The organism is Streptomyces sp. NPDC012474, from assembly GCF_042955185.1.
Classification (GTDB): Bacteria; Actinomycetota; Actinomycetes; order Streptomycetales; family Streptomycetaceae; genus Streptomyces; species Streptomyces cahuitamycinicus.
The window spans coordinates 477,125-592,467 of record NZ_JBIBEP010000001.1 but is presented as its reverse complement, the minus strand read 5'-3'; the positions used below and the strand labels follow the sequence as shown (position 1 = coordinate 592,467).

Annotated in this window: 95 protein-coding genes, 2 tRNA genes and 3 pseudogenes (2 of these 100 running past the window's edge); 17 read left to right on the top strand and 83 right to left on the bottom strand. The window is 71.5% G+C overall.

Annotated features, from left to right (window positions below; all coding sequences use genetic code 11):
- The 4 genes from ACFY9S_RS02600 to leuA all read right to left on the bottom strand — a co-directional run.
- Positions 1 to 920, bottom strand: the 5' portion of a protein-coding gene (locus ACFY9S_RS02600) for a histidine kinase (RefSeq protein ID WP_391121801.1). 322 nt of this gene lie to the left of the window's left edge; 920 of the gene's 1,242 nt are visible here — the first part of the coding sequence; its start codon is at positions 918 to 920; its stop codon lies beyond the left edge, outside the window.
- Positions 921 to 970: 50 nt separating this feature from the next.
- On the bottom strand, positions 971 to 3,064 hold the full coding sequence (locus ACFY9S_RS02595; protein WP_391121798.1) for an MMPL family transporter: 2,094 nt from the start codon (positions 3,062 to 3,064) through the stop codon (positions 971 to 973).
- A 148-nt stretch (positions 3,065 to 3,212) separates the two neighbouring features.
- Complete coding sequence (locus ACFY9S_RS02590) at positions 3,213 to 3,911, bottom strand: TerB family tellurite resistance protein (protein ID WP_391121795.1); 699 nt, start codon at positions 3,909 to 3,911, stop codon at positions 3,213 to 3,215.
- Positions 3,912 to 4,121: 210 nt separating this feature from the next.
- Positions 4,122 to 5,843: a 2-isopropylmalate synthase gene (leuA, locus tag ACFY9S_RS02585; protein ID WP_102907396.1), complete on the bottom strand. Its 1,722-nt coding sequence runs from the start codon at positions 5,841 to 5,843 to the stop codon at positions 4,122 to 4,124.
- Between the two features lie 331 nt (positions 5,844 to 6,174).
- Here leuA and ACFY9S_RS02580 point away from each other — a divergent pair, with 331 nt between their 5' ends.
- The 3 genes from ACFY9S_RS02580 to ACFY9S_RS02570 are packed head-to-tail and all read left to right on the top strand — an operon-like array spanning position 6,175 to position 8,904.
- The gene (locus ACFY9S_RS02580; protein ID WP_391121791.1) at positions 6,175 to 7,236 is read left to right on the top strand and encodes a M4 family metallopeptidase; all 1,062 of its coding nucleotides are present in this window, start codon (positions 6,175 to 6,177) and stop codon (positions 7,234 to 7,236) included.
- Between the two features lie 20 nt (positions 7,237 to 7,256).
- Positions 7,257 to 7,523 carry a protealysin inhibitor emfourin gene (locus tag ACFY9S_RS02575; RefSeq protein WP_391121788.1) on the top strand — a complete coding sequence of 89 codons (267 nt, stop codon included), beginning with the start codon at positions 7,257 to 7,259 and terminating at the stop codon, positions 7,521 to 7,523.
- A gap of 58 nt (positions 7,524 to 7,581) precedes the next feature.
- Positions 7,582 to 8,904, top strand: a complete 1,323-nt coding sequence (locus tag ACFY9S_RS02570) for a GH1 family beta-glucosidase (protein ID WP_391121785.1) — start codon at positions 7,582 to 7,584, stop codon at positions 8,902 to 8,904.
- On the opposite strand, the gene ACFY9S_RS02565 is transcribed toward ACFY9S_RS02570, so the two are convergent.
- Genes ACFY9S_RS02565 through ACFY9S_RS02555 form a run of 3 tightly spaced genes read right to left on the bottom strand, consistent with a single transcriptional unit; the run spans position 8,894 to position 10,878 of the window.
- Entirely contained in the window at positions 8,894 to 9,706 is an 813-nt protein-coding gene (locus ACFY9S_RS02565) for an SAM-dependent methyltransferase (RefSeq protein ID WP_391121782.1), read from the bottom strand. The genes ACFY9S_RS02570 and ACFY9S_RS02565 overlap by 11 nt on opposite strands.
- A 51-nt stretch (positions 9,707 to 9,757) precedes the next feature.
- Positions 9,758 to 10,009, bottom strand: coding sequence for a DUF397 domain-containing protein (locus ACFY9S_RS02560; protein ID WP_102907400.1), 252 nt, complete (start codon positions 10,007 to 10,009; stop codon positions 9,758 to 9,760).
- The gene (locus tag ACFY9S_RS02555; RefSeq protein ID WP_391121779.1) at positions 10,006 to 10,878 is read right to left on the bottom strand and encodes a Scr1 family TA system antitoxin-like transcriptional regulator; all 873 of its coding nucleotides are present in this window, start codon (positions 10,876 to 10,878) and stop codon (positions 10,006 to 10,008) included. Before ACFY9S_RS02555 ends, ACFY9S_RS02560 begins: the two co-directional genes overlap by 4 nt.
- A 248-nt stretch (positions 10,879 to 11,126) precedes the next feature.
- Between ACFY9S_RS02555 and ACFY9S_RS02550 the strand changes: the two genes are divergently transcribed.
- Positions 11,127 to 11,573 carry an ATP-binding protein gene (locus ACFY9S_RS02550; protein ID WP_102907402.1) on the top strand — a complete coding sequence of 149 codons (447 nt, stop codon included), beginning with the start codon at positions 11,127 to 11,129 and terminating at the stop codon, positions 11,571 to 11,573.
- A 175-nt stretch (positions 11,574 to 11,748) separates the two neighbouring features.
- Here the strand turns inward: ACFY9S_RS02550 and era are convergent, their stop codons facing one another.
- Entirely contained in the window at positions 11,749 to 12,702 is a 954-nt protein-coding gene (era, locus tag ACFY9S_RS02545; protein WP_102907414.1) for a GTPase Era, read from the bottom strand.
- Positions 12,703 to 12,867: 165 nt separating this feature from the next.
- Between era and ACFY9S_RS02540 the strand changes: the two are divergent.
- Together ACFY9S_RS02540 and ACFY9S_RS02535 are read left to right on the top strand one after the other, a co-directional pair.
- A pseudogene (locus tag ACFY9S_RS02540) lies at positions 12,868 to 13,011 on the top strand (ammonia channel protein); the annotation flags it as partial.
- Positions 13,008 to 13,346, top strand: a complete 339-nt coding sequence (locus ACFY9S_RS02535) for a P-II family nitrogen regulator (protein WP_391121776.1) — start codon at positions 13,008 to 13,010, stop codon at positions 13,344 to 13,346. The pseudogene ACFY9S_RS02540 and the gene ACFY9S_RS02535, both read left to right, overlap by 4 nt.
- A 27-nt stretch (positions 13,347 to 13,373) precedes the next feature.
- Here the strand turns inward: ACFY9S_RS02535 and ACFY9S_RS02530 are convergent, their stop codons facing one another.
- From ACFY9S_RS02530 to ACFY9S_RS02490, 9 genes are all read right to left on the bottom strand, one after another.
- A complete protein-coding gene (locus ACFY9S_RS02530; protein WP_391121773.1) occupies positions 13,374 to 13,850 on the bottom strand; it encodes a hypothetical protein in 477 nt (158 codons plus the stop codon).
- Positions 13,851 to 14,182: 332 nt separating this feature from the next.
- On the bottom strand, positions 14,183 to 14,536 hold the full coding sequence (locus ACFY9S_RS02525) for a cytidine deaminase (protein WP_391121770.1): 354 nt from the start codon (positions 14,534 to 14,536) through the stop codon (positions 14,183 to 14,185).
- A 20-nt stretch (positions 14,537 to 14,556) separates the two neighbouring features.
- Positions 14,557 to 14,916 carry an MmcQ/YjbR family DNA-binding protein gene (locus ACFY9S_RS02520; RefSeq protein WP_391121767.1) on the bottom strand — a complete coding sequence of 120 codons (360 nt, stop codon included), beginning with the start codon at positions 14,914 to 14,916 and terminating at the stop codon, positions 14,557 to 14,559.
- The gene (locus ACFY9S_RS02515; protein ID WP_391121764.1) at positions 14,913 to 16,220 is read right to left on the bottom strand and encodes a CNNM domain-containing protein; all 1,308 of its coding nucleotides are present in this window, start codon (positions 16,218 to 16,220) and stop codon (positions 14,913 to 14,915) included. Before ACFY9S_RS02515 ends, ACFY9S_RS02520 begins: the two co-directional genes overlap by 4 nt.
- A 7-nt stretch (positions 16,221 to 16,227) precedes the next feature.
- Complete coding sequence (gene ybeY, locus ACFY9S_RS02510; protein WP_102907408.1) at positions 16,228 to 16,725, bottom strand: rRNA maturation RNase YbeY; 498 nt, start codon at positions 16,723 to 16,725, stop codon at positions 16,228 to 16,230.
- Positions 16,726 to 16,739: 14 nt separating this feature from the next.
- Positions 16,740 to 17,807, bottom strand: coding sequence for a PhoH family protein (locus tag ACFY9S_RS02505; RefSeq protein ID WP_079128954.1), 1,068 nt, complete (start codon positions 17,805 to 17,807; stop codon positions 16,740 to 16,742).
- 262 nt (positions 17,808 to 18,069) lie between these two features.
- Positions 18,070 to 19,206 carry a PfkB family carbohydrate kinase gene (locus ACFY9S_RS02500; RefSeq protein WP_391121760.1) on the bottom strand — a complete coding sequence of 379 codons (1,137 nt, stop codon included), beginning with the start codon at positions 19,204 to 19,206 and terminating at the stop codon, positions 18,070 to 18,072.
- A 142-nt stretch (positions 19,207 to 19,348) separates the two neighbouring features.
- Positions 19,349 to 20,638 (bottom strand): enolase C-terminal domain-like protein, encoded by a 1,290-nt coding sequence (locus ACFY9S_RS02495; protein ID WP_391121757.1) that lies wholly within the window; start codon positions 20,636 to 20,638, stop codon positions 19,349 to 19,351.
- Positions 20,635 to 21,585, bottom strand: a complete 951-nt coding sequence (locus ACFY9S_RS02490; RefSeq protein ID WP_391121754.1) for a 5-dehydro-4-deoxyglucarate dehydratase — start codon at positions 21,583 to 21,585, stop codon at positions 20,635 to 20,637. Before ACFY9S_RS02490 ends, ACFY9S_RS02495 begins: the two co-directional genes overlap by 4 nt.
- Before the next feature lie 99 nt (positions 21,586 to 21,684).
- On the opposite strand from ACFY9S_RS02490, the gene ACFY9S_RS02485 reads away from it, so the two are divergent.
- The gene (locus tag ACFY9S_RS02485) at positions 21,685 to 22,467 is read left to right on the top strand and encodes an IclR family transcriptional regulator C-terminal domain-containing protein (RefSeq protein WP_391121751.1); all 783 of its coding nucleotides are present in this window, start codon (positions 21,685 to 21,687) and stop codon (positions 22,465 to 22,467) included.
- A 333-nt stretch (positions 22,468 to 22,800) separates the two neighbouring features.
- Here ACFY9S_RS02485 and ACFY9S_RS02480 read toward each other — a convergent pair whose 3' ends face one another.
- From ACFY9S_RS02480 to hrcA, 13 genes and pseudogenes are all read right to left on the bottom strand, one after another.
- Positions 22,801 to 23,802: an adenosine deaminase gene (locus tag ACFY9S_RS02480; protein WP_391121748.1), complete on the bottom strand. Its 1,002-nt coding sequence runs from the start codon at positions 23,800 to 23,802 to the stop codon at positions 22,801 to 22,803.
- A 20-nt stretch (positions 23,803 to 23,822) separates the two neighbouring features.
- A complete protein-coding gene (locus tag ACFY9S_RS02475; protein WP_391121745.1) occupies positions 23,823 to 24,728 on the bottom strand; it encodes a ribonuclease Z in 906 nt (301 codons plus the stop codon).
- Positions 24,729 to 24,734: 6 nt separating this feature from the next.
- A complete protein-coding gene (locus tag ACFY9S_RS02470) occupies positions 24,735 to 25,088 on the bottom strand; it encodes an HIT domain-containing protein (protein WP_391121742.1) in 354 nt (117 codons plus the stop codon).
- A 143-nt stretch (positions 25,089 to 25,231) separates the two neighbouring features.
- Positions 25,232 to 26,662 carry a polysaccharide deacetylase family protein gene (locus ACFY9S_RS02465; protein ID WP_391121739.1) on the bottom strand — a complete coding sequence of 477 codons (1,431 nt, stop codon included), beginning with the start codon at positions 26,660 to 26,662 and terminating at the stop codon, positions 25,232 to 25,234.
- Between the two features lie 195 nt (positions 26,663 to 26,857).
- Positions 26,858 to 30,589, bottom strand: a complete 3,732-nt coding sequence (locus ACFY9S_RS02460; RefSeq protein WP_391121736.1) for a hypothetical protein — start codon at positions 30,587 to 30,589, stop codon at positions 26,858 to 26,860.
- A 170-nt stretch (positions 30,590 to 30,759) separates the two neighbouring features.
- Positions 30,760 to 30,963 carry a hypothetical protein gene (locus ACFY9S_RS02455; protein WP_391121733.1) on the bottom strand — a complete coding sequence of 68 codons (204 nt, stop codon included), beginning with the start codon at positions 30,961 to 30,963 and terminating at the stop codon, positions 30,760 to 30,762.
- Between the two features lie 2 nt (positions 30,964 to 30,965).
- Positions 30,966 to 34,112, bottom strand: coding sequence for a S41 family peptidase (locus ACFY9S_RS02450; protein WP_391122929.1), 3,147 nt, complete (start codon positions 34,110 to 34,112; stop codon positions 30,966 to 30,968).
- A gap of 90 nt (positions 34,113 to 34,202) precedes the next feature.
- Positions 34,203 to 34,748 (bottom strand): hypothetical protein, encoded by a 546-nt coding sequence (locus tag ACFY9S_RS02445; RefSeq protein ID WP_391121730.1) that lies wholly within the window; start codon positions 34,746 to 34,748, stop codon positions 34,203 to 34,205.
- A 49-nt stretch (positions 34,749 to 34,797) separates the two neighbouring features.
- A pseudogene (locus tag ACFY9S_RS02440) lies at positions 34,798 to 35,015 on the bottom strand (VOC family protein); the annotation flags it as partial.
- Between the two features lie 2 nt (positions 35,016 to 35,017).
- The gene (locus ACFY9S_RS02435; protein WP_391121727.1) at positions 35,018 to 35,755 is read right to left on the bottom strand and encodes a 16S rRNA (uracil(1498)-N(3))-methyltransferase; all 738 of its coding nucleotides are present in this window, start codon (positions 35,753 to 35,755) and stop codon (positions 35,018 to 35,020) included.
- Positions 35,752 to 36,825: a nitronate monooxygenase gene (locus ACFY9S_RS02430; protein ID WP_391121724.1), complete on the bottom strand. Its 1,074-nt coding sequence runs from the start codon at positions 36,823 to 36,825 to the stop codon at positions 35,752 to 35,754. The genes ACFY9S_RS02435 and ACFY9S_RS02430 overlap by 4 nt, the downstream gene beginning before the upstream one ends.
- 260 nt (positions 36,826 to 37,085) lie before the next feature.
- Complete coding sequence (gene dnaJ / locus ACFY9S_RS02425; protein WP_102912712.1) at positions 37,086 to 38,219, bottom strand: molecular chaperone DnaJ; 1,134 nt, start codon at positions 38,217 to 38,219, stop codon at positions 37,086 to 37,088.
- The gene (gene hrcA, locus ACFY9S_RS02420; RefSeq protein WP_031103805.1) at positions 38,219 to 39,235 is read right to left on the bottom strand and encodes a heat-inducible transcriptional repressor HrcA; all 1,017 of its coding nucleotides are present in this window, start codon (positions 39,233 to 39,235) and stop codon (positions 38,219 to 38,221) included. Before hrcA ends, dnaJ begins: the two co-directional genes overlap by 1 nt.
- 170 nt (positions 39,236 to 39,405) lie before the next feature.
- Here hrcA and ACFY9S_RS02415 point away from each other — a divergent pair, with 170 nt between their 5' ends.
- Together ACFY9S_RS02415 and ACFY9S_RS02410 are read left to right on the top strand one after the other, a co-directional pair.
- Positions 39,406 to 40,137, top strand: a complete 732-nt coding sequence (locus ACFY9S_RS02415; RefSeq protein ID WP_391121720.1) for an MBL fold metallo-hydrolase — start codon at positions 39,406 to 39,408, stop codon at positions 40,135 to 40,137.
- A 31-nt stretch (positions 40,138 to 40,168) separates the two neighbouring features.
- A complete protein-coding gene (locus tag ACFY9S_RS02410) occupies positions 40,169 to 40,969 on the top strand; it encodes a DUF3097 family protein (protein ID WP_391121717.1) in 801 nt (266 codons plus the stop codon).
- A gap of 213 nt (positions 40,970 to 41,182) precedes the next feature.
- Here ACFY9S_RS02410 and hemW read toward each other — a convergent pair whose 3' ends face one another.
- Together hemW and ACFY9S_RS02400 are read right to left on the bottom strand one after the other, a co-directional pair.
- A complete protein-coding gene (gene hemW / locus ACFY9S_RS02405) occupies positions 41,183 to 42,415 on the bottom strand; it encodes a radical SAM family heme chaperone HemW (protein WP_391121714.1) in 1,233 nt (410 codons plus the stop codon).
- A gap of 27 nt (positions 42,416 to 42,442) precedes the next feature.
- Complete coding sequence (locus ACFY9S_RS02400) at positions 42,443 to 44,662, bottom strand: SpoIIE family protein phosphatase (RefSeq protein WP_391121711.1); 2,220 nt, start codon at positions 44,660 to 44,662, stop codon at positions 42,443 to 42,445.
- A 102-nt stretch (positions 44,663 to 44,764) separates the two neighbouring features.
- Between ACFY9S_RS02400 and ACFY9S_RS02395 the strand changes: the two genes are divergently transcribed.
- Together ACFY9S_RS02395 and ACFY9S_RS02390 are read left to right on the top strand one after the other, a co-directional pair.
- Complete coding sequence (locus ACFY9S_RS02395; RefSeq protein ID WP_391121708.1) at positions 44,765 to 48,850, top strand: HAMP domain-containing protein; 4,086 nt, start codon at positions 44,765 to 44,767, stop codon at positions 48,848 to 48,850.
- Positions 48,847 to 49,317 (top strand): response regulator, encoded by a 471-nt coding sequence (locus ACFY9S_RS02390; protein ID WP_391121705.1) that lies wholly within the window; start codon positions 48,847 to 48,849, stop codon positions 49,315 to 49,317. The genes ACFY9S_RS02395 and ACFY9S_RS02390 overlap by 4 nt, the downstream gene beginning before the upstream one ends.
- Positions 49,318 to 49,382: 65 nt before the next feature.
- Here ACFY9S_RS02390 and ACFY9S_RS02385 read toward each other — a convergent pair whose 3' ends face one another.
- Together ACFY9S_RS02385 and lepA are read right to left on the bottom strand one after the other, a co-directional pair.
- Positions 49,383 to 51,254: an AMP-binding protein gene (locus tag ACFY9S_RS02385; protein WP_391121702.1), complete on the bottom strand. Its 1,872-nt coding sequence runs from the start codon at positions 51,252 to 51,254 to the stop codon at positions 49,383 to 49,385.
- Between the two features lie 249 nt (positions 51,255 to 51,503).
- On the bottom strand, positions 51,504 to 53,372 hold the full coding sequence (gene lepA / locus ACFY9S_RS02380) for a translation elongation factor 4 (protein ID WP_102911557.1): 1,869 nt from the start codon (positions 53,370 to 53,372) through the stop codon (positions 51,504 to 51,506).
- A gap of 241 nt (positions 53,373 to 53,613) precedes the next feature.
- On the opposite strand from lepA, the gene rpsT reads away from it, so the two are divergent.
- Positions 53,614 to 53,880: a 30S ribosomal protein S20 gene (rpsT, locus tag ACFY9S_RS02375; RefSeq protein WP_033306356.1), complete on the top strand. Its 267-nt coding sequence runs from the start codon at positions 53,614 to 53,616 to the stop codon at positions 53,878 to 53,880.
- A gap of 175 nt (positions 53,881 to 54,055) precedes the next feature.
- Here rpsT and ACFY9S_RS02370 read toward each other — a convergent pair whose 3' ends face one another.
- On the bottom strand, positions 54,056 to 54,451 hold the full coding sequence (locus ACFY9S_RS02370; protein WP_391121698.1) for a nuclear transport factor 2 family protein: 396 nt from the start codon (positions 54,449 to 54,451) through the stop codon (positions 54,056 to 54,058).
- 85 nt (positions 54,452 to 54,536) lie between these two features.
- On the opposite strand from ACFY9S_RS02370, the gene ACFY9S_RS02365 reads away from it, so the two are divergent.
- Positions 54,537 to 54,974, top strand: coding sequence for a VOC family protein (locus tag ACFY9S_RS02365; protein ID WP_391121695.1), 438 nt, complete (start codon positions 54,537 to 54,539; stop codon positions 54,972 to 54,974).
- Positions 54,975 to 54,985: 11 nt separating this feature from the next.
- Here ACFY9S_RS02365 and holA read toward each other — a convergent pair whose 3' ends face one another.
- From holA to leuS, 9 genes are all read right to left on the bottom strand, one after another.
- The gene (gene holA, locus ACFY9S_RS02360) at positions 54,986 to 55,975 is read right to left on the bottom strand and encodes a DNA polymerase III subunit delta (RefSeq protein ID WP_391121692.1); all 990 of its coding nucleotides are present in this window, start codon (positions 55,973 to 55,975) and stop codon (positions 54,986 to 54,988) included.
- Positions 55,976 to 56,113: 138 nt separating this feature from the next.
- Positions 56,114 to 56,359, bottom strand: coding sequence for a hypothetical protein (locus ACFY9S_RS02355; protein ID WP_391121689.1), 246 nt, complete (start codon positions 56,357 to 56,359; stop codon positions 56,114 to 56,116).
- A gap of 38 nt (positions 56,360 to 56,397) precedes the next feature.
- Positions 56,398 to 57,279: a YceI family protein gene (locus ACFY9S_RS02350; RefSeq protein WP_391121686.1), complete on the bottom strand. Its 882-nt coding sequence runs from the start codon at positions 57,277 to 57,279 to the stop codon at positions 56,398 to 56,400.
- A gap of 222 nt (positions 57,280 to 57,501) precedes the next feature.
- On the bottom strand, positions 57,502 to 58,332 hold the full coding sequence (locus ACFY9S_RS02345; protein WP_391121683.1) for an arylamine N-acetyltransferase: 831 nt from the start codon (positions 58,330 to 58,332) through the stop codon (positions 57,502 to 57,504).
- Positions 58,333 to 58,336: 4 nt separating this feature from the next.
- Positions 58,337 to 60,940 carry a ComEC/Rec2 family competence protein gene (locus tag ACFY9S_RS02340; RefSeq protein WP_391121680.1) on the bottom strand — a complete coding sequence of 868 codons (2,604 nt, stop codon included), beginning with the start codon at positions 60,938 to 60,940 and terminating at the stop codon, positions 58,337 to 58,339.
- A complete protein-coding gene (locus tag ACFY9S_RS02335) occupies positions 60,937 to 62,136 on the bottom strand; it encodes a helix-hairpin-helix domain-containing protein (RefSeq protein ID WP_391121678.1) in 1,200 nt (399 codons plus the stop codon). The genes ACFY9S_RS02340 and ACFY9S_RS02335 overlap by 4 nt, the downstream gene beginning before the upstream one ends.
- Before the next feature lie 119 nt (positions 62,137 to 62,255).
- Positions 62,256 to 63,101, bottom strand: coding sequence for a DegV family protein (locus ACFY9S_RS02330; RefSeq protein ID WP_391121675.1), 846 nt, complete (start codon positions 63,099 to 63,101; stop codon positions 62,256 to 62,258).
- Positions 63,102 to 63,173: 72 nt separating this feature from the next.
- Entirely contained in the window at positions 63,174 to 63,947 is a 774-nt protein-coding gene (locus ACFY9S_RS02325; RefSeq protein ID WP_391121672.1) for a hypothetical protein, read from the bottom strand.
- A gap of 215 nt (positions 63,948 to 64,162) precedes the next feature.
- Positions 64,163 to 67,042, bottom strand: coding sequence for a leucine--tRNA ligase (gene leuS / locus ACFY9S_RS02320; protein WP_391121669.1), 2,880 nt, complete (start codon positions 67,040 to 67,042; stop codon positions 64,163 to 64,165).
- 470 nt (positions 67,043 to 67,512) lie between these two features.
- Here leuS and ACFY9S_RS02315 point away from each other — a divergent pair, with 470 nt between their 5' ends.
- Together ACFY9S_RS02315 and ACFY9S_RS02310 are read left to right on the top strand one after the other, a co-directional pair.
- On the top strand, positions 67,513 to 68,778 hold the full coding sequence (locus ACFY9S_RS02315; RefSeq protein WP_391121666.1) for a cytochrome b/b6 domain-containing protein: 1,266 nt from the start codon (positions 67,513 to 67,515) through the stop codon (positions 68,776 to 68,778).
- Positions 68,775 to 70,385, top strand: coding sequence for an NADH-ubiquinone oxidoreductase-F iron-sulfur binding region domain-containing protein (locus ACFY9S_RS02310; protein ID WP_391121663.1), 1,611 nt, complete (start codon positions 68,775 to 68,777; stop codon positions 70,383 to 70,385). Before ACFY9S_RS02315 ends, ACFY9S_RS02310 begins: the two co-directional genes overlap by 4 nt.
- Before the next feature lie 111 nt (positions 70,386 to 70,496).
- On the opposite strand, the gene ACFY9S_RS02305 is transcribed toward ACFY9S_RS02310, so the two are convergent.
- The 10 genes from ACFY9S_RS02305 to ACFY9S_RS02260 all read right to left on the bottom strand — a co-directional run bounded on the left by ACFY9S_RS02305 (position 70,497) and on the right by ACFY9S_RS02260 (position 75,733).
- Positions 70,497 to 70,569, bottom strand: a tRNA-Ala gene (locus tag ACFY9S_RS02305).
- Between the two features lie 97 nt (positions 70,570 to 70,666).
- Positions 70,667 to 70,900, bottom strand: coding sequence for a hypothetical protein (locus tag ACFY9S_RS02300; RefSeq protein ID WP_006136074.1), 234 nt, complete (start codon positions 70,898 to 70,900; stop codon positions 70,667 to 70,669).
- A 3-nt stretch (positions 70,901 to 70,903) separates the two neighbouring features.
- Positions 70,904 to 71,077: a hypothetical protein gene (locus ACFY9S_RS02295; RefSeq protein WP_391121660.1), complete on the bottom strand. Its 174-nt coding sequence runs from the start codon at positions 71,075 to 71,077 to the stop codon at positions 70,904 to 70,906.
- Positions 71,078 to 71,278: 201 nt separating this feature from the next.
- A tRNA-Ala gene (locus ACFY9S_RS02290) sits at positions 71,279 to 71,351 on the bottom strand.
- A 74-nt stretch (positions 71,352 to 71,425) separates the two neighbouring features.
- Entirely contained in the window at positions 71,426 to 72,100 is a 675-nt protein-coding gene (locus ACFY9S_RS02285; protein ID WP_391122926.1) for a histidine phosphatase family protein, read from the bottom strand.
- On the bottom strand, positions 72,091 to 72,537 hold the full coding sequence (gene rsfS / locus ACFY9S_RS02280) for a ribosome silencing factor (RefSeq protein WP_102911540.1): 447 nt from the start codon (positions 72,535 to 72,537) through the stop codon (positions 72,091 to 72,093). Before rsfS ends, ACFY9S_RS02285 begins: the two co-directional genes overlap by 10 nt.
- Positions 72,538 to 72,641: 104 nt before the next feature.
- Positions 72,642 to 74,399 carry a LytR C-terminal domain-containing protein gene (locus ACFY9S_RS02275; RefSeq protein WP_391121657.1) on the bottom strand — a complete coding sequence of 586 codons (1,758 nt, stop codon included), beginning with the start codon at positions 74,397 to 74,399 and terminating at the stop codon, positions 72,642 to 72,644.
- A gap of 16 nt (positions 74,400 to 74,415) precedes the next feature.
- Positions 74,416 to 75,159: a nicotinate-nucleotide adenylyltransferase gene (gene nadD, locus ACFY9S_RS02270; RefSeq protein WP_391121654.1), complete on the bottom strand. Its 744-nt coding sequence runs from the start codon at positions 75,157 to 75,159 to the stop codon at positions 74,416 to 74,418.
- Positions 75,160 to 75,244: 85 nt separating this feature from the next.
- Positions 75,245 to 75,409: a hypothetical protein gene (locus ACFY9S_RS02265; RefSeq protein ID WP_180989484.1), complete on the bottom strand. Its 165-nt coding sequence runs from the start codon at positions 75,407 to 75,409 to the stop codon at positions 75,245 to 75,247.
- 162 nt (positions 75,410 to 75,571) lie between these two features.
- Entirely contained in the window at positions 75,572 to 75,733 is a 162-nt protein-coding gene (locus ACFY9S_RS02260) for a hypothetical protein (RefSeq protein WP_180989485.1), read from the bottom strand.
- 124 nt (positions 75,734 to 75,857) lie between these two features.
- Here ACFY9S_RS02260 and ACFY9S_RS02255 point away from each other — a divergent pair, with 124 nt between their 5' ends.
- The gene (locus ACFY9S_RS02255; RefSeq protein WP_391122923.1) at positions 75,858 to 76,979 is read left to right on the top strand and encodes a M48 family metalloprotease; all 1,122 of its coding nucleotides are present in this window, start codon (positions 75,858 to 75,860) and stop codon (positions 76,977 to 76,979) included.
- Positions 76,980 to 77,028: 49 nt separating this feature from the next.
- On the opposite strand, the gene ACFY9S_RS02250 is transcribed toward ACFY9S_RS02255, so the two are convergent.
- The 5 genes from ACFY9S_RS02250 to proB all read right to left on the bottom strand — a co-directional run bounded on the left by ACFY9S_RS02250 (position 77,029) and on the right by proB (position 82,089).
- Entirely contained in the window at positions 77,029 to 78,099 is a 1,071-nt protein-coding gene (locus ACFY9S_RS02250) for a hypothetical protein (RefSeq protein ID WP_391121650.1), read from the bottom strand.
- An 89-nt stretch (positions 78,100 to 78,188) separates the two neighbouring features.
- Entirely contained in the window at positions 78,189 to 78,791 is a 603-nt protein-coding gene (locus ACFY9S_RS02245; RefSeq protein WP_391121647.1) for a hypothetical protein, read from the bottom strand.
- A 163-nt stretch (positions 78,792 to 78,954) separates the two neighbouring features.
- Entirely contained in the window at positions 78,955 to 80,241 is a 1,287-nt protein-coding gene (locus tag ACFY9S_RS02240) for a glutamate-5-semialdehyde dehydrogenase (RefSeq protein WP_391121644.1), read from the bottom strand.
- A 72-nt stretch (positions 80,242 to 80,313) separates the two neighbouring features.
- A complete protein-coding gene (locus ACFY9S_RS02235; RefSeq protein WP_391122920.1) occupies positions 80,314 to 80,772 on the bottom strand; it encodes a hypothetical protein in 459 nt (152 codons plus the stop codon).
- Positions 80,773 to 80,907: 135 nt separating this feature from the next.
- Positions 80,908 to 82,089 (bottom strand): glutamate 5-kinase, encoded by a 1,182-nt coding sequence (gene proB / locus ACFY9S_RS02230; protein ID WP_391121641.1) that lies wholly within the window; start codon positions 82,087 to 82,089, stop codon positions 80,908 to 80,910.
- 331 nt (positions 82,090 to 82,420) lie between these two features.
- Here proB and ACFY9S_RS02225 point away from each other — a divergent pair, with 331 nt between their 5' ends.
- On the top strand, positions 82,421 to 84,472 hold the full coding sequence (locus ACFY9S_RS02225) for a hypothetical protein (RefSeq protein WP_391122917.1): 2,052 nt from the start codon (positions 82,421 to 82,423) through the stop codon (positions 84,470 to 84,472).
- A 96-nt stretch (positions 84,473 to 84,568) separates the two neighbouring features.
- On the opposite strand, the gene ACFY9S_RS02220 is transcribed toward ACFY9S_RS02225, so the two are convergent.
- From ACFY9S_RS02220 to ACFY9S_RS02105, 24 genes and pseudogenes are all read right to left on the bottom strand, one after another.
- Positions 84,569 to 85,777: a glycosyltransferase gene (locus ACFY9S_RS02220; RefSeq protein ID WP_391121638.1), complete on the bottom strand. Its 1,209-nt coding sequence runs from the start codon at positions 85,775 to 85,777 to the stop codon at positions 84,569 to 84,571.
- Positions 85,778 to 85,979: 202 nt separating this feature from the next.
- Positions 85,980 to 88,118 (bottom strand): hypothetical protein, encoded by a 2,139-nt coding sequence (locus ACFY9S_RS02215; RefSeq protein WP_391121635.1) that lies wholly within the window; start codon positions 88,116 to 88,118, stop codon positions 85,980 to 85,982.
- A 174-nt stretch (positions 88,119 to 88,292) separates the two neighbouring features.
- A complete protein-coding gene (locus ACFY9S_RS02210; protein WP_102908710.1) occupies positions 88,293 to 89,789 on the bottom strand; it encodes a bifunctional cytidylyltransferase/SDR family oxidoreductase in 1,497 nt (498 codons plus the stop codon).
- 423 nt (positions 89,790 to 90,212) lie between these two features.
- Entirely contained in the window at positions 90,213 to 91,763 is a 1,551-nt protein-coding gene (locus ACFY9S_RS02205; RefSeq protein WP_391121632.1) for an alkaline phosphatase D family protein, read from the bottom strand.
- Between the two features lie 266 nt (positions 91,764 to 92,029).
- Positions 92,030 to 93,538, bottom strand: a complete 1,509-nt coding sequence (locus tag ACFY9S_RS02200; RefSeq protein ID WP_391121629.1) for an FG-GAP-like repeat-containing protein — start codon at positions 93,536 to 93,538, stop codon at positions 92,030 to 92,032.
- 176 nt (positions 93,539 to 93,714) lie between these two features.
- Entirely contained in the window at positions 93,715 to 95,151 is a 1,437-nt protein-coding gene (gene obgE, locus ACFY9S_RS02195) for a GTPase ObgE (protein WP_391121626.1), read from the bottom strand.
- A gap of 102 nt (positions 95,152 to 95,253) precedes the next feature.
- Positions 95,254 to 95,508 (bottom strand): 50S ribosomal protein L27, encoded by a 255-nt coding sequence (gene rpmA / locus ACFY9S_RS02190; RefSeq protein ID WP_031130899.1) that lies wholly within the window; start codon positions 95,506 to 95,508, stop codon positions 95,254 to 95,256.
- A 14-nt stretch (positions 95,509 to 95,522) separates the two neighbouring features.
- Complete coding sequence (gene rplU / locus ACFY9S_RS02185) at positions 95,523 to 95,843, bottom strand: 50S ribosomal protein L21 (RefSeq protein WP_031130898.1); 321 nt, start codon at positions 95,841 to 95,843, stop codon at positions 95,523 to 95,525.
- 266 nt (positions 95,844 to 96,109) lie between these two features.
- Positions 96,110 to 100,312: an Rne/Rng family ribonuclease gene (locus tag ACFY9S_RS02180; RefSeq protein WP_391121623.1), complete on the bottom strand. Its 4,203-nt coding sequence runs from the start codon at positions 100,310 to 100,312 to the stop codon at positions 96,110 to 96,112.
- A gap of 260 nt (positions 100,313 to 100,572) precedes the next feature.
- Positions 100,573 to 101,355, bottom strand: coding sequence for a TIGR03936 family radical SAM-associated protein (locus ACFY9S_RS02175; RefSeq protein WP_391121620.1), 783 nt, complete (start codon positions 101,353 to 101,355; stop codon positions 100,573 to 100,575).
- A 48-nt stretch (positions 101,356 to 101,403) separates the two neighbouring features.
- Positions 101,404 to 102,609, bottom strand: coding sequence for a hypothetical protein (locus ACFY9S_RS02170; protein ID WP_391121617.1), 1,206 nt, complete (start codon positions 102,607 to 102,609; stop codon positions 101,404 to 101,406).
- Positions 102,610 to 102,708: 99 nt separating this feature from the next.
- Positions 102,709 to 102,876, bottom strand: a pseudogene (locus tag ACFY9S_RS02165) (GNAT family N-acetyltransferase); the annotation flags it as partial.
- Between the two features lie 24 nt (positions 102,877 to 102,900).
- Positions 102,901 to 103,155 carry a helix-turn-helix domain-containing protein gene (locus ACFY9S_RS02160; RefSeq protein ID WP_391121614.1) on the bottom strand — a complete coding sequence of 85 codons (255 nt, stop codon included), beginning with the start codon at positions 103,153 to 103,155 and terminating at the stop codon, positions 102,901 to 102,903.
- Positions 103,155 to 103,652, bottom strand: coding sequence for a DUF2975 domain-containing protein (locus tag ACFY9S_RS02155; protein ID WP_391121611.1), 498 nt, complete (start codon positions 103,650 to 103,652; stop codon positions 103,155 to 103,157). The genes ACFY9S_RS02160 and ACFY9S_RS02155 overlap by 1 nt, the downstream gene beginning before the upstream one ends.
- 470 nt (positions 103,653 to 104,122) lie before the next feature.
- Positions 104,123 to 106,087, bottom strand: coding sequence for a TIGR03960 family B12-binding radical SAM protein (locus ACFY9S_RS02150; protein ID WP_391121608.1), 1,965 nt, complete (start codon positions 106,085 to 106,087; stop codon positions 104,123 to 104,125).
- A gap of 87 nt (positions 106,088 to 106,174) precedes the next feature.
- A complete protein-coding gene (locus tag ACFY9S_RS02145) occupies positions 106,175 to 107,680 on the bottom strand; it encodes a CHAD domain-containing protein (protein WP_391121605.1) in 1,506 nt (501 codons plus the stop codon).
- A gap of 55 nt (positions 107,681 to 107,735) precedes the next feature.
- A complete protein-coding gene (rodA, locus tag ACFY9S_RS02140; protein WP_391121602.1) occupies positions 107,736 to 108,938 on the bottom strand; it encodes a rod shape-determining protein RodA in 1,203 nt (400 codons plus the stop codon).
- Entirely contained in the window at positions 108,935 to 111,175 is a 2,241-nt protein-coding gene (gene mrdA, locus ACFY9S_RS02135) for a penicillin-binding protein 2 (protein WP_391121599.1), read from the bottom strand. Before mrdA ends, rodA begins: the two co-directional genes overlap by 4 nt.
- Positions 111,176 to 111,323: 148 nt before the next feature.
- Positions 111,324 to 111,998 (bottom strand): rod shape-determining protein MreD, encoded by a 675-nt coding sequence (gene mreD / locus ACFY9S_RS02130; RefSeq protein WP_391121596.1) that lies wholly within the window; start codon positions 111,996 to 111,998, stop codon positions 111,324 to 111,326.
- A gap of 13 nt (positions 111,999 to 112,011) precedes the next feature.
- Entirely contained in the window at positions 112,012 to 112,959 is a 948-nt protein-coding gene (gene mreC / locus ACFY9S_RS02125) for a rod shape-determining protein MreC (protein ID WP_391121593.1), read from the bottom strand.
- A gap of 144 nt (positions 112,960 to 113,103) precedes the next feature.
- Entirely contained in the window at positions 113,104 to 114,123 is a 1,020-nt protein-coding gene (locus tag ACFY9S_RS02120) for a rod shape-determining protein (RefSeq protein WP_004001297.1), read from the bottom strand.
- A gap of 275 nt (positions 114,124 to 114,398) precedes the next feature.
- Positions 114,399 to 114,812, bottom strand: coding sequence for a nucleoside-diphosphate kinase (gene ndk / locus ACFY9S_RS02115; RefSeq protein ID WP_062926842.1), 414 nt, complete (start codon positions 114,810 to 114,812; stop codon positions 114,399 to 114,401).
- Between the two features lie 65 nt (positions 114,813 to 114,877).
- Positions 114,878 to 115,234 (bottom strand): DUF4233 domain-containing protein, encoded by a 357-nt coding sequence (locus tag ACFY9S_RS02110; protein ID WP_391121588.1) that lies wholly within the window; start codon positions 115,232 to 115,234, stop codon positions 114,878 to 114,880.
- 5 nt (positions 115,235 to 115,239) lie between these two features.
- Positions 115,240 to 115,343 carry the final stretch of a glutamate ligase domain-containing protein gene (locus ACFY9S_RS02105; RefSeq protein ID WP_391121585.1) on the bottom strand. 1,420 nt of this gene lie beyond the right edge of the window, so only the last 104 of its 1,524 coding nucleotides appear in the window; its start codon lies off the right edge, out of view; it ends in the stop codon at positions 115,240 to 115,242.

Genomic DNA, 115,343 nt, shown 5'->3' with positions numbered 1-115,343 from the left:
ACGCTCTGCTCGACCCGGGCACCGGCGAGCCGCGCGGCCTCCGCCAGGTCGGGCAGGCCGTCGAGGCCGGGCAGCGGGCCGCGGGCGTCGGGGGTGTTGTGCTCGCGCAGCACCTCCAGCGTCGTGCGGAGTTCACCGCGGGCGCTGCGACAGGTCTCGGCGATGTCGTCGAGGGCCTTGGCGACCGTCTCCCGGTCGAGCCGCTCGGGGTCGGCCGACAGGACGTGGGCGGCGACGGAGGTCTGCACGCCGATGAGGGTGATGCTGTGGGCCAGCAGGTCGTGCAGGTCCCTGGCGATCCGCAGCCGCTCCTCGGCGACGCGCCGCCGGGCCTCCTCCTCCCGGGTGCGTTCGGCGCGCTCGGCGCGTTCCACGATGGAGGCGACGTACTGGCGGTAGAAGCGCACGTCGACTCCGCAGAACAGCACGGCGACGACCCAGCCGGACGCCTTCAGCAACCCCAGTGCCTCCTGGGCGCTGATGGTGAGCAGCACGCTCACCGCCAGGGCGATGACACCGATGCCGACCAGGACGGTGCGCAGCGGCCGGCCGGTGACGGCGACGGTGTAGAGGGCGACGTAGGCGGCCTGGGTGGCCGCGGTGTGCGGGTAGTCGAGGAAGTGGTACGGGAAGACACAGACGATCACGGCGAGCAGGACGAGCAGCGGACGGCGGCGGCGCCACACGAGCGGCACGTGGGAGGTGAGCAGCAGGGCCCAGCCGAGCGCGTCGGGCCGGCGGCCGTCGTCGACCAGGAGCGCGAGGACGGCGGACAAGCCGGCGACGAGGAGGGCGAGGACCGCGTCGTTGCGGAGGGCGTGCGGGGCCGTCAGCGGATCGCGGTTGATCGCGGCCATGATCCGCTCCGCGGGACGCGACCAGGTCGCCGTCGTGGTGGTGGGTGCCTGCACAGGTGTCATCCTCGGTGCGGAAGGCGTCCCTCCGGGAGGGGAGGGACGCCGTGGGTCGGTCAGGGGGCGTTCGCTGTCATGGGCTTCCGCTCCGGCGGCGGGGCCGTCCGCCGCGGCGCGCGGGAGAGCCTGCCCGGCCACCACATCCGCCGCTTGAGCAGCACACTCGCCGTGGTCACCAGGTACGTGCGCACCAGGAAGGTGTCCAGCAGCACCCCCACCGCGATGACGAACCCGAGTTCCACCAGCCCCACCATCGGCAGCGTCGTCAGTACCGCGAACGTCGCCGCGAGCACCACTCCCGCCGAGGCGATGACCCCGCCGGTCGTCCGCAGGGCGGTGAGCGCCGCGGCCTCCGGCTCGGCCCCGCGCACGGACTCCTCCCGCATCCGGTGCATCAGGAAGATCCCGTAGTCCACGCCGAGGGCGACCAGGAACACGAAGGACAGCAGCCCGAGTCCGGGATCGTTCCCGCCGAACCCGAGGACGGGCTCGAACACCAGCCCCCCGATGCCGAGCGCCGCTCCCCACACCGCGACCACCGCCGCCAGCAGCAGCAACGGCGCGACGAGACTGCGCAACAGCCCGACCAGGATGATGAACACCGCACCGAGCACCAGCGGCACGATCAGCTTCCGGTCCCGTGCCTCGCTCTCGGCCAGGTCGATCAGCTGTGCGCTGGGCCCGCCGACGTACGCGCCCTCGGAGTCGACCCCGGCCCGCAGCGCCTCGATGGTGCGGGTCTCGGCCGGGGTCTCCGGCGCCGCCGTGGTGAAGACGGCGATCTCGGTCCATCCCGCCCCGCTCCGCCCGGGAATCACCTCGGCGACCCCCTCCGTCGCCCGGGCCCGCTCGCCCACCGCCTCGGCCCGCTCCCCGGGCGCGATGACGGTCAGGGGCCGGCTGCTGCGCTCGGAATACTCCCGTGCCAGCGTCTGCATGGCGGTGATGGACTCGGGCCGCTCGGTGAAGGAGTCCTCCTGCTTGATGGACCCGGACAGATTCAGCGTGCCGAGCGCGAGCGCTCCGAGCAGGACGCCCCCTGTGACGAGCACGGTCACGGGCCGCCGTGTCGCCGAGGTGCCCATCGCGGCGAACAGCGAGCGCCTGGCCTTCGGCTCACTCCCGAACGCCGGGATCAGCGGCCAGAACACCCGCCGTCCCAGCAGCACGAGAACGGCCGGCAGCAGGGTCGTCATGGCGACCAGCGCGGCGAGCACCCCGATGGTGCCGACCGGCCCCATGCCGCTGCTGCTGTTGAGGTCCGCGGCGAGCAGACACAGCAGCCCGGCCGCGACGGTCCCCGAGGAGGCGAGGATCGCCGGCCCGCAGCCGCGCAGGGCGGCGCGCATGGCGTCGTACGGCCGCTCGTGACGCCGCAGTTCCTCGCGGTAGCGGGAGATGAGGAACAGCGCGTAGTCGGTGCCCGCGCCGAGGACCAGCACGGTCATCACGCCGCCGCTCTGGCCGGTGACGGTGACGTCGAACAGTTCGTGCAGCCCGTACCCGGCGGCCATCGCCACGGCGGCGGCGACCCCCGCCACGGCGAGCGGCACCAGCCACAGGAAGGGGCTGCGGTAGATGAGGATGAGCAGCACGGTGACGACGGCGAGGGTGGCGAGCAGCAGCGTGGCGTCGAGCGTCTCGAACACCTTGTTCATGTCGGTGTTCAGCGCGCCGGGCCCGCCGACCTCGACGCTCAGCCCGTCCTCGCCGTCGGCGATGTCCCGCACCCCGTCGACGAAGGCGTCGCGGGCCTTCTCGTCCTGGCCCGGCTGGGTGCTGGTGACCGGGTACATCAGGGTGGAGCCGTCCTTCGAGGGGATGCCCCGCGGCTCCCCCGTCAGGTCGTAGGCGCCGCTCACCTCGGTGATCTGCTCGTCGGCGGTGCGCCGGTCGGCGTCGGTCAGGCCGCCGTCCCGGTGGTAGACGAGCACCAGGTCGGTCGCCTCACCGCCCGGCAACTCGTCCTGGATCCGCGCCACCTGGGTCGAGTCGGCGCTGTCGGGCAGGTAGTCGACGGCGCGGTTCTGCTGGATGTCGGCGAACTTGCCCGCGAGCGGCCCGACCAGCACGAGTGCGGCGAGCCACAGCCCGACCACCACCCAGGGCACGGCCCGCTTCCGCCCGGTACGCGTCCTTACGGCCCCCATGGGTCCGGCTCCCTCCGGTCGGTGTCTGGATCGGTCTCCAGACTCCCGCCGGGCGGGTGCCGGTTCGTCGGGCGTGAGGTCGAGTCGGGGGCTACTGCGGCGGGTGGTCCGGTGCGCGTGTTACTCCCCGGGGAGTAACACCGGGGCCCTACGAGGGCGTGCGCGCGGCCGCGGCCAGCAGCCGGGTGACGTCGTCGGAGCAGATGGTGAGCGCCGCCCCCACCGTCGCCAGCACATCCCGCTCGGCGGGGGTGTACGGCCCGTCCGCCAGGGCGATGCGGGCGCCTTGGAGCAGGATCGATTCGCGGCCGACGGTGGCGAGGTGCGGGGTGAGCGGGTCCAGCGCCTCGTGCAGCTCTATCGCCAGCCCGGCCCCGCAGGGTTCGCCGGTGATCCGGCCGGTGTCGGCCTCCAGCGCCTCGACGAGCGCGGCAAGCTGCTCCTCCGTGCAGTCGTCGAAGCCGGCCGCGCGCACGGCGAGCACGGCGGCCTCCAGTGCCGTGCGGGAACCTGCGCCGCCCGCGGCCAGCACGGCGAGGGCGACGGTGTGCACGGCGTCGCGGAGCATCGCGGAGAAGCGGATGGTGGTCGGATGGTCGAGGACGTCCGTGCCGAAGTGGCGGCGGCAGGCCGCGCACTCCACGACCGGGCCGGTCTCGCCGCGCGGCAGCACGGGCAGGCCGAGCAGGGTGAAGCGGCGCTGTCCGGTCAGCCGCTGGTAGTTGCGGTCGCCGCCGCAGCCGGGGCAGAAGAACTCGCCGTCACCGGTGGCCGTCCACGCGGTGCGGGTGCCCAGGATGTGAGAAAGCCTGGCGGCATGGCCGTTTCGTCCCCGTCCTGGCAGCACGTCGCACCTCCGTCACGCCGCACGGCAACGCCGCCGTGCTTGCGTGATGTTAGCCACATCGGAGACGTGGCGTCAGCACCCCGGAGGAGACCTCTCCGTGACCTCCACGACAATGGCCGGTATGCGACGGGGCTCCGCCCGCCGGACGTCGGCGGGCGGAGCGCCTGCGGCGGCCGCGAACGGCCCCGGGCCGCCGACCCGTACGGCTGGTCAGCGAGCCGCGCGGTTGACGGCCGAGACGACCGCCTTCAGCGAGGCCCGCGTCGTGTTCGCGTCGATTCCGATCCCCCACAGGACCTTGTCGCCGATCGCGCATTCGATGTAGGAGGCGGCCTGCGCGGAGGCGCCCTCGCTCATCGTGTGCTCCTGGTAGTCCAGCAGGCGTACGTCGATGCCGACGGACTGCAGGGCGTCGAAGAAGGCCGAGATCGGACCGTTGCCGGAACCGGTCAGGACGGTGTCCTGGCCGTCCAGCGTGGCCTCCACCTTCAGCGTGTCCACGCCGTCGGTGTCGGTCGTCGACTGGTTGTTCTTGACCTGGATCCGGCCCCACGGGTTCTCGGGGTTGGGCAGGTACTCGTCCTGGAAGACCGACCAGATGTCCTTCGGCGTGACCTCGCCGCCCTCGGCGTCCGTCTTGGCCTGGATGACCTTGGAGAACTCGACCTGCATACGGCGCGGCAGGTCCAGACTGTGGCCGTCCTTCAGGACGTAGGCGATGCCCCCCTTGCCGGACTGCGAGTTGACCCGGATGACCGCCTCGTAGGAGCGGCCGACGTCCTTGGGGTCGATGGGCAGGTAGGGGACGGCCCACTCGATGTCGTCGACGGTGACGCCCTTGGCGGCCGCGTCGGCCTCCATGGCGTCGAAGCCCTTCTTGATGGCGTCCTGGTGGGAGCCGGAGAAGGACGTGTAGACCAGGTCGCCCACGTACGGGTGGCGCGGGTGGACCTCCATCTGGTTGCAGTACTCCCACGTGCGACGGATCTCGTCGATGTCGGAGAAGTCGATCTGCGGGTCGACGCCCTGCGAGAAGAGGTTCATGCCCAGGGTGACCAGGTCGACGTTGCCGGTGCGCTCGCCCTGGCCGAACAGGCAGCCCTCGACGCGGTCGGCGCCGGCCATCAGGGCCAGCTCGGCGGCGGCGACGGCGGTGCCGCGGTCGTTGTGGGGGTGGATCGACAGGCAGACGTGCTCGCGGCGGGAGAGGTTGCGGCCCATCCACTCGAAGCGGTCGGCGTGCGTGGAGGGCGTGGAGCGCTCGACGGTCGCCGGCAGGTTCAGGATGATCTCGCGGCCCGGGCCGGGCTGCCAGACGTCCATGACCGCCTCGCAGACCTCCAGGGCGAAGTCCAGCTCGGTGTCGGTGAAGATCTCGGGGCTGTACTGGTAGCCGAACTCGGTCTCGGGACCCAGCAGCTTCTCCGCGTACTCCATGACCAGGCGCGTGCCGTCGACGGCGATCTGCTTGATGTCGTCCTTGGAGCCGCGGAAGACGACCCGGCGGAAGACCGGCGCGGTGGCGTTGTACAGGTGGACGGTCGCGCGCTTGGCGCCCTTCAGCGACTCCACCGTGCGCTCGATCAGGTCCTCGCGGGCCTGGGTCAGTACGGAGATGGTGACGTCGTCGGGGATGGCCCCGGGCTCCTCGATGATGGAGCGCACGAAGTCGAAGTCGGTCTGGCCGGAGGCCGGGAAGCCGACCTCGATCTCCTTGTAGCCCATCTTCACCAGCAGGTCGAACATGGCGCGCTTGCGGGCGGGCGACATCGGGTCGATCAGGGCCTGGTTGCCGTCACGCAGGTCGGTGGAGAGCCAGCGGGGGGCGGTGGTGATGCGCTGCTCCGGCCAGGTGCGGTCCGGGATGTCGACCTGCTCGTAGCGGCCGTACTTGTGGGTCGGCATGGAACTGGGCTGCTGGCGGTTCGCCATGATGCTTAGGGCTCCTCAGAGGGTGTCCGGAAGGACGGCCGACGACGCAGCACCAAGCTCCGCGGGGAGGGAGTCGGCCTCTACAGGCCCTCGCCGCGGCAGCTAAGGAGAAGCAGCCCGAAACGCATGATGCGCAGCATGCTAGTCGAGCCTCTCCCGGCGCGTGGGGTCGTATCAGTATGCGGGACCGGGCGCACATAGGGGACAAAAAGTGCGCTATGCCACTTCGCCATAGCACTCACCACGGAGCGTGAGGGCCCGTGTCCCGGTATTTCACCAATCATGGTGGCGACTAGTGACAGCTTCGTCACGCAGTGCAAGGGTGCCGGGCATGACGACCCACGGGGGCTTCGAGCCCGTCTTCTGCACCATCGTTCCGCCTCATGTCCTCGACCGGCTCGCCCAGGCCGAGGACCCCGCACTCGCCCGTCCCGCCCGCCGCACCCTGCAGCGTGACGCCTTCGAGCGCACCCAGCGCCGCCTCACCACGGTCATCGGCGCGACCGCCGCCGCCGCGGTCGCCGACGGCAGGCCGCAGCGCACCGTCCACGACGCCCGGCACGACACCGACCTGCCCGGCCACAAGGTCCGCGGCGAGGGCGACAAGCCCGGCAAGGACGCCACCGTCAACCGCGCCTACGCCGGTCTCGGCGCCACCTTCGAGCTGTTCCTCCAGGCCTTCGGGCGCGACTCGATCGACGGCAACGGCCTGCCGTTGAACGCGACGGTGCACTACGACCGCGACTACAACAACGCGTTCTGGAACGGCGAGCAGATGGTCTTCGGCGACGGGGACGGGGAGATCTTCCTCGACTTCACGATCCCGATCGACGTCATCGGCCACGAACTCGCGCACGGCGTCACGCAGTACACGGCCAACCTCACCTACTTCGGCCAGCCCGGCGCGCTCAACGAGTCCCTGTCGGATGTCTTCGGCGCCCTGATCAAGCAGTACACCCTCGGCCAGACCGCCGCCGAGGCCGACTGGCTGATCGGCGCGGGCCTGCTCGCCCCCCGGGTGACGGGCACGGCGCTGCGCTCCATGAAGGAGCCGGGCACGGCGTACGACGACGACGTCCTCGGCAAGGACCCGCAGCCGGCGACGATGGACGACTTCGTGCGCACGGGCCGCGACAACGGCGGTGTCCACATCAACTCGGGCATCCCGAACCACGCCTTCCACCTCGCGGCCACGGCCCTCGGCGGCCACGCCTGGGAGCGGGCCGGGCAGGTCTGGTACGACGTGCTGACGGGCGGCGAGCTGAGGCAGGACGCGATGTTCGTCGACTTCGCCACGCTCACCGTCAAGGCCGCCCGGGAGCGCTTCGGCGACGGGGAGGAGCTGGACGCCGTGTCGAAGGCCTGGGAGCAGGTCGGGGTGCGGACCCTGTAGTTCCGTACTAGACAGGTGTCATGCGTATTCAGGTGCGGCGCACGGGCGGGTTCGCGGGCATCGAGCGGCATGCCGAGGTGGACACCTCGGGCCGGCCCGATGCCTCCGCGTGGCACGCCCTCGCGGAGCAGGCCGTGGCCGCCGGCCGGAGCACACCGCCGGTCGGGGTCCCGGACGGGTTCACCTACCAGCTCACCGTGGACGGGAAGACCGTGTACTGCGCGGATCCCCGGCTGACGGACGAGCAGCGGAAGCTGATCTCGCGGGTGCTGAAGGAAGGGGCCTGACGGCTCCTTCCCGCCCGGCCGTTGACTTCCGTTACCGCCGGTACGGATGATCCAGCGCATGGCGACTGACGCAGGCAACCCGATCCCCCGCTTCCCGGCCGGCTTCCTCTGGGGCGTGTCCACCTCGGCGCACCAGATCGAGGGCGGCACGGACGAACGCGAGCCGTCCGTGTGGGACGCCTTCACGGCCACGCCGGGACGGGTGAAGGACGGCTCGACGGCGGATGTGGCCTGCGACCACGTCCACCGCCACCGCGAGGACGTGGCGCTCCTGGCCGGCCTGGGCGTGAACGCCTACCGCTTCTCGGTCTCCTGGCCGCGGGTCCGGTCCGGGAAGGGCCTGGACTTCTACGACCGGCTGGTGGACGACCTGTGCGCGGCGGGCGTCCGCCCGGTGCCGACCCTGTTCCACTGGGACCTGCCGGCGGGCCTGGACTGGCTGGAGCGGGACACGGCCGAGCGCTTCGCCGAGTACGTGTCCCTGGTGGCCGGCCGTCTCGGCGACCGTGTGACGAAGTGGATCACCCTGAACGAGCCCGCCGAGCACACCCTGCTGGGCCACGCCCTGGGCGTGCACGCACCGGGGAAGCGGCTGCTGTTCGACGCGCTGCCGGTCGCCCACCACCAGCTGCTCGCCCACGGCCTGGCCGTCCGGGCCCTGCGCGCCGCGGGCGCCACGGACATCGGCGTCGCCAACTCGCACGGGCCGACCTGGGCGGCGTCGCAGGAGGCGGCGGACGTGGAGGCGGCGGAGTTCTACGACCTGCTGCTGAACCGCCTGTTCGCGGACCCGCTGCTGCTGGGCCGGTACCCGGACGGCATCGGCGAGCTGATGCCCGGGGACGTCGAGGCCGACCTCAAGGTGATCGCCGAGCCGCTGGACTGGTACGGGATCAACTACTACGCCCCGACCAGGGTGGGTGCCCCCCAGGGCGCGGAGATCGAGTTCGGCGGGGTCACCATGCCCGCCGAACTCCCCTTCTCCGTCCGGGAGATCGAGGGCCGGCCGGTCACGGACTTCGGCTGGCCGGTCGTGCCCGAGGGCCTGACCGAGCTCCTCACCACCTTCCGCGACCGCTACGGCGACCGCCTCCCGCCCGTCGTCATCACCGAGAACGGCTGCTCCTACCCGGGCGTCGACGACCAGGACCGCATCGCCTATCTGGACGGCCATGTCCGGGCCCTGCACCGGGCCGTGGAGGCGGGCGTCGACGTGCGCGGCTACTTCGTGTGGTCCCTGCTCGACAACTTCGAGTGGGCGGAGGGCTACGCACGCCGCTTCGGCCTGGTCCACGTCGACTTCGGCACCCTGGAGCGGACCCCGAAGGCGTCGTACCACTGGTATCGCGAGCTGCTGCGGGGGCAGGCGCCTACGGCTTGATGCCTACCCCGGTCCAGAGGCTGACCTCGGCGTCCGTCGGGGCGTCGCCCTGCACGGCGTCCGGGCGCCAGCGGTGGCCGACCGCGACGCCCGGCTCCAGCAGGTCCAGGCCGTCGAAGAAGCGGGCGACGTCCTGGCGCGAGCGGAACCGCACCGGCGTGCCGGCCGAGGTGTAGATGTCGGTGACCTTCTGCCAGGTCGCCGGGTCGAAGTCGGGCGTGCAGTGGCTCAGCGCCAGGGCGCTGCCCGAGGGCAGCACGTCCAGCAGACGGCGCACGATGCCGTACGGGTCCTGGGCGTCGGTGACGAAGTGCATCAGGGCGTTGAGGGACAGCGCCACCGGGCGGTCCAGGTCCAGGACTTCGGCCAGTTGGGGCGCGTTCAGCAGCGACTGCGGGTCGTTGACGTCCGCCTCGATGTACGTGGTGCGGCCCTCGGAGGTGCTGCGCATCAGACGCTCGGCGTACTTGAGGACGAGCGGGTCGTTGTCGGCGTAGACCACCCGGGCGTCCGGGACCACGGACTGGGCGACCTGGTGCAGGTTGGGCTCGGTGGGGATGCCGGTGCCGATGTCCAGCCACTGGCGGATGCCGTGCTCCCGGGCGAGGACCCGGGTGGCGCGGTGCATGAAGGCCCGGTTCTCTCGGGCGCACACGAATATGGCGGGGTAGGCCTCGGCGACCCGCTCGGCCGCCTGCTCGTCGACGTCGAAGTGGTCCTTGCCGCCGAGGTAGTAGTCGTACATGCGGGCGGAGTGCGGCCTGCTGGTGTCGATGTCCCGCGCGGTGTGCGAGGTGCTCATGGGGGGTGCCTCTCGGTGGGGGGTGGTGGTGCGAGCCGGTCCGCCGGGGCTTCAGCGGGCCGTCAGATGGTCGGCGAGGCCCTGTTTGACCCCCGTGACGAACGCGGTGATCTCCTCGGGCGTGTAGATCAGCGCGGGACCGGCGGGATCGGCCGACTGGCGCACGGCCACGCGGCCGTCGGTGAGCTGCTTCGTCTCCACGCACTGCCCCCCGTTGGGGCCGCTCCACGGACGTTCCCAGCCCTGCTCGCCGAGGTCCGACGCGGGCATGCCGTTGTACACGGCACCCTCGGTGACGGTCATGAGTACTCCTTCCGCATGCGGTTCAGCAGCGCCTTGCTGTCCGCGGACGAGGTCTTCAGCGACAGCCGGTTGTGCGCCTCCAGATGGGCCATGACGTCCGCGCGCTGGTCGAGGTAGACGGACGCGGAGAGGATCTCGCTGTAGACGATGTCGGGCAGCTCCCGCTCCTCGAACCGGAAGTAGGTGAAGGGCGCGCACGCCCCGACGTGGGCGCCCGCGGCGAACGGCACGATGTCGACGCTGACGTGCTCCAGCTCGGCCGCCTCCAGGAGGCGGTCGATCTGGTCCCGCATCACCTCGGGACCGCCCGCCACCCGGTGCAGCACGGCCTCCTCCATCACCACCCACAGGGTGGGCGCGTCCGGCTTGGTGAGCAGGCCCTGGCGGCGCAGCCTGAGCTCCACGCGCCGGTCGAGGTCGTCCTCGCTGTCGTTCGGGAAGCCGCCGCGCAGCACGGCACGGGCGTAGCCGGGCGTCTGGAGCAGGCCCGTGACGTAGTGCGGCTCGTAGGTGCGCAGCGTTCTGGCGCCGGTCTCCAGGCTCACGTAGGCCGTGAACCAGGACGGCATCACATCGCGGTACGGGTGCCACCAGCCGGGCTCGTTGGCCCGCTCGGCCAGGGTGACGAACTCGTCGATCTCCTGCCGGCCGGCCCCGTAGGTCTCCAGCAGTTTCTCGACGTACAGGATCTTCAGGCCGACCTCGGCCTTCTCCAGGCGGCGGATGGTCAGCGGGGTGACGCGCAGGGCCTTGGCGGCGTCGTCGAGGGACAGGCCCGCGTGCTGCCGGGCCTCCTGGAGCCGGCGGCCCAGGATCATGCGCAGGACGGTGGGGGCACCGGCGCCGGTTCCTGGTCGGGGGTCGCTCACGCCGTGCCTCCTGAGGGGTCGTCACCGCCGCTGGTTCTGCGAGGACTTGAACGATTCATCGAATCGCTCGGCCCGGGCGATACCGTCGTTCTGAAATTATCAGGGAGATGGTTGCAGCGTGAACTGCTCTCCGAGCATAGTTACTTGTGTGACCAGGGTTCCGGAAGCACCAACCCCCACAGCCGGCCGGTCCGTTGTCCGCTCGCCCCTTCCTTGACTTCGCCCACCCCCCACGGAAGGCGATCGCCGTGTCCCCCCACACGACATCCACTCCCCGGTTCCTGGACGCGGTGCGCCCGGACCGCACCGACTGGCTGGAGCTGCCGCCGCAGCGGACCAGTGTCAGAGTCGCCCGTCATGCCATGCGCGCGCGGCTGGCCGCGTGGCGGGTGCCCGAGGAAGCGTGCGCGAACGCGGTGCTGCTCGTGTCCGAGCTGGTGACCAACGCCGTGCTGCACACGCTCAGCGAGCGGATCCTGTGCGGCGTCCAGCTGATGACGGACGCGCGCTTCCGGCTGGAGGTGCACGACGGCGACCTCACGGGCCGCGGCATCCCCGACCGCTGCCCCGGCCCCGACGACGAGAACGGCCGCGGCCTGCTGCTCGTACGGGAGATAGCCGACAGCTGGGGCATCACCCGCTCGACCCTCACGGGCGGCAACGCGGTGTGGGCGAGCCTCGGGTCGCCGTTATAGGCGGCGAGGGGCCCTCAGAACCCCAGCTTGCGCAACTGCCGCGGATCCCGCTGCCAGTCCTTCGCGACCTTCACATGGAGGTCCAGGCAGCATCACCATGCGGCTACCGCCGCGCGGCCGGCGTGCCCAACTACGCCCCCACCCCCACAGGCACCCGCACCCCACCCGCCGAAACTCAGAACCCCAGCTTGCGCAACTGCCGCGGATCCCGCTGCCAGTCCTTCGCGACCTTCACATGGAGGTCCAGGAAGACCGGTGTGCCCAGCAAGGCCTCGATCTGCTTGCGGGACTTGATGCCGACCTCCTTCAGGCGCTTGCCCTTGGGGCCGATGATGATGCCCTTCTGGCTGGGGCGCTCGATGTAGACGAAGGCGTGGATGTCGAGGAGGGGCTTGTCGGCGGGGCGGTCCTCGCGCGGGAGCATCTCCTCGACGACGACCGCGATGGAGTGCGGCAGTTCGTCGCGGACGCCTTCCAGCGCGGCCTCGCGGATCAGCTCCGCGATCATGACCTGCTCGGGCTCGTCGGTCAGGTCGCCCTCGGGGTAGAGGGCCGGGCCCTCGGGCAGGAGCGGGACGATCAGGTCGGCCAGCAGGCCCACCTGCTTGTCGCCGACCGCGGAGACCGGGACGATCTCCGCCCACTCGAAGCCGAGTTCCTGACCGAGCTGGTCGATCGCGATGAGCTGCTCGGCGAGCGTCTTGCCGTCCACCAGGTCGGTCTTCGTGACGATCGCGATCTTGGGCGTCTTCTTGATGGACGCCAGTTCCTTGGCGATGAAACGGTCACCGGGGCCGAGCTTCTCGTTCGCCGGCAGACAGAAGCCGATCACGTCGACCTCGGCCCACGTCGTGCGCACGATGTCGTTGAGCCGCTCGCCCAGCAGCGTGCGCGGCTTGTGCAGGCCCGGGGTGTCGACCAGGATCAGCTGGGCGTCCGGGCGGTGCACGATGCCCCGTACGGTGTGCCGCGTCGTCTGCGGCTGGTTCGCCGTGATCGCCACCTTCTGGCCGACCAGAGCATTCGTGAGGGTGGACTTGCCCGCGTTGGGACGGCCCACGAAGCAGGCGAAGCCAGCCCTGTGGACAGCTCCGGCCGGCTCTTCGGATGACTGGGTACGAACGCTCATGGCGCCCATTGTCCCTGATCCACGGAGCCGCCCCGCACCGGACGTGCCTCGTGAGTTTCCCGGTCTCCCTCTTTCGCTCCGTATCCGGCACGCACGGACCGTGTCCGTGGCCGGGAATGCGGGGGCGGGGTCCTCCACGCCCCGGGATACCGGATCGGACGTGGACGGTCGAACGAGGAGCGGGAGCGGACCGGCCCGGACCTTACGGCGCGCGCGGAGACGGCCTACGATCACGGAGTCCTGGGCCACGGTGCCCCGGTCTCCTCCTCCGTCGTCCCCCACGCCCGGAAGGTCGCCCCCCAGGCATGAAGCTCATCACCGCGATCGTCAAGCCGTACCGTCTCGACGAGGTCAAGAACGCCCTGCGGGAACTCGGCGTGCACGGCCTGACCGTCAGCGAGGCCAGCGGCTACGGCCGGCAGCGCGGCCACACCGAGGTGTACCGGGGCGCCGAGTACCAGGTCGACCTGGTGCCCAAGGTCCGGATCGAGGTCGTCGTCGAGGACGCGGACGCCGACGCCGTCATCGACGCGGTCGTGAAGGCCGCGCACACGGGCAAGATCGGGGACGGCAAGGTGTGGGCGCTGCCGGTGGACACGGTCGTGCGCGTGCGGACGGGCGAGCGCGGCCCCGACGCGCTCTGACACCGGGGCCGCGCTCGCCTTTCGTTCTCAGTCGAACACGAACGGGCCCGGTGACTGCGGCCCGCTCGCCGTGCAGGTGATGGTGATGCCGAAGACGGTCATCTTCAGCGAGCCGCCGAAGGCCTCCAGGCTGTCGCCCGAGGCCACGGTGCCGCTGAGCGGGCCGGCCTCGACGGGGGCGCCGGCGGCCATCGCCGGGTTCTCCGTACCGGTGAAGTCGACGGTGCCGCCGCCGCTCTTCACCAGGGTGAGGGTGGACGTGATCGAGTCCTCTCCCAGCGCGATGGGCGCCGTGATCGCCGAGGACTTGACGGTGACGGTGGCGGCGGTGCCGTCCTGTGTGGCCGTGAGCGTGGCCTCGCCACTGCCGAAGGTGCCGCAGTCCGCGCTGATCGTCGCCGTCTGGGGTGTGACGGCGAGTGCGGCGGGGGCGAAGGCGAGCCCGGTGACCGCGAGGACCCCGGCCGCCAGGGCCGCGCCTGCTCCGATTCGCTTGCATCTCATGGGATTCCGGCTCCGTTTCCGTGTGGGGGGACCGCTCGGCAGGTGAGTGCGGGCACGCTGCGCGAGAGCCGAACCTGACGGTCCGTCGGAACTTACGGTTCCATTGATGCGCCTGGGGCAGGGGGCGGCAAGGTTGAAAACTGGCCTAATTACCGGCGGTTACAGCGAAGTTCGGCCAGCGGTGAGGTGGACCGGGCCGTCCGGCCACCGACCAGGCTGTCCGGAGCTTGAGGACGAGGCCGTCCGGCGCTTGAGGAACGGGCCGTCCGGCGCTCGAGAGAACCGGGCCGTTCGGGCCGATGAAGGCCCGTGGGGCGCAGGCCCCTGGGGCCTCAGCCCGCCCGGACCGTCAGCCGGACGACACCGTCGAACCCCGCCACCAGCACGGGCGTCTCCGCACCGCCGAGGTCACGCACCGCCGCCCGGTCCTCCGCGGACGCGGTCTCCGCCTCGGTCACGACCGCCGCCGCCTCCAGCGACCGCGCGCCCGAGGCGACCGCCATCGCCACGGCCGTCCGCAGGGCGCTGAGCTTCAGGGAGTCGAGGGCCACGGTGCCCGCGACATAGGTGCGTCCGGTCTCGTCCCGTACGGCCGCGCCCTCGGGCACGCCGTTGCGGGCCCGCGCGGCACGGGCCAGGGTGACGATCTTGCGGTCCTCGGGGTCGAGCGCGCTGCTGTCGGTCATGATCCGAGCATACGGAAGCGTCAGGGGCGGTCGAGGCGCAGGCGGTCCGCTCGGGGCAGGCCCGCCACGACCAGGTCGTACGAGTCCTCGATGAGCTCCCGGACCAGTCGGTCCGGGAGCTCACCGTCGACCGTGACGGTGTTCCAGTGGCGCTTGTTCATGTGCCAGCCGGGGACGATGAGGCCCTCGTGCTCGCGGCGCAGCCGGATCGCCTCCTCCGGGTCGCACTTGAGGTTGGCTTTCAGGGGGCGCGCCTCCAGGTACGACAGGGCGAAGAGCTTCCCCCGCACCTTGAAGACCGAGATCTCCGGGCTGAACGGGAAGTCCTCCACCGCCGCGTTGAAGGACAGGCAGAACGCGCGCAGTTCCTGCGGGGTCACGCCGGCTTCTCCGCCTTCGAAGGCGGGGCCGCCGCGTCCACCGGCTCCGCCAGCACCGTCACGATCTTGTTCCGGCGGCCGGCGGCGGCCTCCGCGGTCAGGCGCAGCACCCGGCCGTCGGGCAGGTCCACGACGGAGGAGGCTCCCGCGATGGGGACGCGGCCCAGCGCCTTGGCCAGCAGGCCGCCGACGGTCTCGACGTCCTCGTCGTCGTACTCCTCCAGGCCGTACAGCTCGCCCAGGTCGCCGATGTCGAGGCGGGCCGTGACGCGGAAGCGGTCCTCGCCGAGCTCCTCGACCGGCGGCAGTTCACGGTCGTACTCGTCGGTGATCTCGCCGACGATCTCTTCGAGGATGTCCTCGATGGTGACGATGCCGGCCGTGCCGCCGTACTCGTCGATGACGACGGCGACGTGGTTGCGTTCCTTCTGCATCTCGCGCAGCAGGTCGCCGGCGTTCTTGGTGTCGGGGACGAAGAACGCCGGGCGCATGGCCGTGGACACCTGCTCGGACTCGGCGTCGCGGCTGATGTGCGTCTTGCGGACCAGGTCCTTCAGATACACGATCCCGACGATGTCGTCCTCGCTCTCGCCGGTGACCGGGATCCGGGAGAAGCCGGAGCGCAGGGCGAGGGTGAGGGCCTGGCGGATGGTCTTGTAACGCTCGATGACCACCAGGTCCGTGCGCGGGACCATGACCTCGCGGACGAGGGTGTCGCCCAGCTCGAAGACGGAGTGCACCATGCGGCGCTCCTCGTCCTCGATGAGGGACTCCTTCTCGGCGAGGTCGACCAGTGCGCGCAGCTCCGCCTCGGAGGCGAAGGGTCCGCGGCGGAAGCCCTTGCCGGGCGTGAGCGCGTTGCCGATGAGGATCAGCAGCGACGGGACGGGACCCATGATCCGGGCCAGCGGCACCAGGACGTACGCCGAGAGTGTCGCCGTGTTCAGCGGGTGCTGGCGGCCGATGGTGCGCGGGGAGACGCCGACGGCGACGTACGACACGAGGACCATGACCGCGATGGCGACCAGCAGTGCCTCGGTGGTGCCGTCGAACGCCTGGAGGCAGCCGTAGGTGATCAGCGCGGCGGCGGCCATCTCGCACGCGACGCGGACCAGCAGCGCCACGTTGAGGTAGCGGGTGGGGTCGGCGGCGACCTGGGAGAGCTTGGCGCTGCCGCGGCGGCCGGAGCGCACGGCCTCCTCGGCGCGGAAGCTGGAGACGCGCGCGAGGCCCGCCTCCGCACAGGCGGCGAGCCAGGCCACTACGACCAGGGCGACGGCGCCCAGGGCGAGTTGCGGATTCATCGGCGGGCTAGGAGACCGTCGGCGCCGGGGACGGGCCGGTCAGGCCCCGCTCCGCGCGCCAGCCGTCCACGATGGCCGCCTGGAGGCCGAACATCTCGGCCTTCTCGTCCGGTTCCTCGTGGTCGTAGCCCAGCAGGTGCAGCACGCCGTGGACGGTGAGCAGCTGGAGCTCCTCGTCCATGGAGTGCTGCGTGTCGGCTTCCTCGCCCTGCTTCTGCGCGACCTCGGGGCACAGCACGATGTCGCCGAGCAGCCCCTGGGGCGGCTCGTCGTCGTCCTTGGAGGGCGGGCGCAGCTCGTCCATGGGGAAGGACATGACGTCCGTCGGACCCGGGAGGTCCATCCACTGGATGTGGAGCTGCTCCATGGCGTCGGCGTCCACGACGATCACCGAGAGCTCGGAGAGCGGGTGGATGCGCATCCGAGCGAGCGCGTAGCGGGCGATGTCGAGGACCGCCTGCTCGTCGACCTCGGTGCCTGACTCGTTGTTGACGTCGATCGACATGGTGCTGTGTGTGTCTACTTCCCCTTGTGCCCGGACTTGCCGCGGCTCTTGTGCGCGCCGTTCTGGGTGCCGTGCGTGGTGTCGTACTTCTCGTACGCGTCGACGATACGGCCCACCAGCTTGTGCCGGACGACGTCCTGGGAGGAGAGCCGGGAGAAGTGCACGTCCTCCAGGCCTTCCAGGATGTCCTGCACCTGCCGCAGCCCGCTCTTCGTCCCGTCCGGCAGGTCGACCTGCGTGACATCACCCGTGATCACGATCTTCGACTCGAAGCCGAGGCGGGTGAGGAACATCTTCATCTGCTCGGGGCTCGTGTTCTGGGCCTCGTCCAGGATGATAAAAGCATCATTAAGGGTCCGACCCCTCATGTATGCCAGCGGCGCGACCTCGATCGTCCCCGCCGCCATCAGCCGCGGGATCGAGTCCGGGTCGAGCATGTCGTGCAGCGCGTCGTAGAGCGGGCGCAGGTAGGGGTCGATCTTCTCGTAGAGCGTGCCCGGGAGGAAGCCGAGGCGCTCTCCGGCCTCGACCGCGGGGCGGGTCAGGATGATGCGGTTGACCTGCTTGGACTGCAGGGCCTGCACCGCCTTGGCCATCGCCAGGTACGTCTTGCCGGTGCCCGCGGGGCCGATGCCGAAGACGATGGTGTGCTTGTCGATCGCGTCGACGTAGCGCTTCTGGTTGAGCGTCTTGGGGCGGATCGTGCGGCCGCGCGAGGACAGGATGTTCTGCGTGAGCACCTCGGCGGGGGTCTCCTGGCCGTCGCTCTCGCCGTTGTCGCTCGCCTTCAGCATGGCGATCGAGCGTTCCACTGCGTCCTCCGTCATCGGCTGCCCGGTGCGGAGCACCAGCATCATCTCGTCGAACACGCGCGAAATGAGGGCGACGTCCTTCTGGTCGCCGACCGCGCTGATCTCGTTGCCCCGGACGTGGATGTCGGCCGCCGGGAAAGCCTTCTCGATCACGCGCAGGAGGGAGTCGCCGGACCCCAGGACGGTGACCATGGGGTGCTGGGCGGGGACAGTGAACTGTGCTCTCGCCTGCTCCTGCGCGGGGGTGTGAGCTGTCGATGATTGAGTCATGGGCCGGCGCTGAAGGCCTGCGGTTCCTCCTCGTCACGGCCGCACAGCTGAGGGCGGCCTCGCGACTCCCAGGGTACGACGGGGGAGTGACAACGCCGTAGGGGTTTTGGGGCGGGGTTTGCGACCGGGGCGACGGCTTGGCGGCGACAGCAACTCCTGACCGACAGCTTCGGGGGCGACGGCAGCTCCTGGCCGAGTGATTCGGGTGGTGGGTGGGCATAGGCCGGGGGTCCAGGGGGGAGCCCCCTGGACGGCCAGGGCGTCACGCCGAGCGCCGGAAGCCGATCGTGGGGACGGCACGCCGCAGCGGCCATGGCCTCACCAGTTCCTCCGACACCAGGTCGGCCAGGAACCCGTACCTCTCCAGTGCCACCGCCGACTGCCCCTCGACCGACTGCACCTCCCGCCACCACGCGGCGATCTCCGACCACCCCGGCGCCGACAGCGACCCGCCGAACTCCTGCACCGACAGCGCCGCCGTCAGCCCGGCGAAGGCCAGCCGGTCCGCCAGCGGCCAGTGGGCCAGTGTCCCGGCCACGAACCCGGCGACGAACACGTCACCGGCCCCGGTCGGATCGAGCGCCTCGACCGCGATGGCCGGTACCTCCGCCGTCTCCCCCGTACGCCGGTCCACCGCATACGCCCCGTCCGCCCCGAGGGTGACCACCGCGAGCGGCACGTACTCGGTCAGGGCGTGCGCGGCGGCCCGGGGGCAGTCCGCGCCCGTGTACCGCATCGCCTCCTCCGCGTTCGGCAGGAAGGCCTCGCAGTGCCGCAGGTCGGGCAGCCCGGCCAGATCCCACGCCCCGGTGTCGTCCCAGCCGACGTCGCCGAACACGCGGGTGCCCTTGCTCGCGGCCTGGGCGATCCAGGGCGCGCTCACGCCGGGTGCGAGGGAGGCGACGGCGGCACGCACCCGGGGCGGGCACTCCGGGGCCGGTTCCTCGGGGGGCGGCTCATGGCCGTGCGAGACCATCGTGCGCTCCCCCTCGTAGGCCATGGAGACGGTCACCGGGGAGTGCCAGCCGGGCACCGTGCGCGACGGGGAGAGGTCGATGCCCTCGCCGTGCTCCAGTGCGTCCCAGCAGTAGTCGCCGTAGTGGTCGTCGCCGAAGGCCGCCGCGAGGGACGTGCGCAGGCCGAGGCGGGCCAGTGCGGTGGCCATGTTGGCGACGCCGCCGGGGCTCGACCCCATCCCGCGCGCCCAGGACTCCGTCCCTCGCACCGGGGCGGAGTCGAGGCCGGTGAAGATGATGTCCAGGAAGACGGTGCCGGTGAGGTAGACGTCCCAGGGCGGGTCGTCCGGCGTGCGCAGCGGGGCGAGGGGATCGACCTGGCTCTGGCGGGGCGATCCCTTTCCGGTGGGGCCCTTTCCGGCCGGGGCGGTGGACGCGGTCACGGTGCGCTCCCTGACGTGGTGCGGATCAGGCCAGTCTGCACCACGTCACCGACAACGTGACGCCGATCACGCCGGACCCATCCGTCCCGTCGGCTCGCGCCGAGTCCGCCCGCGCCCCCGCCCCGGGCTGGAGGGAGGGGGCCTACCAGCGGGGCATCGCGGGTGTCACCCACGCGGGGTCGGCGATCCGCATCGCCGCCGCGTCGTCGCGGTCCCGCAGGGTGCCGTCGTCGTCCAGCCACCGCTGGTGCAGCGCCGCCAGCCGCTCGCGGTCGAGTTCCACGCCGAGGCCGGGCGCGTCGGACACGGGCACCTTGCCGCCCTCGAAGGTGAGCCGCTCGGTGAGGACGTCCTCGGACTGCCAGGGGTAGTGGGAGTCGCAGGCGTGGTGGAGGTCCGGGACGGTGGCGGCCACGTGGGTCATCGCGGCGAGCGAGATGCCCAGGTGGGTGTTGGAGTGCATCGACACGCCGACGCCGAAGGTGCGGCAGACGGCGGCGAGCTGCTGGGTGTTGCGCAGCCCGCCCCAGTAGTGGTGGTCGGAGAGCACGACCTGGACGGCGCCCCGGGTGAAGGCCTCCGGGATCTCGGCGAAGGTCGTCACGCACATGTTGGTGGCGAGCGGCACGCCGGTGCGCTCGGCGACCTCGGCCATGGCGGGCGTGCCGAGCGCCGGGTCCTCCAGGTACTCGAGGACCTCGCCGAGTTCCCGGGCCACCTTCACGGACGTCTCCACGGACCAGGCGCCGTTCGGGTCGAGCCGCAGCGGGTGTCCCGGGAAGGCCTCGGCGAGCGCCCGTACGGCCGCGATCTCCTCGTCGGGCGGGAAGACGCCGCCCTTGAGCTTGAAGGAGGTGAAGCCGTACCGCTCCGTGAAGCGGCGGGCCTGCTCCACCACGCCCGCCGGGTCGACGGCGGCGCCCCAGTCGTCCTTCTCGGCCGGCACGCCCTCGGGGTGGTGGGCCCACTTGTAGAACAGGTAGGCGCTGTACTCGACGGCGTCGCGGACCTTCCCGCCGAGCAGCGTGTGCACGGGCAGTCCGAGCGCCTTGCCGAGGGCGTCGAGGCAGGCGACCTCGAAGCCGGAGACGACGGACAGCCGCAGCTTGTCGGCGGTCTGGACGCCGCGCAGCCCGCCGACGTCGACGGCGTTCTCGACCCGGGAGGCGTCCACCGCGACCTGGTCGGCGACCGTGAACAGGCCGTTCAGATCGCTGACCTGGCGCCCTTTCAGCCGCTCGGCGAAGGGCCGGGCCAGCTCCAGGTACTTGGCGTCGCCGTAGGTCTCCCCCACGCCGGTGATCCCGTCGGCCGTGACAACCTCCACGATCAGCCGGGGCGTGTACGGCTGGTGCACGCCCTGGGTGTTCAGCAGGGGCGGGTCCGCGACCAGGATCGGTGTCAGGCGGACGTCCGCGATCGTGAGGTTCACAGGGCGGCTCCTACGAGGTCGAGTCCGGTGGTGAGGAGGGCGGTGAGGGCGGCCAGGTCGGCGGGCGAGGGGTCGGTGAGCGGGGCTCGTACCGGGCCCACGGAGTGGCCGCGGAGCCGGGCCGCCGCCTTCACCAGCGAGACGGCGTACCCGGGGACGCAGTCGCGCAGTTCGACGAGCGGGACGTAGAAGTCGCGCAGCAGCTTGTCGACGGTGCCGTGGTCGTCGTCGCGCAGGGCGCTGAAGAAGGCTCCGGCGATCTCGGGGGCGAAGGCGTGGACAGCGGAGGAGTAGGCGGGGACGCCGACGGTGGCGTAGGCGCGGGCCTGGATCTCGGCGGTCGAGGCCCCGTTGAAGAACAGGAAGTCCTCGGGGGCGGCCAGGGTGAGGCGCTGCAGCCGGTCGAGGTCGCTGTGGCCGTCCTTGAGGCCGATGACGTTCGGCAGGGCGGCGATGCGGCGCAGCGAGCCGGCGGTGTAGGCGACCTGGCCGCGCTGGTAGGCGATCAGGGGCAGCGGGGTGCGGGCGGCGATCTGCTCCAGCTGGGCGACCAGGCCGTCCTGCGGGGCGGCGACGAGGTAGTGCGGCAGCACGAGGAGCGCGTCGGCTCCGGCGTCCTCGGCGATGCGCGCGAACCGGACGGCCTGCGCCCAGCCGTAGCCGGTGCCGGCGACGACGGGGACGCGGCCCGCCGCCTCCTCGGCGGTGATGGTGACGACCTGCCGGTACTCGTCCTCGTCGAGCGAGAAGAACTCGCCGGTGCCGCAGGCCGGGAACACGGCGCCGGGCGCGGCGGCGATCCGCTCCGCGACGTAGGCGCGGAAGCCGTCCGGGTCGAAGGTGCCGTCGTCGCGGAAGGCGGTCAGCGGGAACGACAGCACGCCGCCGGCCATCCCCTCCCGCAGCCGCTGTGCGACCGCCACCGGCCCGGCGCTCACGGTCGTCATCTCCCAGTCATCTCCTTATGTAGATGGCATCTATGTATGAGAATGAGGGTTGGGTATGCGAACGTCAACCGCCCGGTGCGGCCCGATTACCATCGGTACATGTCAGACACAGGGGGCGTCCGTGAGGTGAAGTCCGCGGCGCGCACGGTCGATCTGCTGGAACTCCTCGCCGCGCGCGGCGACCGCCCGGCCCGGCTCCAGGAACTGGCCGACGAACTCGGTGTGCCGCGCAGCTCGATGTACGCGCTGCTGCAGACCCTGATCTCGCGCGGCTGGGTCCGCACCGACGTCACCGGCTCCCTGTACGGCATCGGCATCCACGCCCTGCTCACCGGTACGAGCTACCTCGACTCCGACCCGCGGGTGAGGGCCGTACGGCCCTACCTCGACGAGGCGTCCGAGGCGCTCGGCGAGACCATCCACATGGGCCGGCTGGACGGCACGGACGTGGCGTATCTGGCCACGCGTGAATCGCACGAGTACCTGCGGACGATTCTCCGGGTGGGGCGGCGCCTGCCCGCGCACGCCGGGGCCCTGGGCAAGGCCCTGCTGGCGGAACGGCCGGACGGCGAGCTGCCCGAGGGTCCGTACGAGGCGCTGACCCTCAACTCGCACACGAGCAGGGAGTCCCTGCTGGCCGACCTCGCGGAGATCCGATCCCGCGGCTGGTCCGTGGACCGCGAGGAGGGCGTGACCGGCATCGTCGGCTTCGGCTTCGCGCTGCGCTACGACAGCCCGGCGCTGGACGCGATCAGCTGCTCGGTGCCGGTCGCCCGGCTCACGCCCGCGCACGAGGAGCGGATCGTCGCCGTGATGCGGGAGATCCGGATCAAGGCCGAGGCGACCGTTCCGGCGGGGCCGGGATCGGTGCACTGGCGTTAGCGAGAGCAGCGTCGACGCGTGACGAGTGTGCCGGCGGCGCAGGCCGGGTTCCCCGGTCATGGGCGCGGTCCTCGGCGCGGGACCGCTGGTGATCGCCCTGCCGATGACCGCCGTCGCCCTGCACCCCGGCGGCCCCCGCTGCTGCCCGGTGCGATCCGCCGCCGCGGCGGTCACCCGGCCGCTCTGGTCGCGCCGCCACGGGCACGCCCACCGGCGGCGCGATCCTCGAGACCGGGGCCCGGCAGCAGCCGGTGGTCGAGATTCCGGTGCAGGCCCCGGCCGTGCCCGCCCAGTGTGCCTACGCCGAGGCGGGTTCGGAGGTCTTCTGAGGGCCTACGGCGTGCTCTGGAAGTCGTAGGCGTCCACCTCGGCGAGATATCGCGCCCGCAGTTCCTCGTCGTCCTCCAGGAACGAGGCGAGGAAGGAGTTGCGGGCGAGCTCGCGCAGCCGCTCGTCGGTGAGACCGAGGGTGGCGCGCACGGCGTCGAAGTTGTCGTCGGCGTAGCCGCCGAAGTAGGCCGGGTCGTCGGAGTTGACCGTGCACATCAGACCCGCGTCCAGCATGGCGGGCAGGGGATGGTCGGCGAGGGTGTCGACCGTGCGCAGCCGGACGTTGGACAGCGGGCACAGCGTCAGCGGCACGCGGTCGCGCACCAGCCGCTCCACCAGCGCGAGGTCCTCCACGCAGCGCAGCCCGTGGTCGACGCGCTCGACGCCGAGGACGTCCAGCGCCTCGGTGATGTACTCCGGCGGGCCCTCCTCACCGGCGTGGGCGACCCGCCGCAGTCCGAGCGCGGCGGCGGCCTCGTAGACCGCGCGGAACTTCACCGGCGGGTGCCCGACCTCGGCGGAGTCGAGGCCGACGCCGGTGATCCGGTCCAGGTAGGGCTTGGCCGCGTCGAGCGTGGCCAGGGCCGACTCGGCGGACTCGTCGCGCAGGAAGCACAGGATCAGCCGGGTCGAGACGCCGTGGTTCGCCTCGCTGTCCCCCAGTGCCCGCCACAGCCCCTCGACGACCGTGCCGATCTCAAGCCCGCGGCCGGTGTGGGCCTGCGGGTCGAAGAAGATCTCCGCGTGCCGCACCCCCTGCGCGGCGGCCCGGGCGAGATAGGCGTTCGCCAGGTCCTCGAAGTCCCGCTCGGTGCGCAGGACGGCCATGAGCTCGTAGTACAGGTTCAGGAAGGACTGCAGGTCCTCGAACCGGTAGGCCTCGCGCAGCTCGTCCGTGCCGGCGTAGGGCAGCGTGACACCGTTGCGCGCGGCGAGCTCGAAGGCGAGTTCCGGTTCCAGGGTGCCTTCGATGTGAAGGTGCAATTCGGCTTTGGGGAGGGACATCAATTCATCGTACGGCCGTTTCACCGACGCTTCGGAACCGGCACCCTCAGGAGATCGTGGGCCACGGTCAGCTCGCCGTCGTACCCGGCGGCCCGGGCCTGCCGCTCGAACTCGTCGGGTTCCGTGTAGCGCTGGCTGAAGTGGGTCAGCACGAGGTGCCGCACGCCGCCGTCCCGGGCCACCCGCGCGGCCTGACCCGCTGTCAGGTGCCCGTGCTCGACGGCGAGTTCCTCGTCCTGGTCGAGGAACGTCGACTCGATGACGAGCATGTCGCAGCCTTCGGCCAGCGCGTACACGCCGTCGCACAGCCGGGTGTCCATGACGAACGCGAACCGCTGCCCGCGCCGCGCCTCGCTGACGTCGTCGAGCGAGACCCCGCCGAGTGACCCCTCGCGCTGGATGCGGCCGACGTCCGGTCCCCGGATGCCGTGCTCGGCGAGCCGCTCGGGCAGCATGCGGCGGCCGTCGGGCTCGACGATCCGGTAGCCGTACGACTCCACCGGGTGCGACAGCTTCCGGGCCTCCAGGGTGTAGCCGCCCGTGCGGGCCACGGGTCCGTCGGCGGCGACCGGGGCCTCGGTGATGCCGACGGTCTCGCGGTAGGCGGTGGCGTACCGGAGCCGGTCGAAGAAGCGCTGCCCGGAGCGGGGGTAGTGGGCGGTGATCTCGTGCGGGACCCTGTCGAGGTTGATGCGCTGGATCACGCCGGCGAGGCCGAGGGAGTGGTCGCCGTGGAAGTGCGTGACGCAGATCCGGTTCAGGTCGTGCGCGGCGACCCCGGCACGCAGCATCTGGCGCTGCGTGCCCTCGCCGGGGTCGAAGAGGACGCCCTCGCCGTCCCAGCGCAGGAGGTAGCCGTTGTGGTTGCGGTGCCGGGTCGGGACCTGGCTGGCGGTGCCGAGGACCACCAGTTCACGTACGGACAAGGCGGATTACCCCGGGGGCCAGTCGAGGCCGCGGCCGCCGAGCACGTGACCGTGCACGTGCCACACCGTCTGGCCGGCGCCGCTGCCGGTGTTGAAGACGAGGCGGTAGCTGTCGAGCTTCTCCTCGTCGGCGACGGCCTGGGCCTCGCGGAGCACGTCCGCGGTGAGGGCCGGGTCGGCGGCGGCGAGGGCGGCGGCGTTCTCGTGGTGCGCCTTGGGGATGATCAGGACGTGGGTGGGGGCCTGGGGGTTGATGTCGCGGAAGGCGATGGTGGTTTCTGTCTGGCGGACGATCGTCGCCGGGACGGTGCCTGCGACGATCTTGCAGAACAGGCAGTCTTCCTGGGGCTCCCCTGCCATTTTCCCTCCGGGGGTCAGCCGAGTGTGGTCTTGGTCGGGCATCGTATCGTCGTCGGGTGCGGGCCGTTCGTGGCCGGTCGCGCGGTTCCCCGCGCCTTGTGCACCCGGTGTCGACTTTCGTCCGCCACGCCCCGACCCAGAGATCACAGCGTGGCGCGCAGGTGGCTCACCGTGACGAAGTGGTAGCCCTCGGCGGTGAGGGTGCGCAGGATCTCGGGAACGGCTGCGACCGAGGTGGCGTGGATGTCGTGCAGGAGGACGACATCGTTGGGCTGGGCCTTGGTGATGACGGTCCGGGCCACCTTGGCGGGGTCGTGGTACTTCCAGTCCTCGGTGTCCAGGTCCCACAGCACCGGCGAGAGGGCGGTGGCGGCCTTGACGGTGTTGTTGATGGCGCCGTAGGGCGGGCGGAAGAGGGTGGGAGTCTTGCCGGTGGCGGCCTTGATGGCGGCGCTGGTGCGGTTGAGCTGGGAGGCGACCTGCCGTGCGGTGAGCCGGGTGAGGTCGGGGTGGTTCCAGGAGTGGTTGCCGATCTCGTGGCCGGCCTTCGCCTCGGCGCGGACGAGGTCGGGGTGGGCGGCGACGTTCTGGCCGACGGTGAAGAAGGTGACGCGCGCCTTGTACCGGGCCAGGTGCGTCAGCAGAGCCGAGGTCTCGGGGACGGCGGGTCCGTCGTCGAGGGTCAGGGCGATGCACTTGACCTTCTTGCAGTCGGTGTCGTCGTCACCGGAGGCGGTGTGGGTGGGGACGGCCGGGGCGGGGACGTGGGGAGCGCCGAGGTCGAGTGAACGGCTGGGGCTCACGGTCTGCTGCTGGGCACGCCTGCCGAACGCGGACAGCCATGGCGTGATCGTCTTCTTGGGGAGGGCCACCGTCAGGGCACCGGCGGCCGGGACGCCCACGTCGCCGCGGTCGAAGTGCACCCGCAGTCCGCCGTCGGCGGTGAAGGCGATGTCGTCCACGGCGACGTCGCGGCTCTCCGGGACGGAGAACGTGTCGTCCAGGCCGGCGGCGTCCACGCCCTCCCGGTCCTTGAGCTGATCCTTCAAGGCGGCGAGGAAGGCGTCCCGGGAGCCGTCGGCGACGAGTCCGAGTGCCGTGCGGTGGGCACCGGCCCTGCCGTCGTACCAAAACGTCCTGGCGGACAGCCCGTCGGCCGCCGCACTCTGGTCCTGGGTGGTGAGGCGGACGCCGAGCACATCGCCGGAGGCGACCAGGAACTGGTGGCTGATGTTGAGCTCGCGGCCGTCCGCTCCGCCCGAATCCGAGCATGCCCCCGAGCGGAAGGTTGTCAGGCGCCGCTCCACGTCCTTCTTCATCGCGGCCGTCATCGCCTCCGCGCCCGGCACGTCCGGGTAGCTGGTCGCGAACGGGCAGGAGCTGTCCTCGCTGCTGTCGCTGACGATCTCCAGACCCTTGATCTTCGACGGGTCGACCGTCCGCACCGGGGACGGCGACGAGCCGGGCCGTGCGCCGTCGGCTGCCGTGACCGGCGGTTCGGACGTGCCGTGCGCACAGGCCGCGGTGAGCGAGCCGAGCAGCACGAGGGCGGGGAGCAGGGCGTGAGAGCGCATGTGACCAGAACCTGAGGAGAGGAGACCTTCCGGGCGTCGCGGACCGGACGCCGGGCGGCCGCCGCGTCCGAGGACGCCGACGGCCGTTGTGATCTCCGATCGTTCTGGTCAGGGGCGTTTTTCAGCGAGCCCCGGGGTCACCGTGAACAATTCCAGGGCCGGATCCGGCGGTACTCTGTCTCCTTTTGTGCACTTTCAGTGCGCCGCTGGGCAGACCTGCCGGTACGGCGCGTCGGGGACGTACCGCCGCCACTGTGCCCGGGTCAGCCCGCCACCGGCGCGTTCGCAGAGGGCGCGGACGGCAGCGTCGGGGGCGATGGGACGGCGTTGCAGCACCACGTTCGGGCCGGTGGCGTAGAGCATGCCGTCGTCCCTTCCGAAGGCGAGCGAGCGGATCTCGTCCCCGGACGTGGGCAGGTCGCCGCCGAGCAGCCGTTGCCCGGCGGTGTCCCACAGCCGGAGGGTGCCGCCGGCTCCTCCCACGGCGAGGGTGCTGCCGTCGGAGGAGAAGGCCAGTGCGCCCACGGCCTCGGTCCGGCTGCTCGGGCCCGTGTCGGCGGTGCCGGTCAGGACGCCCGTGGTGTGCCGTAGATCGCCGTCCCAGAGGGTCACGTGCCCGGTGGTGTCGCCGACGGCGAATCGGGTGCCGTCGGGGCTGAAGGCGAGGGCGGTGACCTCGCGGCCGTCGGCGAGCGCCCACCCGGTGACCTTGCCGGAGGACACGTCGGCGTACTGGTCGGCGGAGCCGACGAGCAGCCGTCCGTCCGGCCGCACGGCCACCGCCTGCCCGAAGAGGCCGTGCAGGGTTCGTGACCTGCGACGGGTCCGGGTGTCCCAGACCTCCGCCGCGTCACCGCCCCTCGCGGAGCGCGCGGCCAGCAGCGTGCCACCGTCGACGCCCAGGGCGAGCGCGGACACGGGGCGGTCGGCCGCTCCCGAGGTGCTGAAGCTCGTACGGACCGTGCGGTCCGCCACGTCCCACACGGTGAAGCGCAGCCGCAGGGAGCCGCCCGAGGAGACGGTGTCGGCGACGGCGAGAGTCCGGCCGTCCGGGCTGAAGGCCAGGTGCGGGGTTTCGTCGCCGGTGTCGCTCGGCAGCGGGCCGAGCGTGCTCCGGGCGAGGACGGCGCCGGTGCCGGTGGAGCGCAGCTCGAAGCGGTAGCCGCGCCCGGACCGGGTGGCGGTGGCGAGGGTGGTGCCGTCCGGGGCGAGGAGCGTGGCGTCGGCCGGTGTGCTCTGCCAGGGGGCGGCGAGGCGGTCGGTGAGGTCGAAGGTGTGGACGGTGGCGCGGTCGAGGTAGCGCAGGAGGCGGTGGCCGTGGTCGGGGGTCCACGTCAGCCCTGTGACCTGCGCGCCGGCCAGCGGCCGGTGGAAGACCTGCCCGCCCCCCGACGCCAGCTGCCATACGGCGATCTCCTGGTCGTCGGTGGTGGCGAGGAACTTGCCGTCGGGCGAGAGGTCGGCCTGGGCGAACCCGGTCGTGCCGCCGCTGGCGAAGTCGGCGACGACGCGGCCGCTGCGGACGTCCCAGACGGTGGCCGCTGTCCCGTGGACCGAGGCCAGCCGCCTGCCGTCCGCGCTCAGGCGCAGCAGCCGGTCCCCGCCGTCGGCTCCCGAGCCGGTGCCGCACACGGTTCTGTCCGCTTTCTGCCAGGCACCGGGCAGCTGCCTGCCGCGCACGGTGTCCCACACCTGGGGCGCGCCCTCGGCGGGGCAGAACGCGGCCAGGCGTCCGCCGGGGCCGAGGGCGGCGGTGGTGAGGCTGCGGGAGACCCCGGTGGTGAAGAGGATCTTGCCGTCGCCCGTCCGGAGGACCCGGACCTGACCGGTCTCGTCGATCGGCTGGGTGAGGAACGCGTCTCCGTCAGGCGCGGTCGCCCCGAGCTCGGCGTCGCCCAGATCGGCGGCCGACCTCCCGCCGGGGAGGTTCCACAGGGTGTCGCTGCCCGACCCGGTCAGGACGAGGAACCGCCCGTCCGGGCCGACGCCGGACGCCTCCGCGTCGCCCGGCAGGTGGTAGGCGCCGGTACGGCGGTGCTCGGCCACGTCCCAGGCGGTGACGCGGCCGCCGTCGGCCCTGAGCAGGGTGCGGCCCTGGCCGGTGAGGAAGCGCCGGACGTCCTGGCCGGTCTGCGGGTCGGTGAAGGCGTCCCGTTCCGGCTGGGCGAGCGCGCCCAGCAGGGCCGAGCGGGTCTCGGTGAGCGGGGCGATCCGCCACGCGGCGGCGCCGAGCAGCGACGCGGTACGGGGATCGGTGGCACGCAGGCTCTCGGCGACGGTGGCCAGTCGGCGGGCGGCGGCCTTGGCGGCCTCCTCCTCGCCCACCCGGTCGCGCTGCCAGGCGACGACTCCCGCGGTCAGCGCGAGTACGAGGAAGACGGAGAGACCGACGCCGAGCGCACGCGTGCGGCGGGCGGTGCGCGTGACGGCGTCCCGTTCGGCGTCACGGGCCGCGGCCGAGGCGGTCAGGAACGCCCGCTCCGACCGGGTGAGGTCGTCGGTGCCGTCCTTCTCCCGCTGCGTGCCGAACAACTCCTCGGCGCGCTCCAGCCGCGACCCCCGGAACAGCGCGCCGGGGTCACGGTCCAGCTCCTCCCAGGCCCGCGCGGCCTCGCCGAGGACCCGCTGGGCGCGCAGCCGGTCCCGGCTCTCCTCGATCCAGCCGGCGAGGCGTGGCCAGCCGGTGATCAGGGCCTCGTGGGCGAGTTCGACGGTGTCGCCGTCCAGCGTGACCAGGCGGGCGGCGGCAAGTCGTTCCAGGACGTCGAGCGCACCCGGTCCCAGTTCCGAGCGGGACGCCGGGCGGCGCGTGTCGGCCGTGCGGTCCCCGGGGGCGATCAGCCGCAGCAGGACGCGCCGGGCGGTGCGTGCCCGGCCTTCGTCCAGGTCGCCGTAGACCTGCTCGGCGGTGGCGGCGATCGCCCCGCGTACGCCGCCCGTCTCCTCGTACGCGGCCAGCGTCAGCGTGCGGCCCCGGCGGCGGCGCCACGTCTCCAGCAGGGCGTGCGAGAGCATCGGCAGCGCGCCCGGCCGGTCACCCACCTCCTCGATGATCCGCGCGGTCAGCACCCGCTCGACGTTCAGCCCCGCCGCGGTGGCCGGGCCGGTGACGACCTCCCGCAGCTCGTCCCCGTTCATCGGGCCGACCAGCAGGTTCGCGTGACTGACCGCCTCGGCCAGCTCCCGGTGGGCGGCGCAGTGGCCGTAGAAGTCGCCGCGCACCGCGACCACCACCCGCAGGCGGCTCTCCGGCTCGCGTGCGCCGAGCAGCAGGTCGAGGAAGCGGTCCCGCTCGTCGCGGTCGCGGCAGAGGGTGAACAGCTCCTCGAACTGGTCGACGATCACCCAGGTGTCCAGCTCACCGTCCTGGGGAACGAGCGCCGGCCCGTGCGTGTGGGCGGGCCGCTCGCCGGGGGTGAGGACCCGGAGCACCGCCGGCCGGTCGGCGCCCCGGCCGTCCCGCAGCAGCGGGATGAGCCCGGCCCTCAGCAGTGAGGACTTGCCGCTGCCGGAGGGCCCGAACACCGCCGCGAACCGGTGCGCGCGGGCCAGGTGCAGGAATTCGCGGGCCAGTGCCTCCCGTCCGAAGAAGAGGTCGCTGTCGTCCGGCTCGAAGCGGGCCAGTCCTCGGTACGGAGCCCGCTCGTCGGCCGCGGGAGCGCGGAGCTCGGCGTCCGCCTCCCGCCAGCGGACCTCCCACCCGTGTGGGTCGGCGTCGAGCGCCTCGACGTACGCGCGCACCACCGCGAGCGTCGGCAACTGGTCGCCGGCCGCGGCCTGCGACAGTGCGGTCGTGGAGTAGCCCGCCCGCTCGGCCATCTCCCGGTACGGCGGCTTCCCGGCCTTCTCCCTCAGCAGGCGTAGGTCGTGCGCGAGGCGCTGCACCGGACCGGCGCTGGGGTCCACCGGCTTCTCTCGTCGACCCACCTGGTGGCACCTTTCGACCCTCGAACACGAAAACGGAGCTCAACCTATGTTTTCGCCCTTCCGCAGGCAATCCCGGCCCACCGGGTGGGAACGCCCCGCGACCCCGGCCATGCCCTGAGCGGAGGCGAAGGTACGGGTGAGGCCGTCGAGGAAGCCGTCGGCGCGGGTGGTCACCAGGGGGTGCACGACGGTGCCGTCGCGGTGCGCTGCCAGACGCCGCCGATCTGGGCGATGACGGAGTTCGCGGGTGTGTTCGGGCCGACCTGGCCGAGGAAGGTGTCCTTGGCGTCGAGGCCGGCGCCGACGGAGAAGTCGTGGGCCCGCTTGGTGCCGCGGGCGGGGAAGACGACCTGGGGACCTGAGCGCCCGCGCAAGGTTAAGCGGGCAGGCCAGGGGGCGTTTTTGCCGGTGCCGTCTCCAGGCTCTCCAGTGCCAGTCGGATCGCCTCGTCCAGTTGGGTGTCCCTGCCCGCCGCGTGGTCCTGGGGGCGTTGGACGATCTCCACGTCCGGATCCACGCCGTGGTTCTCCACGCCCCACTCGTAGCCCTCCAGCCAGAAGGCGTACTTGGGCTGGGTCACGAGGGTGCCGTCGACCAGGCGGTAGCGGCTGTCGATGCCGATGACGCCGCCCCAGGTGCGGGTGCCGACGACCGGGCCGAGGCCCAGGGCCTTGATGGCCGCGTTGACGATGTCGCCGTCGGAGCCGGAGAACTCGTTGGCGACGGCTACGACGGGTCCGCGGGGGGCGTCCTCCGGGTAGCTGTAGGGACGCATGCCGCGCGGGACGGCCCAGCCGACGACACGGCGGGCCAGCTTCTCGACGACCAGTTGCGAGGTGTGACCGCCCCGGTTCTCGCGGACGTCGACGACCAGGCCCTCCCGGGCGACCTCGACGCGCAGGTCGCGGTGGATCTGGGCCCAGCCGGGGGCCTGCATGTCCGGGACGTGGAGGTAGCCGAGGCGGCCGCCGGACCTCTCGTGGACGTAGGCGCGGCGGTCGGCGACCCAGGCGTGGTAGCGCAGCGGTTCCTCGTCGGCGACCGGGATGACGACGGCGTGCCGGGGGTCACCGCCGCCGGAGGGGGAGATCGTCAGCTCCACCGGCTTGTTCGCCGTGCCGATCAGCAGCGGGCCGGGCCCGGCGACCGGGTCGACGGACTGTCCGGCGATCGCGACGATGGCGTCGCCGGGGCGTACCGCGACGCCGGGGGCGGCCAGCGGGCTGCGGGCGTCCGGGTCGGAGGTCTCGGAGGGCAGGATGCGGTCGACCCGCCAACTGCCGTCCTCGTGGCGGGAGATGTCGGCGCCGAGCAGGCCCTGGCGGGGGCCGCCGCCGGGGCCGCCGCGCGGGGTGACGTAGGCGTGCGAGGTGCCGAGCTCGCCCTGGACCTCCCACAGCAGGTCGACCAGGTCGTCGTGGGTGGCGAGCCGCTCCACGACCGGGCGGTAGCGGTCGAGGACGCCGTCCCAGTCGACGCCGCTCATGTCGGGCCGCCAGAAGTGGTCCCGCATGATGCGGCCGTTCTCGTCGAACATCTGGCGCCACTCGGCCGCCGGGTCGACGAACTGGCGTACGCGGCCCAGGTCGACGGTGATGTTGCTGTCGCTGTCGTCGTCGCTGGAGGCCCGCCGGTCACTGGGCACGACCTTCAGCCGCCCGTCGGTCCACAGCAGCACCCGCTTGCCGTCACCGCTGACCGCGAAGTGGTCGGCGTCGACGGCGAGATGCTCGACGCGCTGCTGGGCGAGGTCGTAGCGCTCCAGCTCGGACTTGGGTTCGGGGTCGTCGGGGGTGGCCCGGGACGCGCCGAGCACACCGGTGACCGGGTGGCGCAGCCACAGGACGCCGTCCTTGGCGGCGCGCAGGTTGGTGTAGCGGGCGGCCTCGACCGGGAAGGGCACGATGCGGTCGGCGAGGCCTTCGAGGTCGATGCGGGTGGTGGGGGTGCCCTCGCTGTCGGGGGTCTCCTCCCGGTCGGGCGTCTCGAAGGACCGGCCGTGCCGCTGCGGCCCGAACGGGGAGGGCGTGGTGGCCGCGAGGGTGATCAGATGCGGCCGGGCGCCCACCACGAAGGCCAGGTCGAAGACGTGCTCGTCGTAGACCGGGTCGAAGGAGCGGGTCGACAGGAACGCGAGGTGCTTGCCGTCCATCGTGAACGCGGGCGCGTAGTCCTGGAAGCGCAGCGGGGTGGCCTCGGTGACCGACAGGTCGGTGGTGTTGGCGAGCTTCAGCTGGCACAGGGGCCGGGGGCCGGGGTGGGACCAGGCCAGCCAGGACGAGTCGGGCGAGAAGACGGGCCCGGACACATCGCCGTCGTCGCTGCGGTCCACCTCGCGCACCTCGCCCGTCTCCCGCTCGACGAGCAGCAGCCGGCCGTCGTGGCAGGCGACCGCGGCACGGCTGCCGTCGGGCGCCATGGCGAGGTCCAGCACCCGGCCGAGCTGCCCGGCGGCGATCCGGCGGGGTGTCGCGCCGGGGGCGAGTCCGGTGGCGGGCGCGAACTCCAGGGCGTCGTCGCCCTCGGCGTCCGTCACCCACACCACCCACTCCTCGCCGTCCGCGCGGAACGTCCGCGGCAGCCGGGCCCGCACCCCGGGCGTGGCGGCCAGCGCGCGGGCCGGGCCGGCGCGGTGGGTGACCCAGTGCACGGAGCCGCGTACGGCGACCGCGCTGCCGCGCGCGGTGTGGTCCGGGGACGCCGAACCGAACCACCGGGAGGCGTTCACCGGGAACGGCTGGAGGTCGACGCGCTGCCCGCCCAGCCGCACGGCCGGCCGCCGCGGCTCGGCCCCCTCCAGGTCGTCCAGCACCCACAGCTCACCCGAACTGGAGTAGACGACACGGGTGCCGTCGGTCGCGGCGTGCCGTGCGTAGAAGCCGTCGAGTGGTGTGTGCCGGCGCAGGTCGGAGCCGTCCGCGAGGGAGGAGTAGAGCGCGCCGGTGCCCTCGTGGTCGGAGAGGAAGGCGACCCGGTCGCCCACCCACAGCGGGTACTCGATGTTCCCGTCGAGGTCCTCGTGCAGCCGCACGAACTCCCCGTCGTCCCCGCGGTCGATCCACAACTTGCCCGCCGTACCGCCGCGGTACCGCTTCCACCAGGCCGCCTCACGTCCCATGGGCGCGGACAGCAACACCGTGTGCGGCCCGTGGGCGACGTCGCCGACGGGCCCGTACGGCAGGGTGGTGGCCGGGCCGCCGTCCAGCGGGACGGCACGTGCCCAGGTACGGCGCAGGCTGGCCTGCCCCTCGGTGCTGATCGCCAGGACCTCGCCGTCCGGGGTCCAGCCGCGCACCTGCGTCTTGAGACTCCCCCAGTACGTCAGCCGCTTGGCCGGGCCGCCGTCGACCGGGGCGATGAGCACCTCGGGAGCGCCGTCTCTGGTGGAGGTCCAGGCGACCGTGGTGCCGTCGGGCGAGATGCGGGGGTGGGTCACCGGCATGTTGTCGGCGCTGACCCGCCAGGCCCGGCCGCCGTCGAGCGGGGCGAGCCACACGTCGTCCTCGGCGGTGAAGGCGACCAGGTCGCCGTGCACATGGGGGAACCGGAGGTAAGCAGACGATGTCACCCGATCACCCTATGCAGGGACGACGCCGCGCGGACAGGGTTCGGATCACTTGCCCTCGACGGGGCGGCAGTCCGGGTACTTCTCACACCAGATGGTCTGGGTGACGGTCACCGTGACGGTCGGCCCGGGCTGCCCGCCCGGCGGGCCGCCGACGGGGGGCGGGCTGGTGGAGTTGCAGTCGCCGAGCCCGTCGACCTCGAACCACACCTTGCCGTCCACCTCGGCGGTGATGTTCCCGCGCACACACGCCCCGTCCACCGCGTGGGTGACCTTGCCGTCGACGGTGATCTCCTTGCCGTCGTCGGTCTCGCCCTCGCAGTCGACGGTGGCGACGGTCCGCTCACGCGCCGAGGGTGACGGCTTCCCGCCGCTCTCCCCGTAGGAGGCGGTGCAGGTCAGCCAACGCACGCCCGCTTTCTGCCGGTTGAGCTCTTTGGTCACGGTCTCGTCGGTGGTGTACGCGACGGACGCGGAGCTGATGCTGCCGGGCTCGCAGGCGACGGCGCCGCCCACCGCCACCGCGGCGAACGTCACCGCGACCGCCACCCGCCGGCCGCGCGGCCCCAGCCGATTCCCTCTCGAAGCCCCCATGGAGGGGAGCCTGCCACCGACTCAGGCCGCGCGGTAGGGCGCAAAGGCGTCAGCCGCGCGGCAGCAGCCACTCCCGGAGCTCCACCCCGTTGCCCTCGGGGTCCTTGAGATGCGCCACCCGCATCCGGTCCGTCATGGGCCGTGCGGCACCGTGGCGCCGCGCAGCGTGATCTTCTCGCGGTACGCGTCCGGTCCGTCCACCCGCAGCACGACCAGGGAGCGGTGACCGGCCGCCGCGTCGCCCGGTTCGCCGAGCACCTCGGAAAGGGTCAGGACCAGCGTCCGGTGCGTGCCAGGAGCACGGCCGCGGCGGCCGTCCCGGCAGTCGATGTGCGCAGCACACTGCGCCCGAGGCGGTACGCCTTCGCCCCCGCCTCCTCGAACAACGCCAGTTCCTCGGGCGCCACGCCCCCCTCGGGCCCCACGACCAGCACGATCTCGCCGGTGGCCGGAAGGTCGGCCGTGGCCAGCGGCGCGTCCCCGCTCTCGTGCAGCACGGCGGCGAACTCCGCCCCGGCCAGCAGCGAGGCGACCTGCCTGGTCGTGGCCGCTTCCGCGACCTCCGGGAAGCGCACCCGGCGCGACTGCTTGCCCGCCTCCCGGGCCGTCGCCCGCCACTTGCCCAGCGCCTTCGCCCCGCGGTCGCCCTTCCACTGTGTGATGCAGCGCGCCGCCGCCCACGGCACGATCGCGTCGACACCGACCTCCGTCATCGTCTCGACGGCGAGCTCCCCCCGGTCGCCCTTGGGCAGCGCCTGGACGACGGTGACCCGGGGCTGCTCCGCAGGCTCCTCGTGCACCGGCTCCAGCCGGAGGATCAGCCGGTCCTTGCCCTCCGTGTCGAGTACGACGCAGTCCGCCCAGCGGCCGGCCCCGTCCGTGAGCACGACGTCCTCACCGGCCCGCAGCCTCTTCACGGAGACGGCGTGCCGCCCCTCCGGGCCGTCCAGGACGTACCGGCCACCGTCCGTGTCGAAGTGCTCGACCACGAACACCGGTGCGGTCACAGCACGCCCCCGCCCGTCAACGAAGCCCGGGCGGAGGCCAGTTCACCGGCCAGCACCTCCACGAGCTGCCCGGCGGGCAGCTCCCGCGCCATCCGGTGCCCCTGCCCGGCCCACAGCGCCATGCCCTGCGCGTCACCGGCCTTGGCGGCGGCCTTGCGCAGCGGCGAGGTGAGGTGGTGGATCTCGGGGTAGGCGGCGGGCGCGTACGGGCCGTGCTCGCGCACGAACCGGTTGACGAGGCCGCGCGCGGGCCGCCCGGAGAACGCCCGGGTCAACTCCGTGCGGACGAACAGGGGGTTGGTCAGTGCCCGCTTGTGCAGGGCGTTCGCGCCCGACTCGGGCGTGGCGAGGAAGGCGGTGCCCAGCTGGGCCGCGCTCGCGCCCGCCGCGAGCACACCGGCGATCTGGCCGCCGCGCATGATGCCGCCGGCGGCGACGATCGGGATGCTCACGGCTTCGCGGACCTGGGCGATCAGCGACAGCAGCCCGAGGCCGGAACCGTCCGTCTCGGGGACGTCCCGGTGGGTGCCCTGGTGGCCGCCGGCCTCGATGCCCTGGGCGATCACCGCGTCCGCGCCCGCCTGTTCGACGGCCCGGGCCTCGTCGGGAGTGGTCGCGGCGGCCAGGACGAAGGTGCCGACGCGGTGCAGGGTGTCGACGACCTCACGGCTCGGGACGCCGAAGTGGAACGACACCACGGGCACGGGGTTGTCGCGCAGCACCACGAGCTTGGCTTCGAAGCCGTCGTCGCGTCCGCTGTCCGGGTCGCCGAGCTCGGCCTCGTACCAGGTGGCCTCGCCGGCCAGCTGGTGGGCGTAGACGTCGACGGCCGCGGGGTCGGCATATTCCGGCTGCGGCATGAAGACGTTGACGCCGAAGGGCCTGCCGGTGAGGCTCCGGATCTGCTTGATCTCCTGGTACATCCCGTCGGCGGTCTTGTACCCGGCGGCCAGGAACCCGAGCCCGCCCGCCTCGCACACGGCCGCGGCGAGCTGCGGTACGGAGACGCCGCCCGCCATGGGGGCCTGCACGATCGGGAAGGGGAAGAGATCGGTCAGTGCGGAGGACATGACCGCATGTTGTCACGTCCTCCGAACCACTCCGAAACCGGCCTGCCGCCTGGCATAGACCAGAAGCACGCTCGCCCTCGGCGCCCGTCGAAGGCATCCCGAACCCGCCGCGTCAGCGACTGTCGAAAGCTTTCCGGACCACCCCGTCAGCGACCGTTGAACGCGTCCTTCAACCGCGAGAACAACCCCTGCTGCCCTGGCTGACTGCGCCCGCCCGGGGGACAACCCCCGGACCCCCGGCAGCAACCGGACCACCCCCGTCAGCGACCGTTGAACGCGTCCTTCAACCGCGAGAACAACCCCTGCTGCCCTGGCTGGAACTGCCCCGTCGGCCGTTCCTCGCCCCGCAGCTTGGACAGCTCGCGCAGCAGGCGCTCCTGCTCGGGGTCGAGTTTGCTCGGGGTCTGGACCTCGACGTGGATGATGAGGTCGCCGCGTCCGCCGCCGCGCAGATGCGTGACACCGCGGCCGTGCAGCGGGATCGACTGGCCCGACTGGGTGCCCGGCCGGATGTCGACCTCCTCCAGGCCGTCCAGCGTCTCCAGCGGCACCTTCGTGCCGAGGGCGGCGGCCGTCATCGGGAGCGTGACCGTGCAGTGCAGGTCGTCGCCGCGCCGCTGGAACTGCGAATGGGGCAGTTCGTGGATCTCGACGTACAGGTCACCCGCGGGACCGCCGCCGGGGCCGACCTCGCCCTCGCCGGCGAGCTGGATGCGCGTGCCGTTGTCGACACCGGCCGGGATCTTGACCGTCAGCGTGCGGCGGGACCGGACGCGGCCGTCTCCCGCGCACTCCGGGCACGGAGTGGGGACGACCGTGCCGAAGCCCTGGCACTGCGGGCACGGGCGGGACGTCATGACCTGGCCCAGGAAGGACCGGGTCACCTGCGAGACCTCACCGCGTCCGCGGCACATGTCACACGTCTGGGCCGAGGTGCCCGGGGCCGCGCCCTCACCGCTGCAGGTGTTGCAGACGACGGCCGTGTCGACCTGGATGTCCTTCGTCGTACCGAAGGCCGCCTCGTCGAGCTCGACCTCGATACGGATCATCGCGTCCTGGCCGCGGCGGGTGCGCGAGCGCGGTCCGCGCTGCGACGCCGTACCGAAGAACGCGTCCATGATGTCCGAGAAGTTCCCGAAACCGCCGGCTCCGAAGCCGCCCGCGCCGCCGCCGGCCTGCGAGAGCGGGTCGCCGCCGAGGTCGTAGACCTGCTTCTTCTGCGGGTCCGACAGCACCTCGTAAGCGGCGTTGATCTCCTTGAACCGCTCCTGGGTCTTCGGATCGGGGTTGACGTCCGGATGCAGCTCGCGCGCGAGCCGCCGGAAGGCCTTCTTGATCTCTTCCTGCGACGCGTCGCGGCGCACGCCGAGTACGGCGTAGTAGTCCGTGGCCACTACGACTCCGCCAGGATCTGTCCGACGTACCGTGCCACTGCGCGTACCGCTCCCATCGTTCCCGGGTAGTCCATGCGGGTCGGTCCGACCACGCCGAGCTTGGCGACTGCCTCGCCGCCCGAACCGTAGCCGACCGACACGACGGACGTGGAGTTGAGTCCTTCGTGGGCGTTCTCGTGACCGATCCGTACGGTCACACCCGGATCCTGCGCCTCGCCGAGCAGCTTGAGGAGCACGACCTGCTCCTCCAGCGCCTCCAGCACCGGCCGGATCGTGAGGGGGAAGTCATGACCGAAGCGGGTCAGATTGGCGGTGCCGCCGATCATCAGCCGCTCCTCGTTCTCCTCGACGAGCGTCTCCAGGAGTGTGGAGAGCACCGTGGAAACCGTACCCCGGTCCTCGTGCTCGAACGCCTCCGGGAGATCCTCCACCAGACTCGGCACATCCGCGAAACGGCGGTTCGCCACACGGCTGTTGAGCCGCGCGCGCAGATCCGCGAGCGAGGCGTCGCCGAAGGGCGCCGGGCAGTCGACCACGCGCTGCTCGACCCGTCCGGTGTCCGTGATCAGCACCAGCATCACGCGGGCGGGCGCCAGGGAGAGCAACTCCACATGCCGCACGGTGGACCGCGTCAGCGACGGGTACTGCACGACGGCGACCTGACGCGTGAGCTGCGCGAGCAGCCGTACCGTACGCGCCACGACGTCGTCGAGGTCGACGGCGCCCTCCAGGAAGTTCTGGATCGCGCGCCGCTCGGGCGCGGTCATCGGCTTGACGCCGGCGAGCTTGTCGACGAACAGCCGGTAGCCCTTGTCGGTGGGGATGCGCCCGGCACTGGTGTGCGGCTGGGCGATGTACCCCTCGTCCTCCAGGGCCGCCATGTCGTTGCGGACGGTGGCCGGGGAGACGCCGAGGCTGTGCCGCTCGGTGAGGGCCTTGGAGCCCACCGGCTCCTCGGTGCCGACGTAGTCCTGGACGATGGCGCGCAGCACCTGGAGCCTGCGTTCACTGAGCATCGCGCACACCTCCAGATGTCTGAGCCTGCTGCCCTGCCGGTCCGGCCTGGCACTCTGCGCGTGCGAGTGCCAGCATTCCCCGGCCCAGTGTACGGCGGTGGGGTACACCCCCGGCAAGGCTGGTCGTGCGGCGCCGTGCCCCGAGCGGGGCGCACCGCTAGCGTCGCCGTATGACGGTGACTTGGGAAGACCTCGGATGGGAGCGCGTGGCCGCCGGGGTGGGTCGGTGCCGGCTGCCGGTGTGGGACTGCACGGCGGGGCTGGTCGCCGGTGCGGGCGCGGTCCTTTTGATCGACGCGGGGTCGAGTCTCGCGGAGGGCGCGAAGTTGCGTGCGCAGGCGCGGTCGCTCACGGGCCACCGTGTGACACATCTCGCGCTGACCCATCCGCACTTCGACCACGTTTTCGGGGCGGCGGCGGTCACGGACGCGGAGGTGTTCGGCGCCGTGGGCGTGGACGCGGCGCTGACGCGGGTGCGGGACCGGGAGGAGCTGCGCGCGGACGCGGTACGCCACGGCCTGGCGGCGCCCACGGCCGAGGAGGCGGCGGAGCGGCTGGCCCCTCCCGGCCACCTGGTCTCGGGCGAGTGGACCCTGGACCTGGGCGGCGGCCGGCAGGTGCTGCTGGCGAACGTCGGCCCGGGCCACACCGCCCACGACCTGGCGGTGCTGGTGCCGGGCGATCCGGAGGTGGTGTTCTGCGGCGACCTGGTCGAGGAGTCCGGGGAGCCCCAGGCGGGCCCCGACGCGGTGCCGTCGCACTGGCCGGCCGCCCTGGACCGGCTGCTCACCCTGGGCGGCGAGGACGCGCTGTACGTGCCCGGTCACGGAGCGGTGGTGGACGCGGCGTTCGTGCGGGCGCAACGGGACGCGCTGGCCGCGCGTTTCGGCGTGTCGTGGTGATCGCCCTTCGCCTTCTCCTATCGTCATGCGAATGCGCCAGTACTCCGCCGATCTGACTCCGCCGTGGAAGAAGCCGAAGCCGGTGCCCGAGGTCGCCGCGGAGCCGGGCCTGGTGGTGGAGGAGCCGGGGACCGGCTTCTGCGGAGCGGTGATCCGCTGCGAGGCGGGCACGGTGACGCTGGAGGACCGCTTCGGCAAGCACCGCGTGTTCCCGATGGAGCCGGGCGGTTTCCTGCTGGAGGGCAGGGCGGTGACCCTCGTCCGCCCCTCGCCGGGCGGCCCCTCGCGTCCCACCCGCACGGCCTCCGGTTCGGTGGCCGTCCCCGGCGCCCGCGCGCGGGTCGCCCGCGCCGGCCGCATCTACGTCGAGGGCCGCCACGACGCCGAGCTGGTCGAGCGGGTGTGGGGTGACGACCTGCGCATCGAGGGCGTGGTCGTGGAGTACCTGGAGGGTGTCGACGACCTCCCGTCGATCGTCGACTCCTTCGCCCCGGGCCCCGACGCGCGCCTCGGCGTCCTGGTCGACCACCTGGTCCCGGGCTCGAAGGAGTGGCGCATCGCCCAGTCCGTCACCAGCGACCACGCCCTGGTCGTGGGCCACCCGTACATCGACGTCTGGGAGGCGGTGAAGCCGTCGTCCCTGGGCATCGACGCCTGGCCCCGGGTCCCGCGCGGCCAGGACTGGAAGACCGGCGTGTGCCGGGCCCTCGGCTGGCCGGAGAACACCGGCGCGGCCTGGCAGCGGATCCTGTCGGGGGTCCACTCGTACAAGGACCTGGAGCCGGAGCTGCTGGGCCGGGTGGAAGAACTGATCGACTTCGTGACCGCGTAGCTGCGGGCATGCGTGCCGCCCCCGCTGCGGGCATGCGGGCGGCCGCCTCAGCTGCGGGCATGCGTGCCGCCAGGGGCGGCACGGGTGGGCGCAGCGGCACCCCGCCACGCCGGGCTGCGCACCCCACCCGGCCCCGGCGCGGCGCAGCGGAATCCCGCTACGCCGGGCTCCGCATCCCAACCACCCCCTGCCCCGGCACCGACGCCGAGCACCTCAGTCCACGAGATCCCGCACGACCCCGTCCGCCAGCAACCGCCCCCGCAGGGTGAGCACGGCCCGCCCCTCCGCATACGGCCGCTCCTCGAGCAACCCTTCGGACAAGGCCCGCCGAGACGCCGCGAGCCCCTCCTGCCGCAGCAGCGCCAACGGCACCCCGTCCCGCAGCCGGAGCTCCAGCAGGATCCGCTCGACCCGCCGGTCCTCGTCGCTCAGCAGCTCCCGCCCGGCCCCCGGCGACCTCCCCGAAGCCAGCGCGGCCGCATACGCCCCCGGATGCTTGACGTTCCACCACCGCACCCCGCCCACATGGCTGTGCGCCCCCGGCCCGGCCCCCCACCAGTCGGCCCCCCGCCAGTACAGCTCGTTGTGCAGGCACCGCCCGGCCTTCGAAGTCGCCCAGTTGGACACCTCGTACCACTCGAAGCCCGCGCCCGAGAGAACCTCGTCCGCGATCAGGTAGCGGTCGGCGTGGACGTCGTCGTCGGTCATCGGCACCTCGCCCCGGCGGATCCGGCGCGCCAGCTGCGTCCCCTCCTCGACGATCAGGGCGTAGGCGCTCACATGGTCCGGCCCGGCCGCCAGCACCGCGTCCAGCGAGGCCCGCCAGTCGTCGTCGGACTCACCCGGGGTGCCGTAGATCAGGTCGAGGTTCACATGCTCGAACCCGGCGCCCCGGGCCTCCGCGACACACGCCTCGGGCCGTCCCGGCGTGTGCGTGCGGTCCAGCACCTTCAGCACATGCTGCCGGGCGCTCTGCATCCCGAAGGAGATCCGGTTGAAGCCTCCCTCACGCAGGGCCGCCAGATACGCCGGATCGACCGACTCCGGATTGGCCTCCGTGGTGATCTCGGCGTCCTCCGCGAGCCCGAACTCGTCGCGGACGGCCTTCAGCATGCGGACGAGATCACCGGCGTCCAGCAGCGTGGGCGTGCCGCCGCCGACGAACACCGTCCGGACCGGCCGCGGATCGTCGCCCAGCACCTTGCGCGCCAGCCGGATCTCGTCGGCGAGCGTCTCGGCGTAGTTGTCGCGGGACGCGAGGACCCCGCCGGTGCCGCGCAGCTCGGTCGCGGTGTACGTGTTGAAGTCGCAGTAGCCGCAGCGGGTCGCGCAGTACGGGACGTGCAGGTAGAACCCGAGCGGGCGGTCGGCGGCCCCGGCGAGGGCGGACGCGGGCAGCGTGCCGTCGTCGGGGACGGGCTCGCCGTCGGGAAGTGCGGAAGGCATGCCTTCCATTGTCCAGCACCCGCGGGGTCAGTCCGCCTGGAGCACCAGCAGGGCGAGATCGTCCGCCGGGGGCCGTGCTCCGAACTCGTGCACCAGCCGCTTGATCCGCTCGGCTATCAGCTCCGCGTCCAGCCCGGCGCACCCGGCCAGCGCCGCCGCGAGCCCGTCCCCGTCGTCGAACTGGCGGGAGCCCGAGCGGCGCTCGGTCACGCCGTCGGTGACGCACAGCAGCGTGTCGCCGGAACGCAGTTCGAAGGTCTCGCTGGTGTAGGTGGCGTCCTCGACGACGCCGAGGAGGGTCTGGGGCTGCGCCGCCGTGTGGACCTCGCCGCCGGCCCCGAGCAGCAGCGGCAACGGGTGCCCGGCGGAGGCGACGGTGCAGCGGACACCGCCGTCGAAGGGCACGAGTTCCCCGTAGAGCAGGGACAGGAAGCGGGTCTGGGGGCCGTCGCCGGGCGGCGTCGGGCGCGCCCCCGCGGCGACCAGCGCCCGGGCCGCCGCGTCCGCGGCCTCCGTGGCGTCGTCGAGCAGGAGCTGGTTGAGACGGTCGAGGACGTCGGCCACCCGGTAGCCCTCCCGGGCCAGCAGCCGCAGCCAGGGCCGGGCCAGGCCGATCACGACGGCCGCCTCGGGCCCCTTGCCCTGGACGTCGCCGACGGCGAAGCACCAGCGGCCGTCGCCGGCCGGGAACAGGTCGTAGAAGTCGCCGCTCGGCCCGCCCTTGTCGCACGGCTCGTAGACGAGGGCACTGCGCATGCCGGGGATCTCGGCCACGGCACCCGGCAGCAGGCCCCGCTGGAGGACGGCGCTGATGGTGGCCTGGCGGGCGTACTGGCGGGCGGCGCCGATGGCGAGGGCCACCCGGCGGCTGAGGTCCTCGACGAGGCCGGTGATCTCGTCGGGGAAGCCGGCCTTCCCGGAGCGTCCGATGACGAGGGTGCCCAGCGGGCGTCCCCCGGCGACCAGCCGGTACGCGAGGGCCGCACCGGGCTCGCCGTCATCGAGCGCCCCACCGGGCCAGGGGTAGTCGACGGGCCCGGACCTGCCGCGCTCCCGGCTGCGCTCGAACGGCGAGGCCCCCGTCGGGTCGAACGGCCGCGGCGGGTCCTTCTCCAGGAGGCCGCGCAGCTCCTCGATACGGTTCTCACTGCCGTGCCAGACCCGGGCGAGGCGCGGGCCGCACACGCCGGCTCCGCCGCTCCAGCCGCCGCCCGTGGCCTCGTCCTCCAGCCACACCGCGCACCAGTCGGCCAGCCGCGGCACGATCAGCTGCCCGGCGAGGGCCGCGACCAGGTCCTCGTCGAGCTGCCCGGCCAGCAGGTCGGAGGCCTCGGCCAGGAAGGAGAGGGCGCCGCGGCCGAGCCAGGCGCCGTCGGGCCCGTTGCGTCCCTCGCGGTTCTCGTGCCGGTCCCGCCAGTCCCGCAAGTCGTTCCAGTCGCGCAGCCCGTGCGTTTCCTGCAGGTCCGGCCAGTCCCGTGCCTCTCCGCCCTCCCGCGAGTCCCATGTCTCTCCCGCCTCACGCAGGTCCCACGGCTCACCCACGCCACGCCAGTTGCCTGCGGCCTCCCTCGCCTCGTCGCCCGGGAGCGGCTCGGGTGCAAGGATCTCCGCTACCCGCAGGCCGCGCACCAGCGCGTGCTCCCCGGCGTACGCCTCGATCTGCTCGCCCGCCGCACACCCCCCGGCGGGCAGCCGCGCCCAGACGGTCTTGCGGCCCGTGCGGTAGGTGATCCCCCACGCCTCGGAGAGCGCGCCGACGAGCCGCAGGCCGCGCCCGTGCTCGGGGGTGTCGTGCGGCGTCTCCGGCTCGCTGCCGCGCGGTGCGCGGGAGGGGTGGTGGTCGGAGACCTCGACGACGAGCGCGGCCGTGTCCGGGTCGTCGCCTTCCAGCCGGCACTCCATCTCGACGTCGGTGCCGGCATGCACGACGGCGTTGGTGACGAGTTCGCTGACGACGAGCGCGGCGTCGTCGGCGAGGCGGTCGGTGAGGTACTCGGCTCCGGGCAGGGCGAGCCCGGTCCACTCGGTGAGCGCCCGGCGCACCAGGGCGCGGGCTGCGCCCGGCGCGAGCGAACTGCCGGGCAGGGTCGCGCACGCCCGCGCGTCCCCCGGCGCGTATGTCTCCGCACAGGGTGCGGTCTCCTCGGAAACGGGCCCCTCCTGGACGGGCACGGGCGTCTCCCCAGCGTGTGCAGGCGCCTCTGAGGCACGGGAAGCGGTCTCCCGTTGCGTCGGAATGGCCCCCATGGACAGCTCCCCGGGCAGTTCGTACGAATACGCCACAGTCGATGCCGACAGAGTGACAGACTGACCTCGCCCATAAGCGCCGAGTTACCGAAGTGGGCCGCCATGAGTGAGAACCGTGCTACTCCTGTGGTCGAAGACCGGTACGAAGACGGTCAGATTCGTGCATCCGATCTGCGTCCCCTGCTCGCCGCCATGACGGCGGCCCGCGACGGCGACTTCACCAAGGTGCCGGAATCCGGCCACGGGACGGTGGCCGAACTCACCGCGGTCTTCAACCAGATCATGGACCGCAGCGTCCACTTCACCACCGAGGTGCAGCGCGTCAGACGGGAGCTGGTGCGTCACGGCCGGCTCGACGAGCGGCTCTCGGCCAGCCCCGGTCAGGGCCTGTGGACGTCCCGCGTCAACGATGTGAACCAGCTGCTCGACGCCCTGGTCGCCCCGGCGGCGAACGCCACACGTGTGCTGGACGCGGTGGCCGGCGGCGATCTGACCCAGCGGGTCGATCTGCACGACGGGACGCGGCAGTTGCGCGGCGATCTGCGGCGTCTGGGCCGGGCCGTGAACAAGATGGTGGACCAGCTCTCCCTGTTCACCGGCGAGGTGACGCGGGTCGCCCGCGAGGTCGGCACCGAGGGGCGGCTCGGCGGCCGGGCCAAGGTGCGGGGTCTGTCGGGCAGTTGGCGGGACGTGACGGAGGCCGTCAACACGATGGCGGCCCGGCTGACGGCCCAGGTGCGGGACATCGCCGCGGTGACGACGGCGGTGGCCCGCGGCGACCTGACCCGCACGGTCACGGTCGAGGCGACCGGCGAGCTGCTGGAGCTGAAGCTGACCGTCAACACGATGGTCGACCAGTTGTCCGCCTTCGCCGACGAGGTCACCCGCGTGGCCCGCGAGGTCGGCACCGAGGGCCGGTTGGGCGGCCGGGCGCAGGTGCGGGGCGTCTCCGGCGTCTGGAAGGACCTCACCGACAACGTCAACTTCATGGCGTCGAACCTGACCTCGCAGGTCCGCAACATCGCCCAGGTGACGACGGCCGTGGCCAACGGCGACCTGTCCCAGAAGATCACGGTCGACGCGCAGGGCGAGATCCTGGAGCTCAAGTCGACCATCAACACCATGGTCGACCAGCTCTCCGCCTTCGCCGACGAGGTCACCCGCGTCGCCCGCGAGGTCGGCACCGAGGGCAACCTCGGCGGCCGGGCCCAGGTCCGGGGCGTCTCCGGCGTCTGGAAGGACCTCACCGACAACGTCAACTTCATGGCGGACAACCTCACCTCCCAGGTGCGGAACATCGCCCTCGTCTCCACCGCCGTCGCCCAGGGCGATCTCGGCAAGAAGATCACGGTCGAGGCCAAGGGCGAGATCCTGGAGCTGAAGTCCACGATCAACACGATGGTCGACCAGCTGTCCGCGTTCGCCGACGAGGTGACCAGGGTCGCCCGCGAGGTCGGCACAGAAGGCAACCTCGGCGGCCAGGCGCAGGTCCGGGGCGTCTCCGGCGTCTGGAAGGACCTCACCGACAACGTGAACTTCATGGCGCTGAACCTGACCTCCCAGGTGCGCAACATCGCCCAGGTCACCACCGCCGTCGCCAACGGCGACCTGTCGAAGAAGATCACGGTCGACGCCCGCGGCGAGATCCTCGAACTGAAGGACACCGTCAACACGATGGTGGAGCAACTGCGCGCCTTCGCCGACGAGGTCACCCGCGTCGCCCGCGAGGTCGGCACCGACGGGCGGCTCGGCGGCCGGGCGCAGGTGCTGGGCGTCTCCGGCGTCTGGCGGGACCTGACGGACAACGTCAACTACATGGCCGACAATCTCACCTCCCAGGTCCGCAACATCGCCCAGGTCGCCACGGCCGTGGCGCAGGGCGACCTGTCCCGGAAGATCGACGTGGACGCGCGCGGCGAGATCCTGGAGCTGAAGACGACCATCAACACGATGGTCGACACGCTGTCCTCCTTCTCCTCGGAGGTCACGCGGGTCGCCCGCGAGGTCGGCTCCGAGGGCCGACTGGGCGGTCAGGCCCGGGTGGAGGGTGTCTACGGCACCTGGAAGCGCCTGACGACGAACGTCAACGAACTCGCGCTGAACCTCACCACCCAGGTCCGCGCGATCGCCGAGGTCGCCTCCGCCGTGGCCCAGGGCGACATGTCCCGCTCGATCACGGTGGAGACGCAGGGCGAGGTCACCGAGCTGAAAGACAACATCAACCTGATGGTGGCCAACCTGCGCGAGACGACCCGCGCGAAGGACTGGCTGGAGTCCAACCTGGCCCGGCTCGCCGCCCTGATGCAGGGCCACCGGGACCTGATGGAGGTCGCCGACCTGATACTCCGCGAGTTGACCCCGCTGGTGAACGCCCAGTACGGCGCGTTCTACCTGGCCGATCCGGAGCAGGACGGGGCGACGGCACCCACCAAAGGGCTCGCCTTCATCGCCGGCTACGGAGCCGCCCAGGACGCGACCGTCGAGACCGGCGCCCTCCCGGTGCACGGTCTGGTCGCGCAGGCGGCCCGGGAGAAGAAGCGGATCCTGGTCGAGGGCGCCCCGCCCGACTACATCAAGATCAACAGTGGTCTGGGAGAAGCGGCCCCGACCACGATCGTCATCATCCCGATCCTCTTCGAGGACAAGCTCCTCGGCGTCATCGAACTCGCCTCCTTCTCCCGCTTCTCCGACGTGCACCTGGCGTTCTTCGACCAGTTCGTCAACACCATCGGCGTCGCCATCAACACGATCATCGCCAACTCCCGCACGGAATCCCTGCTCGGCGAGTCCCAGCGGCTGGCCATGCAGCTCCAGGAACGCTCGGACGAACTCCAGAAGCAGCAGGGCGAACTCCAGCGCTCCAACGCGGCACTGGAGGAGAAGGCCGCCCTGCTGGCCACGTCCTCCCAGTACAAGTCCGAGTTCCTGGCCAACATGTCGCACGAGCTGCGCACGCCGCTGAACTCCCTGCTGATCCTGGCCCGGCTGCTCTCCGACAACCCGGACGGCCATCTCTCCGACCAGGAGGTGCAGTTCGCGACGACGATCCACCGTTCGGGCTCGGACCTGCTCCAGCTGATCAACGACATCCTCGACCTGTCGAAGATCGAGGCCGGCCGGATGGACGTACGCCCCAAGCGGCTCCCGCTCATCAAACTGCTCGACTACGTCCACGCCACCTTCCGCCCGCTCACCATCGACCGGGGGCTCGCCTTCGAACTGGCCGTCGGCGAGGACGTACCGCGCGAGATGTACTCGGACGAGCAGCGCCTCCAGCAGATCCTGCGCAACCTCCTCTCCAACGCGATCAAGTTCACCGCGGCCGGCAAGGTCGAGCTGCGGGTCGACCGGGTGAAGGACACCGAGCACCGCTGCGTCAGGGACACCGACGACGTCATCGCCTTCGCCGTGTCCGACACCGGCATCGGGATCGCGCCGGAGAAGCTCCCGGTGATCTTCGAGGCGTTCCAGCAGGCCGACGGCACAACCAACCGCAAGTACGGCGGGACCGGCCTCGGGCTGTCCATCAGCCGGGAGATCGCGGGCCTGCTCGGCGGCCGGATCGTCGCCGAGAGCGAACCCGGCAAGGGCTCCACCTTCACCCTCTACGTCCCGGTCGTCAGCCCCGGTCACATGGCCCCGCCCCCGGTACCGGCCCCCGAGGACCGCACCGGCCTGCCGCTGCCCCTCCAGCCGGCCGCCGAGCCGTTCCCGGTGGTACACGACACGGACGACGCCTGGCCGTCCCCGACCAAGCTGGAGACCTGGACGTCCGGCAGGCCGGGCCGGATCCTGGCCGGGCGGCGGGTACTGATCGTCGACGACGACATCCGCAACGTCTTCGCCCTCACCCATGTCCTGGGCCGGGTCGGCATGACCGTGCTGTACGCGGAGAACGGCCGCGAGGGCATCGAGACGCTGGAGCGCAGCGCGGACGTGGAACTGGTCCTGATGGACATCATGATGCCGGAGATGGACGGCTACGAGACGATCTCCGCGATCCGCCGCACACCCCGCTGGGCGGGCCTGCCGATCGTGGCCCTGACAGCGAAGGCGATGCCCGGCGACCGGGAGAAGTCCATCGCCCGGGGCGCCAACGACTATGTGCCCAAACCGGTGGACCTCGACGGCCTGCTGACGGTCGTGTGCGAACTGCTGGACCCCGAGGGCACGGAAGAGAAGGCATGAGCAGCACGGCCACTCACCCCGAACGCGCCGGAATCCTCCTGGTCGACGACATGGAGGACAACCTGACCGCCCTGGAGGCCGTCCTCGCCTCCCTCAACGAACCGCTGGTACGCGCCCGTTCCGGCGAGGAGGCGATGAAGGCCTTGCTGCGGCAGCCGATCGCCCTGGTCCTGCTCGACATCCGCATGCCCGGCATGGACGGCTTCGAGACGGCCGCCCACATCAAACGCCTCGACCAGACCCGGGACGTCCCGGTCATCTTCCTCACCGGCGCGGACGACGACTCGGGCTACGCCTTCCGCGGCTACGCGACCGGCGCCGCGGACTATGTGACCAAGCCCTTCGACCCGTGGGTCCTGCGGGCCAAGGTGAGCGTCTTCCTGGACCTCTACCGCAAGGGAAAAGAGGTGGAACGCCTCAGGGCAGAGATCCAGGACTTGAAACGCCGCGTAGGGGAAGCCACCTAGGGGCGCGGGGAGCTGCGCGACAAGCCACGACGCACCCGCAGCCGCCACACAGCCCCCACCACCCCCTACGCTTCGCGCGACCCGTCGTACATCTCCTCGATCAGGTGCTTGTACTCGCGCTCCACCACCGGCCGCTTCAGCTTCAGGCTCGGCGTGATCTCACCGTGCTCGACATCGAGGTCCCGCGGAAGCAGCCGGAACTTCTTGATGGTCTGCCACCGCTGAAGGCCCTCGTTGAGCTGCTTCACATACCCGTCGACCATCTCGACGGTCACCGGCGCCGCCACGATCTCCGCGTACGACTTGCCCTCCAGCCCGTTGTCCTTGGCCCAGCCGGTGATGGCCACCTCGTCGAGCGCGATGAGCGCCGTACAGAAGTTCCGGTCGGCCCCGTGCACCAGGATGTTGGACACGTACGGGCACACCGCCTTGAACTGCCCCTCGACCTCCGCCGGGGCGATGTACTTGCCGCCCGAGGTCTTGATGAGGTCCTTCTTGCGGTCGGTGATCCGCAGGTATCCGTCGGGCGACAGCTCCCCGATGTCCCCGGTGTGGAACCAGCCGTCCGGCTCCAGCACCTCGGCGGTCTTCTCGGGCAGCTTGTGGTAGCCCTCCATGATGCCCGGGCCGCGCAGCAGGATCTCCCCGTCGTCGGCGATCCGCACCTCGGTGCCGGGCAGCGGCTTGCCGACCGTGCCGGTGCGGTAGGCCTCGCCCGGGTTGACGAAGGACGCCGCCGAGGACTCGGTCAGGCCGTAGCCCTCCAGGATGTGGATGCCGGCGCCGGCGAAGAAGTAGCCGATCTCCGGCGCGAGGGCGGCGGAGCCGGAGACGCACGCCCGCAGGTTCCCGCCGAAGGCCTCGCGGATCTTGGCGAACACCAGCGCGTCGGCGACCTTGTGCTTCGCGCCCAGCCCGAACGGCACGGACGCGGTCCCGGTCCGGCGGAAGTTGTCCTGAGAGACCTTGGCGTGGTCGCGGGCCACCTCGGCCGCCCACTGGAAGATCTTGTACTTGGCGCCGCCGCCCGCCCGGGCCTTCGCCGCCACGCCGTTGTAGACCTTCTCGAAGATGCGCGGCACGGCCGCCATGTACGTCGGCTGCACCACCGGCAGGTTCTCGATGATCTTGTCGACCCGGCCGTCCACGGCGGTGACGTGACCGACCTCGATCTGCCCGGAGGTCAGCACCTTGCCGAAGACGTGCGCGAGGGGCAGCCAGAGGTACTGCACGTCCTCGGTGCTGACCAGCCCGGTCGCGGCGATCGCCTTCGCCATGTACGACCAGTTGTCGTGCGGCAGGCGCACACCCTTGGGGCGGCCCGTGGTGCCGGAGGTGTAGATGAGGGTGGCCAGCTGGTCCCTGGTGATCGCGCCGACCCGCTCCTTGATCAGGTCGGGATCCTTCTCCAAGCGGGCCGCGCCACGCTTCTCCAGCTCGTCCAGGGTGAGGATCCAGTCGGCGGTCTCCACCCCGGCCGCGTCGATCACCACGACATGCGTCAGCTCGGGCAGCTCGGCACGCTTCTCCTTGGCCTTGGCCAGCTGCTCGGCGTTCTCCGCGATCAGTACCCGGCTCTCGGAGTCCGACAGGATGTACGCGGACTCCTCGGCGTTGGTCTGCGGATACACCGTGGTGGTGGCCGCGCCGGCGCACATGATGCCGAGGTCGGCGAGGATCCACTCGATCCGGGTGCCGGCGGCGAGGGCGACGCGCTGCTCGGGCCGCACGCCCAGCTCGATGAGTCCCGCCGCGATGGCGTAGACCCGCTCGGCTGCCTGCGCCCAGTTCAGCGACCTCCACTCGTCCGGGCCCTGGCCCGATGACGGGACCGGATACCGATAGGCCTCGGCGTCCGGCGTGGCCGTCACGCGCTCCAGGAAGAGGCCCGCCACGGACGGCGGACGGTTCTCGATCAGGGTCTGTGCGTCGCTCACGACATCCTCCGGGGCCCGCGACAATGCGGCTGGCTCAGGTGCGGCTGGGTTCACTCACGAGCCCTTGTTTAACTCGTGAGTAACTATCGAGCAGGGATCAGAGTAAAGGGCGTCCGGCCCCTGCGTAAGGGGCCGCGGCCTGTCACTTCGTACAGAGAGCTACCCCACGTACGCACAGGGCCCGCCGCACTTTCGCACGGCGAGCCCCTGTTCAACCCGGATTGCGGTGTAACCCTCGGTAATCCGTGGTTACTTCTTGCCCTTGCCCGACCCCGCGCTGTCATCGCTCGACAGGACCGCGATGAAGGCCTCCTGCGGAACTTCCACGGAACCCACCATCTTCATCCGCTTCTTGCCTTCCTTCTGCTTCTCCAGCAGCTTCCGCTTACGCGAGATGTCACCGCCGTAGCACTTGGCGAGGACGTCCTTGCGGATGGCGCGGATGGTCTCGCGGGCGATGACCCGGGAGCCGATGGCGGCCTGGATGGGCACCTCGAAGGCCTGCCGCGGGATGAGCTCGCGCAGCTTGGCGACGAGCCGCACACCGTAGGCGTACGCCGCGTCCTTGTGGGTGATCGCCGAGAAGGCGTCGACCTTGTCGCCGTGCAGCAGGATGTCGACCTTGACCAGGCTGGAGGTCTGCTCGCCGGTGGGCTCGTAGTCGAGCGAGGCGTAGCCGCGGGTCTTGGACTTCAGCTGGTCGAAGAAGTCGAAGACGATCTCGGCGAGCGGGAGCGTGTAGCGGATCTCGACGCGGTCCTCGGACAGGTAGTCCATGCCGAGCAGAGTGCCGCGCCGGGTCTGGCACAGCTCCATGATCGAGCCGATGAACTCGCTGGGCGCCAGGATGGTGGCCCGCACCACCGGCTCGTAGACCTCCGAGATCTTGCCCTCGGGGAACTCGCTGGGGTTGGTGACGGTGTGCTCGGTGCCGTCCTCCATGAGGACGCGGTAGACCACGTTCGGCGCGGTGGCGATCAGATCGAGGCCGAACTCGCGCTCCAGCCGCTCCCGGATCACGTCCAGGTGCAGCAGGCCGAGGAAGCCGACGCGGAAGCCGAAGCCGAGGGCGGCGGAGGTCTCCGGCTCGTAGACCAGCGCGGCGTCGTTGAGCTGGAGCTTGTCCAGGGCCTCGCGCAGCTCGGGGTAGTCCGAGCCGTCCAGCGGGTACAGGCCCGAGAAGACCATCGGCTTGGGGTCCTTGTAGCCGCCGAGCGCCTCCGTGGCCCCCTTGGACTGACTGGTGACGGTGTCACCGACCTTGGACTGGCGGACGTCCTTCACGCCGGTGATCAGATAGCCCACCTCGCCGACGCCGAGCCCGTCGGCGGCGAGCATCTCGGGCGAGTTCGTCCCGATCTCCAACAGCTCGTGAGTGGCGTTGGTGGACATCATCCGGATGCGCTCGCGCTTGTTGAGCTGACCGTCGATGACACGGACGTACGTCACGACACCGCGGTAGGAGTCGTAGACCGAGTCGAAGATCATGGCGCGGGCGGGCGCGTCCTTGACGCCGACCGGGGGCGGGACCTCGGCGACGACCTTGTCGAGCAGCGCCTCGACGCCCAGGCCCGTCTTGGCGGAGACCTTCAGCACGTCGTCGGGGTCGCAGCCGATGAGGTTGGCGAGCTCCTCGGAGAACTTCTCCGGCTGGGCGGCCGGCAGGTCGATCTTGTTCAGCACAGGGATGATCTTGAGGTCGTTCTCCATCGCCAGGTACAGGTTGGCGAGGGTCTGCGCCTCGATGCCCTGGGCCGCGTCGACGAGGAGCACGGTGCCCTCGCAGGCCGCGAGCGACCGCGAGACCTCATAGGTGAAGTCGACGTGCCCCGGGGTGTCGATCATGTTGAGGATGTGCGTGTCGTTCTTGTCGTGGGTGGGAGCCCACGGCAGACGCACCGCCTGCGACTTGATCGTGATGCCACGCTCGCGCTCGATGTCCATGCGGTCGAGGTACTGGGCGCGCATCTGCCGCTGCTCGACCACTCCGGTCAGCTGGAGCATCCGGTCGGCGAGCGTGGACTTGCCGTGGTCGATGTGCGCGATGATGCAGAAGTTGCGGATCAGAGCCGGATCGGTACGGCTCGGCTCGGGCACGTGGCTGGGGATCGCGGGCACGCAGGGTCCTGATTCTTGAGGCGTCCGCAGTGTCTGCGGTCTCGGGTCGGATCGATACGTAGCCTCCATGGTCCCACGGGTGGGGACCACGGACGGGTTTGGGCCGTGGAAGAGGCCACTGGTAGCCTGGGTGGCTGTGCCTCATGCCCTCTCGCAGGAGGCGCTACCTCAAGAAATCACCCGGTGCGGGAATCGCGCGGTCTGCGTGCGCCCTCGTGCCAGAACCTGAGAAGGCTCATTCGTGGCGAACATCAAGTCCCAGATCAAGCGGATCAAGACCAACGAGAAGGCTCGGCTGCGCAACAAGGCCGTCAAGTCCTCCCTCAAGACCGCGATCCGCAAGGCCCGTGAGGCTGCTGCCGCGGGTGACGTCGAGAAGGCCACCGAGTACCAGCGCGTCGCCGCGCGTCAGCTCGACAAGGCCGTCTCCAAGGGCGTCATCCACAAGAACCAGGCCGCCAACAAGAAGTCGGCGCTGGCTCAGAAGGTCGCCGCGCTCAAGGGCTGACATCTGATGTGACGCCGGAGGGAATCGAGCGGGCCCTCTCTCATCCGCTCCCGTCCGGCACCCCTCGGATCCGCGCGCGGCCTGCGTTCGCCACGCGGGCGCGGATCCAGCAGCTTGAATCGAAGGCCCTGCCTTCCGCTCTTCCCCAGAGCGGCCGGCCGGGCCTTCGGCCCGTTCAGGACCAGAACGCGTTGTTCCTCTCGATGTCCTCGACACAGTCGTCGAGGTCGGTGACCTTGTCGCCGACGATCCGGAAGATGATGCAGCCGGTGTCGTCGAGGGTCTTGCCGTTGCGCTCGGCCGTGAAACGGGTCATGGCGACCGCGTGACCGCGGTCGTCGACACAGATGCCGATCAACTCGGCGCGCATCGTCCCGTTCGTCTCCGCGCCGAGCCGCTCGTACATCTCGATGATCGAGTCCACCCCTTTGAAATCACCCGACAACGGGTGATCCCCGGGCACGTGGTGGGTGGCGTCCCCCGCGATCAGTTGGCGCAGGGTGTCCATGTCACCGCGCGAGAAGGCCTCGAATCCCTTGCGGACCAGCGCCGCGTGCGGGTGTTCAGCCATGTCCTCCGCCACCTCTCCGTCGCTTGGCGAGTACGGCTGCACTCCCGATTCTCCCTCCGGACGGCTTTGGCGGCACAGTGGAGACATGGACGCAGGCGATGACGCGGACGACAGGAACGTGCTGGCCGGGGCCCGGGTGGCGACCAGGCTTCCCGCTCAGGACCTGGACCGGGCGCGGCGCTTCTACGCGGAGAAACTCGGTCTGGAGCCGGTCGACGAACGGCCCGGTGGGCTGCTGTACCGCTGCGGCGGCGCGGAGTTCGTGCTGTTCCGGTCGACGGGCGCCTCGCCCGGCACGTTCACCCAGATGGCGCTGGAGGTCGACGACATCGAGGCCGCCGTGGCGGAGCTCAAGCGGCGCGGTGTGGTCTTCGAGGAGGTCGACGTGCCCGGCCTCCGCACGCAGGGCGGAATCGCCGAGATCGAGGGGCACTACCCGAGCAAGGGCGCACGGGGCGAACGCGGCGGCTGGTTCCACGACAGCGAGGGGAACCTGCTGGGAATCGGTCAGCCCCTGTACTGAGTCCCGCGGCCTCAGCCCCGGCCCCGGGAGCGGGCCGCCCGCGCGATCGTGACCACCGCCTTCTCCAGGGCGTACTCGGGATCGTCCCCCCCGCCCTTCACCCCCGCGTCCGCCTCGGCCACGGCCCGCAGCGCGATCGACACCCCGTCCGGAGTCCAGCCCCGCATCTGCTGACGCACCCGGTCGATCTTCCACGGCGGCATCCCCAGCTCCCGCGCCAGATCGGCCGGCCGCCCTCCACGCGCGGACGACAGCTTCCCGATCGCCCGGACGCCCTGCGCGAGCGCACTCGTGATCAGTACCGGCGCCACCCCGGTCGCCAGCGACCAGCGCAACGCCTCCAGGGCCTCCGCCGTCCGCCCCTCGACCGCCCGGTCGGCCACCGTGAAGCTCGACGCCTCGGCCCGCCCGGTGTAGTACCGCCCGACGACCGCGTCGTCGATCGTCCCCTCGACGTCCGCGACCAGCTGCGACGCCGCCGAGGCCAGCTCCCGCAGATCGCTGCCGAGGGCGTCGACCAGCGCCTGGCACGCCTCCGGCGTGGCCGATCGCCCCATCGCCCTGAACTCGCCCCGCACGAACGCCAGCCGGTCCGCCGGCTTCGTCATCTTCGGGCAGGCCACCTCACGCGCCCCCGCCTTGCGCGCCGCGTCGAGCAGTCCCTTGCCCTTGGCCCCGCCCGCATGCAGCAGCACGAGGGTGATCTCCTCGGCCGGGGCACCCAGGTACGCCTTCACGTCCTTGACCGTGTCGGCCGAAAGGTCCTGCGCGTTGCGTACGACCACGACCTTGCGCTCCGCGAAGAGCGACGGGCTCGTCAGCTCGGCGAGCGTGCCGGGCTGTACCTGGTCCGGGGTCAGGTCCCGTACGTCCGTGTCGGCGTCGGCGGCCTTCGCGGCGGCCACCACCTCCTGCACGGCACGGTCGAGGAGCAGGTCCTCCTGGCCCACGGCGAGCGTCACCGGGGCGAGGGGGTCGTCATGCGCTGTCTTCCTGGCCATCGCGACAAGCATCCCACGCGCCACTGACAGCGGGCCCCGACGGACCCGGACGTGCGGTGACGCAGGGTCGCACGCACATGGGCAGTCCCGGGCAGTCCCACGCACACGAGCGGTCCCACGCTCACGGGCCGGGGGCGGCTACGGCTCCTCCCGCCAGCCCTCCCACTCACCGGCCAGCCCGTCCAGCTCCCCGGGGTCCAGCCGCCCGTCCTCGTCCCGCAGGGCGACCAGCCACTGCGCGTCCTCGGCATCGTCCTCCCCGGCCAGCGCGTCCCGCACCAGCCGCGGCTCCTCGACGACCCCGAACCGCTCCCGCAGCGCCTCCACCACCTCTTCCGCGGCGTCACGATCGGGCAGCACCAGCACATGTCGCACATCACTCACGCCGGACATTGTCCGACACCGCGTCGCGGCCCGGCCGCTCAGCCCTTGCGGACGACCTGCACGTCGAGGTCGACCCTGATGCTCGGTCCCACCACCGCGATGCCCCGCGCCAGCATGGTCTGCCAGCTCACGGTGAAGTCGTCCCGGTGCAGCTCGGTCGTGGCCCGGCAGGCCGCCCGGACCTCGCCCTCCATGCCGTTGCCCAGCCCCAGGTACTCCGTGTCCAGCGTGACCGTCCGCGTCACTCCGTGCAGCGACAGCGCCCCCGTCACGGCCCACCGGTTCCCGCCCTTGTGCAGGAACCGGTCGCTGTAGAACTCCAGCGTCGGGAACCGTTCGACGTCCAGGAAGTCCGCCGAGCGCAGATGGTCGTCGCGCATCCTCATGTCGGTGTCGATGGACGCCGCGTCGATCACCACGTGCATCGCCGAGCGCTCCACCGGATCGGCGAGCCGTATGACTCCCGCGAACGACTTGAACCGCCCGTGGATCCGGGCCAGTCCGATGTGCCGCGCGGTGAAGCCGATGGTGGAGTGCGCCGACTCGATCTCCCAGTCACCGGCGCCGGGGAGCTCCGGCGGCCGGGCCACCTGGAGCGTCACGTCCCCGAGGGACGCGAGCGTGTTCTCGGCGACCTGCGTGGTCGCCCGGTAGGGCGTGTACCCCTCCGCCGACACTGCGAGCCGGTACTCCCCCGCGGGCACCGTCGTCACGAACGACCCGTACGGGTCCGCTCCCCCGCTGACCACCGGCCGCCCCACGGCGTCCGTGACCGCGAACTCCGCGTGCCTGACCGGCTCGTTGACCGGGTCCAGCACCCGGCAGGCCAGCACTCCCGCGCTCGGCGGTGTCTGCAACGCCGCCAGGGGACTCGTCCGTTGCACCCGGCTGGTGCGGCTTCCCCGCCAGCGGCCGATCATCCACGACTCCCTCAGTGGCTCGAAATCGCCTGTTGATCACTGTTGATCACACATCGCCGAAGACGCATTCGACCACCGGTGAGGCTTTCGAGGCAACACGGGACCACATCACGGGAATCCAGCAGATGTGCTGGTACTACGCACGAGTAGCCCCAGGCAGCCCCAGTGTGTCCGTATGTGGCCCCATGCGGCCCTGTGTGGGCCTGTGGCCCTGCATGGCTTCTACGCGGGATCTCGCAGTGCCGGCACCTCGTCGAGCCCGATCCCGAACCGCTCCCGGTACACCCCCAGCGCCTCCTCGTCCGTCTCCAGTTCCCGCACGTCCCGCGTCCCGTCGGCCGCCGTCGCCGTGAGCCTGCGCCCGCTGAGCGTGATCCTGCCTCCGTCCTCCGTCACCAGCGAGCAGACCAGCGAGCGCGTGAAATGCGACAGCGGCGACGTGCTGTGCCACCACGCGCCGGCCGCGAAGTCGCCGAGTACCCGCGGCCGCACCTCCAGGCGGTACTGCGGTGTGCCGCCCCGGAGCACGTCCAGGTCCGCCGCCTCCACCGTGCCGTGCCCGCCACGTACACCAGCCGCATCGGGCTCCGCCTCGGTGATCCGGAACGTGCCTCCCGGGTCCTCCTGTTCTCCCCGCTCTCCGAACCTCAGCGGAAGGTGGCTGTGCGCCCCGAACCCGACATCGGCCAGCCAGTCGCCCCCGTCCACCGTCCGCACCCGCAGTGCGAGATGGTCGTAGGGGATCCCGAGCCGCCCCTCGTCCCCGTAGACGCGCGCCGCCAGGAGCGCCACGTCGTACCCCAGGGCGGCGAGCAACGCCCCGAAGGAACCGTTGAGTTCGTAGCAGAATCCGCCCCGTCGCGCGCCCACCACCTTGTCCAGTAGCCGCTTCTCCTCCAGCGCGATCTCCTCGCCCAGGTGGATCGAGAGGTTCTCGAACGGCACGGTCTGCAGGTGACGCAGGTGCAGCTCACGGAGCGCGTCGACCGTGGGCCACGCCGGGTGCTCGACTCCCAGCCGGCGAAGATAGGCATCGACCTGTGGTGAGTTCATGCCCTCAGTCTCGCGCCACGCTCAGCTCTCCGCCCCCTCCCACGACCGCGAGCGCGCCGTCCCGGTCCGTCCGCAGCACGGCCGCGCCCCCGTCGGTCAGCGCCGCGACCAAGCCGGGCGCAGGGTGGCCGTACGCGTTGTCCTCACCGCAGGAGATGAGGGCAAGCCGTGGGGCGACCCGGCCCATGAGGCCCGGGTCCTGGTAGGCCGATCCGTGATGGGCGACCTTCAGCACGTCCACGCCCTCCAGCGCCCCGGCCGCCGGCGACCGGGCAAGTGCCCGCTGTGCCGGGGGCTCCAGGTCCCCGAGGAGCAGCAGGCGCAGTCCACCGGAGCGGACCAGCATGGCGACACTGGCGTCGTTCGGCCCCTCCGGCACCGGATGAGCCGGGCGCACCCCGGGAAGCACCTCCGGAACCGCCCCCGGGGGTGGGTCCGGCGGGCTCGGGGGCGGCCACACCACCTGCCATGCCAACTCCCCCGTACGCCGCTGCTCCCCGGCCGCTGCCCGCGTCACGGGGATCCGCCGTGCCGCCGCGAGCCTCCGTACGAACGCGGCCTGGTCCGCGGGCTCTTCGAACCCCGTCGTCTCGATCGCGCCCACCGCCCGCCCGCGCAGCACCCCGGGCAGGCCCGCCACGTGATCGGCGTGGAAGTGGGTGAGTACGACCAGCGGGACCCTGCTGATGCCCAGTGAGCGCAGGCAGTGGTCGACGAGCCGCGGGTCGGGTCCCGCGTCCACCACCACGCCCGTCCCCTCGCCCGCCGCGAGCACCAGGGCGTCGCCCTGCCCCACGTCACACATCACCAGCCGCCAGCCCGGCGGTGGCCAGCCCGTGACCACCCGGGTCAGTGGCGGCGGCTGCACCACCACCAGCACCAGCAGTACTCCGCAGACCCCGCACCACCAGGGATGCCCGAGGAGTCGCCGTCCGACGAGCACCACCACGAGGGTCACTGCCAGGAGCAGCGCCGCACCCGTCCACCTGCCCGGCCAGTCCACTCCCGCGCCCGGCAGCGCCGCCCCGGTCCGGGCGATCTGCGCGATCCACTCGGCGGGCCAGTGCGCGCACCAGGCCAGGGCCCGGGCCACCGGCATCGCCACCGGTGCCGTGGCCAGCGCCGCGAACCCCAGCACGGTCGCCGGCGCGATCGCGAACTCCGCGAGCAGGTTGCAGGGCACCGCCACCAGGCTCACCCGCGCCGACAGCACGGCGACAATGGGCGCGCACAGGGCCTGCGCGGCCGCGGCGGCGCCCAGCGCCTCAGCCACCCCCGGCGGCACCCCGCGCCGCCGCAGCCCGGCGCTCCAGCGCGGCGCGAGCGTGAGCAGGGCACCGGTCGCCACGACGGACAACAGGAACCCGTAACTCCGCGCGAGCCAGGGGTCGTACAGCACGAGCAGCAGAACCGCCGTCGCCAGCGCGGGGATCATCGATCTGCGGCGGCCGGTCGCCAGGGCGAGCAGCGCCACGGCCCCGCAGGCCGCGGCCCGCACCACGCTCGGGTCCGGTCTGCACACGACGACGAAACCGAGCGAGAGCGCACCCCCGAGCACCGCCGTCCCGCGCAGGGAGATACCGAGCCGCGGCGCGAGCCCCCGCCGCTCGACGTGCTGCGCCAGGCCCGGGGGCCCGAGCAGCAGCGCCAGGAGGATCGTGAAGTTGGCTCCGGACACGGCCAGCGTGTGTGTGAGGTCGGTCTCCTTGAACGCCTCCTCCAACTCCTCGGTGATCCTCGAGGTGTCCCCCACGACCAGCCCCGGCAGCAGCGCCCGGGCGTCCGCCGGCAGTCCGTCGGTCGCCTCGCGCAGCCCCGCGCGCAGCCGCCCGGCGAGCCGCTGCGGCCCCGAGGGCTCTCCCACCACTTCCGGTTCGCCCTGGTCCCGCACCCGCAGCACCGCCGCGATCCGGTCGCCGCCCGTCATCGCGGGCGCCAGCCGCGCACTGACCCGCAGCCGCGTCGACGGCAGCAGGCCGAGCCACGGTGACCGCCCCCGCCCACCGGCCGTCCGGCCGGGAGGGGCCGCGTCCACGTCGACGATCAGCAGCACCGGTGCCCGTGTCGTCACCGCCGTGCCTCCCGCCTCCTGGACGCGCCGCACGTCGGCGTCGATCAGCACGGCCGTCGGAGTCGCGTGATCGCCCCGGGCCCTCGGCCGGGTGAGCCGCGGGTCCGATGTGAGCTCGACCTCGGCGGTCACCCTCGCGTACTCCCGCGCCAGGCCGGGCACGGGCCCCCGTCGCAGATCCGCCCCGTGCAGCCCGGCCGAGGCGGCAGCCGCGGCGACGCACAGCAGCAGGGCGGCGGCCGAGGCCCGCGGCCATGACGCCGTCCGGCGCCGCCGGGCCAACGGCAGCAGCCCGACGGCCACCAGACAGCCGATCACGATGCCGAGGACCCGTTCCGGCGCCGCGTGGAGCAGGAGCGCCGCCGTGCCCCAGGCCGCGAGGGCCGGTGGCACGAGCCGCAGGTCCGTCGGGCCTTCCTGGCGTGGACGGGCGGCGCCGAGGCGTGTGCCGGAGGAAGCGTGCACGGACGACCGGGCGGGCCGGAGACCGGACGCGGCCTCGTCCTGCCGCGACGGCGGGCCGGACAGGCTCCTCATGGCCGTACGAGGTTCCGCAGGTCGGCGAAGCGGCGGTCGCCGATGCCGTTCACCTCACGCAGTTCGTCCACGGAACGGAAACCGCCGTGCTGCATGCGGTAGTCGATGATGTGCTGGGCCAGCACCGGGCCGACACCCGGCAAGGTGTCGAGCTGGTCCGCGGTGGCCGTGTTGAGCGGGACCGGAGCCGCCGGGGCTGCCACCCCGCCCGCCGCCGCACCGGCCGGGCCACCGGCCGCCGTACCGCCCGCCGCGGGTCCCGCGACGGGAGCCGGCCCCCCGACGATCACCTGCTCGCCGTCCACGAGGAACCGGGCGCGGTTGAGCCCGTCGGTGTTCGTGCCCGGTTTCACCCCGCCCGCCGCGTGCAGCGCGTCCGCCACCCGCGAACCGGCCGGCAGCCGGTGGATCCCCGGTTCGCGGACCTTGCCGCTGACGTCCACGACGATCGCGGCCGCCCCCGCCTTCACGGGCCCGGCGGAAGCTCCCGCCGGAGCACCGGCAGTCACCCCGGTGAGGCCTGGGACCCGCTCCCCGCCGGCCTGTCCGCTCTCCTGCCGCTCCCCGAACGGCACCGCCGCCCGCACCACCTCCGGCGGACGCACGGTCTGCGAGCGGCCTGCCCAGAAGTGCTGCACGGCGAATCCCGCCACGACGACGAGCACCACCGTCAGGGCCAGCACATTCCGCCGCTCCAGACCGCACCTGGCCTGCAACCACAGCGGCATCCGCTCCCGCAGCGCGAGCCCGGCCCGCTCCCGCCAGGCTCCCTCCGCCGTGCCACCGTCGGCGCCCTCCGGCTCGGCGAAAGCACCCACGGCAGCCGGCCCTCGCCGGGTCTCTTCGACACCGACGGAGCCAGCCGGCCCCGGCGGCCCTTGCCCCGACTCCCGCCGCTCACCCGCCCGTTCGACCGGCTCGCCCCGGCCCGGCGGCCCGGCCGAACCGGCAAGCTCCGACTCGGCTGGCTCGGCAGGCTCTGACTCGGCCGGTCCAGTCGGCTCGGCAAGCTCGGCAGGCTCGCCGAACAACGCCTCTGCGCGCCGCCGGAGTTCCTCCGCCGAGGCATGATTCCGGCGGGCCCGCCCGCGTGCGACAGGTGTGTGCCGGCGATGACGGACGCGCCCGTCGGACACCGGCCCACGGCCCGGGCCACTGGTCGCGGTCGCTGTGCGTGAACGTGATCGAAGTGCCATGCGACGAGGATCGGCCACCTCGGCCCACTCGCGATGATCTTGCTCGATTCCCGGGGACGACCCCCCGGTTGTGGACAACCTCGTCCCTCACACGGGCGACCCGAGCTCCACAGCAACGTTCACCGGGGCGAAACCACGACTCCCAGCAGCCCGGGCCCCGTGTGCGCCCCGATCACCGCCCCGACTTCGCTGACATGCAGATCGGCCAGCCCTGACACCCGTGTCCGCAGCCGGTCGGCGAGGGCCGACGCCCGGTCCGGGGCGGCGAGATGGTGCACGGCGACATCCACCTGGGCGCTGCCGGCACGGTCGGCCGCGATCTCTTCGAGGCGGGCGATCGCCTTGGACGCGGTCCGCACCTTCTCCAGCGGTTCGATACGGCCGTCGGCCAGTTGCAGCAGCGGCTTCACCGCGAGCGCCGAGCCCAGCAGGGCCTGAGCGGCACCGATACGGCCGCCGCGCCGCAGGTAGTCGAGGGTGTCCACGTAGAAGTAGGCGGAGGTGCCCGCGGCCCTCTTCTCCGCGGCCGCGACGGCCTCGTCCACCGTCCCGCCCGACTCCGCGGCCTCCGCGGCGGCGAGCGCGCAGAATCCGAGCGCCATCGCGATCATGCCGGTGTCCACCACCCGCACCGGAACCGGCGACTGCCGTGCGGCCACGACGGCCGCGTCGTACGTACCGGAGAGTTCGGCGGAGAGGTGGAGGGAGACGATGCCGGTGGCGCCGGACTCGGCGACCTTGCGGTACGTCTCCTCGAAGACCGCGGGAGCGGGTCGCGAGGTCGTCACGGGGCGCCGCTTCTGCAAAGCCTGGGCGAGGGCGCGGGTCGAGATCTCGGTGCCCTCTTCCAGCGCCCGGTCGCCGAGGACCACGGTCAGGGGTACCGCCGTGATGCCGTGACGCTCCATCGTCCGGGTCGGCAGGTAGGCCGTTGAATCGGTGACGATCGCGACATGGCGGGACATGAGCTGGAGGTTACCTGCCGTAGCGCCCGTGCGGCAGTCCGGCCCCTGCGCCCCGCGGCGAGCATGGCCGGATCAAGTGGTGCTCTCGGGGCGGGGCTTCTTCTGCCAGGGGTAGGTCGGGCGCGCCGCCGGCGGCGTGATGGCGGGCCGTGCCTGCTCCTGCGCGGAGCCGGACTGCGCGGTGTCCGGCCAGGTCTGCCCGCCCGTGGCGGCATCCGCGGCGGGCGCCTCGGGCCACGACGGCGGCGAGGCCTGCTGCCGGACGGACGCGGACTGCGCCGAGGACGCGGGGTGCGGCTCCGGAGTCGTCCAGTGCCGCAGCGCCCCGGACTCCAGGTCGATCTGGGCGCTGAGCGAGTCCAGGTCGTCGTCCGCGAAGCGGCGGGCCCGGTCGCGGGCCGCCCAGCGCAGTGAGTCGGCCGCGTGCGCGATGCGTTCGGTGCGCTCGCGCAGCCCGGGCAGGCGCTCGCCGAGCGCGGCACGGTCCGGCTCGGACTCCAGGCGCTTGAGCTCGTCGTCCAGCTCACGGCCGTGCGCAGTGAGCCGTTCGAAGAGGCCGACGGACTCCTTCAGGGACTCGTCCTCGGCGACGGCCGCGTGCAGCGCGTCCTGCGTGGCGCGCATGGAGGTGCGCAGCTTCAGCCGGAGCTGGGCGAGTTCGCCCGCGGCGCCGGGCTGGGCGAAGGACTTGGCGCGCAGTGTGTGGTCCTCGACCGTGCGGCGGGCCTGGGTGATGCCGCGGTCCACGCCGCGCTTGGCGGCACCGACCGCCTTCACGGTGGCGTACGCCCCGAGCCCGAACAGGAGCACGAAGAGCAGGGCGAAGACGGCGATCACTGCATCCACAAGTGCTCCTCCTCAGGACGTCACGGCGCTTCGCGTCGCTCTTCAACGGTAAACGCAACGGGCAGGCCTGGAGTTCCAGAAAAACCCCGAACCTGCCCGTAGGGGACCACCCCGAGAGGGGACCCGCCCGTAGCGGACCACCCCGAGAGCGCTCCGCACGCCTCGCCCCGGCGGTCACGCCGGAACGATGTTCACGCCTCCGCACGCCCCGGCGGTCACGCCGGAACGATGTTCACCAGCTTCGGCGCGCGCACGATCACCTTCCGGATCCCGGCGCCGCCCAGCGCGGCGACGACCTTCTCGTCCGCCAGCGCGGCCTTCTCCAGCTCGTCGTCGGAGATCGACGGCGCGACCTCCAGCCGCGCCTTGACCTTGCCCTTGATCTGCACGACGCAGGTCACGGTCTCGTCGACGACGTACGCGGGGTCGGCCACCGGGAAGTCCTGGTGCACCACCGAGTCGGTGTGCCCCAGCCTTCGCCACAGCTCCTCGGCGATGTGCGGAGCCAGCGGGGCGACCATCAGCACCAGGGCCTCGGCGACCGGGCGGGACACGGGCCCGCCCACCTTGGTCAGGTGGTTGTTCAGCTCGGTGACCTTGGCGATGGCGGTGTTGAACCGCATGCCCTCCAGGTCGCCGCTGACGCCGTCGATCGCCTTGTGCAGGGCGCGCAGCGTCTCCTCACCGGGCTCGGTGTCGACGACGGTGCTCTCGCCGGTCGCCTCGTCGACGATGTTGCGCCACAGTCGCTGCAGCAGCCGGAACTGGCCGACCACCGCGCGCGTGTCCCACGGCCGGGAGACGTCCAGCGGGCCCATGGCCATCTCGTACAGGCGCAGCGTGTCGGCCCCGTACTCGGCGCAGATCTCGTCCGGAGTGACCGCGTTCTTCAGGGACTTGCCCATCTTGCCCAGCAGCCGGGAGACCTTCTCGCCCTGGTACCAGTAGGCACCGTCGCGCTCCTCCACCTCGGCGGCCGGCACCGCGATGCCGCGGCTGTCGCGGTACACGTAGGCCTGGATCATGCCCTGGTTGAACAGCCTGTGGAACGGCTCGGCGGACGAGACGTGGCCCAGGTCGTACAGGACCTTGGACCAGAAGCGGGCGTACAGCAGGTGCAGCACGGCGTGCTCGGCGCCGCCGACGTACAGGTCGACACCGCCGTGCGGCTGACCCTCGCGCGGGCCCATCCAGTACTGCTCGATCTCGGGGTCGACCAGCTTCTCGGAGTTGTGCGGGTCCAGGTAACGCAGCTCGTACCAGCAGGAACCGGCCCAGTTGGGCATGGTGTTGGTCTCGCGCCGGTACGGGCGCGGGCCCCGTCCGTCGCCCAGGTCCAGGGTGACGTTCACCCAGTCCTCGTTGCGCGACAGCGGCGTCTCGGGCTGGGTGTCGGCGTCGTCCGGGTCGAAGGTGCGCGGCGAGTAGTCCTCGACCTCGGGCAGCTCCAGGGGCAGCATCGACTCGGGCAGGGCCTGGGCGATGCCGTCCTCGTCGTAGACGATCGGGAAGGGCTCGCCCCAGTAGCGCTGGCGGCTGAACAGCCAGTCGCGCAGCCGGAAGTTGACGGTGCCCTCGCCGACGCCGGACCGCTCCAGCCACTCGGTGATGCGCGCCTTGGCCTCGGCGACGCCCAGGCCGTCCAGGCTGACCTCGTCGTTCGAGGAGTTGATGATCTTCGCCTCGTACGACGCGAAGGCGTTCTCCCAGGTGGAGGTGTCCGTGCCGCGGCCGTCGGTCGGTTCGACGATGCAGGTGATCGGCAGCTCGAAGGCGCGCGCGAACTCGAAGTCGCGCTGGTCACCGGCCGGGACGGCCATGATCGCGCCGGTGCCGTAGCCCATCAGGACGTAGTCGGCGATGAAGACCGGGACCTGCTCGCCGTTGACCGGGTTGGTGGCGTACGCGCCGATGAAGACGCCGGTCTTGTCCTTGGCCTCGGCCTGGCGCTCCACGTCGGACTTCGAGGCGGCCTGGGCACGGTAGGCGGCGACGGCCTCACCGGGGGTGGCGTGGCCGCCGGTCCACACCTCGTGGGTGCCCTCCGGCCAGGCGGCCGGGGTGAACTTCTCCACCAGCGGGTGCTCGGGCGCCAGAACCATGTAGGTGGCGCCGAACAGGGTGTCGGGGCGGGTGGTGAAGACGGTGATGCGCTCGCCGTCGATGGGGAAGTCGACGCGGGCACCCTCGCTGCGGCCGATCCAGTTGCGCTGCTGCAGCTTGATGGCCTCGGGCCAGTCCAGCGCGTCCAGGTCCTCCAGCAGCCGGTCGGCGTAGGCCGTGATGCGCATGTTCCACTGGCGCAGCTTGGCCTTGAAGACCGGGAAGTTGCCGCGCTCGGAGCGGCCCTCGGCGGTGACCTCCTCATTGGCCAGCACGGTGCCCAGCCCGGGACACCAGTTGACCGGCGCGTCGGAGGCGTAGGCCAGCCGGAACTCGCCCAGGACGTCGGCCTTCTCGGCGGGGCTCAGCTCGCTCCACGCGCGCGTGTGCCCCGGAACGGGCCGCTCACCGGACTCGAACGCGGCGACCAGCTCGGCGATCGGGCGGGCACGCCCGGCCTCGTGGTCGTACCAGGAGTTGAAGATCTGCAGGAAGATCCACTGGGTCCACTTGTAGTAGTCCGGGTCGATCGTGGCGAACGACCGGCGCTTGTCGTGGCCCAGGCCCAGCCGGCGCAGCTGGGACTTCATGTTCTCCATGTTGGCTTCGGTGGACACGCGCGGGTGCGTGCCGGTCTGCACCGCGTACTGCTCGGCGGGCAGGCCGAAGGCGTCGAAGCCCAGGGTGTGCAGGACGTTGTGGCCGGTCATCCGCTGGAAGCGCGCGAAGACGTCCGTGGCGATGTAGCCCAGGGGGTGGCCGACGTGCAGGCCCGCACCGGAGGGGTACGGGAACATGTCCATGATGTACTTCTTGGGGCGGGCGACGGTCTGCCCGTCACCGGCCAGGTCGCCCTTGGGGTTGGGCGCGGCGTAGGTGCCGTCGGCGTCCCAGAAGTCCTGCCAGCGTGCCTCGATGTCGGCAGCCATGGCGGCCGTGTAGCGGTGCGGCGCCGCCACCTCGGAGGTGGCGGCGGGGTTCGTCTCGCTCATGATCCTCAAAGCTCCATCGATCGTCTCTGCCTGCGGCTGTCTCGTTCGAGAAACGAAAAATCCCCTCGCACAGGAGGGGACGCCGCGCCGATGCCGGCCACTCGGTTCGTCCGGTGGCCGGGACTGATCAGCGCGGCCCGCTAAGCAGAAGGCGTACGGCACGCATGGCGCTAGGGTACCGCAGGCCCCCAGCGCGTCGCGACGCGCTTTCGCGGGGGTGTCTCGGTGCCCGACAAGCTGAACCAAGGTCAATAGTTACTTCGCGTAACAGTCGCTAAGGGACAACAGAACAACCAAATTGTCCTTTGATAACAACGCAATAACTCAAACCTCGTACCCATCGGTATGGCTCCGCTTAGAGTTCGGCAGCGGGACCGCTGCTTTCCCGAACCGCTCGGAGTTGCCCCCATGAACCCTCATCGCAGTATCAGCTCACCACCCCCGCTCGCCGGGACGTGGGGAGGCCGGTCGTGAACCAGTTCGACTCCACGGCAGACGACTCGTTCGCCGAGTTCCTCAACTTCGGTGCGGGCGTGCTGTCCCTCGTGTGTCTGACGTGCTCGGTGATCTGGGGCCTGGTCGCCCAGGACCGGATCCTCCTCGACGCACGCCGCCGCATCCTGGCGCAGGCCGTGCACCGGACCACGGCCGTCGCCTCGATCGTCTTCCTGCTGGTGCACATCGGGGTGAAGCTGGCGCTGTCCCACACCTCGTGGGTCGCCGCGGTGATTCCCTTCGGGCTGGTCTTCACCGACGACGAGGCCGTCATGGGCCGGTCGTTCCTCATCGGCCTCGGAACACTGGCCAGCATGCTCATGATCTTCGTGGCCATCACGGGCGTGCTGCGCAACCGCTTCGCGTCCCCCGCGCCCGTCGCCGCCCGCTGGCGGGCCATGCACATGCTGGCCTACCCGGCCTGGTGCGCCGCGCTGGTCCACGGCCTCTACGCGGGTCGCGCGGCCAAGCCGATGTTCGTCGTCCTGTACTGCCTGTCCCTGGCCGGAGTGGCCGGCGCCCTCGCCCTGCGCGCGGCTCCGCGCCAGGTCAAGCGCCAGGTCGCCGACAAGGTCGCCTCGCTGATCGGGCCCGGCGAGGGCCCGGACCGCAGAGATCTGGAGGAGAGCCGGGCCCGGGCGGGCGGCGGCTCCGCGCTGCCCGGCTACGACGGCCGGGAGGCACCCGCGCGCTCCTCGGCTTCCCCGTCGGGTCCGCTGTACGAGAGGGCGGAACGCCCCGCGGCCAAGGAGTCGGCGAACGGCTTCGCCGCCGCCTACCGGGCCGTCTCGGGCCCGCCCCAGGGTCAGCAGGCCTTCGCGCCCGGGCCGACCACCGGCATGCAGCTGCCGCTGGACATGCAGCCCACCGAGACCATCCCGACCGTGGACGGCCCCTCCAGCACCTCCGGCAACTGGCCGATCCCGTCCCCGCCGCCGGTCGGCGAGGCCCCGCCGTCGGCCTACGACCCGCTCCAGGACACGGGTTTCAACATCCCGCCCTACGACCCCCTGCAGGACACCGGACAAAGCATCCCTGCCTATGGCAATCCAGGCGCCGCCGGCTTCGGATCGAGTGACGTGTACGACACGGGTGAGACGAATGCCGTCTACGACACGTACTACCCGAACGACACGTACAACAGCGGTCCCGCCACTGAATCAACGCCCGGTGCGTCCTATGACTTCGACGCTCCGGGATCGGGCGAACCTTGGAACACGCCTTCCGGAGGCTTTAAGTGAACGAGGCCCTGCCCGACGTACCCGAAGTCCGCGTCGTCGGCCTTCCTCAGCTCACGTCAGGCTTCGACCTTGTCGATCGGCTCGATCTGCCCATGCACCTCAAGGTGCACGGGCCGCTCGAACCGATGGGCGGCGAGCAGCTCGCGCAACTCGCCGAACGCATCAACCTGAAGGGCCGCGGCGGCGCGGGCTTCCCCTTCCACAAGAAGCTGCGCTCGGTGGCCGAGGCGGCGATCAAGCGCGGCGTCCGGCCGGTCGTCGTCGTGAACGGCAGCGAGGACGAGCCGGCCTGCCGCAAGGACACGGTGCTGATCAACCGTGCTCCTCATCTGATCCTGGACGGCGCGCTGCTGTGCGCCGAGGCCCTGGGTGCCCGCACGCTCGTGGTGGGGGTCACCCGTGAGTCGACCCAGCGCTCCATGGAGGCCGCGCTCGCCGAACGCGGCCTCAACAACGGCCGTCGCTCGGCCCTGCGCGCGCGTGTCCAGCGCAACCCGGTCCGCATGGTCACCGGTGCCGCCGCGTCGCTGATCCGCTCGATCGACGGCGGGCCGGCCATCCCGCCCGGCCGCAAGGTCAGCGCCTCGCAGAACGGCGTCGGCGGCGCACCCACCCTGCTGTCCAACGCCGAGACCTTCGCCCAGCTGGCGATCGCCGCCCGCATCGGCCCGGAGCGCTACGGCAACACCGGCCTCTACGACGAGCCGGGCACCGTCATGCTCACGGTCTCCGGCGCGGTCGCCCGCCCCATGGTCATCGAGGTCCCGACGGGCGTGCCCCTGCGGTACGTCCTGCAGCTCGCCGGCGCACCGCCGGTGCCGCAGGGCGTGCTCACCGGCGGCTACCACGGCAAGTGGATCGACGCGGCGACGGTCAACGAGGCGATCGTCTCGCGCAACTCCCTGGACGCGGTGGGCGGCGCGCTCGGCGCCGGCGCGATCCTGCCGATCACTCAGGACACCTGCCCGCTGGGCGAGTCGCTCCGGGTGGCGCAGTGGCTGGCCGAGGAGAGCGCGGGCCAGTGCGGCCCCTGCTACCTCGGTCTGCCGGCCGCGGCGCGCGGCCTGGAGGACATCCTCAACGGCGGCGGACCGGCCGCTCTGGAGGCGCTCAAGCAGGTCGCCAAGAACGTGAAGCGGCGCGGCGCGTGTTCGCACCCGGACGGCTCCGCGATGTTCCTCGAGTCGACCATCAAGGCGTTCACGGACGACCTGGCCGCCCACGTCCTCGGCAACGGCTGCGGACGGCCCGTGGAGGGCGTTCTGCCGCTCTTCGAGGGCGGCAGGGCCCCCACGGGCATCCCGGGGGGCGGCGAGTCCGGGGAGAACGGCCCCAGCCGCCAGAAGATCTACGTGGACTGGACGCTGTGCCGGGGCCACGGGCTGTGCGCGGACATCCTCCCGGAGGTCTTCCAGCTGGGGGCCGACGGTTTCCCGACCGTGGCGCAGGCGCAGGTGCCGCGGTACGCCGAGGCCAAGGCTCTACGCGCGGTGCGTCGCTGCCCGGCGCTGGCGCTGCGCCTTGAGGAGGCGGGTGCGCCGGGCGCGCCGTCCCGCAACCTCCCGGTCCTCTCCCAGGGCCGCGGCCGCCGCGCTCTCGGTCGCTGAGCACAGTTACGGCGGGTCCCCTCAGGGGGCCCGCTATACTCATACCCAGTGCTCACACCCACGACAAGAAGGCGGGTCATCCGATCGGATGACCCGCCTTCTCAACTTCTGTGGAGCTAAGGAGAATTGAACTCCTGACCTCCTGCATGCCATGCAGGCGCTCTACCAACTGAGCTATAGCCCCTTGCCAGTGCTCCGCCGGGTTTCCCCGGCGGCGAAGCCAACTTTACTGGCCCATCAGTCCCAACACCAAATCGGTTTCGCTTCGCCCGAAATGACCGTTATGCCGTGACGAACGAGTAGAACCGCTTGAGCGTGCAGTGCTCCTCCAGCAGCCGGCCGTAGATCGGCTCGCCCTCCAACTCGCGGTACGTCTCGATGGGGTCGCCTTTTATGATCAGCGCCCGCGCGCATTCCTCGCACCAGTACTGGTAGTCGGGATTGATCGGTTCCATGTCGCGGACGATCGGAGTCCCACTGCCGCACCAGTCGCACTTTCGCCTGTGTGCACCCATCGATCAGCTCCAGCTGTGGCCGCAGGCCGTGCACACGTAGGAAATCCCGCCGTTGTCGCCGAGCATCTGGGCCACGTGCGCGGAACCGCAGGAAGGGCAGCTGAGGCGGGTGGACATCTCCCATGTGAACGCTGCTTCGAGGAGGTGGTCGACCTCCTCGCGGATGCTCGCAGGCATCGCTACTCCTCCCGTCGGGCCGCGCCCCCTTCCGGCCGTTTGATTCTGCCACGGCCGGACCAATACGGTCAGCGACGCCTCAGTACCAGTCCGGACACGGCACCGGGCAGCGCCGTAGAGGTATACGCCTCAGCCAGGCCGAGTGACTCAAGCCGGAGCACGAAAAATCCCGCCCCCCTGACCGGGAACGGGATCTTGACGTGGAGCTAAGGAGAATTGAACTCCTGACCTCCTGCATGCCATGCAGGCGCTCTACCAACTGAGCTATAGCCCCTCGTGTCCGTCCCCGCCGGGCGGGGCGAACAAGAAGAACTTTAGCCTGCGACCTGCCGGAAAGTGAAATCCGGGTCAGTCGTCGTCGCCGAGCACCGGTTCCGGCAGGGTGCCGGCGTTGTGCTCCAGCAGGCGCCAGCCGCGGGCGCCTTCGCCGAGCACGGACCAGCAGCAGTTGGAGAGCCCGCCGAGGCTCTCCCAGTGGCGGGGATCGAGACCCAGCAGGCGGCCGATCGTGGTGCGGATCGTGCCGCCGTGGCTGACCACGACGAGCGTGCCGTCCTCGGGGAGCTTCTCGGCGTGCCGGAGCACCACGGGGGCGGCCCGGTCGGCGACCTCGGTCTCCAGTTCGCCGCCGCCGCGTCGTACGGGCTCGCCGCGCTTCCACGCGGTGTACTCGTCGCCGTAGCGGGCGATGATCTCCTCGTGCGTCAATCCCTGCCAGGCGCCCGCGTAGGTCTCGCGCAGCGCCTCGTCGTGGGTGACGTCGAGGCCGGTGAGCGTGGCGAGCTCGGCGGCCGTGGCCGCGGCGCGCCGGAGATCGGAGGCGATCATCGCGTCCGGCTTCAGGGAGACGAGGAGCCGGGCGGCACGGCGGGCCTGACCGAGACCGGTCTCGGTCAGCTCGACGTCCGTGCTGCCCTGGAAGCGGCGCTCCACGTTCCACGAGGTCTGGCCGTGCCGCCACAGGATGATGCGACGGCCCCGGCCCTTCCCTGCGGACGCCTCACTGAAGGAGGTCACCGCCAGTCACCGTCCAGCTCCGCCGCCTCCTCGGCCGCCCGCAGCTTGGCGTGCTCCTCGGCCTTGCCGCGGGTGGCCAGGGCCTCCTCGGGCAGTTCGAGCTCGGGGCAGTCCTTCCACAGCCGCTCCAAGGCGTAGAAGACGCGCTCCTCGCTGTGCTGGACGTGGACGACGATGTCGACGTAGTCGAGGAGGACCCAGCGGGCCTCGCGGTCACCCTCGCGGCGCACCGGCTTCGCGCCGAGTTCCTTCGAGAGGCGCTCCTCGATCTCGTCGACGATCGCCTTGACCTGACGGTCGTTGGGTGCGGAGGCCAGCAGGAAGGCGTCCGTGATGGACAGCACGTCACTGACGTCGTAGGCGACGATGTCGTGGGCCAGCTTGTCGGCGGCCGCCTGGGCGGCGGTGTTGATCAGCTCGTGAGAGCGGTCGGTCACGGTCACTACAAGGCTTTCGGTCGGCGGACACTTGACACCAAGGGTCTCACGGACCGCCGTGGGCCCCCCACGCGATGACGGGGATCACGTGGGGGGGGCCGTCCCGCCGTCTAGTCGGACGACGGCTTGTAGTCCTGGCCGAGGACGACGGAGACGTCGGCGCTCGTGGAGATCTTCCCCTTGGCCACGGAGCCCGCTGGCAGGCCCAGGGTCTTGGCGACCTCGGTGGCGTTCGCCTTGCCGGCGGCGTCGGCGTAGACGACCTGGGAGGTGGCCCGGGCGGTGCCGGTGCCGCCCTCCAGGAAGGTGAAGCCGCCGTTGAGGAGCACGACGCGGGCCTTTTCGGTGTTGTCCCTGACGCCGGTGGCGTTCTGGACGGAGACACTGACGGCGGCGTCCTTGTCGGGGCTCTTGGCGGTGCCGCCGAGGACGTTCCTGACGATCCCGGCGCCGGTCTGGGCGCTGAGCGTGCCGTCGCTCCGGACGGGCAGCAGGTCCGTCTTGTAGTCGCCGCCCTTGGCGAGGTCCGAGAGCCCGGCGAGGAAGGTGCCGAGGTCCTTGTCGGTCAGGGACGGGTCGAGGATCTGCTGCAGCGTCTGGATCGTGGTCGTCGCGGCCTGCGGGTCGGATGACAGCTTGCGCAGGATGCCCTGCAGGACCTGCCCGAAGCGCTCCAGCTGGGCGTTCTGGGCCTCGCCGGGGGCGCGGTAGGTGGCGTAGGCGACGGCCATCTTGCCGCTGAGGGTCTGGGCCTTGCCCTTGTTGACCAGGGGGGCCTCGCCCTTCTTCTTGGCGGCGGGGTCGGGGACGGCCGTGTCGGTGTCGACGTCGATGTTGCCGACGATGTCGACGAGGTTCTGCAGGTAGGGGGTGTCCAGGCGCCAGGTGCCCTCGATGTCGGTGCCGAGGACCGTGTCGAGCGCGTCGCGGGTGCCGTCGGAGCCGTCGTCCTCGACCGACTTGGCCAGGGTCGTCGTGGTGCCGTCGTCGCTGGTCAGAGCGAGCGAGTTGGGCAGCAGGACGGTGGTGCCCCGCTGGGTGGTCGTGTTGTCGACCAGGAGGGCCGTGGCGGTGCCGTCGCCGTTGACGTCGTGCAGGTGGACGACGATCACGTCGCGCTTCTGGGCGCCCGCGGCCGTCGCGGTGCCGGTCGCGGAGCCGTCGGAGGACAGGCCGGGCAGCCTGCCCGCGTACCAGAGGTAACCGACGCCGCCGGCCGCGACGAGCGCGAGCACGACCGTCAGGGCGACGATCCGGCTGCGGGCCCGGCGCCGGGCCTCCTCACGGCGTTCGGTGCGGTTCTCGGTGAACTTCAGCCAGTCGATGACGTCTTCGGAGTTGGCGTCCGGTTCCTCGACGAAGGCGAACTGCTCGGTGTGGTAGTCCCGCTGCGGTTCGGCGGGGGCTTCCCGGTCGTGAGCCGGTCCGGCCTGCTGCGGGATGTGGGCGGTCTGCTGCGGGACGGGGGCGGCCTGCTGCGGGATGTGGGCGGCCTGTTCGGCGGTGCGGGACTGCCGACCGGTGGGGTCGGCCGCGGTGGCCTGGCCGTAGGGGTCGTGCGGGGTGCTCTGCGCGGGGCCGCCCTGGTGCGAGCCGGTGGCGTACGGGTCGTAGGGGGCGGCGGGCTGCTGCGGGCTCGTGCCGTAGTCGTAGGCGGGCGGTGACTGCCGGCCCTGCTGCGCGTACGGGTCGTAGCCATAGCCCTGTTCGTACTGCCGGCCCTGCTGGGCGTACGGGTCGTACGTCTGCTGCTGGGCCTGCTGGGGGCGGACCTGCCGGTAGACAGGCTGGCCGTACTCGTCGTAGCCGACGAGCTCGTACTGGTCGGCGCCGTGGTCCGCGGCCCCCGCGTCGTATCGGTCGTTCACCGGTGCCCCTCTCGGCTCACTCGCCGCGGTACAGCTCGCGCTTGTCGATGTAGCGCACGACTCCGTCCGGCACCAGGTACCAGATGGGATCGCCCTTGGCGACTCTCGCACGGCAGTCGGTGGAGGAGATGGCAAGGGCGGGAACCTCCACCAGTGAGACACCGCCCTCGGGGAGCCCGGAGTCGTCCAGGTGGTGGCCCGGCCGGGTGGCTCCGACGAAGTGCGCCAGGGAGAACAGCTCCTCGCTGTCCCGCCAGGTGAGGATCTGGGCGAGCGCGTCGGCGCCGGTGATGAAGAACAGGTCCGTGTCGGGGTTGAGCGCGCGCAGGTCGCGCAGGGTGTCCACGGTGTAGGTGGGGCCGCCGCGGTCGATGTCGATGCGGCTGACGGAGAACTGCGGGTTCTCGGCGGTCGCGATGACCGTCATCAGGTAGCGGTCCTCGGCCGGCGAGACGCTGCGGTGGCTCTTCTGCCAGGGCTGGCCGGTCGGGACGAAGACCACCTCGTCGAGGCGGAACGCCGCGGCGACCTCGCTGGCCGCCACCAGGTGCCCGTGGTGGATCGGGTCGAAGGTGCCGCCCATGACGCCGAGGCGGCGCTTGCCCGGCCGCGACGGCCTCGGGCGGGGGCCGTCGGTCCCGCCGGCCACCGCGGAGGCACGGCGGGGCTCCGAGTGTCGCTCGGTACCGCTCGCCGTGTCCTGTGCCGGGTCGTGCGGCGTCTCGTTCGCCGGACCGGTAGGCATGTCCTGCTCTCCCATGCGTGCAGACCCTACCGGCCCTGCCTGAGGGCTCCGGCCGCCCCCGTGGTCCCCCGGGCATCCGCGGCGGGATGCCCCGGCGGTCTCAGCGGTCGCGGTTGAAGCGGGTGGTGATCCACAGCAGGAGCAGCAGGACGAAGAGTGCGCCGCCGCCGGTGAGGTAGGGGTTGAGGCTCTCGTGGTTTCCGCCGTGCTCCTCGCCCTCGGCGGCGAGGGTGACCAACTGGGCAGCGGTGCTGTGGAAGCTCATCTTCGGCAGAACCTATCGCGTGTGGGCGGGATAAAGACGTCGCCTCATCGTAAGCGGGCGCCCGTTCCGCGATCACCCCGACTCCGGCTGTTCGTGCCGCGGGCGGTCACCCGTGCCGCCGCCGGCCCGGCCCGGGGCCCGGCGGGGAACCTTCGCGAGGTCTCAGTCGTCCTTCCGTCTGTAGCCACGCAGCAGGAACCACGCGGTCAGCACACAGCCCACGATCATCACGAGCAGTACGTACCGCAGCATCCCCGGCCCCCCTTGCCGCTCGGCGGCGCTCGCGGCCTCGGCGAGCCAGGCGGCTGCGGGGTGGTGCTCCATGGCGGTGGTCTCCTTCGCTGTACTGCCCGACCACCGTAACTCCGCCTAGGCTGGGCTCTGCCTCGGGGAAGCAAAAGGCCGCACAAGGGGCCGCAAAGGTCACATCAGACGCATGGGGGAAGACATGTCCGACGGCGACGAGCACAACGGGCACGAGCACGTGCCGAGCAGGCAGCGCAGGCGCTTCCCCGGGATCTCCTCGCGTACGTACGAGCACCCGGCCGACCGCTCCGCCCTGGTGGCGCTGCGCAAGCTGAGCGGGTTCGACACGGTGTTCAAGGCGCTCAGCGGCCTGCTGCCCGAGCGCAGTCTGCGGCTGCTGTTCCTGTCCGACTCGGTACGGGTCTCGGACCAGCAGTTCGCCCATCTGAACGTGATGCTGCGGGACGCCTGCTACATCCTGGACCTGGAGAAGGTCCCGCCGATGTACGTGAACCAGGACCCGCAGCCGAACGCGATGTGCATCGGCCTGGACGAGCCGATCATCGTCGTGACGACCGGCCTGGTCGAGCTGCTCGACGAGGAGGAGATGCGGGCGGTCGTCGGGCACGAGGTGGGGCACGCGCTGTCCGGGCACTCCGTATACCGGACCATCCTGCTGTTCCTGACCAGCCTCGCCGTCCGGGTCGCGTGGATCCCCCTGGGCAACCTCGCGATCATGGCGATCGTGACCGGGCTGCGGGAGTGGTTCCGCAAGTCGGAGCTGAGCGCGGACCGCGCGGGTCTGCTGGTCGGGCAGGATCTGCAGGCCTCCATGCGGGGTCTGATGAAGATCGCGGGCGGCAACCACCTGCACGAGATGAACGTGGACGCGTTCCTCGCCCAGGCCGAGGAGTACGAGTCCGGGGGCGACCTGCGCGACTCCGTGCTGAAGATCCTGAACGTGCTGCCCCGCTCCCACCCCTTCACCACCGTGCGGGCGGCCGAGCTGAAGAAGTGGGCCGAGTCGCGGGACTACCAGCGGATCATGGACGGCCACTACCCGCGGCGCGACGAGGACAAGGACACCTCGGTCAGGGACTCCTGGCGGGAGTCGGCGAACCACTACGGCACCCATGTGAAGAGCTCCAAGGACCCGCTGATGAAGCTGGTCACGGACCTCGCGGGCGGCGCCGGTGACCTGGGCGACCGGGTCCGCCGCGGCTTCGGCGGCTTCACCAACCCGTCCCCGACGCCGCCCCGGGGGCCGGAGCCGGACGCGCCGGACTCCTCCGGGGACGACCGGCCGCCGCGCGACGGGAGCTAGGACTGCGCGGGCACGGCTTCCTGGGGTCCGGGCTCGCCTCGGGCCTGACTCACACCTTCGGCTGCGCGCTCGTCGCCAGGGAGCCGCACAGGGCCGTCGCGCTGCCCGTGGCGTAGGGGTCGGTGCCGGCGGGGCCGCCCTCCTTGGCCGTCTGGCCGGCGAGGAGGGGCCGGAGGTGGTTCGTGGAGTCCTCCGCGCAGGAGAGCGGGCCGGCCTGGACGTAGGAGACGACGAGCTGGGCCTGGTGCAGCCGCAGGTCGTCACGGTCGAAGCGGAAGTGCAGCTCGCGCCGGAGGGTGAACAGGGAGACCTCGTCCTCGCCTCCGGCCCCGGCCGGCCGCAGCGCGTACACGGACGTGTGGTCGGCGGTGACTTCAAGGGTGGACGAGTCGGCCTCGGCGGCCTGCAGCGTGCCCTGGACCCGGACCTTGCGGTCGGCGAGCTCGGCGCGCGACGGGTCGAAGCGCACGAGCCAGCCGGTGGGCGCGTGGCGTCCGTCCGCGGTGGGCCGGGCGAAGCTCTGGTCGAACTGTTCCAGCTGGTCGGGGTCGAGCAGCACGCGGACGGCGCGGACCTCACCGCCCGTGAGCACTTCCGGGTCGAGGGCCGACCGGACGACGTAGTCCTTGGCGGTGGTCAGGGCGCTCACGACCTGGCCGTCCGAGAAGTGCGCGGTGCGCCGCGAGGCGGGCAGCGGCACGCCCTCCGCGCCGGTCCTGAACTGTGCGGCGGGGCTGTGCTCGTACAGGGACTCCAGGTCGGCCGTGCCGGGCACCTTGCCCTCGGGGGCGAGCGGGATGACGGTCATCCGCAGGGGCTCGACGGGCTCCCGGGCGGCAGGGGTCTGGTAGGGGTGCCGTACGCCCATGTAGATCGCGGTGCCGAAGGCGACGGCGATCAGCAGGACCAGGACGAGGGCCTGCCGGGACAGACCCCGGCGCAGGGGCGGCCGACGTCGCACGGCGGGCGCGTGGTCCGTGATGCGCTCCTGTGCGGAGAACTCCTGGAGGCGGGCAGCACGGACGAACGACTCGTCGAAGACGACGGATCGATACTCGTCCTCGCCACCTCCGGGGGCGCCCTCGGGAGTCCCCTCAGGTGGGTCTTCAGGCCCGCCCATATCTTCAGGGTAGGTCGCCGGAAGCTCGGGTAAACGCCCCACTGCGGCACAAGTTCTGACAGGTTCTCACCAAAATGGGCGGGTTCCGGTCAGGGGCTGCGGGGGATCACCGAGACGGCCGGCTGGGAGTAGTCGGCGGAAGCCGAGGGGGAGGCTGCGCTGCCCTGTTCCAGTCCGGTCGAGGCGGGCGGTGGCGCGGGTTCGTCGCGGTTGGAGGACGCTCCGCGGTAGACCGCCGTGAAGGCCAGGGCGACCATGCCGATGCCCATCACGAGGGCGAGCATCCAGGCGACAGGGCGGTGCCATCGAACCTGTTTGGAGTACGGCCCCGCGCCGCCGTAGGGGTCCTCGATGATGTCGGGGTCGTCGAGCTCGTCGAGGTCGGGATCACGGCCGAACCCGCCGCGGCCGTCCGAACCGTATCCGTCGTCGAACCGCTCGCCTCTGGTGTGCGTCCGGCGCGCCTCCGCCTCGGAGGCCTCGGCTCTCGCCCGGGCTGCGGCCAGGAGGCGCTCCACTGCGGTCGGCTCGTGCACCACGGCCGCGCGTACGAAGGCCTCGTCGAAGACCACGGAGGCGAACTCTTCGTCCGACACCCCGCGGTCGTGGTCGTCGTCGGGCTCCCGGCCGTCCGGAAACGGCGTGCCCCCCACGTCCTCCGGCACGCATCCAGAGTAGACCTGGGGGGTCATTTTGGGCAGACGGTGTGGAAATTCATCCACCGGTCGAGACGGCTCCCTCGGGGTCCGTGAGGGCGCACGCCCGCCCGGTTCACCCCCGCCGCGCGCCGAGGCGCCGCTCGCACGGCCGGCCCATCCATGCGCCGGCCCGCATACCGCCCTACGCCGAACGTGGTCAGCGCCGGATGTGCCCGTCGCCGGTGACGATGTACTTCGTGCTGGTCAGCTCCGGCAGGCCCATGGGGCCGCGGGAGTGCAGCTTCTGCGTGGAGATGCCGATCTCGGCGCCGAAGCCGAACTGGCCGCCGTCGGTGAAGCGGGTGGAGGCGTTGACGGCGACCGTGGTCGAGTCGACCAGCTGGGTGAAACGGCGGGCGGCCTGCTGGGAGGTCGTCACGATGGCCTCGGTGTGGCCGGAGGTCCACAGCCGGATGTGCTCGACGGCCTTGTCCAGCGAGTCCACGACCGCGGCGGCGATGTCGTACGACAGGTACTCGGTCTCCCAGTCCTCAGCCGTCGCCTCGACCACGGTGGCCTTGGAGTCCTTGGCGTGGGCCTGCACGCGCTCGTCGGCGTGCACGGTGACCCCGGCCTCCGCGAGGGCGTCCAGGGCGCGGGGCAGAAACTCGGCGGCGATGTCCTGGTGGACCAGGAGGGTCTCGGCGGCGTTGCAGACGCCGACCCGCTGCGCCTTGGAGTTGACCAGGATCTCGACGGCCATGTCGAGGTCGGCCTGCGCATCGACGTAGACGTGGCAGTTGCCGGTGCCGGTCTCGATGACCGGGACTACGGACTCCTGGACGACCGTGTTGATCAGGGAGGCGCCGCCGCGCGGGATGAGCACGTCGACCAGGCCGCGGGCTCGCATCAGCTCGCGCACGCTGTCGCGGCTCTCCCCGGGGACGAGCTGGATGGCGTCGGCGGGCAGCCCGGCCCCGCCCACGGCGTCGCGCAGGACGCGCACCAGGGCGGTGTTCGACTGGTACGCCGAGGAGGAACCGCGCAGCAGGACCGCGTTGCCGGACTTCAGGCACAGGGCGGCGGCGTCGACGGTCACGTTCGGCCGGCCCTCGTAGATGATGCCGACGACGCCGAGCGGCACGCGGACCTGGCGCAGGTCGATGCCGTTGGGCAGCGTGGAACCGCGGACGACCTCGCCGACCGGGTCGGGCAGCGCGGCGACGTCGCGTACGTCGGAGGCGATGGCCCGGATCCGCTCGGGGGTGAGCGTGAGCCGGTCGATCATGCCCTCGCTGGTGCCGGCCTCGCGGGCCTTGGCGACGTCCTTGGCGTTGGCCTCGACGATCTCGCTCGTACGGACCTCAAGCGCGTCGGCGATGGCGAGCAGCGCGTCGTCCTTCTCGGCCCGGGGCAGCGGCGCGAGGGTCGCCGCTGCGGCCTTGGCGCGGTAGGCGGCCTGGGTGACCGGGGTCATGGAGTCGTACGGAGAGAGCGTGGTCATGAGGGAAGGGTAGTGCGCCGGGCGGCTCGGTTCATCGTTCGTTTCACAGCGCGAGACACTTCGTGGAACGGGTCAAAACGGGTGAACGCCGACCGGGGACGCGGGCGGCGGCCCGTATCCCTCGGCGATGCGCTGGTGGTAGGTCGCACGGTCGATGACCTCCAGGCCGACGATCTCCCAGGGCGGCAGGCCGGCGGTCTGCCGGTGCTCGCCCCACAGGCGCAGGGCGACGGCGGCCGCGTCGTGCAGGTCGCGGGCCTCTTCCCAGTAGCGGATCTCCGCGTGGTCGACGGCGTACCGGCTGGTCAGGAAGAAGGGATGGTCGTGGGCGAGCTGCTCCAGGGCGCGCCGGACCTCCGGGAGCGGGGCCTCCTTGCCGGAGACGCTGAGGGTGACGTGCCACAGGCGCGGGGTCTCGCCGGGTTCCTCACCCTGGAACCGGTCCCCTGCCGCCACGCTCGTCAGGGCGCGCTCCTCACCGGCCGCGCGGGAGCCGGCACCACCGCGGGACGCCTGAGTCCCAGGGCGCACTCGTCTCACGACGGCCTCCTTTTGCACAGTGGCGCTGCTGCGGAATAGGTCCCCGGGACAAAGTTGAGCAGGCCGCAAGGGATCGCGGGGCGGTTTTGCGGAACGTCCACCACCGGGGGCGGACGTTTCGGCACATTACGGGTGCAGGACCACCAGGTCGTCCCTGTGTACGACCTCGCGTTCGTACGCGGGTCCGAGCTCGCGAGCCAGTTCCCGGGTCGAGCGGCCGATGAGCCGGGGGATCTCCTTGGCATCGAAGTTGACGAGCCCACGGGCCACCGCGTGTCCCGTGCCGTCCCGCAGCTCGACCGGGTCGCCGGCGCTGAAATCACCCTCGACGGCGGCGATCCCGGCCGGCAGCAGCGACTTGCGGCGGTCCACGACGGCCTGCACGGCGCCGTCGTCCAGGGTCAGCGCGCCCTGCGGGGCGGAGGCGTGCTGGAGCCACAGCAGCCGGTCGGCGGAGCGCTTGCCGGTGGGGTGGAAGTAGGTGCCGGTGTCCTGGCCGGTCAGGGCGTCGGCCGCGTGGATGGTGCTGGTGAGGACCACGGGGACGCCGGCGGCGGCCGCGATCCGGGCGGCCTCGACCTTGGTGACCATGCCGCCGGTGCCGACGCCGGCCTTGCCCGCGCTGCCGATCTCGACGTGCGCGAGGTCGGTGGGGTCGCGCACCTCGCCGATGCGGGAGGTGCCGGGCCTGGCGGGGTCCCCGTCGTAGACGCCGTCCACGTCGGACAGCAGGACCAGCAGGTCGGCGCGGACGAGGTGGGCGACGAGGGCGGCGAGGCGGTCGTTGTCGCCGAAGCGGATCTCGTCCGTGGCGACGGTGTCGTTCTCGTTGACGATCGGGAAGGCGCCCATCGCGAGCAGCTTGTCGAGGGTGCGTGAGGCGTTGCGGTGGTGCGAGCGGCGGCTCATGTCGTCGGAGGTCAGCAGGACCTGGCCGACGCGGACGCCGTAGCGGGCGAAGGAGGCGGTGTAGCGGGCGACCAGCAGGCCCTGCCCGACGCTGGCGGCGGCCTGCTGCCGGGCGAGGTCCTCAGGGCGGCGGCGCAGGCCCAGCGGGGCGAGCCCGGCGGCGATGGCGCCCGAGGAGACCAGGACGATCTCGCGCTCCCCGCCGCCCTCCCGTCTCCCGCCGCCACCCTCGGCCGAGGCGCTGCGGGCGGCCCCCTGGTTCCGGACCTTGGCGAGAACGTCGACCAGCGCGTCCACGCGGTCCGCGTCCAGGCCGCCCGAGGCGGTGGTCAGCGAGGAGGACCCGACCTTGACGACGATCCTGCGGGCCTCGCCCACGGCCTGCCTTGCCCCTGCCACGTCGCCGTCCGTCCCCTCACCCGTCGATTCGCTCCCTCACCAGGAATCTACGGGACGGCCGGACGGGGTGCGGCTCCGGTCCACGTTACGGACGGTGCCGCCCGTGTCACGGGACGGCGGTCGCCCTCGTCCGGTCCCGCCGCGCGCAGGGAGGCCGATCTCCTTTTCCCGGCCCACCCGCGACAGGAACGCCGCCTTCCGCTACGGTCCGACAACGCGCGACGGCGGCCGCCCCCCACGCTCTGGCGACACGCGCGTGTCGTCAGGAGGTCGCCGCGCGTTAACCCGGACGGCCGACCTGCGCCGACCCGACGCTCCTGGAGTGACCGCAGTGCCCGTACCTCTCCCCCGCCCGCCGGCCCTTCTCAAGGGGCTGGTCACCGTCGTCCTGGCCGCCGCGTTCGCCGCACAGGCGGTCGCGGCGCTGCTGCCCGACGTTCCGCTGCTGATCGCCGCGACGGTCGTCTCCCTGGCCACCGAGGGCGCCCTGTACCGCTGGCAGCGCGGGGTGCTGTCGCTGTTCGCCAAGTCGCACGCGGACATCACCGTGCGCCACGTCCTGCGGGACCTGCTGCTGGTCGTGGCCCTGCTGCGGCTGGGCGAGCAGGACCGGGAGACGGTGTACGCCCCGCTGGTGGCCGGGCTGCTCGTCTTCTACGTGCTGCACTGCGCGATCCAGGCGGTCTCCGTCCTGGTGCGCCGCACCCGCACCCTGCCCGTCGTGACGCGGAACATCGACGCCTCGGCGCTGCGGCTGTCCCCGGCCCCGTCCGTGCTGCTGCGCCGTCCCGGGCACCGGCTGCTGGTGTTCGGCCTGCCGGCCACGGCCGGGCTGATGGCCAGCGCCCCGGGCGACCGGCCGGTGTACGCGGCCGTGGGCATCGCCCTCTCCCTCGCTCTCGGACTGACGGGCCTCGGCGCGCTGCTGCTGCGGCTGCTGCCGGGCCGTCGTCCGGCGGACGAGCAGGCGGTGCTCGACTGGTTCGACGCGTGGCTGGCCGACTACCGGCCGACCGTCGGCCTGTACTTCTCCGGAGGTGCAGCCTCGGCCTACCAGGCGAACATGTGGCTGGAGCCGCTCGCCGGGCTGGACGGCAGGCCGGTCATCGTGCTCCGCGAGCGGTTCATGGTGCAGAAGATCGCCGCGACGGACATCCCGATCGTGTGCCTGCCGAAGGTGTCGACGCTGATGCGCCTGGAGCACTCCACGCTCCAGGTCCTCATCCACCCGTCGAACTCCGGCAAGACCTCCCAGGTGCTGCGCATCCCCACGATCAAGCACACCTTCGTCAACCACGGCGAGAGCGACAAGCTCTCCTCCTGCAACCCCTACGCGAAGGCGTACGACGAGGTGTGGGTGGCCGGGCCCGCCGCGCGCGAGCGGTACGCGCTGGCCGAGGTCGGGGTCGAGGACAAGGACGTGGTGGAGACGGGCCGCCCGCAGCTGGACGGCGTGCTGCCGTACGCCGGGCCGCCGGCCGGGGCGTGCACGACCGTGCTGTACGCGCCGACCTGGGAGGGCTGGGACGGCAACCCCGGCAACACGTCGGTGATCGCGGCCGGCGAGAACCTGGTGCGGGCGCTGCTCGCGGACCCGGGCGCGCGGCTGCTGTACAAGCCGCATCCGCTGACGGGCTCGGTGGACCCGCGTGCGGGCGCGGCCGATCTGCGGATCCGGGAGCTGATCCGGGCGGCCAACCGGGAGCGGGCGGGGGCGGACCTCTCGGCCCCCTCGGCCCCCTCGGACAGCGCGGAACTCGCCCGCCGCACCGCCGAGCTGGACCGGCTCACGACGTCGGTCTTCCGGGCCGGGGCCGACACCGTGGAGCGGATGCTGGTGCAGTCGGCGCCGGAGCCGGGCCGGGCGGCGGCTGTGGCGCGCGCGACGGCCGCGTGGGAGGAGGCCTACTGGGCCTCGCTGCCGGCGGGCGAGCACCAGATCATCACGGACGCCCGGCCCACGCTGTACTCCTGCTTCAACGTGGCCGACCTGCTGATCAGTGATGTGTCGAGCGTGATCAGCGACTTCCTGGCGAGCGAGAAGCCGTACGCGGTGGCCAACACCAGCGGGCTGCCCGAGGACGCCTTCCGCACGGCGTTCCCGACGGTGGTGGCGGCGACGGTGCTGACGCCGGACGCCGCCGGGGTGCCGGGCCTTTTGGAGACGGTCCGCCACCCGGAGAACGACGAACTGGCGAAGGCACGCGCGGAGTTGAAGCTGCGCCTGCTGGGCCCGGCGGAGCCGTCGTCGCAGGAGCGCTTCAACGACGCCGTCCGGGCGCTGTGCGGGGAGGCCCGCGACCACCGGGCACGGGTGGCGGAGCGGCTGGCCGCGGTGCCCGGCCAGCGCACCGGGACCGCGCTCCCGACCGCACCGCGCTGAGCGGCGGCGGGCGGGGTCACCCCGCGGGCCGCACCTCCCGTGAGGTGATGACCCGCCGTGCCCCGACCGCACCGCGCTGAGCGGCGGCGGGCGGAGTCACGCCGCGTGCCCCACCTCCCGTGAGGTGAGGACCCGCCGTGCCTTGCGCACCGCCCGGCGTACGAACGTCTCGACGCCGCCCTCGCGGTAGCCGGGGAAGGCCCGGGCCTCCCGGGGCTCGGCGAGGTAGACGGAGTCGGGGACGCCCGCGGCGCGGTCCCGGAAGTGCGGGTAGGCCAGGTACACCCGGCGGCCCTTCCTCTCCAGGAGGGCCGCCGCCTGCTTCTTGGCCTTGACGAACTTCACCACGTCCAGGAGCAGTTCGGGGCGCTGCTCGGCGACCAGGTGCAGCCGCAGCCGCTCGTGGACCTTGAGGCGGTGGGCGACGCCCTCGGTCCAGTGGGTGTCCATCAGCGGCTTGGCCAGCTCGAACTTGTGCCGGCGTGTTTCCTCGCTGTCCGTCAGGTACTTCGGGCCGAACTGCGGCAACAGCGTGACGAGGAAGGGCCGGACCATCAGCTGGTCGCGCCGGCCACCCTCCGGGACGAGCTCGGCGATGAGCTCCATCAGGGCCCGCGCGGAGTCGAAGCGCAGCCTGTAACTGCCGCTCTTCGTCACGTGCTTGCCGTCGTCGCGGCCGACCAGGTAGTAGCAGGTGTGGTCGGCGACCACGGATACGCCGTTCGCGCGCAGATACGCCTCCATGGTGAACAGCGCGTCCTCGCCGGTGAACAGCGACTCGTCGAAGCGCATGCCGTGCCGGTCCAGCAGTTCGCGGCGGAACAGCTTCTGCGCGCTGAGTGTGAACTTGATGTTGGAGGAGAAGACGTCCGTCCGCTCCACCGTCCTGCCCCACATGGATTTCGGCGCCGAGCGGTTGACGCCCTCGACCTTGCCGAGCACCACGTCCGTGCCCGCCCGGTCGGCCATGCCGACCATGCGCTCCAGGGCCTCGGGACCCAGCCGGTCATCGGCGTCGAGGAAGAAGACGTAGCGCCCGGTGGCCTTGCCGAGGCCGACGTTGCGCGGGCCGCTGGGGCCGCCGGAATTCTCCTGCCGGATGACCAGGACATGCATGGGAGCCCGCTCGGCGAACTCCTCCAGGTACTCCCCCGTTCCGTCCGTCGAACCGTCGTCCACCGCGATGACCTCGACGCGCATCGGATCGATGGTCTGTGCCTCGACGGACGAGAGGCACTCGATCAGATACGGCATCGCTTCGTACGCCCCGATGATCACACTCACATCAGGCTGCGTCACGGTCACGTTTCCCCCTAGTCAATGGGATATTCCCCCGTATCGCCTCATTCGCTACTTGATAGACGGGTGATCGAGGCAAGCGGTTGTCTCGCACACATGTGTAAGTGGGACACGTCACACATTGACCCGACAGGGCCCGGGAAGCAGAAAGAGTTCGGCCCCGAGGAGCAGCTCCTCGGGGCCGAACTCTTCAGTCAGCGGCGGAAGTTCAGCCTGCGCCGACCCCGTCCGTGTCACCGGCCGCGGCCACCCGCTGCCCGGGCACGGCGTTCGCCAGCTCGCCCTCGGACTCCGCGAGGGCGGCCGCGTCCCGTGACTGCTGCCCGACGTTGCGCGTCTCGGCCTTGAGGGCGAGGTTCGCTACGGCGGTGTTGAACTGCTCCAGGGAGGTCGGCTCGTCCGGGCCCAGCAGGTACTGCTTGAGTTCCTTGCGGTCCCCGGCCAGCGGGTCGGCCTCCGGGGCGCGGACCGCGTCGAGCAGCTCGCCCAGCTCGGATGCGCTGTTGGACAGGATCACCGCGGCACGCACCGCCGTGTTGTTCCGCTTGAACTCCTCCACTCCCACTTCGGCGGAGTCCGTGACCGCGTACGGCTTGCCGCTCGCGATGAAGTCGGAGACCACGCTGGAGATGTCGGAGACCATCGCGTCGGAGACGTTGAAGCAGTCGTACAGCCGCGGCTCGGCGCCGGTGATGACGCGGTGCTCCCAGGACGGGAAGGAACGCCAGTAGGCGTCGTTCCACTGGGCGCGCAGCCGGGCGGCCTCCTCGTGCCGGGCGACGTCGATCAGCCCGTCGCGGGTGGCCACGGCCTCGTCGCCACGGTCGTTTCCGGAGCCGGACAGCTCCGCGAGCCGGGCCTCGATCCGGTCCAGCTCCGCCTTGGCCTGCGCCTGGGCGGCGGTGTCGGCGATGAACCGGGGGTTGATGGCACGCTCCGCGGCGGCCTTCTGCACCAGGGCGGTGATCCGCCGGTGCGCGGCGCCCGCTTCCTTGCTGACGTTGCCGGTGAACGGGTGCGGCTTGTACAGGACGCGGACCGGCGGGTCGGCCTGCACGAGCTGCTTCACGATGTTCTCGCCGGCCAGCACGATCGAGGTGTTGCCCGGGTTGCCGTCCCAGCCCTCCCAGGTGGGGGCGTACAGCACCGTCGGGCAACGTCCGTCAGCGGCTCCGCCGCGGGGGCTCTCGGGGACACCCTGCCAGGTCTTGATCGGGGCGAGCTGGGGGCGGCCGACCTCGACGATGTCCTCGTCGCGGACACCGACGTCGGCGATGGCGTAGCGGTCGCGGCCGGCGCGGCCGGCCGTCCACACCTCGTCGTAGACCTTGCTGTACGGGTTGACGCTGGCGAGCTTGTCGCTGTCGCCGTGGCCGATGAAGACGTGCTTGATGGTGGGCACGCGCAGCATGTGGATGTTCTTGCCGACGTTGGCCGCGTAGAGGGCGACGCGCACCGTGGACAGGTCCATGTTCATCAGGTGCACCCCTCCGGGCACGCAGATGACGGGGACCGTGGTGGGCGCCAGACTGTTCAGGATGGCCCGCTCACGCAGAATGATCAGCGGCTTCGACTCCAGCTTCTCCATGGTGTCGAGCCACATGTTGACCTGGTAGGCGGAGTCCTTGGAACCGGAGAAGTACAGGACCGTCTCCGGCTTGTACTCGCCCAGCCAGTCGTCGACGGCGGCCAGGACCCTCTCGGCGTTCGGCGGAATCTTCCGGCCGCGCACGTACGGCACGAGCGCCAGGACGTACAGGGTGGCCACGGCCACGGTGATGCCGATGCCGATGAAGCCGATCAGGGCCGACTTGACCTGCGCGGCGACCAGGATGCCGACGACCGCCGCGAGGTCGAGGTGGAGCATCTTCTCGGCGGAGCGGTGCAGCAGCCCGCGGGGCGGGGCGTCCGGGATGCGGATGCGGGAGGCCAGGTCGACGTTGCGGGTGGCGACCGGCATGCGGCGGCGGTTGCGGATCAGCTGGACCAGCGCGCCGTGCGGGGCCTGCAGACCGTAGAAGGCGATGAAGCAGGCGATCGCGCCGTAGTAGATCAGGTTGTCCGCGAGGGACAGCCGGGCCAGCAGCAGGACGAGCAGCAGCTGCCGGATCAGGAAGCGGATCGACAGTCCGGCCCGTACCTTGCCGAGGCGGTTGATCAGGTAGCTGCCCTTGCGGTGCAGATAGTGGTCCGCCAGGTACGTCACGGCGGCCGCTGCCGCGAAGGCGGGAACGCTCGGGACGAGCGCGGCCAGCATGAGGGCGGGGAAGCCCGCCACCATGAGGACCGCCGCGGCCAGCTCGGCCGCGCTGCCCACCCGGGCGACGCGAATAGCGGTGGATATCACGGAGAAACCTGCTCTTGGGAGGGGTGTGCCGGTCTTGGTTCTGGAATGCGGCTGGTCTGTGAATATTCGCGAGACGGTATGGATTCAGGCCCCTGCGAACACTCCTGTCGACGAAAACCCGTTAACAGGAGGGCGCAGAGGCCTGAATTACTGAAGTCTATTTGGCGCCAATTATTACACGCCGTCCTGCCGGTCCAGCACCGTGGCCAGTGCCTGCTCGAAGCCGGTGGCCCGGGCCGCGCCGGCCGTCGGGTCCTGCTGGCGGACGTCGATGACGTGTCCGGTGAGCTCGGAGAGCAGCACGTCGAGCGAGGTGCGCGCCACGGCCTCGGAGGACAGCAGGGAACCCGAGGGCTCCTGGCCGAACGCCTTGGTGCGCATGGGGGTGGCGGTGCGCTCGGGGTTGATGCAGTTGACGCGGACGCCGTCGCCGGCCCACTCGTCGGACAGCGCCTGGGTGAGGTTCACCATGGCGGCCTTGGTGGAGGAGTACAGGCTGTACTCGGCGCGGCCCCGGGTGTAGCTGCTGGAGGTGTAGAGCAGCAACTGGCCCTTGGTCTCGGACAGGTACTTGTACGACGACCGGGCGATCTGCACCGGGGCCAGGTAGTTGACCTTCAGCGCCTCCTCGATGGTGGCGTTGTCGGTCTCGGCGAGCTTGCCTATGCGCAGCACACCGGCGGTGTTGACCACGTAGTCGATGCGGCCCGTCTCGGCGTAGGCCTTGGACAGGGCGTCGTCGACCTCCTCCGGGTTCTCCACGTGGGTGCCGGTGGTGGAGCGGCCCAGCGCGTAGACCTTGGCGCCGTAGGCCTCGGCGAGCTCGGCGATGTCCTTGCCGATGCCGTAGCTGCCGCCGAAGACGACCATGGTCTTGCCGGTCAGCAGGGCACGGTAGGCCTCCTCGGAGACCTGCTCGGGCGCGGCCGTGGAGGCGAGCTGGAAGAGCTTGTCGGCGATGAAGACGTCGACGGGCTGGGTGACCTTCATGTTGTACTCGTCACCCGCGACGACGTGGATCGGCACGTCCGGCAGGTACTTGAGCACGACGGAGCAGTCGTCGGTCGCCTGGAAGTTGGGGTCGCCGGCGGCGACCTCGTAGGCCCGCTTGATCGTGGACAGCTTGAAGGCCTGCGGCGTCTGGCCGCGGCGCAGCCGGGAGCGGTCCGGGATCTCGGTGATGAACTCGCCGTCCTCGCCGTGCGTGCGCGTGACGATGATGGTGTCCGCGGACGGGATGGCCACGTCGACGGCCTGGTAGCGCTCCAGGGCGACGACGCAGTCGTCGATGACGCGCTGCGAGAGCAGGGGGCGCACGGCGTCGTGGAAGAGGACGTTGGCGTCCTCGCCCTCGGCCAGGCCCTCGCCCAGCGCGGCGATGGCGCGCTCGGTGGTCTCGTTCCGCGTGGAGCCGCCCTCGATGACCTTCGAGACCTTCTTGAATCCGGCCTTCGCGACGATCTTCTCGATGTCGGGCACGTAACCCGGCGCCATCAGCACGATGATGTCGTCGATCGAGTCGGCGTTCTCGAAGGTGGTCAGCGTGTGCTCGATGACTGCCTTGCCGGCGATCTTCAGCAGCTGCTTGGGGATCGACAGACCCACGCGCTGGCCGGTGCCACCGGCCAGGATCACTGCGGTGGTACGGGGCTTGGCTATGTGCTGGGACACAGGTGACCTACCTTGGGGCGACAGGGAACTCGGAAATGGTCCCACTTGTGGTTACCGCAATGCAAGGTGAGCGACCTCCACCACATATGTGCGCGCAACCCCTCATTCACCTGGTGACGCCGGTGATTGGCGAGACGGTTCCGCCGGCGATGCAGGCGCCTCGGGAATTGCTGTGAGTAACTCCACAGAAGCGCAGCGGCGCCGAAGCCGCTCGCGCCGGCGGCGACCGAGGACCCGCACGAGTTCCTTGGACGATGTCCGCTGCACAGTACGCGCTTTGCGGGCGTGCCCGGCGCCACAGGCGATGGCGGCGCCCGCGGAATTCCTGGTCAGGATTCCGCGGCATTTCGGTCTCGGCCGGAGCGATACGCCGTGAGCCCGGGACTCCGAGGAGTCCCGGGCTCACGCGCCATGCGGGTTCGGTCAGACGACCTCGACGCCCGGGCGGCCCGCCCGGACCCTCAGCCGGGCCAGTGTGCTCGGGGCCGCCGTGGGCCGGCGAACCGTGTCGACCACTCTGACCTGGGCGTCGATGCGGTCGCGGCGGACGTCGAAGAGGTGGTAGCCGCGGTGCGCGTCGAGCAGCTTCCAGTGCGGGTTGTCCGGGCGCCGCGGGTCCCACTCCCGACGGAAGGCCTCCTGGTCCTGGTCGCCGTTGCTGGAGATGGAGGTGCCGACGAACTCGGCGCCGACGACCCTGGAGCCCGGGTCGGCGTAGTCCTCCTTGAGGTCGCTGATCATCGTCAGGTGCCGGTCGCCGGAGAGCACGACCGGGTTGCGCACCCGCCTGAACTCCTGAAGGAACCGGTTGCGTTCGGCCTGGTAACCGTCCCAGGCGTCGTAGAACCAGAGCTTGCCCTCGCCGACCTTGAGATCCGTCTCGGCCATCATGATCTGGGAGGCGATGAGGTTCCAGCGGGCGGGCGAGTCCTGCAGCCCGTTCAGCAGCCACTGCTTCTGCCGCGCACCGAGCATGGTCAGCGACGGGTCCTGGGCGCCGTCCTGGCTGGTGGCCTGGTCACTGCGGTACTGACGGGTGTCCAGGACGTTGAGCCGGGCCAGGCGGCCGAACTCCAGGCGGCGGTACATCCGGATGTGCGGGCCGTTGGGGACGGCGGTGGCACGGACCGGCATGTGCTCGTAGAACGCCTGGTAGGCCGCGGTGAGCCGGGCCACGAACGCGTCGTGCGGCTGCTTGCCGGGGTCCTGCGGGATCTCGCCGGCGAAGTCGTTGTCCACCTCGTGGTCGTCGAAGCTCACCACGAAGGGCGCGTTCGCGTGCATCGCCGCGAGGTCGGGGTCCGTCCGGTACTGGGCGTACCGATTGCGGTACTGGACGAGGCTGAACGGCTCCCCGGTGCCCTCGTGCCGCCGCAGGGCCGTCGCCGAGGGCGTGGATTCGTAGATGTAGTCGCCGACGAAGACCACGACGTCCGGGTCCTGGTCGAGCATGTCTGCGTATGGCGTGAAATAGCCGTGCTGCCAGTTCTGGCAGGAGGCGAGGGCCATGCGCAGGGAGCCACCGGAGCCGTGGGGGTGGGGCGCGGTGCGGGTGCGGCCCACGGGTGAGAGCTGTCCGCCGGTGCGGAAGCGGTACCAGTAGGTACGGCCCGCGCGCAGCCCGCGTACGTCCACGTGAACGCTGTGCCCGTACTCGGGCCGGGCCTGGGCGGTGCCCCGCCGGACGAGCTTTCTGAACCGGTGGTCCTCCGCGAGCTGCCACTCCACCGGCACGACCCGGTCCGGCATGCCGCCGCCGTTCAGCGGGTCCGGGGCGAGTCTGGTCCATAGCACGATGCCGTCCGGAAGCGGGTCGCCCGAGGAGACGCCGAGGCTGAACACCCCGTTGGGCAACGGTGGTTCGGCCGCGCGGGCGGCGGCCGGAAGCCACAGCTGGGCGGAGGCCACGGTGCCGAGCGCCGCGGCACCGGCGGTCAGAAAGCGGCGTCGGTCGGGGGATACTGCTCCGGTCATCGGCTGACTCCCTTACCTCGCTGGCCACTTGGACACTGGGAAGCTTCACGCTCGCGGGCGGTCCGCCCGCTGAACGCCAGGGTTCACGTACATGACAACTAAGCAGCCAAAAAGAGACCCGCCGCCAGCGCTGGAACAAGCCGTTGCCGAGGCGGGTCTGACAGGTGATCAGTCGGCGAAGCCGGTGCCGGGGCGGGCCTGCCAGGCGATCAGCCGGCGAAGCCGGCGCCCGGATGCCGCTTCCCGAAGCGAGGCCTGACAGACAATCAGTCGGCGAAGCCGGTGCCGAGCCGCGCCGCCGTGGCGGTGGTGCCGAGGAGTGTGTTGCCGAACGTCGTGGTGGCGTCGGGGCTCACGACGGTTGCCGGGGCGGACCTGAAGTACCACACGGACCCGGCGTTGCCGTTCTCCCCCGGTGCGCCCGCCGCCAGGTCGGCGAGGCCGTCGTGGTCGGCGTCCGCGAGGTGGACGGCCCTGCCGAAGGCGTCGCCCTTCTCGGGAGTGCCCGGCACGCCGGGCGTGTCCTGCGTGACCACCTGGGCGCCGGTGCCGGTGAGCCCGCGTGCGGTGCCGGGCAGCACGACGACGGCTCCCGCGTCGGCCACGGTGCCCAGGTTCTCACCGGGCAGCCCGGTCGCCACGTCCGGGTGTCCGTCGCCGTTGACGTCGGCGATCCGGACGTCGGTACCGAAGCCGTCGCCCGCCTCGGCGCTGCCGGGCACGCCGGGGCTGTCCTGGTTGAGGTGCTCGGCCTTCACACCGTCGGGCCCGTCCGGACCGCCCGGTATCCAGGTGACCCGGCCGCCCTTCGCGGCGGGGGTGTCGAGGTCGCTGTCGTACCCGTCGACGGCCCGGCCGACCACGATGTCGTCGTAGCCGTCCCGGTCGACGTCCCCGACGTCGAGGTTCTCGCCGCCCTTGAGCCGGTAGCCGTCGGCGCCCTGCACGGTGATGTACGGCGTGAGTCCCCGCTCGGTGCCCATCCAGTACACGACCCGGCGCGCGTCGAACTCGTCGCCGTCGATCTGGGCGCCGACCACGTCCGTGACACCGTCGCCGTTGACGTCGCCAATCGCCAGGTCGAGGTAGCGGCTGTCGAACTCGTCCGTCAGGAGCTGCTCGCCGTGGGCCGTGGAGCCGTCCCGGGCGAACGGGCCCTTCAGCACGCGCAGGTTGAACTGGTTCTCGACGGTCACCAGGTCCTCGGCACCGTCACCGTTGATGTCCCCTACGGTCAGGCGCCCCTGACGGCCGAGCCAGTCGTAGGCCTTCCCGGTGGCCAGGACGGCCCCGCCGGCCAGGCCCTTCGCACCGCCCCACACGACCTCGACCAGCCCGGACTCCGCACCGCCGTCGGCCGTGTCCTCGCTTCCCACGCCGACCACCAGGTCCGCGTACCCGTCGCGGTCGAGGTCGGCGGTGGTGAGCGCGCTGCCGAACGCGTCGTCCGTCTCGGGGCTGCCCGGTACGCCGGCCGTGCTCTGGCTGAACACCTGCCTTGTCGTCACGTCCAGCCCGCTCTTGGAGCCGTAGACCACGGCGACGTATCCGGCGCCCTTCTTGCCGCCGACGGTCGCGGTAGGGGCGGCCACGGCGAGATCGGCGTAGCCGTCACCGTTGAAATCGTCGCGGAGCTTCGCGGCGCCGGCCGGGGCCGCGGGGGCCGCGTCGGCGGCCTGTGCGGCCACCGGGGCGGTGACGGCCACGACGACCGTGACGGCCGCCGCCACTGCGGCTCCTCGGCCGATCCTGCGCTTGCTTCGGGACTGGGGCACGTGAACTCCGGTGATCTGCTGGGTCATTGCGGCACGGCGAGGAACAAGATCCTCATCCGTGCCGCCCCGTACGACTCACCGGTGCACCACTTGGTTGCCTTGGGATCGTTGCGCATGCGATTCCCGTCTACCGACGAGCCGAGCCGCCCGGTCCCCAAGGCCGCTGCCGAAACCGATCAGAACGGCTCGAAGTCGTCGAACTCCTGCTGCGCCTCGTCCCGTTCGGCCTGCCGGTCCTTGCGGCGCTGCGCGGCCGGCCGCTCGCCCTCGAGCCGGTGGTCCTCACCGCGTCGGCCGAGCATCTCGGCTCCGGCCGTCATGGACGGTTCCCAGTCGAAGACGACCGCGTTCTCCTCGGGGCCGATGGCGACGCCGTCGCCGCCCCGCGCGCCCGCCTTCATCAGCTCCTGCTCGACACCGAGCCGGTTGAGCCGGTCCGCCAGATAGCCGACCGCCTCGTCGTTGTTGAAGTCGGTCTGGCGCACCCAGCGTTCCGGCTTCTCACCACGCACCCGGAACAGGCCGTCGGCCTCCTGCGAAACGGTGAAGCCGGTGTCGTCCACGGCCTTGGGCCGGATCACGATCCGGGTCGCCTCTTCCTTCGGCTTCGCGGCCCGCGACTGCGCCACGAGCTCCGCGAGCGCGTACGACAGCTCCTTCAGGCCCATGTGCGCCACGGCCGACACCTCGAACACGCGGTAGCCGCGCGCCTCCAGGTCGGGCCGCACCATCTCGGCCAGATCCTTGCCGTCCGGTACGTCGATCTTGTTCAGGACGACCATCCGCGGCCGCTTGTCCAGCCCGCCGTACTGCCGCAGCTCCTCCTCGATGATGTCGAGGTCGGAGACCGGGTCACGGTCCGACTCCAGCGTCGCGGTGTCCAGGACGTGCACGAGCACACTGCACCGCTCCACGTGCCGCAGGAACTCCAGGCCCAGGCCCTTGCCCTGGCTGGCCCCGGGGATCAGCCCGGGCACGTCGGCGATCGTGTACACCGTCGAACCGGCCGTGACGACACCGAGGTTCGGAACCAGCGTGGTGAAGGGGTAGTCGGCGATCTTCGGCTTGGCGGCGCTCAGCACCGAGATCAGCGACGACTTGCCGGCACTCGGGTATCCGACGAGCGCCACGTCGGCGACGGTCTTCAGCTCCAGGACGACGTCATGGAGGTCCCCCGGCTCACCGAGCAGCGCGAACCCGGGCGCCTTGCGTCGCGCGGAGGCCAGCGCCGCGTTGCCGAGCCCGCCCCGGCCGCCCTGGGCGGCGACGTACGACGTGCCGTGCCCGACCAGGTCGGCCAGGACGTTGCCCGCCTTGTCCAGCACCACCGTGCCGTCCGGCACCGGCAGGACGAGGTCCTGCCCGTCCTTGCCGGAGCGGTTGCCGCCTTCGCCCGGCTTGCCGTTGGTGGCCTTGCGGTGCGGGGAGTGGTGGTAATCGAGCAGCGTGGTGACCGACTGGTCGACGGTGAGGATCACGTCCCCGCCGCGCCCGCCGTTGCCGCCGTCCGGCCCGCCGAGGGGCTTGAACTTCTCACGGTGGACGGAGGCACAGCCGTGGCCTCCGCTACCCGCGGCGACGTGCAGCTCGACGCGGTCCACGAAGGTGGTCATGGGATGTGCCTCCAGTTACTGCGGGAATGTCTTTGGGTAACACGCGAAAGGCGGACCCGCTTCCCGTGAGGGAAGTGAGGTCCGCCTCGCGAAAGTTTCCGATCAGGCGACCGGAACGATGTTCACGACCTTGCGGCCACGGTGGGTGCCGAACTGCACCGAACCGGCCGCGAGGGCGAACAGCGTGTCGTCGCCGCCACGGCCGACGCCGGAGCCCGGGTGGAAGTGGGTGCCGCGCTGACGAACCAGGATCTCACCCGCGTTGACGACCTGACCGCCGAAGCGCTTCACGCCGAGCCGCTGGGCATTGGAGTCGCGACCGTTCCGGGTGGACGATGCGCCCTTCTTGTGTGCCATTTCTCCTCAGTCCCTTACTTCGCAGCCGCGGGGATCTCAGTGACCTTGATCGCCGTGTACTGCTGGCGGTGGCCCTGGCGACGGCGGTAACCGGTCTTGTTCTTGTAGCGCAGAATGTCGATCTTCTGGCCCTTGTGGTGGTCCACGACCTCGGCCTGGACCTTGATGCCGGCCAGCACCCACGGGTCGCTGGTCACGGCGTCGCCGTCGACAACGAGCAGGGTCGAGAGCTCGACCGAGTCGCCAACCTTGGCAGTGGAAATCTTGTCAACCTCAACGATGTCGCCGACAGCAACCTTGTGCTGGCGACCACCGCTGCGCACGATGGCGTACACGCGGAACTCACTCTCTAGCTCGGGAAACGGCACCCCCGCAGGCCAGCCGCCCGCTCAGCGAGCGGCCTCTCCTGGCGCCCGGCGCCCGGAGGATGAGGTTTACGGGGATGTGACGTGTCAGTCGACACGCCGACGGTCAAGGTTACGGGGCCACGGGCGAAGGGGTCAAACCGAGCCCGGCCCGCCACCTGTGCGACCGGTCACGCCGGTCGCGTCCCCCGGGGCGTACGCGGGTTCGCGCACGCCCCGGGGGACGTCGAGGCCGGTCAGCCCTCGTCGGTCGAGGCCGAGACGGAGGCCCCGGAGGACGCCGACTGCTCCGCCGCCACGGTCTTCTTCGACGCGGTCTTCTTGGCGGCGGTCTTGGTGGTCTTGGCCGCCTTCTTGGCCGTCGTCTTCTTGGCGGCGGTCTTCTTCGCCGCGGTCTTCTTGGTGGTGGCGGTGGTGGCGGCCTTCTTGGCCGTGGCCTTCTTCGCCGTCTTGCGGGCCGTCTTCTTGGCGGGGGCCGACTCCTCGGCGGTCTCCGCCGTAACGGCACCGTCGGACTCGGCAGCCTGCGGGGCCTCCGCGGACACGGCCTCCCCGGACGCGGCCTCCTCGGACGTGGCCGACGGGACGACCACGACGGCCGTCTCCTCGGACGCCGTGGACACCGTGGGCTTGCGCACCGCACGGCGCCGCGGACGGGCCGGTGCGGCGCTCTCGGCGGGCGCCTCGGGCTGTCCGGCGGGCTCGGGCGCCTCGGCCTCGGCCTCGGGCACCGCCGGTGCGGTCTCGGCGACCGTCACCACGGCCGCCTCGGCCCCCGCCGGAGAACCGGCCGGAGCGGACACCTTGCGGGTGGCCCGCCGCCGGGTACGGCCCTTGGGCGCGGCGTCCTCGACCGGAGCGACCGGAGCGGCCGAAGCCTCCGGAGCGGCCTGCGCGGCCTCGACCACCGGGTCCTCCACGGCCATCGGCTCGGCCTGCGCCTCCACGGCCGTCTCCGGCTGCACCGGACGGGCGACCTCCTGCTCGGCGGTCACGTCCTGAGCCGTCGGCACCTCGGCCTCGGCCTGCTCGGCCCTGCCCCGGCCGCGCCGGGCCCTGCCCCGGCCCTGCTCGGCCTCAGGCTCCGCCGCCTCACCCCGCGGGGCGCCCGCCGGAGCCGACACCCGCCGGCTCGCCCGGCGTCGCGACCGGCCACGGCCGGCCGCGGCCTCCGCCTCGGCGGCGCTGCTGTACAGCTCCTCGTCGGGCTCGAAGACGGGCTCGGGCAGCGCGATCGGCTCGGCGACCTCGGCTCCGACCTCGGCCTCCGTCTCGGCCTCCTGCTCGGCGGTCTCGACGGCGGCCTCGTGCACGTGCGGCTGCTCACCGGCGCCGGCACGCGCGCGCTTCTTGCGCTTGCCGCCGCCTCCCGGGGCCGTCGGCTGCTCCATGTGCACGATGACACCGCGGCCGTTGCAGTGGACACAGGTCTCGGAGAAGGACTCCAGCAGGCCCTGTCCGACCCGCTTGCGGGTCATCTGCACGAGCCCCAGCGAGGTCACTTCCGCGACCTGGTGCTTCGTACGGTCCCGGCCCAGGCACTCCAGCAGGCGCCGCAGCACCAGGTCCCGGTTGGACTCCAGCACCATGTCGATGAAGTCGATGACGATGATGCCGCCGAGGTCGCGCAGCCGCAGCTGACGCACGATCTCCTCGGCCGCCTCCAGGTTGTTCCTGGTGACGGTCTCCTCGAGGTTGCCGCCCTGGCCGGTGAACTTGCCGGTGTTGACGTCGACGACGACCATCGCCTCGGTCCGGTCGATCACCAGCGAACCGCCGCTGGGCAGCCACACCTTGCGGTCCAGGGCCTTGGCGAGCTGCTCGTCGATCCGGTACGTGGCGAAGACGTCGACCTCGGAGGTCCACTTCGACAGCCGCTCGGCGAGGTCCGGCGCGACGTGCGAGACGTACCCGTGGATGGTCGACCACGCCTCGTCGCCGCTGACGACGACCTTGGAGAAGTCCTCGTTGAAGATGTCGCGCACGACCCGGACGGTCATGTCCGGCTCGCCGTACAGCAGCGTCGGCGCGTTGCCGTTCTTGGCCTTCTTCTGGATGTCCTCCCACTGCTGCTGCAGCCGCTCGACGTCCCGGCGCAGCTCGTCCTCGCTCGCGCCCTCGGCGGCGGTGCGCACGATCACGCCCGCGTCCTCGGGGACGATCTTCTTGAGGATGGTCTTCAGCCGGGACCGCTCGGTGTCGGGCAGCTTGCGGCTGATGCCGGTCATGGAGCCCTCGGGCACGTACACGAGGTAGCGGCCCGGCAGGGAGACCTGGCTGGTCAGACGGGCGCCCTTGTGGCCGATGGGGTCCTTCGTCACCTGGACGAGCACGGACTGGCCGGACTTCAGGGCGGACTCGATGCGGCGCGGTCCGTTGGCCATGCCCAGCGCCTCGAAGTTGACCTCACCGGCGTACAGCACGGCGTTGCGGCCCTTGCCGATGTCGATGAAGGCGGCCTCCATCGACGGCAGCACGTTCTGCACCTTGCCGAGGTAGACGTTGCCGACGTACGAGGTCGACTGCTCCTTGTTGACGTAGTGCTCGACGAGCACGTTGTCCTCGAGGACGCCGATCTGCGTGCGGTCGCCGTGCTGGCGGACGACCATCACGCGCTCGACGGCCTCGCGGCGGGCCAGGAACTCCGCCTCGGTGATGATCGGGACGCGACGGCGGCCCTGCTCGCGGCCTTCGCGGCGACGCTGCTTCTTGGCCTCCAGACGGGTCGAGCCCTTGATGGACTGCACCTCGTCGGACGGCTCGGCCTTGGGGCGGGGCTCGCGGACCTTGACGACCGTGCGCTCGGGGTCGTCCTCGGAGGGCTCGGACTCGGTGCCCGAGTCTCCGGCGCGGCGGCGGCGACGGCGGCGACGGCGGCTGTTGCTGGAGCCCCCACCGGACTCGTCGCGGTCGGTGGCGTCCTCGGAGTCCTCGTCGTCCTCCTCGGCGCCGTCCTCGGAGTCCTGCGCGGCGCTCTCGGAATCGGCGTCCTCGCCGCCCTCACCGTCGGAGTCGGCGGACTCACCGCGCCTGCGGCGGCGTCCGCCCCGGCGACGGCGGCGGCGCGAGCCGGTGCCCTCGGACTCGTCCTGGTCGTCGCCGTCGGCCTGGTCCTCGGCGGACTCGTCGGCCTCCTCCGCCTCGTCGACGGTGGTGTCGGCGGCGGTGGTGTCGGCGGCGGCCTCAGAGGCCTGAGCCTGGGCCTGGGCCTCCGAGTCGTCGCCGGCGCCCCGGCGCCGACGCCGGCGACGCGAACCGCCGGCCGGCTCCTCGCGCTGGGCCTCGGCCGGTGCGAACTCCTCGGGCTCCTCGGGCTCCTCGGGCTCCGCTGTCCCGGCCGCTTCGGCGGCGGCAGCGGCGGCGGCCCGCTCCGGCGTCTGGAACTGGGGCTCGGTGAAGACGGGCGCCTGGAACAGCGCGACGGCGGGCCGCTTCGGACGCGAGGGCGACTCGCTCTCGCCGTCGGCCGCATCCGCGGACACCCGGGCGGCGGCCTTCGAGGCCCGCGCGCCCTTGGCGGGCTGAGCGGGCTCGGCGAAGCCGCCGGCGGCCCGGCGCACGGCCCTGCGGCGGCGCCGCGGACCGGTCTCCTCGGCCGCCTCGGCAGCGCTTTCGGCGGAGACCTCGGCAGCGGGGGCGGGCTCGGCGGCAGCGGGCTCGGAGGCGGTGGCCTCGGACGCGCGGGCGGGCTCGGCGGCGGGGTTCTCGGTCACAGGTGCCTTCGCCTCCTCGGCGTTCCCTTCCACCGCGTCCGCGGCGGAAGGCGCCCCGGCAGGCGCGGACGCCCGCCGCGAGGCACGCCGGCGAGTCCGACGCGGAGCAGCCTCTTCAGCGGCCTCGGCACCTTCGGCGGCGCCCTCGGCCACGACCGCCGGCTCCGGGCCGTCGGCCTCCGCCGGAGCCGCGACCGTCTCGGCGGCCTCCGCCGGAACGGCGGCGGGCGAGGTCACGGTACGCGTGGCCCGGCGCCGGCTGCGCTTGGGCGCGGCGTCCTCGGACACTTCGGCCGGGGCGGTGGCCTCGGCCGGCTCGGCGACGGGAGTGCCGGCGGTCACCGAGACCACGGTCTCGGCGCCCTCCGCCGCCTCCGGAGCGCCGGCAGGTGCGGAGGCACGGCGCACGGCGCGACGCCGCTTGGGCGGGGCGGGCGCGACAGCCTCATCGCTCTCGACAGCCGCGGGAGCCTTGCCCGTCTCTGAAGCCCTGGCTGCCTCGGCAGCGGCTTCTTCGACTTCGTCGGTCTCCACGACGTCAGCCGCGAGATCCTCGGCCTCGGCGGCCGGTATGGCCGGCGTGACGGTCTCCACCGGTGCGTCGGAAGACGCACCGGTGGGCGGACCCGCCGGGCGGGACGCGGCACGCCGCCGCCGACGAGGCGGCAGGGTGTCGCTGGGAGTGTTCTGTTCGGAACCCTCTGTGGGTTCGGTCGGTTCGAGCATGCGGGCTTATCTCCCGTCAGGCTCCCGGGCGCCGCACCTGGTCCGGCGATGCCGGTGACGTCCGCGGCGCGCGCTGTGCGCGTTCGCCGCCGTCCGGGGCGCGGGCGCCGCACGGGAGCTCTCTGTGTCCTGTCTCGCCGGTTCCGTACGCCGAATGCGTACGGCCTGGCGAAAGTCTTCTGGTCGGTGCGCTGCCCGACCCAGGTGGCTCCCGAGTCCGAGGGCGGCGCTACGACATCCGTCCCTACGCGGGACCTTCCTTACGCCGACGCCGTCGCGGCGGCAGTCGGTGCGGCCGTTGGGTTGGCCTCGACTGCCTCGCGGTCGGGCGCGAGCGGGTCGGTCACCGTGCCGGTCTCTTCATCGAACAGCCCCTGCGCCAGCCTGGTCACCCCTGCGGGGACCGGCGGCGCCAGGTCGGCCACGGCGCGAAGACCGGACAGGACGTCGTCGGGTCGTACGGCAGGCGTCACGTGCCGAACAACCAGCCGCAGTATCGCACAGGGCTGGTCGGTCGGCCTATCAGCCCGCGAACTGTGCGTTTCCGTGAGGTCGTGGACCTCCAGGCCCGCCACGGCGGAACGGGCGTCGAACGTGCGGACGCCGTTCTTCGCGCGGCGCTGGACCTCGACGGTCTCGGCCGCGATGAAGGCGTCCGCCGCGCGGCGGGCCTCCTGCGGCGGCACTCCGTCCAGCCGGACCTCCCAGACGGAAGCCGTCAGCCGGTCGGCGAGCCCCGAGGTGCGGGCCTCGACCGCCTCGATGATGTCGAGACCCGAGGGCATCGACTCGTCGAGGAGAACCCTCAGCTGCTCCGGGTCGCGGGGCGCGGTGAGGGCGATCTCCAGGTATTCCGCCTCACTGCCCGTGCCGGTGGGTGCGGCATTGGCGTACGACACCTTCGGGTGCGGTGTGAAACCCGCCGAGTAGGCCATCGGCACCTCGGCACGGCGCAACGCACGCTCGAAGGCGCGTTGGAAGTCACGGTGGCTGGTGAACCGGAGGCGGCCGCGCTTGGTGTAGCGCAGTCGGATGCGCTGCACCGCGGGTGCGGGCGGCGGGCCTTCGGGCTGTCGCTTGCCCAGTGTCGTTCAGTCCTTCGTGAGAGCGGTCGTACTGCTACCTAGAGTACGTGGCTCGCGCTCCGATGGTTCCCTCCGGTCGACCGGCTGCGGCTGCCGCGGCGCGCCGAAGAGCATCCGCCGGAAGTCGGCGCGGGCCTGGCGTACGGACTCCCGGGCGCCGGCCAGCGCCTCTCGGGTGGCCCGCCGCACACTGCGGGCGGCCTCGGCTACGGGCCGCAGCACGGCGTCCCGTACGACGTGCCCGACGGGCGTCAGCACGCTGCGGTACACCCACCGCACCGGTTCGACGAAGATCCACCGCAAGAGGGTGCCGAGCAGGCGCCCGACAGCGAGCGAGATGTGCCCGGCGACACGCCAGGCGTGGCGGAGGGCGTCCCACACCTCCCGCCCGATGACGGCGAGGACGCGTCCGGCCGGCGCGAGGATCCAGCGCCAGAGGGCGAGCGCGGGCAGGACGAACAGGATGCGGGCGATCCAGTAGAGGCCCGTGCCGATACCGGTGACGATCATCCTCAGCAGCCACACGAGCCCCTTACCGCACCAGGCGACCGCGCGGCCGACGGGAGCGAGCAGCCAGGTGTACAGCCATACGGCGGGTACGACGACGAGGTACGTCGCGAGCCACGCCAGGGCCGTCCAGACACCGATGCCGAGCGCGGCGAGCCCGGCGCCGATCCCCTTCAGAACCCACATCACCGCGTGCCCGACGGGCGTGAGCAGGCAGGCGTACACCCAGCCGAGCGCGGCTCCCACACTCCTGACGATCCAACCGGCTCCGGCACCGACACCCCGGGCGGCCCACGCGATCGCATGGCCCACGGGGGTCAGCACACACCGGTAGAGCCACACCAGCGGCACGACGACGAGGACGTGGCCGAGCCATCCGAGGGCCTTGCCCACCGGGACGACGACGTAACGCCACAGTCCCACGAACGGCCAGACGAACACCGCCCGCCCGAGCCACAGCAGCGCCCGGCCGAGCGGCCGGAGCAGGGTGTCGTTCAGGAGCCGTCCGGCCACGACGAGCGCGTCCCACAGCATCCGCACGGGGACGACCAGGACGAGCACGATGATCCGCACGGGAATCCGGATCGCGACGGCGAGACACCCCTCCGGCGCCTCGGGCTCGCGCCGGACAGTCGGCTCGGCCGGCCGCTCGCGCGGATCGACCCGCGTCTCGGAACCCTCGCGGGGTCGTTTCTCCAGATCCATACCGTCGTAGACGCCTTCAGTGCCCCATCCGGATCCAGCACCGCACAGACCCGCCCCGTTCTCCCGCAGTTCCCCCACTCAGTCGCAAGATCATACGGCTCATGCGCGGGTGAATCGTGCCTGGAGCAGCCGGGGTGACTCCTGGAAGCCGCTACGGGCGTAGGCGGGGACTGCCCGCGGACTGGAGTGCACGGTCACGCGTTCCAGCCCGAGCTCGCGCGCCCCGTCCAGGACGGCCCGGATGAGCCGCGCGCCCAGCCCGCCGTGCCGGGCGGATGCCGTTGTTCTCCATCAGGCCATCGTCGAGTCGGCCGTCGAGTCGGGCGCAGGGCCGGCCGGCGTCTCCGTCTCCCAGCGCAGCAGATCCCCCGGCTGGCACTCCAGCACCTCGCACAGCGCGGCGAGGGTCGAGAAGCGGACCGCCTTGGCGCGGCCGTTCTTGAGGACCGCCAGGTTGGCGGGGGTGATGCCGACGCGTTCCGCCAGTTCGCCCACGGACATCTTGCGCTTGGCCAGCATCACGTCGATGTCGACGGCGATGGGCATCAGATGACCTCTTCCAGCTCGGCCTGCATCTGGTTCGCCTCGATGTCGCGTGCGACAGCCTGCGCGAGCAGCATCCGCAGTACGAGCACGATCAGCGCGACGCCCAGTACGGCCACGACGACCCCGCACAGCAGAAGGACCACCCCCGGAGCCACCGCCTCGCCCGGCGCGAGCACGGCCGCGAGCGCGAAGACCAGCAGGGCGGCCGCCACGAACGCGCCGATCACGATGTGCACGTAGCGGAAGGCGGCGGTGGAGAACACCGTCCCCCGACGCACCATCGTCACCAGCCGCCACACGCAGACCACGACGACCTGTGCCGTCACGACACCCAGGACCGTGATCACCAGGATCGGGGTGCGCAGATACGCGTACTCGGGCCTGAGCCCGTTCATGTCGACGGCCAGCAGCGGCACCATCACCCCCTGCACGAACAACGATCCGGCAAGCAGCACCACGAGCACCCCGCGCAATCCCGCCACGGCCAGCTTCCCCATCACCACTCCTTCGATCGAACCACGATGTAAATCTATCGAGATTCGATAGATGACACAAGATGGGTGCCCCAAGGGAAGGACGATCGCGGAAGGAGGCTGCCGTGCCGGACGACGGCTCCCCCAGCACGCATTCTGAACTGGGGGAACCTGGCCGGGCCGATCCCCCGGGGGAGCGTCACCAACCCGGCCTGCTCAGCGAGTCCCCCTCAGAACGGACCCGTCACCCCCGGGTTCTCGCGCGAGACAAGCACCCGGTGTCACCACGCAGCCCGCACCGTGCAAGGACGTCATCGAGCGCCGGCACTGCTGAGCCCCCTCCGAGTCGAAGGGGGCTCAGCAGTCACCAGAAACGCTTCAGCGAGGCTCCGAGGGCCTCAGACCCACTGCAGCTCAGAGTGGATAGCCGCAGCCCCTCCAGGGCCCGGCAGAGGCGCCAGGGCATCCATCACCCGAACGAGTGCGTCACCACCTCAGTGCGAGTGCCCGCTCGGCGTCGGCGCCGCGTCCTTGACCGTCAGAGGCAGCAGCTTCTTGCCCGTCGGGCCGATCTGGATGCTCGTGTCCATCTGCGGACACACCCCACAATCGAAGCACGGCGTCCAGCGGCAGTCGTCGACCTCGGTCTCGTCGAGGGCGTCCTGCCAGTCCTCCCAGAGCCAGTCCTTGTCCAGGCCGGAGTCGAGGTGGTCCCAGGGGAGGACCTCCTCGTAGGTGCGCTCGCGGGTGGTGTACCAGTCGACGTCGACACCGAACGGGGCGAGGGCCTTGTCGGCGCAGGCCATCCAGCGGTCGTACGAGAAGTGCTCGCGCCAGCCGTCGAAGCGGCCGCCGTCGTCGTAGACCGCGCGGATGACCGCGCCGATGCGGCGGTCGCCCCGGGAGAGGAGGCCCTCGACGATGCCGGGCTTGCCGTCGTGGTAGCGGAAGCCGATGGAGCGGCCGTACTTCTTGTCGCCGCGGATCTTGTCGCGCAGCTTCTGCAGACGTTCGTCCGTCTCCTCGGCGGAGAGCTGCGGGGCCCACTGGAAGGGCGTGTGCGGCTTGGGAACGAAGCCGCCGATCGAGACCGTGCAGCGGATGTCGTTGGAGCGGGAGACCTCGCGGCCCTTGGCGATGACCTTCGTCGCCATCTCGGCGATCTGCAGGACGTCGTCGTCGGTCTCCGTCGGCAGGCCGCACATGAAGTACAGCTTCACCTGGCGCCAGCCGTTGCCGTACGCCGTCGCGACCGTGCGGATCAGGTCGTCCTCGGAGACCATCTTGTTGATGACCTTGCGGATGCGTTCCGAGCCGCCCTCGGGGGCGAAGGTGAGGCCGGAGCGGCGGCCGTTCCTGGTCAGCTCGTTCGCCAGGTCGATGTTGAAGGCGTCCACGCGGGTGGAGGGGAGCGACAGGCCGATCTTGTCGTCCTCGTAGCGGTCGGCGAGGCCCTTGGCGATGTCGCCGATCTCCGTGTGATCGGCGGAGGAGAGGGACAGCAGGCCGACCTCCTCGAAGCCGGTGGCCTTCAGGCCCTGCTCGACCATGTCGCCGATGCCCGTGATGGAGCGCTCGCGCACCGGGCGGGTGATCATTCCGGCCTGGCAGAAGCGGCAGCCGCGGGTGCAGCCGCGGAAGATCTCCACGGACATGCGCTCGTGGACCGTCTCGGCCAGCGGAACCAGCGGCTGCTTCGGGTACGGCCACTCGTCGAGGTCCATGACGGTGTGCTTGGACACGCGCCACGGGACGCCGCTGCGCTTCGGCACGACACGGGCGATACGGCCGTCCGGCAGGTACTCGACGTCGTAGAAGCCGGGGACGTACACGCCACCCGTCTTCGCCAGACGGAAGAGGAGCTCTTCGCGGCCGCCCGGGCGGCCCTCGGCCTTCCAGGCGCGGACGATCGCGGTGATCTCCAGGACCGCCTGTTCACCGTCGCCGATCACGGCGCAGTCGATGAAGTCGGCGATCGGCTCGGGGTTGAACGCCGCGTGGCCGCCGGCCAGGACGATCGGGTCGTCCAGGCCGCGGTCCTTGGCCTCCAGGGGGATGCCGGCCAGGTCGAGGGCGGCCAGCATGTTCGTGTAGCCCAGCTCCGTGGAGAAGGACAGGCCGAACACGTCGAAGGCCTTCACGGGCCGGTGGCTGTCCACCGTGAACTGCGGGACGTGGTGCTCCCGCATGAGCTCCTCGAGGTCGGGCCACACGCTGTACGTGCGCTCGGCGAGGACGCCCTGCTGCTCGTTGAGCACCTCGTAGAGGATCATGACGCCCTGGTTGGGCAGACCGACCTCGTAGGCGTCCGGGTACATGAGCGCCCAGCGGACGTCGCAGGAGTCCCAGTCCTTGACCGTGGAGTTGAGCTCTCCGCCGACGTACTGGATCGGCTTCTGCACATGCGGGAGCAGAGCTTCGAGCTGCGGGAAGACCGACGCAGCGACTTCGGCAGGCATGTCGCGCACCTTCGTGAGCTGGACTGAACTGACAGGGGTGACCATCCAGACTAACGCGATCGCGGGGCGCCTCCGTACGCCGGAAGGTCAGAGGTCCGTCGCACCGTCCTTGATCTCTTCCCAGAACCCGGGCAGTTCGGCTTCCGCGCGCACCGCCCGCTGCTCCTCGCGCTCGTGGAGCAGGCCGTAGGTGAAGGCGCTCTCCCCCGCCGCGTGGGCGACCGCCGACAGCTCTCGCAGGGCTTGCCGGGCCATCACGCTGTCCTGGTGTTCGCCGAGCAGGTTCTGCAGCGCCTTCATGGACTTGACCATGGTCTTGGCCGGCTTGCCGAGGACGGGCTCGGCCGCCTCCGCGGCGTAGCGGGTGCGCTTGGTCTTCTTGCGGGCCTCGTGCAGTGCGGCGTCCCGGTCGGTGCCGGGTTTCAGGTCCGCCGCCCGCCCAATCAGCCCGGACACCTTGCGGAAGTCCTTCCGTACGGCCCGGGTGATCGGCTTGCGGGGCGCCTTGCCGGCCGCCTTCAGCAGTGGCGGGTCGGCGAGCAGCGCGTCGAGGGTGTCGAGGAGGGTGAGGTAGCGGCGGGAGTCCAGGACGCCGAGGAGGCGGCCGCGGGCCCCGCGGTGCTCGGCGCTGGACCAGGAGTGCAGGCGTTCCGCGACCGGGCCGCGGACCAGGTTGTCGGGCACCTCGTCGAGGGCGGCCTTCAGCCGGTCGGTCAGCACCTCGCGGTCCCGGTCCAGGCCCAGCTCGCCGGCGAGCCACTTCAGCTCGTCGCCGACGGGGTCGGTGGCGGTCCGGTCGAGGATCTCGCCGAACGACTTGAAGGTGCTGCGCAGCCGGCGGATCGCGACGCGCATGCTGTGCACGGCGTCCTCGGCGTCACGGCGGACGGCGGGGTCGAGCTCGACGATGGCGTCCCGCTGAGTGCGCGCGTAGGCGAGCACATGGTCTGCGGCGGTCACCGGTTCCCGGGCGGGGGCGGTCCTGCGCCGCTTGCCCGGTGCCGTCTCCTCCAGGGCGCGGGCCAGCTTCGACGACGACGCCGAAGGTCGTACGCCCGCCTTGCGCAGCCGCTTCTCCGCCTTGTCGAGCAGGGCCGGGTCTCCCCCGTCGGCGAGCTCCACCTCGATCTCGGTCCACTGCGCTGTGCCGCCGCGTCCCGTGAGCCGCTCGGCACGGACGGTGTCCAGGCTCACCTCGGCGAGCAGCAGGCCGTCCGCGTCGAGCAGGTGGCGTACGTCGCGGTCGGAGCGCAGCCGGACGACCGGCAGCAGTTCGCTGTCGCGGACCCGGGAGCGGACCAGCGCGGCGAGGTCGTCGGGGAGGGTGTCGGAGAGCGGGGCGTGGATCTCGTCGCGGACGTGCGGGGCGATCGGGAACTTCAGGTGCCAGCCGGCGTCGGAACCGCCGGTGCGGCGGCGCAGGGTGACGGACGACGCGGCGAGGCGTTCGTCGCCGGTGTCGTAGTAGGTGGCGTCGAGGTGGGCCACACCCTTGTCGACGACGGCCGCGACCCCGCCGACTCCGGTCAGGTCGGGCAGTCCGCTGTCCGCCGACTCGTACTTCCGCTCGATCTCGCGCTTGCTGTCCGCCATGTACCGAATCTAGTCGGCCGGGGCGCGGGGCGGCAGAGGGCCACCCCACGCGGGGTCAGGCCGACATCGGTCGTTGCACCCGGATGGACTGGAGCAAGCCCACCGCTATCCACACGGCGAACATCGACGATCCGCCGTATGACACGAACGGCAGGGGCAGGCCGGTGACCGGCATGATGCCGAGCGTCATGCCGACGTTCTCGAACGTCTGGAAGGCGAACCAGGCGACGATGCCCGCGGCCACGATCGTGCCGTACAGGTCCGTGGTCTCCCGGGCGATGCGGCAGGCCCGCCACAGGACGATGCCGAGGAGCACGATGATCAGGCCTCCGCCGAGGAAGCCCAGTTCTTCGCCTGCGACGGTGAAGACGAAGTCCGTCTGCTGTTCGGGGACGAACTGGCCGGTGGTCTGCGAGCCGTGGAAGAGGCCGGAGCCGGTCAGGCCTCCCGAACCGATGGCGATGCGGGCCTGGTTGGTGTTGTAGCCGACGCCGGCCGGGTCGAGCTCGGGGTTGGCGAAGGCGGCGAAGCGGGCGATCTGGTAGTCGTCGAGCACGCCGATCTGCCAGACGGTGACCGCGCCGAGGGTGCCCGCGCCGAGCAGGCCGAACACCCAGCGGTTGGACGCCCCGGAGGCCAGCAGCACGCCGAGCACGATGATGACCATCACCATGACCGACCCGAGGTCGGGCATCAGCATGACGATCAGCATGGGCACGGCGGCCAGACCGAGCGCCTGCACGACGGTGCGGTGGTCGGGGTACTGCTTGTCGCCCGCGTCGACCCGGGCCGCCAGCAGCATCGCCATGCCCAGGATGATCGTGACCTTGACGAACTCCGAAGGCTGGAGCGAGAAGCCGCCGGGCAGCTTGATCCAGGAGTGGGCGCCGTTGATGGTGGAGCCGAGCGGGGTCAGCACCAGCAGGATCAGCAGCACCGAGAAGCCGTAGAGGACGGGCACGGCTGTGCGCAGGGCGCGGTGGCCGAGCCAGATCGTGGCGGCCATCAGGGTGAGGCCGATGCCGGTGTTCAGCAGGTGCCGGACGAGGAAGTAGTACGGGTCGCCCTGGTTGAGCTCCGTGCGGTTGCGGGTGGCCGAGTAGACGAGGAGTGTGCCGAGCAGCGACAGGGCCGTCGCCGACAGCAGGATCGGCCAGTCGAGCCGACGCGCCACCGAGTCGCGGGCCAGCAGCCGCGTCCAGCCGGAGCGCTCGGGCCCGTAGCCGGAGACCTGGAAGCTGTTCACACCGCCGGTCATGCTGGCAACCTCCGGCTTCCCCGGCGGCGGCGCCTTCGGGTGTCACGGTTCTCCGGCGTCGGCGGGGCGGCCGTCGCCGGCTGGAGGGGGTCCGGGGCGTTCGGGTCCTTCTTGTCGGGCTTCTGGTCCTTGGCCGGGTCCTTGGAGACCTTCGGGGAGCTGATGGTGCCGTCCGTCTTGACCTTCGGCAGGGCCTTCTGCGGGGTCGACAGCAGGGCCTTCGCGGGGTCGATGGCGCCGTCCTCGGAGACGCCGTACAGCGCGTTGTAGATGTTGCGGACTGCGGGGCCCGAGGCGCCGGAGCCCGTACCGCCCTGGGAGATCGTCATGACGATCGAGTAGTCCTTGGTGTACGTGGCGAACCAGGAGGTCGTCTGCTTGCCGTAGACCTCCGCCGTACCGGTCTTGGCGTGCATCGGGATCTTGTCCTGCGGCCAGCCGCCGAACCTCCAGGCGGCCGTACCGCGGGTGGCGACTCCCGCGAGGGCTTCGTCTATCTCGTCGCGGGTCTTCTGGGTCATGGGCAGCTTGCCGTGCGACTCGGGCTTGATCGGCGTGACGGTCTTGCCGTCGGCGCTGATGACGGCCTTGCCGACGGAGGGGTGGTAGAGGGTGCCGCCGTTGGAGATGGCCGAGTAGATGGTGGCCATCTGGATGGGTGTGACGAGCGTGTCGCCCTGGCCGATGGAGTAGTTGACGGAGTCACCGGCGCGCAGGCGGTTGCCTTCGAGGCAGTTCTCGTAGGCGATCTTCTCGGCGTAGCTGCCGTTGCGTTTGCCGGTGCGGCACCAGGCGTCCTTGTTGGCCTTCCAGTAGTCGAGCTTCCACTGGCGGTCGGGGACGCGGCCGGTGACCTCGTTGGGCAGGTCGATGCCGGTTTCCTTGCCGAGGCCGAACTGGTGGGCGGTCTTGTAGAACCAGTCGTTGGCGTTCTTCTTCGGCTTGGTGCCGCCGTCGCGCTTCCACTCCTCGTGGGAGAGCCGGTAGAAGACGGTGTCGCAGGAGACCTCCAGGGCGCGGCCGAGGCTGATGGGGCCGTGGCTCTGGGATTCGAAGTTCTTGAAGACCTGGCCGCCGATCGAGTACGAGCTGGAGCACTGGTACGGGCCGTTGAAGGAGTAGCCCGCGTTGACCGCGGCGGCCGTCGGGATGACCTTGAAGATGGAGCCGGGGGCCGACTGGCCCTGGATGGCGCGGTTGAGCAGCGGGTAGTTGGAGCTCTTGCCGGTGAGGCGGGTGTAGTCCTTGGCGGAGATGCCGCCGACCCAGGCGTTCGGGTCGTACGTGGGGTTCGAGGCCATGGCGACGACGCGGCCGGTCTTGGCCTCCATCACCACGACGGCACCGGAGTCGGCCTTGTAGTTGGTGCCGGTGTTCCGGTCGTGCTGTTTGCGGGCTTCCTTCATCGCCTCGTTCAGCTGGTACTCGGCGATCCGCTGGACCCTGGAGTCGATGCTGGTGACGAGGTTGTCGCCGGGGTGGGCCGGGTCGGCCTCGGCCTGGCCGATGACCCGGCCGAGGTTGTCGACCTCGTAGCGGGTGACGCCGGCCTTGCCGCGCAGCGCCTTGTCGTACTGGCGTTCCAGGCCCGAGCGGCCGACCTGGTCGGAGCGCAGGTAGGGCGAGTTGGTGTTCTGCGCCTTCTTGATCTCCTCGTCGGTGACCGGCGAGAGGTAGCCGAGGACCTGGGCGGTGTTGGCCTTGCCGGGGCTCGGGTAGCGGCGCACGGCCTCGGGCTCGGCGGTGATGCCGGGGAAGTCCTCGGCGCGCTCGCGGATCTGGAGGGCCTGCTTGGCGGTGGCTTCGTCGGTGATGGGGATGGGCTGGTAGGGCGAGCCGTTCCAGCAGGGCTGCGGTGTCTTGGCGTCACACAGCCGGACCTTCTCCTGGACCTCCTCGGGCGTCATGCCGAGGACCTTGGCGAGCTTGGCGAGGACGTCCTTGCCGTCGTTCTTCATCTTCAGCAGGTCGGTGCGCGAGGCGGAGACCACCAGCCGCGTCTCGTTGTCCGCGAGGGCCACGCCACGGGCGTCCAGGATCGAGCCGCGGACGGCCGGCTGGACGACCTGCTGGACGTGGTTGCCCGAGGCCTCCTTGGCGTATGCGGCGCCCTCGCGGATCTGGAGGTACCAGAGGCGTCCGCCGAGGGTGAGCAGGAGGGAGAGGACGAGGACCTGGATGACGACGAGCCGGATCTGGACTCGTGAGTTCCGGCCGGTCTCGGGAATGTTGGTCACTGCGGCTGCCTCCCCCTCTCGGTGCGCGTACGGGTGTGCGGGGCCGGCGGTCTGCCGGGGCACGGCTGTGCGGTGTCGAGTGATGAACGCCCGGCCCACGAGCAGGCGTTCCTACTGGACCGACCCGTTCGGGTGAACTTCCCTGCGTTCACAGCCGCTTGACCCCCTTGATGCGTCCGGCGCGCGCCATCCGCGCCCGGGCGGCCTTCACGCGCAGCCCGTTGCGCTGGCTGCCGATCTTCAGTCCGGTGCCGCCGGAGAGCCAGCCGGAGGAGATGTCCGTGGCCTTGGCCGCGGCCGAGGTCGACTCGGCGAGCGGATCGTTCTCGGCGCGCCGCGCCAGGGCCATGATCCCCGGCACGACGAAGGGGGCGAGCAGCAGGTCGTACAGGGCGGCCGTGAACAGCAGGCTGCCGAGGCCCACATGGCGGGCGGCGGTGTCCCCGACGAGGGCGCCGACCCCCGCGTACAGCAGGGTGGAGCCGACCGCGGCGGCGACCACCACGGCCATGGGGCCGGTCGCGGACTTCAGCTGGCCCGTCTCGGGTTTGGCCAGGCCCGCGAGGTAGCCGATGACGCACAGCACGAGGGCGTAGCGCCCGGCGGCGTGGTCGGCGGGCGGGGCCAGGTCGGCGAGCAGGCCCGCGCCGAAACCGACGAGGGCGCCGCCCACGTGCCCGTACACCAGCGCGAGGCCGAGCACGGTGAGCAGCAGCAGATCGGGCACGGCGCCCGGCAGATGGAGGCGGGCGAGGACGCTGACCTGGATCACCAGGGCGACGACGACCAGGGCGGAGGAGAGCAGGATCCGGTTGACGCGCATGGGGTGACAGCTCCTACTGCTCTTGCTGGTTCTGGCCGTCCACGGGCGCCTCGGGGGACGGCGTCACGGTCACCGTCACCGTCGGCCTCGGGGTGGGCTTGGGCTTGGGCGGGAGCACCGTGTCACGCGGGTCCTTCTTCGGGGCCTCGACGACGACACCGACGATGTCGAGCTTGGTGAAGGCGGCGTACGGCGTGACGTAGAGGGTGCGGGTCAGGCCGCCGCCCGAGGGGTCCACGCGGGAGACCACGCCGACGGGCACGCCGGGCACGAACGGCCGGTCGGCCTGGGAGCCGAAGGTGACCAGGCGGTCGCCCTTCTTCACCTCCGCCTTGCCGTTGAGGAGTTCGACGCGCAGTGGGCGGTCGCCCTGCCCGGACGCGAAGCCGAGTTCGTCGCCGGACTCCATCCGGGTGCCGACCGTGAAGTCGGGGTCGCTGGCCAGCAGGACCGTGGCGGTGTTGGGTCCGACGGTGGTGACACGGCCGACGAGCCCGTCCCCGTTCAGGACGGTCATGTCGCGCTTGATGCCGTCGTTGGCGCCGACGTCGATGGTGATGGTCCAGGAGAAGCCCTGCGCGGCTCCGATGGCGATGACCTCGGCACCCTTGATGCCGTACTGGCCCTGGCCTGCGATCTTCAGCATCTTGTCGAGCTGCTTGAGGCGGCTGCGGCTGCGGTCGTCGCTGCCGAGGCGGGCCTTCAGGGCCGCGTTCTCCTCTTCCAGCGCGGCGAGCCGGTCGTGCCGTTCGCCGGAGTCGCGGATGGCGGAGACCGCGTTGCCGACCGGGTCGACCGCGGCCGAGACGCCGCTCTCGATCGGGCCGAAGACCGTCGCCGCGCCCTGCCGGGCACCGTCGACGGGCGAGTCCTCCCCACCGCGGATGTCCACCGTGATCAACGCGAACGCGATGGCGATCAGCAGCACCAGGAGCAGCCGGCTCTCTCGTGTGTCCCTCACGTGCGGCGGCCGTGCCCTTCCTCATAGGAATTCGGGAAGCCCCAGGGAAACCCGAGGGGCTGCTTTGTGGGAGCTTATGTCTCTATATCAACGATCCGCCGTACGAGAGGAGATCGTCCCGTACGGCGGAATCGAAGAGTTATGTCATCTGCGCGGCTGGGCGTCCAGCACCTGCTGCAGCGCTTCGAACTCCTCGACGCACTTTCCGGATCCGAGCGCCACGCTGTCCAACGGGTCCTCGGCGATGTGGATCGGCATGCCGGTCTCCCGGCGCAGCCGCTCGTCGAGACCCCGCAGCAGCGCCCCGCCGCCGGTCAGAACGATTCCTCGGTCCATGATGTCGCCGGACAGCTCCGGCGGACATTTGTCGAGGGTCGTCTTGACCGCGTCGACGATCGCGTTGACCGGCTCCTCGATCGCCTTGCGGACTTCGGCGGCGGAGATGACGACGGTCTTCGGCAGCCCGGAGACGAGATCCCGGCCGCGGATTTCGGTGTGCTCGTCGGAGTCGAGGTCGTACGCCGAACCGATCGTGATCTTGATCTGCTCGGCCGTGCGCTCACCCAGCAGAAGGGAGTACTCCTTCTTGATGTGCTGGATGATCGCGTTGTCCAGTTCGTCGCCCGCGACACGGATGGACTGGGCGGTGACGATGCCGCCGAGGGAGATGACCGCGACCTCCGTGGTGCCGCCGCCGATGTCGACCACCATGTTGCCCGTGGCCTCGTGGACCGGCAGGCCGGAGCCGATGGCCGCGGCCATGGGCTCCTCGATGATGTGCACCTGACGAGCGCCGGCCTGGGACGACGCCTCGATGACGGCGCGGCGCTCGACGCCCGTGATGCCCGAGGGCACACAGACGACGACCCGCGGACGAGCCAGATACCGCCGCTTGTGGATCTTCAGAATGAAGTAACGGAGCATCCGCTCGGTGATCTCGAAGTCGGCGATCACGCCGTCCTTCAGTGGACGCACGGCAACGATGTTGCCGGGCGTGCGCCCGATCATCTTCTTCGCTTCGGCGCCGACCGCGAGGATGCCACCGGTGTTGGTGTTGATCGCGACGACGGACGGCTCATTGAGTACGATCCCGCGACCCCTGACGTACACCAGCGTGTTGGCGGTCCCGAGGTCGACAGCCATGTCACGGCCGATGAACGACATTGAGTTCCCCATCAGGATTCGTCTGGCCTTCCCACTAGCTTTGAGGGCTTTTCAGGTAGGCAAAGGTGGGTGCTGTGACGTGAAGGCTTCCATCGTAGACGCGCCTTCGCGAACACTGCGGGAGGGTCTCCGCCATTGTCAGCAGATGCCGTCCGCATTCGCTTCTGGAGACGGGCGTTCGGGGACCATCGTTCCCTCGATCGCCACGCATATGCCGCAAAGCCCAGGGGGCCTCGGCCCCCTGGCCTTCCGAATGTGCTGGTGAGGTGCGGGCGCTACGCCCGGCCGGGGAAGAAAATCTTCACCTCGCGCTCGGCGGACTCCTCGGAGTCGGAGGCGTGGATCAGGTTCTCCCGGACGATCACACCGAAGTCGCCGCGGATGGAGCCGGGGGCGGCGGCGATCGGGTCGGTCGGGCCGGCGAGCGCGCGCACCCCTTCGATGACCCGCTCACCCTCGACGATCAGCGCCACGACCGGGCCGGAGGCCATGAACTCCACCAGCGGCTCGTAGAAGGGCTTCCCCTTGTGCTCGCCGTAGTGCTGCTCCAGCGTGTCCTGGTCCAGCGTGCGCAGCTCCAGCGCGGTGATCGTCCAGCCCGCCTTGCGCTCGATGCGGCTGATGATCTCGCCGGTCAGACCGCGACGGACGGCGTCGGGCTTGAGGAGGACGAGGGTGCGCTGGCTCACGACGGGCTCCTTGTACGTAAAGGTTGAGCGGTGGGACGAGGTTACCCGGCGTGTCGGGGCGCCTGTTACGCAGCGTCAGGTGTGGAGGAACTCGCCTGGGCCGCGAATCTCGCCTTCGCCTCGTCCACCTTCCGGCCGTAGTGCACCGACGCCCACCACAGGGCCGCGAAGATCGCGCCCAGGAAGAACATGGTCGGGACGACGATCCCCGACGCGATGAGCGCGAGCTGCAGCGCCCAGCCGAGAGCGACCCCGCCCGGGCGCGTCACCAGGCCGCACAGCACCAGGCACAGGAACATCGCGATGCCGCTGACCGTCCACACGGTCGTCATGGACAGGTCGGGATCCTTCATGGCGACCAGACCGGCGAACCCGATGACGAAGAACTCGCCGATGAGGGTCGAGGAACAGAGCGTGCGCACGGGACTCAGCCCCTCCCCAGAAGCAGTCGGGCCTCGCCGACGGTGATGACGGAACCGGTGACGAGCACACCGCCGCCGGCGAACTCGCCTTCTTCCTCGGCCAGGGTGA

Coding starts and splice junctions, on each gene's coding strand:
- ACFY9S_RS02595 (WP_391121798.1), bottom strand. CDS start 3,064: ATGGGGGCCGTAAGGACGCGTACCGGGCGGAAGCGGGCCGTGCCCTGG.
- leuA (WP_102907396.1), bottom strand. CDS start 5,843: ATGGCGAACCGCCAGCAGCCCAGTTCCATGCCGACCCACAAGTACGGC.
- ACFY9S_RS02580 (WP_391121791.1), top strand. CDS start 6,175: ATGACGACCCACGGGGGCTTCGAGCCCGTCTTCTGCACCATCGTTCCG.
- ACFY9S_RS02575 (WP_391121788.1), top strand. CDS start 7,257: ATGCGTATTCAGGTGCGGCGCACGGGCGGGTTCGCGGGCATCGAGCGG.
- ACFY9S_RS02570 (WP_391121785.1), top strand. CDS start 7,582: ATGGCGACTGACGCAGGCAACCCGATCCCCCGCTTCCCGGCCGGCTTC.
- ACFY9S_RS02565 (WP_391121782.1), bottom strand. CDS start 9,706: ATGAGCACCTCGCACACCGCGCGGGACATCGACACCAGCAGGCCGCAC.
- ACFY9S_RS02560 (WP_102907400.1), bottom strand. CDS start 10,009: ATGACCGTCACCGAGGGTGCCGTGTACAACGGCATGCCCGCGTCGGAC.
- era (WP_102907414.1), bottom strand. CDS start 12,702: ATGAGCGTTCGTACCCAGTCATCCGAAGAGCCGGCCGGAGCTGTCCAC.
- ACFY9S_RS02535 (WP_391121776.1), top strand. CDS start 13,008: ATGAAGCTCATCACCGCGATCGTCAAGCCGTACCGTCTCGACGAGGTC.
- ACFY9S_RS02530 (WP_391121773.1), bottom strand. CDS start 13,850: ATGAGATGCAAGCGAATCGGAGCAGGCGCGGCCCTGGCGGCCGGGGTC.
- ACFY9S_RS02525 (WP_391121770.1), bottom strand. CDS start 14,536: ATGACCGACAGCAGCGCGCTCGACCCCGAGGACCGCAAGATCGTCACC.
- ACFY9S_RS02515 (WP_391121764.1), bottom strand. CDS start 16,220: ATGAATCCGCAACTCGCCCTGGGCGCCGTCGCCCTGGTCGTAGTGGCC.
- ybeY (WP_102907408.1), bottom strand. CDS start 16,725: ATGTCGATCGACGTCAACAACGAGTCAGGCACCGAGGTCGACGAGCAG.
- ACFY9S_RS02505 (WP_079128954.1), bottom strand. CDS start 17,807: ATGACTCAATCATCGACAGCTCACACCCCCGCGCAGGAGCAGGCGAGA.
- ACFY9S_RS02490 (WP_391121754.1), bottom strand. CDS start 21,585: ATGACGACCGTGAGCGCCGGGCCGGTGGCGGTCGCACAGCGGCTGCGG.
- ACFY9S_RS02485 (WP_391121751.1), top strand. CDS start 21,685: ATGTCAGACACAGGGGGCGTCCGTGAGGTGAAGTCCGCGGCGCGCACG.
- ACFY9S_RS02480 (WP_391121748.1), bottom strand. CDS start 23,802: ATGTCCCTCCCCAAAGCCGAATTGCACCTTCACATCGAAGGCACCCTG.
- ACFY9S_RS02470 (WP_391121742.1), bottom strand. CDS start 25,088: ATGGCAGGGGAGCCCCAGGAAGACTGCCTGTTCTGCAAGATCGTCGCA.
- ACFY9S_RS02465 (WP_391121739.1), bottom strand. CDS start 26,662: ATGCGCTCTCACGCCCTGCTCCCCGCCCTCGTGCTGCTCGGCTCGCTC.
- ACFY9S_RS02445 (WP_391121730.1), bottom strand. CDS start 34,748: ATGGGGGCTTCGAGAGGGAATCGGCTGGGGCCGCGCGGCCGGCGGGTG.
- ACFY9S_RS02430 (WP_391121724.1), bottom strand. CDS start 36,825: ATGTCCTCCGCACTGACCGATCTCTTCCCCTTCCCGATCGTGCAGGCC.
- hrcA (WP_031103805.1), bottom strand. CDS start 39,235: ATGCTCAGTGAACGCAGGCTCCAGGTGCTGCGCGCCATCGTCCAGGAC.
- ACFY9S_RS02415 (WP_391121720.1), top strand. CDS start 39,406: ATGACGGTGACTTGGGAAGACCTCGGATGGGAGCGCGTGGCCGCCGGG.
- ACFY9S_RS02410 (WP_391121717.1), top strand. CDS start 40,169: ATGCGCCAGTACTCCGCCGATCTGACTCCGCCGTGGAAGAAGCCGAAG.
- hemW (WP_391121714.1), bottom strand. CDS start 42,415: ATGCCTTCCGCACTTCCCGACGGCGAGCCCGTCCCCGACGACGGCACG.
- ACFY9S_RS02400 (WP_391121711.1), bottom strand. CDS start 44,662: ATGGGGGCCATTCCGACGCAACGGGAGACCGCTTCCCGTGCCTCAGAG.
- ACFY9S_RS02395 (WP_391121708.1), top strand. CDS start 44,765: ATGAGTGAGAACCGTGCTACTCCTGTGGTCGAAGACCGGTACGAAGAC.
- ACFY9S_RS02390 (WP_391121705.1), top strand. CDS start 48,847: ATGAGCAGCACGGCCACTCACCCCGAACGCGCCGGAATCCTCCTGGTC.
- ACFY9S_RS02370 (WP_391121698.1), bottom strand. CDS start 54,451: ATGGCTGAACACCCGCACGCGGCGCTGGTCCGCAAGGGATTCGAGGCC.
- ACFY9S_RS02365 (WP_391121695.1), top strand. CDS start 54,537: ATGGACGCAGGCGATGACGCGGACGACAGGAACGTGCTGGCCGGGGCC.
- holA (WP_391121692.1), bottom strand. CDS start 55,975: ATGGCCAGGAAGACAGCGCATGACGACCCCCTCGCCCCGGTGACGCTC.
- ACFY9S_RS02350 (WP_391121686.1), bottom strand. CDS start 57,279: ATGATCGGCCGCTGGCGGGGAAGCCGCACCAGCCGGGTGCAACGGACG.
- ACFY9S_RS02345 (WP_391121683.1), bottom strand. CDS start 58,332: ATGAACTCACCACAGGTCGATGCCTATCTTCGCCGGCTGGGAGTCGAG.
- ACFY9S_RS02340 (WP_391121680.1), bottom strand. CDS start 60,940: ATGAGGAGCCTGTCCGGCCCGCCGTCGCGGCAGGACGAGGCCGCGTCC.
- ACFY9S_RS02335 (WP_391121678.1), bottom strand. CDS start 62,136: ATGGCACTTCGATCACGTTCACGCACAGCGACCGCGACCAGTGGCCCG.
- ACFY9S_RS02330 (WP_391121675.1), bottom strand. CDS start 63,101: ATGTCCCGCCATGTCGCGATCGTCACCGATTCAACGGCCTACCTGCCG.
- leuS (WP_391121669.1), bottom strand. CDS start 67,042: ATGAGCGAGACGAACCCCGCCGCCACCTCCGAGGTGGCGGCGCCGCAC.
- ACFY9S_RS02300 (WP_006136074.1), bottom strand. CDS start 70,900: ATGGGTGCACACAGGCGAAAGTGCGACTGGTGCGGCAGTGGGACTCCG.
- ACFY9S_RS02295 (WP_391121660.1), bottom strand. CDS start 71,077: ATGCCTGCGAGCATCCGCGAGGAGGTCGACCACCTCCTCGAAGCAGCG.
- nadD (WP_391121654.1), bottom strand. CDS start 75,159: ATGGGAGAGCAGGACATGCCTACCGGTCCGGCGAACGAGACGCCGCAC.
- ACFY9S_RS02265 (WP_180989484.1), bottom strand. CDS start 75,409: ATGAGCTTCCACAGCACCGCTGCCCAGTTGGTCACCCTCGCCGCCGAG.
- ACFY9S_RS02260 (WP_180989485.1), bottom strand. CDS start 75,733: ATGGAGCACCACCCCGCAGCCGCCTGGCTCGCCGAGGCCGCGAGCGCC.
- ACFY9S_RS02255 (WP_391122923.1), top strand. CDS start 75,858: ATGTCCGACGGCGACGAGCACAACGGGCACGAGCACGTGCCGAGCAGG.
- ACFY9S_RS02250 (WP_391121650.1), bottom strand. CDS start 78,099: ATGGGCGGGCCTGAAGACCCACCTGAGGGGACTCCCGAGGGCGCCCCC.
- ACFY9S_RS02245 (WP_391121647.1), bottom strand. CDS start 78,791: ATGACCCCCCAGGTCTACTCTGGATGCGTGCCGGAGGACGTGGGGGGC.
- ACFY9S_RS02240 (WP_391121644.1), bottom strand. CDS start 80,241: ATGACCACGCTCTCTCCGTACGACTCCATGACCCCGGTCACCCAGGCC.
- ACFY9S_RS02205 (WP_391121632.1), bottom strand. CDS start 91,763: ATGACCGGAGCAGTATCCCCCGACCGACGCCGCTTTCTGACCGCCGGT.
- obgE (WP_391121626.1), bottom strand. CDS start 95,151: ATGACCACCTTCGTGGACCGCGTCGAGCTGCACGTCGCCGCGGGTAGC.
- rpmA (WP_031130899.1), bottom strand. CDS start 95,508: ATGGCACACAAGAAGGGCGCATCGTCCACCCGGAACGGTCGCGACTCC.
- ACFY9S_RS02180 (WP_391121623.1), bottom strand. CDS start 100,312: ATGCTCGAACCGACCGAACCCACAGAGGGTTCCGAACAGAACACTCCC.
- ACFY9S_RS02170 (WP_391121617.1), bottom strand. CDS start 102,609: ATGGATCTGGAGAAACGACCCCGCGAGGGTTCCGAGACGCGGGTCGAT.
- ACFY9S_RS02160 (WP_391121614.1), bottom strand. CDS start 103,155: ATGCCCATCGCCGTCGACATCGACGTGATGCTGGCCAAGCGCAAGATG.
- ACFY9S_RS02155 (WP_391121611.1), bottom strand. CDS start 103,652: ATGGGGAAGCTGGCCGTGGCGGGATTGCGCGGGGTGCTCGTGGTGCTG.
- ACFY9S_RS02150 (WP_391121608.1), bottom strand. CDS start 106,087: ATGCCTGCCGAAGTCGCTGCGTCGGTCTTCCCGCAGCTCGAAGCTCTG.
- ACFY9S_RS02145 (WP_391121605.1), bottom strand. CDS start 107,680: ATGGCGGACAGCAAGCGCGAGATCGAGCGGAAGTACGAGTCGGCGGAC.
- rodA (WP_391121602.1), bottom strand. CDS start 108,938: ATGACCGGCGGTGTGAACAGCTTCCAGGTCTCCGGCTACGGGCCCGAG.
- mreD (WP_391121596.1), bottom strand. CDS start 111,998: ATGCGCGTCAACCGGATCCTGCTCTCCTCCGCCCTGGTCGTCGTCGCC.
- ACFY9S_RS02120 (WP_004001297.1), bottom strand. CDS start 114,123: ATGTCGTTCATCGGCCGTGACATGGCTGTCGACCTCGGGACCGCCAAC.